Source organism: Asticcacaulis sp., assembly GCF_047605585.1.
In the GTDB taxonomy this organism is placed as follows: domain Bacteria; phylum Pseudomonadota; class Alphaproteobacteria; order Caulobacterales; family Caulobacteraceae; genus Asticcacaulis.
Map to the genome: position 1 here is coordinate 343,330 of NZ_JASGFK010000001.1, position 113,354 is coordinate 456,683.

Consider the following 113,354-nt stretch of genomic DNA (forward strand, 5'->3'; position numbering starts at 1 on the left):
ATGTCGGCACCACCGGCCGTTCGACCGGCCCGCACCTGCACTTCGAGGTCTGGCAGAACCATCATCCGGTCGACCCCAAGGGCGCCAAGGTACCGCAGTCCAATACGCTGGTGGGCAGTGATCTGGTGGCCTTCCGCGCCCGCAAGCACGAGATCGACACCATGATCGCCCAGGCCGAGGCCAGCCCGACCGGCGCCCTGGCCAATAATTCGGGCCCGGCGAATGACGGCTTCCGTTTCGAGATGGATAGCGACAACGCCCAGCCGCAGGCCCTGGCCCAGACCGAGCCGACGCCCTTGCGCACCGGCGCCCTGCGTTCGGCCATCACCACCACGCGCGGCACGCGGTAACCTCAGTCACCGGTCTGGCACCGGTCTGGAAAACGTTCAGTCTTGAGTCGAGTGCTAGCTGGCTAGCGACGCGGGTATACTGCATACCCGCGAGCGACGACTGCGACGCAATCGGCCAAGAATGGACGTTTTCCCTATTCGAGGCGGTCGGCTTTCCAGAGCACCGGGAACAGCTTGATCCAGATCAGGGTTACCAGCAGGGAACCGATGCCGCCGAAAAGCGCCGCACCCACAGGGCCTATAAAACGCGCCACAGTGCCGCTTTCAAATTCACCCAGTTGGTTGGACGCGCCGATAAACAGGAAGGACGCCGAGGACACGCGCCCGCGCATATGGTCCGGCGTCACGATCTGCACCAGGGTCTGGCGCACGAACACACTGACCATATCGGCCGCGCCCAGAACCACCAGGGCCAGGATCGACAGCCAGACATTGCGCGACAGGCCGAAGACGATGGTCGCTACGCCAAAAATCGCCACACAACTGTACATCCACGGCCCGGCATTACGGCGGATCGGAAACTGAGACAGCGACATGGACATCAGGATGGCGCCTGCCGGCGTTGCCGCCTGCAGAAGCCCGAAATAGAAGGGCGAGACATGCAGCACGTCGCGTGAAAAGACCGGGATCAATGCCGTGGCGCCGCCCAGCAGCACGGCCGCGAGATCCAGAGACATGGCGCCCAGCAGAAGCTTGGATTTCCAGATGAAATCCGCGCCTTCCTTCACCATTTCCGTTTTTGAACCGGTCGGTGCGGCCGGTCGGGTATCGGCCTTTATGGCGAAGATCAGGCCCGTGGCGAGCACCAGCATGACCGTGCAGACGACATAGGCCGCCTGTGTCGAAATCGCGATCAGGACGCCACCGAGCGCCGGTCCGACGATGGAGCCGACCTGCATCGACATCGAGTTCATGGCGATGGCCTTGGGCAAGGCCTGGCGCGGCACCAGCATCGGTCCGAGCGCCGAGGTGGCCGGTGCGATAAAGGCCCGCAAGGCGCCCTGGATAAACCCCAGCACGAACAATCCCCAGATCGGCGCGTCCGGCAGCAGGGAATAGGCGCAGAAAACCAGCGACAGGATTGATTGCAGCAGGAGGACCACGAACATGACGTTCTTGCGCGCCACGCGATCGACGATAATCCCCGCCGGAATGGTCAGGCAAAACAGGGCAATGAACTGCGACAAACCGAACATGCCGAGATAGAAGGCCGATTCATTGACGTCACTATGCCGGCGGGCCAGGGTATAGACTTCCCAGGCAATGGCCGCTCCCTGCGCTGTACCGCCCAGCACAGCCGCCATGCGCGCCAGCCAGAGCAGCCGGAAATTGGGGATCTGCAGCGGATGACGGTTATCGTCAGGATCAAATTCAGCCGCGCCGCCTTCGGGCGCGCCAGTGGCAGGCGTATTCACGTCAGGGTACCTTGGACAAAAACAAACGGTCGACCCAGATTTTGAGTCTTCCCCCGGAGTTGAAAGGGTCTTAGAGCATTGGCCATGGCCAGCACAACAAAAAACCCGGCCGGAAACCTCGATCCGGTTCACTTAACACAAGCGCTTATTACACGGCCTTCGGTGACCCCGGCCGATGCCGGCGCCATGGATACCGTGCAGCAAGTGCTGGAAAACCTGGGCTTTGCCTGCACGCGGCTGAAATTCGGTGAGATCGAGAATCTCTATGCCCGGCGTGGTAGCGCCTCGCCCAATCTCTGCTTTGCCGGCCATACCGATGTGGTGCCCGTGGGCACGCGTAATCTGTGGCGCTACGATCCTTTTGGCGCCGAGATCCATGACGGTGCGGTGATCGGTCGTGGTGCGGTCGATATGAAGGGCGGGATCGCCGCGTGGATTGCCGCTGTGTCACGCCATGCCGATCAGGCTGGTTCCCTGTCTTTCCTGATCACCGGCGATGAGGAAGGCGTGGCCACCGACGGCACGGTACGCGTGGTGCAGTGGCTGAAAGAGCGCGGCGAAGTGATCGACCACTGCATCGTCGGGGAGCCATCCTCCTCGGCGCAACTGGGCGATATGATCAAGGTGGGCCGGCGTGGGTCTGTCAATGCCACCTTCACGGTCAGCGGCAAGCAGGGCCATGTCGCCTATCCGCAGCGCGCGCTCAATCCGCTGCCTGTGCTGGTCGATCTGCTCAGCGCCCTGAAAGGCCGCGTGCTCGATAACGGCTATGCCGACTTTCAGCCCTCAAATCTCGAAATCACCACCATCGATACCGGCAACGCCACCTCCAACATCATCCCGCAGGAGGCCCGCGCCCGCGTCAATATCCGTTTCAATCCGACGCACAAAGGGCGTGAGCTGAAGGCCTGGTTCGAGGCGCTGGCGGCCGAGCACGCCGAACGGACAGGCGCAAGGATTGATGTGCAGACTACTATTTCCGGCGAGGCCTTCCTGACCGAGGCCGGGCCGTTTGTCGACCTGATCGCCGATGTGATCAAGGACAGGCTGGGGCTGGAAACCGATCGTTCGACGACCGGTGGCACCTCGGATGCCCGCTTTATCCGCGATCTTTGCCCAGTGGTTGAGTTCGGCCTTGTCGGCCAGACCATGCACCAGATCAACGAATGCGTTTCGGTGGCAGACCTCGAAGCCCTGACGGATGCCTATTCGGCCTTGATCGAGGCGTATTTCTCGAAGTTCGGCTCGGCTTCATAGGTTACGTGCGTCAGGTAGAGACCGTGCGCCGGCGCCACCTGCCCGCAGACCGTGCGGTCAGCAGCCGCCAAAGCCTCCGCCATATAGCTTACCGGGTAGCGGCCGACGCCGATATCGACCAGGGTGCCGACCATGGAGCGCACTTGGCGATGCAGGAAGGAGCGCGCCGCGAAGACGCAATGAATCTCTTCGCCGATCCGCTTCACCCGCGCGATATCGAGTGTGCGCATCGGTGATTTCGCCTGACAACCGATAAAGCGGAAGGTGGTGAAATCGTGGTGGCCAATCAGGGCCTCGGCGGCCTGCGCCATGGCTTCGACATCGATCGCTTTCTTAACGTGCCAGACGCGGCCCTGATCGATCGCCGGCGGCGCTTCGCGATTGAGAATGCGATAGAGATACATTCGGCCGGTGGCGGAAAAGCGGGCGGAAAAGTCATCGTCACATTTTTCCGATGCCAGTACCGAGACCGGCTGCGGCATCAGGTAGGCATTCATGGCGTCACGCACCACCTTGGCCGGGAAATCCTTTTCCAGATCGAAGGTGACCACCTGGCCGGTGGCGTGGACACCGGTATCGGTGCGACCGGCCACGGTCAGACGCAAGGATTGCCCGCTGAATTTGAAAATGGCCTCTTCCAGCGCCGACTGGACGCTGGGCTGATCGCCCTGCGCCTGAAAGCCATTGAAGGGCCGGCCATCATATTCGACGAGAAGCTTATACCGCGGCATCAGAGCAGGATATCACCCGGCTCAAGCGCCGCGCCATTGAGGAAATCCGCCGCATCCTGCGCGGCCTTGCCCTCACGCTGCACACGCAGCAATTCGATCACGCCTTCGCCGGTAGCGATTTTCAAGCCACCTAGCAGACGCGTGCCGGGTGTTTCGCCGGAGATTTCATCGGTCAGGCGCGACATCAATATCTTCAGACGCTGTTCGCCCTTCGGCGTCTGGAGAATGCACCAGGCACCGGGGAAGGGCGACAGGCCGCGGATATGGAAATCGAGATCGCGCGCCGGACGGTCCCAGTCGATGCGCGCTTCTTCGGAGGTGATTTTTTTGGCATAGGTGGGTTCGCCGACCTGTTCCTGGCCCGCCGCGCCGCCGCGCTCGATGGCGGCCAGGGCTACAGGCAACAGTGAAGCGCCGAGCGCCGCCAGTTTGTCGTGCAGGGTCTGGGCCGTGTCTTCGGCCGTGATTTCCTCACGACCCGTCAGGATAATCGCGCCCTCGTCCAGACCTTCGCTCATCCGCATAACCTCGACGCCCGTGTGGGTATCACCGGCCATGATGGCGCGCTGGATCGGCGCGGCCCCGCGCCAGCGCGGCAGCAAGGACGCATGCAGATTGAAGCAGCCCAGCGGCGGGTGATCGAGCACTTCCTTTTTCAGTATCTGGCCATAGGCGACCACGATGCAGGCCTCGATATCCAGCGCCTGGAAATCGGCGATGGCGTCCGGCGCCTTCATCGATTTCGGCGTGCGGACCTCGATACCGAGGCTTTGTGCGAAACTGTGGACCGGCGAAGGACTCAACACCTGCCCCCGACCTTTCGGCGCCGGCGGCTGGGAATAGACGCAGACGATCTCATGGCCGCTGGCCACCAGTTCGGCCAGCGCCTTAACCGCGAATTCGGGCGTGCCCATGAAAGCCAGACGCATAAAGAAAAACCTCGCCACAATCAGATGCGGCGAGGTCTAATCTCAATTGACTTTGGGGGCAAGCCTTATGCCGCCTTGCGCAGCTTCTTGACCTTGGTGACGGCGCGGTCACGCTTCAGCTTGGAGAGGTGGTCGATAAACAATACGCCTTCGAGATGGTCCATCTCGTGCTGGATGCAGACGGCATAAAGGCCCTTGGCCTCTTCCTCGACCTGTTCGCCCTGATAGTTCAGGTAGCGGATCTTGACGTGCGCCGGACGCTGTACCTCGTCATAGATTTCCGGAATGCTCAGGCACCCTTCTTCATAAGGCAGGGTATCTTCCGATTTCCAGATGATCTCCGGATTGACGAAATAGCGCGGGTTCTTGACGCCCTCGGCATCTTCGGCGGCGCCTTCCGGCTTTTCCTGCAAATCCATGACGATGACCCGAACGGGCTCGCCGATCTGGATAGCCGCCAGGCCGATGCCGGGCGCATCGTACATGGTTTCCAGCATGTCATCCATCAGGGCGCGCAGGGCGTCATCTACCTTGTCGACGGGCTTGGATATCTGCTTCAGCAGCGGGTTCGGAACAGTAATGATTTCACGTATGGCCATGAGCGTGATGTAATCTCAGACGGTTCAAAAATCAAGTTTTGCGGTGTCTGCCTCAGTCGATTCCAATAGTTTCAACTTGTTAGAGGCGCGCGGCTGACCTTCGACCGGCGGCAGCTCCGGCACCGGCTTGCCCTGGTGTTCCACCTGGAGGTCCTCGAACTTCTTCGCCTGGGTCAGGACCTGGCTATCGAGCGAGCCGACAAAGGCATTGTACTTATCGACCGCGCGGCCGAGCGCCGTGCCGACATCCGAGACATGGCCGCCCATGACGGACAGGCGCTTATAGAGTTCGCGGCCCAGATCGGCGATCTGGGTAGCGTTCTTCATCTGGTCCTCGACCCGCCAGCCATAGGCCACGGCCTTGCACAAAGCGAAAAGCGTGGTCGGGGTGACGATAATCACCTTGCGGTCCATCGCTTCCGTCATCAGGTCCGGTGCATATTCCAGCGCCGTCGACAGCAGGCCATCGCCCGGAATGAACATGGCGACAAAATCGGGCGAGACCTGATCACGGAACTGGTCCCAATAGGCCTTGGCCGACAGATCGCGCACATGATTGCGCATGGCCTGGGCATGGGCGCGCATATGAAGTTCACGTGCCCCTTCGTCCGCGGCTTCGGCGGCCTGGAGATAGTCCGTCAGGTTGACCTTGGAATCGATAACGAAAATGCCGTTCGACTTTTCCCCCGGCAGGCGCACCACCACATCCGGGCGCAGGCGTCCGCCCTCGCCATCGAGGCTATGCTGCTCGACAAAATCGAAACGCGCCGAAAGACCAGCCGCCTGCAACACATTGCGCAGGACTTCTTCGCCCCACTTGCCCTGCACCCCGGCGCCGCGGCGCAAAGCTCCCGCCAGTTTCTGCGTGACCTCACGCGTGGCATGGGAGGCCTGCAACAGGTCGGAAATCTGCTGTTTCAATCCACCGGTCTCACCGGCGCGCGCCTCCTCCATGGCCTTCACCTGGGCCTCGAAGCGCGTCAGATGCTCGGCAACCGGCTTGAGACTGGAATTCATCCGTTCCATCGCCAGCTTTTCGCGGGCCACGAAGGATTCCTCGGCGCGTTTAAGCAACTGGTCCGACGACGCCTGCATGGCCTGATGCGATACCAGCTGAAATTGCTCGCTCATGGCGGCTTTCGCATCTTCAAGATTGCGCGCCCGTTCCTTGGCGGCCGATAGCTCCGCCGTCACATCGGTCAGGCGGTCCGCCAGGTCTTCGTTGCGCGCGCGCAAACGCTTTGCTTCGGCCAGCGACAGAAACCACGCGCCGGCAAAAACCGCGGCGACAACCAAAACGATCAGCAGGCTCAGCATTGACATGTTCATGCTATGTTCCTAACATCCGGAAAGCAACTTGGCAAGTTCTATTTCGCTGCTAAGGTTGGCGCACTGAATGGAAGGGGCACAGATGCCAAAGGAATATAAATGATCTCCGCCAAAGCGGCCGCAAAGAAGGCGTTCACCGGCCGCGCGCCCTGGACCTATCTCTATCTGTTCCTGATCCCGTTCATCAACTGGGCCTATGCGGCCGTGCCGACCATTCCCCTGCCCGATCACGGCGAATGGACGCCTCTGGCCATCGTCACCGGCCTGGTGCTGGTGGTGCGCGACTTCGCCCAGCGCGAAATTGGCCACTGGATCTTCATTCCGCTGATCATTGGGCTGGCGATATCGTTCCAGATGGCGCCGGCGGAAATCGCCCTGGCCAGCGCTGTCGCCTTCGGCATCAGCGAGTCGGTGGACTGGGCGCTTTTCACCTTCCTGAAACTGCCGCTCTCAAAGCGCGTCTTTATTTCAGCGGCCATCGGCTCACCGATCGACACGACGGTCTTCTACATGATGGCGGCAACGGCCGTGCCCGGCATTTTCAATATCTGGGCGATCGGCGCGTCGATCCTCAGCAAGCTGGTCGGCTGCGTGATCGTGTATCTGCTGATGAAAAACCGCGAACGCAAAGCGGCTTTGGCGGCGACCTAGCGCCGGCTTTTAAAAGCGTGGGCGATGGTGTTGTCGTCCAGCCAGTCGAGTTCGCCACCGACCGGCACACCGCGCGCCAGAAAGGTGATTTCCACCTGATTATCGAATGATTTCAGACGGTCGGCAATATAGTACGCCGTGGTCTGGCCCTCCACCGTCGCCGGCAGGGCCATGATGATCTCGCGCACCCGCCCGGCCCGCACCCGCTCAACCAGGCTATCCAGCCGCAGATCTTCCGGGCGGATGCCATCGAGCGCCGACAGCAGGCCGCCCAGGACATGATAGGTGCCGGTAAAGGCGCCGACGCGCTCCATGGCCCAGAGGGCGCTGTCTTCCTCCACCACGCAGATCATGGTCTGGTCGCGCATCGGATCGGCGCAGGTCGGGCACGGGTTTTGCGTCGACAGCCGCCCGCAGATACGGCAGGCCTGCACCTTGTCGGCGGCGTCCTGCATGGCGGCGGTCAGAGGCAGCAGCAACTGGTCGCGGCGCTTCATCAGGGCTAGGGCCGCACGGCGGGCCGAACGCGGGCCGAGCCCCGGCAGCTTGGACAGCAGGGCCATCAGGCGTTCGATTTCGGGTCCGGCGCCGGCGGCCATCAGGCGAAGGCCAGTTGGAAAGAAGGAAAGCAAGACACCCCACCACCACGCCGCAAGAGCGGCGCGGTCCCCCTCTCCATCGAAGATGGGGAGGTATAAGGCAGGAGGAGCGCTTTATTCATCAAATCAGAAGAATTTCGGCAGGTTGGGCAGGCCGCCGCCCGGGCCCAGATCCTTGGCGGCTTCGGCCATGACCTGCGAATTCAGTTCATCGAGCTTGCGGCGCGCATCGGCGTGGGCGGCGCGGATCAGATCGGCCAGCACCTCGCCATCGCCCGGTGTCATCAGGCTTTCGTCGATGGTCAGGGCCGACATGTCGCCGGAACCCTTCAGTTCCATTTTCACGAGACCAGCGCCAGCCGTGCCGGCTACCGTGCTTTCGCTCATCTTCGCCTGCGCCTCATGCAGCTTTTGCTGCACCAGTTGCGCCTGCTTCATCATGGCGGCAAAATCCATCAGTCGTTTTCCTTATCTTCGTCGGGACGCTCATCGACCGGAACCGCCGGTTCCGTCTCGGTCACCACGGGTTTGGGTCGGGCGCGCAGGGCGGTGATCTCCGCGCCGGGGAAGGTATCGAGGACGCTGGTCACGAACGGATGCGCCTTGAGCTGCGCCTTGGCGGCGGCCACTTCGCGGCGGTCGCGCTCCATGATCGATTCCGCGCCGCCGGAGCCTTCGGTGGCGATCAGCCAGCGCTGACCGGTCCATTCGCGCAGCTTCAGGGAGAGGCGGCGCACCAGATCGCCCGGCGCCCGCGGCGCCAGTTCGAAGGTGATGGCGCCCGGTTTGAAATTGATCAGGCGGACAAACTGCTCGACATCGGTACGCAGGCCGATATCGCGCTTGTCGGAAATCAGCTTCAGCACCTCGGTAAAGGTCTGCGGATTGGGTACAGCCTGAACCTGCGGCCGCATCTGGATGGCGGTCGCACCGCCGCCACCGCCGCCAATTGGTAAGCCACCCCCCGGCCCGTTCGGCAACAAGGGCTCGCCGCTTTGCAGGCGCTTCATCAGCAATTCCGGCCCCGGCAGGTCGGCGGCATAGCACATCCGCACCAGCGCCATTTCGAAGGCGGCGCAGGCATCCGGTGCGCGGCGCAGTTCCTCGAAGGCCTTGAGCATCAGGGTCCACAGGCGGCTGAGCGTACCGGCGGAGAGCTGCGAGCCCAGTGCCGTCACGCGCATGGCCGGCCCCTTGGGCAGGCGCGTGGCCTCGGCGCCCAAAATCTTGGCGACCGATGTGGCGTGAGCATATTCCAGCAGGTCGCCCATGATCTGTGACGGATCGGCGCCAAAACCATAAAGCGTGCGGAAGGCCAGCAGGGCCTCGCTCATCTGACCGGAGATGATGTTTTCGAAAAGACCCAGAGTCGCCGAACGATCGGCCAGGCCCAGCATGTCGCGCACCACCTCGGCGCCGACGGTTTCGCCGGGTTCGCCCTGCACCAGGGCCTGATCGAGCAGCGAGAGCGAATCCCGCACCGAACCTTCGGCGGCGCGGGCGATCAGGGCGATGGCGTCCGGCTCGATCTTGACGTTTTCCAGCGTACAGATTTTTTCCAGATGCGGCGTCAGCGTCTCCGGCTCGACGCGGCGCAGGTCGAAACGCTGGCAGCGCGACAGGATGGTGACCGGCACCTTGCGGATTTCGGTCGTGGCGAAGATGAACTTGGCGTGGGGCGGTGGCTCTTCCAGCGTTTTCAGCAGGGCGTTGAAGGCGCCAGTGGAGAGCATGTGGACTTCGTCGATGACGTAGACCTTGTAACGCGCCTCGACCGGGGCATAGCGCACGGATTCGAGCAGATCGCGCATGGCATCGACACCCGTGCGCGAGGCGGCGTCGAGTTCGAGTACGTCAATATGGCGGCCCTCGATGATGGCCTGGCAGTGGACGCCCATAACCGACAGATCGACGCTGGGCTGGTGAACCGTGTCGCTTTCATAGTTGAGTGCGCGGGCCAGCAGGCGGGCGGTCGTGGTCTTACCGACGCCGCGGACACCGGTCAGCATGAAGGCGTGGGCGATGCGGTTAGCGTGGAAGGCATTGGTCAGGGTGCGGACCATGGCCTCCTGGCCGATCAGGTCCTCGAAAGTGCGCGGGCGGTATTTACGCGCCAGAACGGTATAGGCCTCGGATTTCTCGATCGGCTTGGCGGTTGCGATCGGCGCCGGCACGGGCGCGCCACCGAACATGTCGTCCGTATTATCGTCGCGCTCCGGAAGATCGATTTCCGTGGCGGCAAAGGGATCGTCGAGGTCGGGATGTTCGGACATGAATTCTATATAGTGGCTTTTTGCACAGGCGTCATCACAATGCGCGATTCTTCAACAGGCGCAATTGTTCGGTAATGTAAGGATATCTTCTAGCCATCCGGCGATTGAGGCAAGGGCGACTGCCCGTCGCGCACGTTTGCGCGTAAGCCATGCGGCGCCTGAGCTAAATCACCCGCGCAGAGCGCGGGTGAGACGACTGACCCGAAGGTGAATTCGTTGTGGCTGCTGCCTTCCGGCCCTGACCAGATTGGCGAGGCCTCCGCCCAGCCGTCTCGCGGCCTATATGCGTATTTTTATCCGTCATTGCAAGAGGCGATTTTTGCGGCCAGACTGACACAACAGGGAGCCTGCCATGACTGATGACGTGACACCAAACGGCTATGCGAAACGCTGGTGGAAGGCGGCCGTGGTCTATCAGGTCTATCCGCGCTCGTTTTATGACAGCAATGGCGACGGTATCGGCGATCTGCGCGGCATCATTGAAAAGCTCGACCATATCAAGGGCCTGGGCGTCGATGTCATCTGGCTGTCGCCGCATTTCGACAGCCCCAATGCCGACAATGGCTACGATATTCGTGATTACCGCAAGGTCGGGGCTGAGTTCGGCACCATGCAGGATTTCGACGACCTGCTGGCGGCGATCAAGGCGGCCGGCATGAAGCTCATCATCGATCTGGTGGTCAATCACACCTCGGACGAGCACCAGTGGTTTGTCGAAAGCCGGACCTCACGCGATAACCCGAAGCGCGACTACTATATCTGGAGCGACCATAAACCCAACGACTGGACTTCGATATTCGGCGGCCCGGCCTGGACGAAAGATGCCAGCGGCGACTGGTATCTGCACCTGTTCGACCCGAAACAGCCGGACCTGAACTGGGATAATCCGGCGGTGCGCGAAGGGGTTTACGATCTCATGCGCTTCTGGCTCGACAAGGGCGTCGATGGTTTCCGCATGGATGTTATTCCCTTTATTTCGAAGGATAAGGCCTTCCCCAATCTGCCGGATGATCTGCGCGCCAAACCGCAATATGTCTATGCCAACGGCCCGAAGGTGCATGACTATCTGCATGAAATGAACCGGGAGGTGCTCTCGCAATATGATGTGATGACGGTCGGTGAAGCTTTCGGCGTGACGCTGGAGGATACGCCGAAACTGATCGATGAGCGTCGTCAGGAACTGAACATGATCTTCCAGTTCGCCGCCGTTGAGGTCGATCGCGGGCCGGATGGACGCTGGAAGCCATGGACCTTGCCGGAATTCAAGGCCGTATTCACACGGCAGGACAAAGCACTGGATCGCCACTGCTGGCCAACCTTTTTCCTGAGCAACCATGATAATCCGCGCATCGTTTCGCGCTTTGGCGATGACAGTCCACAATGGCGCGAAAAATCCGCCATGCTGCTGGCTACGCTGACTCTGACCATGAAGGGCACGCCCTTTATCTATCAGGGCGACGAGATGGGCCTGACCAACCGGAAATTCACCGACATCGCACAATTCAACGATCTGTGGACGAAAAACGCCTGGGAAGAGGAGGTCGTGAGCGGCCAATGGAGCACTGAAGCCTTCTTCGCCAACCAGAACCGGGTCAGCCGCGACCATGCCCGGATGCCGCTACCCTGGACTCCTGAGGGCGGCTTCACCACCGGTACGCCCTGGTTCGCGCTTAATCCAAACCATGGCGCGATCAATGCGGAAAGCGGTCGCGCCATTTACGACCACTATGCCCGTCTGATCGCCCTGCGCCATGCCGAGCCGGCATTGGTCTATGGCGATTATGAAGACATCGCGCCCGATCATCCACAGATCTTCGCCTACAGACGCACATTGGGAGAAAGCGCCTTTCTGGTCGTGCTGAATTTTTCCAGCCAGCCAGCGGCATTCGCACTGCCGGAGACGCCCGTCCGGCTTGGAAACTATGACTCCACATCAACGGACCTTCGCGCCTGGGAGGCACGCATTTACCGGCCAGGCTGACAGGTTTTACCGGCAGTTAGTCATATCTTCTGAGACGCTGTTAAGATTCGGGCGATAGGTTGTATTACCGGCCGGGGGCTCAGGGAATGCCTAGAGATACTAAAATGCCACCACGCAATGTCCTCTTCCTGTGCAGCTACAATGCCGGCCGCGCCATGGTGGCCAAGGGCATACTCAATGCCTTCGCCAGCCCGGACTACCGCGCCTTTGCCGCCGGTGACGAACCGCAGCCGACACCCTGCCCAGAAGCCCTGTCGGTACTGGCCCGCCATCTGGAAACGGTCCAGGGCGTGCGCGTCAAGCACTGGAACGTCTTCAGCCGTCCGGGCGCACCGACTATCGATATCGTGATCAATCTCAGCGATACGGCCGAGGGCGAGATCTGCCCCGTCACCCTGCCCGGCCGGCCGCTAATGGCGCACTGGGACATCACCGATCCCTTGGCAGTCACGGACAGTTCGGCGCGGCGGGCAGCCTTCGAGCAGGTCTATCAGGAACTCTATGTCCGCGTCGCCGATCTGATCGACATTCCCCTCGTCAAGACCGGGAAGAAGCTCGAAAAGACAATCAATGCCATTGGCTGGCTGAACAGCCGGGCCGCATGACGGCTTGGCATATGGTGCCGGCTGTGCAATAGCCCATGCCCCATGACCGATCCCGTTTTAGACACCCTGTTCCTGCCGCTTGAAGACGGCCTCATTGACTGGCCGGCCACAGGCCCAGCCCTGTTCCTGCGCGCCCGCACCGGCGATGCGCTCGATGAGGTGTCGCGCGACAAACTCCTCTGTGAACAGAGCTTCAAACCGGCTTACGACGCCCTGATCCGCGCCGGTTTCCGGATGCGCGAGGACGCCGCGCCCGCCGGACTGACCCTCGTCCTGCCGCCGCGCCAGCGTGAAGAATACCGCGCCCTGCTCGCCCGCGCCGTGAGCGAGACGACACCAGGCGGCATCGTCATGGCGGCGGTTTCCAATAATGAAGGCGCCAAGACGGTCGAAAACGACCTGAAGGCCCTGACTGGCAATATCTCCAGCCAGTCGAAAAACAAGTGCCGCGTCTTCTGGGCCACCGTCGATGGGCGGATCGATCAGGCTTTGCTGGCCGAATGGACGCAGCTCGATGCCCCGCGCGAAATCGATAGCGGTTTCACCAGCCGCCCCGGCCTCTTCGCCTGGGACCATATCGACGCCGGCTCGAAACTGCTGGCCGATCATTTGCCCGCGCTCAAGGGCAAGGTGGCCGATCTCGGCGCCGGTTTCGGGTATCTCAGCGATGCCGTACTGACGAAAAATCCCGGTCTCACCCGTCTGGACGCCATCGAGGCCGAGGGCCGCGCCGTAGAGATGGCCCGGCTCAATCTGGCAAAACACGGGGATCGCGCCACCGTGCACTGGCTCGACGCCACAAAGGCCCTGCCCGATACCTATGACGCCATAATCAGCAACCCGCCCTTCCATGTCACCGATCGCGCCGATCGCCACGATGTCGGCAAGGCCTTCATCACCTCGGCGGCCAGGTCGCTTACCTCCGGCGGCCAGTTGTGGATCGTCGCCAACCGCCATCTGCCCTACGAAGAAACGCTGGAAGCCAGTTTCAAGCACGTCAATCTGGTAGCGCAGAACAATTTCTACAAGGTGTTTAAGGCGGTAGGTCCCAAAGGCAAGACCAAATGAAGCTGATCAAGCGTCTGGCCAATCTCGGCTACGGCTCGCGCAAGGAGATGCAAAAGCTGATCCGCATGGGCGCGATCACCGATGCGGCCGGCGAACGGCTTGATGAGGATGGCGCCCCGCCCCATGGCGATATCCGCTACAAAGGCCGCCCGCTCGATCCTGATTTCGGCATGGTGCTGATGCTCAACAAGCCGACCGGCTATGTCTGTTCGCTCAAGGACCGCGGCAATCTGGTCTACGAACTGCTGCCGTCACGCTTTGCCGAACGCAAGCCGGTGCTTTCGACCATCGGCCGGCTCGATTCCGATACGTCCGGCCTGCTGCTGTTCACCGATGACGGCGACTACCTGCACAAGATCATCTCGCCGAAGAACCATGTCGCCAAGATCTACGAAGTGACCTGCGCCCGGCCGCTGGAGCCGCACTATGGCGAGGTTTTCGCTGCCGGCACGCTTGTCCTGGAAAGTGAAAAGGACGCGCTGAAACCCGCCTTTCTCGAAGTCACCGGCGAAAAGACCGCGCGCCTGACGCTCTATGAAGGTCGCTATCATCAGGTGCGGCGCATGTTCGCCGCCGTCGGCAACCATGTCGAGACCCTTCACCGCGCCCAGATGGGTAATCTGACGCTCGGTAATCTGCCATCAGGCAAATGGCGCCTGCTCACCGCCGACGAAGCGCAAAGCCTGCTGAACGGCTGATCAGGCCGTCAGATCGGCAAAGGGCGCTTTCAGGACCTGCGCCGCCGCATCAGGCGAAATACTCAGCAAAAGCCCGCGCTGGCCGGCATTAATATAGACCGTGTCGAACAGCTGCGCTGTCTCGTCGATCGCCGTTGGCGTCGCCTTGCGCTGGCCGAAGGGCGAGATGCCGCCCACCTTGTAGCCGGTCAGGCGTTCGGCATCCGGCACCTTCATCATCTGACCGGACTTGCCACCGAAGCAGGCCGCCATCTTCTTCATGCTGACCTCGCAATCGGAGGGCACAACGACGCACACCGCCTTGCCATCCACCTCGGCCATCAGGGTCTTGAAGGTCTGGGCGGCATCGATGCCGAGCGCTTCCGCCGCCTGGAGCCCGACGCGCGGCGCATCCGGATCGTAGTCATACGGATGCAGGTCGAAGGCGATGCCGAGCTTGCCGAGCATCAGTGTGCCGGGTGTGGTTTTCGACATCAGCAGTCAGCCAGGAATGTATTTACGTCGTCGTCCGAGGTCGCGAAACTGGTCACCAGGCGATAGGCGTCCGATCCCTCGGCGGGCCAGTTGTAGAAACGATGGCCCTTGGCGAACAGCCGGTCGGCCATGACTTTCGGCAGGGTAACGAACAGCTCGTTGGCCTCCACCGGATGCAGCAGGCCAACGCCCGCGCGATCGATCAGGCCTGCACGCAGGGCCTGCGCCTGGCGGTTGGCATGACGGCCGAGATCGAGCCACAGGCCGTTTTCCAGCAGGGCCTGCAATTGCGCCGAGACATAGCGCGCCTTGGAGGGTAGCTGCCCGCCACGCTTGTGGACATAGGCGAAATCCTCGATCAGGGACGGGTTCAGGATGATGGCCGCCTCGGCCAGCATGGCGCCGTTCTTGGTGCCGCCGAAGGACAGGATATCGACGCCCGCCACCACCTCCGCCGGTGTGCAGCCGAGCGAGGCCACCGCATTGGCCAGACGCGCGCCGTCCATATGGACATAAAGCCCATGGGTGCGGGCAAAGCCAGTCAGGGCCTTCAGTTCTTCAAGCGAGTAAACGGTGCCGAGCTCGGTCGATTGCGTCAGGCTGATCACCTTCGGGCGCGAGGTATGGGGGGCATGGCCGAGCGTGGTCTCGATCAGGTCGCCAATGCTGGCGACCGTCAGCTTAGCGTGGTTACCTTCGAGCCCGACAATCTTGCCGCCGGTAAAGAATTCCGGCAGGCCGCACTCGTCGTTATTAATATGCGCCTGACGGTGGCACAGGATCGATTCATAGGGGCGGATCATACGCGCCAGGGCCAGCCCATTGCAGGCCGAGCCGTTGAATACCGGAAAGGCGCGCGCCTCAGACACGCCAAACACCATGCGCACCGTTTCCTGCAGTTTTTCGGTCAGCGGATCATTGCCATAGGCCGGCACATTGCCGCTATTGGCGTCGATCAGCGCCTGCAGCACCTTCGGATGGACGGGAGCGGTATTGTCACTGGCAAAATCAGCCATTTGGAGTCTCGTAAAAAGCCTGAAACCCCTCCTATATGACCGCATTTCCCGCGTGAGAAGCCGTCGATGTGCTTTTTAACGCCTGTGCCTCGTTTTTTCGCGCTTAACCGACTTTTATATTTGTCGTGATATTTCGGGCACATGAAGTCTGTTTTTTTTGCCTTGGGAGGGATTGCGGCAACGCTGATCGGGCCCGCCGCCCATGCGGCTGCCCTGACGGTTGATGTGCGCAACAGCGGCGGCGCCCCTGTGCCTTTCGCGGTCGTGACCTGGACTCCGGCCACCGGCACGACCATTCCGGCAACGGAAAAAAACAAGGCCTTTGTTATGGCGCAGAAAAACATACAGTTCGCGCCGTTTGTTCTGGCCGTCCCAGTCGGCGCCACCGTGGCCTTCCCGAACGAGGATCGCGTCAACCACCACGTCTACTCGTTCTCGCCGGCGCAGCCGTTCCAGTTTCCTTTATATGGCAAGGGCAAGAGCCGAACCATGAGCTTTCCGCATCCGGGCACGGTAGCCCTGGGCTGCAATATCCACGATTCGATGAGTGCCTACATCCGCGTCGTCAACACACCCTTTTATGCCACGACCGATGCGTCCGGCCGCGTCAGCCTGACTGTGCCCGATGGCGCGGGAACCCTGGCCGTCTGGCAACCGACACTCGATGCCCCGGAGCATCAGGTCTCTCGCCCCCTGACAATCACGGGGGCGTCGATGGCCCAGAGCTTCAGCCTGAAGGTGCGCGAGCTGGCGCCGGCGGCGGGCCAATACTGACATGACCGTTTTCAAACGTCTCAGCACCCGGTTGGCCGTCATGTTCGGCGGGCTGTTCGCCCTGGCCCTGCTGCTGATCGCCTTCGCCTCGTATATGGCGATCGTTTCCTATGCCCGCGCTTCCGTCCAGAAAGAGCTTCAGGCCTCGGCCAGCGTGTTCAACCGTATCTGGACACTGAAATCGGATTCGCTCCAGACCAATGCCGTTCTGCTGTCACGCGACTTCGGCTTCCGCTCGGCCCTGGCGACGCATGACAACGCCACGGTGGATTCCGCCTTTGAAAACTTGCAGACGCGCCTCAACATCCAGACCGGTCTGGTGATCGGCGCCGACGGACAACCCCTGGCCGGCGACCGCGGCAATCTGGGCCAGAACCTGGCCGCCGCCCTGGCTTCGCGTAATGAATTCAACGCGCTTAACGGCATCATCTCGGTCGACAGCCACCCCTACCAGGCCGTCGCCGCGCCGGTCATGGCGCCGGATCGCCTGGGCTGGGTCGTTTTCGCCCAGCAGCTCGACGCGGGGGAAATGCGCAGCCTGCAGGGCCTGGCCTCCATCCCTATCAAGGCCAGCATCCTGACCCAGACACGCGGCGGACTGTGGCTGGGACCGGACGAACTGACCGGCGATTACAAGCCCTCTTCCCTGAGCTTCTTCATCGACCAGAGCCTGCAGTCCAAATCCGCCAGCCTGATCAATTCCAGCCATGGCACCATGATCGCGGTGGCCACCTCCCTGCCCAATATCGACAGCCAGCAGAGAAGCGTGCTCCTGCTCAGCTATCCTCTGAGCGCCGCCCTGCACGCCTATCAATCCCTGCTGACCGTCCTGCTGGCCATCGGCCTCTTCGGGCTTGCCGCTGTCGTGGCGGCCAGCCTGTATCTGGCGCGCAATCTGACCCGCCCGATCCTGGCGCTCAAGGACGCCGCCTTCGCCCTGCGTGACGGCAAGCCAGGCCTGGTCCGCATCACCACCCATGACGAGATGGCCGACCTGGCCACGGCCTTCAACGACATGGCCGTCTCCATCGAGGAGCGCGAACGCGATATCACCCGGTTGGCCAAGACCGACATCGCCACCGACCTGCCAAACCGTTCCGCCTTCGAAGACCATATCGCCGAGGCGCGCGAAGCGGCCCATGAAAAGGGAAATGACAAGGGTATTGTGATCATCTGCATCGGCATAGATCGCTACGCCCATATCCGCGCGGTCTGGGGCGTGGCCTATGCCCATACCCTGACGGGCCGCCTGCAGGACATCCTGATCCGCCTGTTCTCAAAGGCCTTCATCGCCCGTCTATCGGCCGATACACTCGGCCTGTGCCTGAGCCCTTGTGATGTAGACCAGGCCCTGCCCCTGGCCCGCGCCATCATCGCCCGTCTCGACAAGCGTATCAAGGTGACCGACGATCAGGGCCTCGACGTCCTGGTTTCACTTGGCGTCTATCATGTGGCCAATGCCCGTCTCACCCCTGACGAAATGATCGAACGCGCCTTGATCGCACTGGACCAGGCCCGCGTCGGCAAGCTGAAGATGGCCCTGTTCGATCCGCGCATCTATTCCGAACTGGCCGACACCCTGCTGCTGACCGACCAGCTGCATGCCGCCCTGCAGAACCGGGCCATGCAGGTCTGGTACCAACCCAAGTTCAGCTATCGCGAAAACCGCATCACGGCGGTCGAAGCCCTGGTGCGCTGGAACCATCCCGAGCGCGGCTACGTGTCTCCGCAACGCTTTGTCCAGATCGCCGAAGAGACCGGCGCCATCCGCGACCTGACCACCCAGGTGCTGCAGACCTGCATCGCCGACCAGGGCCGCCTGAAATCCGCCGGTTTCGACATCGACATCAGCATCAACTATTCCGGCCGCCTGCTGTCCGACGAAGCCTACAATGCCCGCGCCCTGGCCATCTGCGACGAAGCCGTGGGGCAGATCTGCCTGGAAATCACCGAAACCGCCGTCATTGAAGACCCGACCATCGGGCTTGCCGCCATCAACACCTTCGTAGGTCGCGGCCTGGAAATCTCGATCGATGATTTCGGCACCGGCCTGTCATCCTTGGCCTATCTCAAGCAGATACCGGCGCACGAACTGAAGATCGACCGCTCCTTCATCATGGAGATCGAAAGCGGCCAGCGCGATGCCCTGCTGGTGCGCTCAACCATCGACCTGGCCCATGGCCTGGGGATGAAGGTCACGGCCGAAGGCGTGGAAACCGCCGCCGCCTTCACCTTGCTGCAGTCCATGGGCTGCGACATCGCGCAGGGCTACGGCATCGCCAAGCCCATGCCCTTCGGCGACCTGATCCTGTTCATGAACGATTTCAACGGCATGTCCGCACCCAAGGCGAAAATGCCGACCTACCGCAACAAGAAGGCCGTATGACCTGATGGGGATAATCCGGGGAGGTTTCATGTCTGCCCTGATGACCGCCGGTCTGGCGGCCCTAACTCATGCGTCAACCGCTCATGCGGAAACCCAGCTGTTCGACAGCGGCACCTACACGGCCTGGCTCGACCTGCGCCTCAGCCAGACCGATGGTGAGAAAAGCTGGCTCGATGGCGGCTTCGGCAAACTGCGGCATGGCGATGAGACCGCCGCCGATATCGCCCAGGCCGCCATTCTGTGGCAGCCCCACCTGACCGATACCTTGTCCGGCTATGTCCTGCTTCAGGGGCTTTCGGATGCCGAAGTCCCCGTGGGTGTCGAAGAAGCCTATATGCAATGGCGCCCCGTGCCGAAGTCCGGTTTCCGTTTCGCCTTGCGCGCCGGCCAGATGTTCCCGCCGGTCTCGATGGAACACGACGGCACGGGATGGACCACGACACGCACCCTGACTCCCTCGGCCATCAACAGCTGGATCGGTGAGGAGGTGCTGGTGCGCGGGCTGGAAGCCAGTGTGCAGCAGACCTTCGCCGGCCACAGGCTGGGCCTGACCCTGGCCGGCTTCTCGCGTGACGATACAGCCGGCACGCTCCTAAGTTGGCGCGGCTGGGCGCTGCACGACATGTCATCGACTGAGAATACCGAACTGCAACTGCCAGAAGGCGAAGACCAGGGCTGGTACCAGACCTTCCACGATCACCAGGCGCCGGTCTCGAAGCCCATGGTCGAGATCGACGGGCGGCTCGGCTATTATGCACGCCTTGACTGGCGACCGCCCGCCGCCATGGCCTTCAATATGGAATTTTACGACAATCAGGGCGACCCGATGACCGTGCGCAACGGTCAGTGGGGCTGGGCGACACGCTTCTACAATTTAGGCGCCGCCTGGCAGGTTAGCCATCGAAATGAGTTGCTCAGCCAGTACATGACCGGCCTGACTCGCACCGGCTGGCCGGTTGGCCAGGGCCACCGCGTGATCGATGTCGGCTTTGAATCGACCTACCTGCTGTTGTCGCACCGCTATGAAAACAACAGCCGCCTTACCGGCCGTTTCGACTGGTTCGCCACCAAAGACTTCTCGCGCCGCGCCGTCGATGACAATGACGAAACGGGCTACGCCCTCACTGCCGCCTGGATGAAACCGCTCAGCGATCATCTCGACATGAATCTCGAGGGCCTGCATGTCATCAGCGACCGGCCGGCCCGCGCCACGCAAAGCCTGTCACCGCATCAGGCCCAAACCCAGGTGCAGGTTTCGCTCAAATGGCACCTGTAGGTTCGACATCCGCGACAATCTGCTCGACCGTCCATTTGGAGACCGTGCCCGACAGACGACAGGCATTGGCATCGCCCATACGCCACGGCCGGCATTTTAACTGCATGCCATTGAGGTGAATATAAAGACCCTCCGGCTCGAAACGTTCGATCACCGCCCGCACGGTCCGGCCCTCCGGCATTTCGAGATCAAGCGTATCATTGCGATGCAGAGCGCCGCTGCGTATCGTCAGCGTCGTCCCACGCTCCACCTGGCTGTGGCTGGAGCAGGCTGAATGTTGTGACATGATGTCCTGATAACCCTTTCAAGGCTACCTCCCTGTTTCATTATGAGACAAGGTGCCTGATTTCCCGATCAGAAACCAATGCGGAATTGCCGCCGGAAAATAGGTTTAAAATCGACAGCCCGTCACAATCACAGGCTCAGCCTGCTTTTTGCGGGTCCTCGTCAGGCTCTTCCCTGACGCGCCCGCGGAAAGCCGACTGCCCGTCGAGTTCATTGGCCGGCCGCGGAATAGCCACGGTGTTGCGGTCGCGGTCCAATGCCGGCGTGCCGCCCGAAGGCGGGTGGGATGTCGGGGTACTGGCCATGTAAGCCTCCTGCGTGAAGCGTGGAGAATAACGCATCGGATATAAGGATTCCGAGTTGCCTGCCGAACACGGCCATAAGGCCTGCGTAAGTCGAAACGTCCGACGGATAGCCCTTCGCATCCAGGCCCTGGGAATGATTTCGATCACATTGCCGTGTGTAACTCGCTTTTCCGGCGCATGGACAAACGCCCTCTGCTTTGTGCCCTTAAATGGTGGAGGCGGTAGCTCGATGCCTCTCCACTCAAACGGATTTAACCTCCCTACACCATGAACCTGCGCGGGCCGGACGCTATTCTGGCCTGGTTGGCAGAGCGGAAAACACGCAGCACAATCCCGCGCCGGACCTCGCCCTTGCCTACCTGAATAAAGCCGTAAGACTCTCGCTGGCATCGGGATAGGGCGGCAATACAGATCACATACGAAAATCCGGCCACAGGTCTGACTGTATGCATTAATCAGCATAAGATCGAAAAATCTCTGCAAAATTACATGAAATTTTTGATTTTTATTTAAAAATAAGGAAAATAATTTTCATTTTTATGAGTATTTTATTTTAAATAGTGTCTCATAATTTTTAATTTTCATAAAAAATGCACTTAAGCCCTTCGCATTTGGCACGGCCTGCACAACCAGCATCAATTACATGCCTGCAATATAATCCCGTTGCGATGTTCGTTAAAATTCCCCATTTAGTTGAATTTCCGAAATAAAAGTGCTTTTAAAAAACTTGAAACCGCGTTATACACGATTAAATCTTTATTAACGCTCTGGGCCCACCTGCGGCTTTTTTATGTCACGGATGATACCCAACCTGTATTTGTAAATCCTGTGGTCGCGTAACTGTTAAAATTTATCAGTAAGATTTATCTCCTTACCTTAGTAAAGCCGTGACGATAATTAAGAAAAAAATCGTCCGGTCTCTGTAATAAATGCCAGCCAGACAAGCACTCTGTCCGACCGCCGGATGAGTGTGTTCATAACACTACAAGCGGAATTCGCGGGAAAGAAACACGATGAGAGTCGATGCAGACAGCTGGAGCCATATCGGCGATCAGAGTGCTGAGCTGACGCTGGAATCGAACATCCCGCAACCGGCGACACCAGGATCGCCGGTCAGCCCGCCCCATTCAATTCCAGATGGGAAATCACGGCCAGAACCGCTAACGGACACCTTCCGCGAAGCCGTCATTGCCCTGATTCCGGCACTGCGCGCCCATGCTGCCACGCGCGCGGGTTCGCGCAATGAAGCCGATGACCTGGTCCAGGAAACCCTGACGCGCGCCTGGCGCTATCGCCACAGTTTCCGCGAGGGCAGCAACCTTCAGGCGTGGCTGCGTAAGATCATGCAGAACTGCCTGTATCAATCCCTCGCCCGGCAGCGCGATACGGTTGAGGATGTCGAAGGCCGTTGGGCGGCCCAGCAGGCCGTGGCGCCGTCTCAGGAATGGCACATCCACTATGCCGACATGCTGAGCGCCCTCGATCGCTTGCCGCCGGACGCCCGCGCCGCCCTGGTGCTGATCGGTGCCTCGGGCTGGTCCTACGAGGAAGCCGCCCTGCTGGCCAATTGCCCGGTCGGCACGTTGAAAAGTCGCGTCAACCGGGCACGAGAAAAGCTGGCCAGCCTGATCGGCAATACTGACCTGCCGGCGGACCGGCGTACGCCCTCCCGTTCAGCCGCACCCCCTGCCCCGTTTCGTGAACAGGCCCGTCAGCCCAGCCTTCAGAAGACGTATCTGCTAAAGCCCAGCCTGCAAAGTACCGAGGAATAACCGTATGCGTGCCGTCCGGCGGACCCAGTCGTCTCTGACAGTTAAACAGATCTTGATCGCAGGCAGCAGCCTGATGGCCCTGATCAGCGCGCCGGCATTTGCCGCCGAGCCCGCCATTGCCACACGCAACATGGCCGCCCCCCCTAACGGCCTGGGGGCTGACTCCCGCCTGACAAGCATCGAGGAGACACTCAAGGCGCAGGACAACCGCCTGTCCCGGCAGGAACAGCGCCTTGCCGAGCAGCAAAAGGCCCTGGCGGCCCAGCAAACAGAAATCGAGAAACTGCGTGCGGAACGCGATGGCCTGCTGGCCGATATCCGGGCTGGTCGCAGCGACGCGACCGATACTGCCGTGCCTTATGCCTCCCTGTCGCCGTCCGCAGACACCACCGCTTCCTCTTCAACCGACGCCACAACCAATTCCGCTTCCCCTTCAAGCGATGGCAGTCTGTCGGGCACCTCCGCGGGCAGCGCGCCCGGCAGCTCGTCCGGCAGCTCGTCTGGCACCATGACCATCGCCCAGGTCGAGCCGATGAAGCCCGATCCCCTGCCGCAACAGCCGGTCGGGGCCGCCCCGCCCCCCAAAAAGGTCGAGGAGGTCGCTGCCCTGCCCGAGCATGTCGGCGTACTGACACCGAAAGGACGCTTCGTCTTCACACCCTCGCTCGACTATGTGCGTTCCAGCTCGAACCGGCTGGTCTTTCGTGGCGTCGAGATCGTACCAGGCATCCAGCTCGGTGTGATTGAGGCCAATGACGCCGACCGCGATTCGGCCGTGGGTACCGTGGCAATGCGTTATGGATTGACCAGCCGGCTGGAGGTCGAGGCGCGTATCCCCTACGTCTATCGCCACGACCGCGTCACCACCCTGGCTCAGCGCGACGAAACCACGACGCGCACCACCGATCTGGATGGGCAGCAGATCGGCGATGTCGAGTTTTCCGCACGCTACCAGATCAATGATGTGCGCCCCGGCCGCGCAATCTTCGTGGCCAATGCCCGCGTGAAACCACCGACAGGTCTGGGCCCCTACGATGTCGGTTATGACGAGTTCGGCGTCGCCACCAGCCTGTCCACCGGCTCCGGCTTCTGGGCGATCGAGGGCGGCATCACCATGCTTTACCCCACCGACCCGGCCGTCATCTTCGCCAGCCTGAGCTATCTGCACAATGTCCCGCGCGACATCAACAAGGAGATTGGCGGCGCCATGGTCGGGCGCGTCGATCCCGGCGATTCCATCGGCGCCAGCCTGGGCTTCGGCCTGGCGCTCAATCCGCGCTTCTCTGTCTCCTTCGGCTACAGCCATAGTTTCATTTTCCCGACGAAGACCGAAATCGGCGGCACCCATCAGCAGTCCAGCAGCCTGCAGGTCGGCTCCCTGCTCATGGGCTGGTCCTATCGCATCAACGACCGCATGACCCTGACCAACAATTTCGAATTCGGCGTCACCAGCGACGCGCCGGACATGCGCATGGTGGTCGCCACGCCGATGAGCTTCTGACCGGCATTTTAGTGTTCCGGACGCCTGTTTCAGCAGCGCCACGCCCGCGCACTGCGCATTCTGGATATTTAATCTTTCGTTAACTATCTTATTGCTTTGCAACGAAAAAATAAATTCGGACATACCGCTTTTCTGAGGGAACCTTTCCCCGGGATCTCGATTTATCTAACTGAAGGACGGTCCTTCAGAATTCATGAATTCGAGGTTCACTAAAATGACCAGCAAAAGCATCAAGTTGTTCGCGTCCGCATCCGCCGTTGCCCTTGGCCTGATGATGGCCGGCGTTGCGTCCGCACAAATCCACAACGAGGCCGACGACGGCTCGACCGGCACGCTCAACGCCTACAATGACAACTCGCTCAACAATGTCGGCAGCACCAACACCACCGATTCCGGTAACAGCGCCAACTCCAACCAGAACAACGACAACTCGACCAACAGCCTGGGCGTATCGGTCGCCGATTCCGGCAATAGCGCCACAAATACCACCACCAACACCGATAATTCGAATAATTCGAACAATTCGAACCACTCGACCAATACGGCGGACTCGAACAACAACAGCTCAATCAATACCAACACGACTCTCGGCGTGACGGATTCTGGAAACTCCTCCAACTCCAACCAGAACAACGATAACTCGACCAACAATGCCTCGCTGGCCGTTACGGACTCCGGCAACACCGCCACCAACAATACCAACAACACAACCAACAACACCGACAATTCCGATAACTCGACCAATACGACCGATTCCGGCAATGTCGCCACGCTCGGCTCTTACAACACCGATAATTCCAATTCCGGAAATACGCTGGGTTCTTACAACACGGACAACTCAGATTCCGGCAATACGGACAGCTCCAACTCCGGCAACACCACTACCGCCTACATCAGTCTGACGAACCAGGATCTGTCGGCCAATGTTACCGGCTCCAGCGTCAGCCTCAGCGCTGCCGATGATGACCAGGACGGCGATCTGAGCACGGGCGATATCGTTGCCCGCGGCGGCTCCTATGCCAATTTCGCCGGCGTGCAGACCGCCAGCTCGAACACCGGCATAGGCTCGGTCAACCAGGCCGCGACGGCTGTATCGGCCAATGCCGATATCAGCTTCACGGGCGGCCAATAACCCTCCGTTGCTGTGACGGCCGGGCGTGCCTGACACGCCCGGCCTCTCCTCCTTCGTTCTCAACATGGCCCTTCCGCCAAAACGGCCTTTCAGAAAGTGTATGCGTCATGTTTTCGATACATCCGAGCCTGCGCTGCCTGACGATAAGCTCATTCGCCCTGATTGCCTTTTCCGCACCGGCATTCGCTCAGGAAGTGCCTCTCCCTCCGGCGCCGGCTGCGCCTGATACACAGGAACCGGCGCCGCTGGCTCTTGAGGAACTGGATGGCATCAGCGCCGAAGGTTCCACCACCAATGTCGTCACCAACCAGAACGTGAATGCCACCAACAGCGGCAACACCATCAATGCCGACACGGTGCAGAATGGCGATATCAACTTCACCGGCAATGCCCTGACCGGTTTCAGCGGCATCGGCAATTTCGTCAACAACACCGGCAATAACAACAACCTGCAGGGCACGATCAGCGTCACCATTACCGGCGCCCCCCTTTCCCAGTAATATCTCCCCCAGTAATATCTCCCCTAGTAATATCCATGAAACACGCCACCGATCTCAGTCTTGCCCTTGCCCTCAGCCTGGCCGCCGCGCTTGTCAGCGCGCCGCAGCTCCATGCCCAGGCCATGCTGAGCGACGGCGGCATGATGTTCGCCGTGCCAGTCACCAGCATGAAGGACATCCCTTTCCGCACCGTCGTGCGCCAGCAATATGATTACAGCTGCGGCTCCGCGGCTCTGGCCACCCTGCTGCACTATCACTACAACATGCCTGTCACCGAGGCTGAGGTGTTCAAGGCCATGTACGCCAGGGGCGACCAGGCCAAGATTCAAAAAGTTGGCTTCTCCCTGCTCGACATCAAGACCTATCTCGCCTCGCGCGGCTTCGAAGCCGATGGCTACAAGCTGACCTTCGACCAGCTGGTCAAGATCAACCGGCCCGCCATAGCGGTCGTCACCGCCGGCGCCTATCGCCATTTCGTCGTCGTCAAGGGCGCGCGCAATGGCAAGGTGCTAATCGGCGATCCCGCCGGCGGCCTGCGCACCTACACCAATGCCGAATTCTCCAAAATATGGAATGGCGTCATCTTCGCCATCCACGCCTCGAAGGGCGTTAATGTCCCTTATAACCGCGATGAGGAATGGAGCCCCTTCGCCCTGGCGCCGCTTGGCCAGCCCATGAGCAACGATTCCCTCTCCAGCTTTACCCGCGAATTGCCGCCGATCTATCAGATAACCACCATGATCGACGTCAACTCACCGAGCACGCCCTGAGTACCGTCATGTTCAAAGCCGCTCTTATCAGCTTCACCGTCGCCCTGTTCGCCCTGCCGGCCCTGGCAGAGGATGAATTTGCGCCGTTGACGACCGATGAGCTGCGCGAACAGGTGGGCGGCCTGCGCACCCCCACCGGCATAGATTTCAACTTCGGCGCCGTCGTCACCACCTATGTCGATGGCCAGGTCGCCCTGCAATCACAGCTGACCTGGACCGACAAGGGCCCGGTGGAAACCACCACCGGCGGGGCGATCACCGGGACCGGCACTTCCGGCATCACGGTCGATCCCTCGGCCTCGGGCGCCTATATACCGGGTGACAATGGCGGCACGGTCGTCCTGCATAGTTTAAGCAATGGCAATATCGGCAGTATTGTACTGAATACCGCCGACAATCGCGACATTACCCAAAACACGGTCATCAGCCTCGACATCCCGCAATTGCAGCAGTTGCAGAAGGATTACAGCCAGCAGAAACTGGAAATGAACCTGCAGGACTCGGTATCACGCGCCCTGGCAAACGCCAGCCATTAGAGAGCCTCCACGATATCCGCCAGAGCCAGCAGGCAGGTTTCGCCCAGCTTGCGCGAACGATCGGGTGACCAGGCCCGCACGGGTTCCGGCGCATCGTCATGATCCTTGAACGGCATTTCCAGCGTCATGGCGATGGCGGTGAAACGCTCGGCCACCGCATTGGTCGAGATGGCCAGGTTGGCCGCGCCAGGCCCCGGAATATCGTAGCCGTACGTCGTCTGGAAATCGGCGGTGCGCGCCATCAGGCGATCGAGATAGGATTGATAAAGCGCTGCCCGCGCTTCGCTCCATGACGGCGTGCCCTCGAAACCGGCCATGAAGACGTGCGGGATCGCCTCATCGCCATGAACATCGATGGCGAAATCGACACCGCTTTTCTGCATGGCATCGAGCACATAAACAATCTCCGGACTGCGTTCCATGGTCGGGCCGCCCCATTCGCGGTTGAGATCGACACCGGCGGCATTGGTGCGCAGATGACCGCGCGCGCTGCCATCCGGGTTCATGTTCAGCACAATGTAAAAAGTCGCCGCCTGGCGCAGGTGCTGCGCCGCCGGATCGCTGCCGGGCAGGAAGGCGATGGCGCCCTCCATCCACCATTCGGCCATGGTCTCACCGGGATGCTGACGGGCATAGAGCCAGACCTTCGCCGGTCCGTCACCCAGGGTGAACAGGTCGAGATCGCGGCCATCGAGCGTCTGGCCAAGCACCCGGTGCGCCATGCCCGGCAGGGTCTTGACCTGCGCGACAAATGCCCGGTGGCGCTGGCTGTCGAAGGGCGCGAAATAGGCGAACCACAGGGTATCGGCGTCCGTCCTGTGCCGGATGGTCAGGACGCCGTTTTCGTATGACGTATCGGCGCACAGCCAGTCGGCATTGTCGGTGCTGACGCGAGCACGATAGTTTTCCCAGCCGCCGGTGTAGGCCGAACCACCAGCATTGGTCAGTCGCAGGGTCAGGTCCACCCCCGCCGCGCCATCGACGCGGAAATAGAACCACTGGTAATAGTGCGAATTATGATCCGGCCGGATCGCCAGATCCCAGGCGCCGCCTTGACCGCTCAGGACCTCGATATTGCCGCCGTCGAAATCGGCCGTGATGGTGATGGACATGGGGCGCTCCGGATCAGACTGTTGCCGGTGTGTCTAGCCGATTTCCCCCTCGCCTGCCCATCACTTTTCACTCTGCCGGGTTATAGACCTTCAGGAAATCGAGCACCGCCTGCGCCGTCGAGCGTTTGGCGGCTTCCGTCGTCAGGCCATGATCATTGCCCGGCAGTTCGACATAGGTCACCGCCTTGCCGGCCTTCTGCAGCGCATCACGCAAGGCCTTACTCTGGCGCAGCGGTACGGCGCTGTCTGCGGTCTGGTGGACCAGCAGAACAGGCGCGCGGATATCGCCGACACGGTTGATCGGTGACAGGGCCGGCCAGCCTGCCGAGTCGCCGAGATAGCCGGTAACAATCGAGACCGAGCCAGGATCGGGGGCGAAGGCGCGCGGCCATTCCGGATCGGCGGTCAGACTGGCGATCTGATCGGGGTCCGGCAGCGGCCGGCGCGCCTTCGCCCAGTCGACATAGTCCCTGACGTCCGATATGCCGTCGATAGACGCAGCACAGCGATAGATATTATCGGCCTCGGCGCCCTTCAGCGCCGCATAGCCGCCATAGCCGGCGCCCACGATACAGACGCGTGACGGATCGGCCAGACCTTCGGATACCAGATAGCTTACCCCATCGGCCAGATCGGATTGCATCAGGCGCCCCCACTGGTTGCGACCTGCCTCCATGAAGGCCCGGCCCGCGCCATCGGAACCGCGATAATTGGGCTGCAGCACCAGATAGCCACGCGAGGCCAGGGTCTGGGCCAGCCAGTCGAAGCCACGGCTGTCATGCGCCTGCGGGCCATCGTGCGGCAGGACGATCAGCGGCAGGCGCTTCGGTTCCGGCTTGGGCGGCAGGGTGATCAGCGCGCTGATCTCCAGTCCGTCTTCGGCCTTGTAGGTAACCACCTTCTGCGAGGCGACCCATTCAGAGGGAACTTCCGGGTGGATATCGCCGATCTCATGGCTCTCGCCGGTGGCGAAATCGACGAAATAATAGGCGCCCGGCTCTTCCCCCCCTTGCGCGAAAATGACCATGCGCCGCGGATCGCGCGCCGTGGAAACCACCTTGACCGCCTGGCCCGGAGCGGCATCCTGCGCCTGCCCGTAAAGCCGGCCAAGAACAGAATCGCCGAGTTTGTAATCCGGCGCCTCACCGGTCTGGACAAAGCCCGCCAGATAACCGGTTTCGGGATGAAAGATCGGCCGGTCCCGCGTGGCGTCGTCCGGTTCCAGCGGCGCGGAGAGACGGCCCTCCGGCGACAGTTCATAATAATGGAATCGGCGGTCGGCGCCCTGGGCCTTGCTGCCGGTTTCCGCATCGAAAATCACGATGGACTGACCATCCCGCCCGAGGCCGGCCATGAACGGCGCGAAGGTGCCATCCCGCGTTACGATCTTGCGCGTCAGGACCGGCTTCCATTTGCCGTCGACCTTGCGCTCGATGCTGAACATCTCGTTGCGGAAGCTGTAGACCGAACGGGCGACGATCTGGCCCTGTTTGTCGATCAGCCAGTCATCGACATAGCGGTTTTCGCGATCGAGATCACCGCCGCCGTCATTGATCAGTTTCCCCTGTCCGGTTTCCGGATCGCTGCGCCACAGATAGACGCGCTTGGTCGGCTGGCCGCTCATCGATTCGGCGCGCAATTCGAGATAGGGGCCGACCAGCTCCACCTTGCCATCCGCCACGACCGGATCAGGCGTACCCAGGGCCAGATTGTTGTACTCGCTCATCCGAACGCCGAGGCCGACTCCGGCGCGTTCGGAGACATTCACCGAAGTCACGGAGGTCTGCGCCCGCACGCCATAATAGACGCAGCCCGGCGTGCTGATCGAATTCAGCAGGCTGAGCATGGCGCTGTTGTCGGCTGAATTGCTCGCCGGGCTGTCCTGTCGGGGCGCCGGCATGCTATTGCTCTGCGAAGCGTTTGCCCCGCTCAGACTGGAGGAATCTGCCTGCTTCTGGGTCGGCCCGCCGCCGCAGGTGCCGCGCAAACCAGTGACTGTGGTCGATATCAGCACATGGTCCTGGTCCGCCCAGGAAATGGCCGAGATATTGCCCGGCTCAAGCTTGACAATGCGCTTGGTTTTGTCCGCCACCCGGTAGGTAACCAGCACATGATAGCCTTCCAGCCAGGTCACAAACGCGACCTGCGCGCCGTCCGGCGACAGGGCCACCTGCTCGATGCGTGGCGGCTTGACGAAGATATCCAGCGGCGGCGGCGCATCGACAGGACGCGGGCGCGCTGTGCCGCGCACCACGATCTGGGTTGGCTCGTCAGCCGCAAAAGCTCCCGATGCGCAACTCAGCGCCAAAAGACTGGCGCCTACTATAAATCGGCCGGATGTCCACAATCCCATGACAAGCCCCCTGAGTGTCTTCTCGTTCCGGCGGCTAAGCCGCTCTTGTACCCGCCAATAGACCGCGAATTGGGTTCGAACGCAAGCGCTTAGCCTACCCCTGGGCCCATCAGGCCCTGGCTGCGGGCAAAATTGGCCAGCAGCTGCGGCCAGATATGATAGGGCATGTTCAGGTCCGGCTTCATGCCGAAGCCATGGCCGCCGGCGGCGAACAGATGCATCTCGACCGGAATGCCCTTTGCCTTCAGGGCGTCGCGCATCACGATGGAATTGGCGACCGGCACCACCGTGTCGTCCTCGGCCTGGACCAGGAAGACCGGCGGGGTGTGGGCGTCGACATTATGGTCCGGCGCATAGCGGGCGGTCTGTTCCGCCGTGGCCGGCGCGCCGAAGAGCGAGGACGTGGTTTCACTATAGGCGATGGCGGGATCGAACGAGATCACCGGATAGATCGGCGCGGCGATGAAGGGCCGGGCATCGAGCGTGTCGGCGGCATCGACCGGGGCATAGAGCGCTTGAGCATGGCGCGTGGCCAGCGAAGCGGTCACGAAACCGCCAGCGCTGAAACCGGCAACGCCCACTCGCGCCGGATCGATGCCGTATTGCGCCGCGTTCTGCCGGATCAGGCGCATGGCGCGCTGGGCATCGACGGTGGCGACATCGGCGGCATTGTCCCAGCCATCATTGGCCAGCCGATAGAACAGCACAAAGCAGCTGACACCCTGCCTGTTGAAGAAATCGGCCAGCTGGTAGCCTTCATGGTCGAAATAGTTCCAGGAAAATCCACCGCCAGGAATGATCAGCATGGCCGCGCCGTTCGGATTGGCCGCCGGGAAGACCGCGATACGTGGCCTGGAAATACCCTGCACACGGCGCAGCTTGCTGGCCGGATCGGTCATGGTCTCTTCGACCAGCTCCTGCATGTCCTTGTGCTTCTGGCCGGGCGCACCCTTCGGCCATAGGTCAATCGTGCCCACCGGTTCGGGCCAGCCGGCAACGGTCTTGGCCGCACCCGGCACCGGGGCCGGAGTCTGCGCCATAACGGCGCCGGCACTCAGGGCCAGAGGTGACAGCAAAAGCGAACGGCGCAGCATATCCATGTGTTTTCTCCCGATTTTGTATTACTTTATCAAAGCACGCCCATTAGGCAAAGAAAAAGGGCAGGACTTTCGCCCTGCCCTTCCGTTTCCTACATCGGGCCGCCGCCGGGGCCACCCCAGCCGCCGGGACCGCGCTGACCATCCCACTTGCGCTCGCCATCCTTGTTGCCACTGGCGCCGCCCAGGGTATAGCTCAGGCCGATCATGAAGACCTGTCCCTGCATGGCGCGGGAAGATTCGCTATGCACCGTATCGGTATCGACTACCGTGCGGAATTTCGCCGTTCGGAAGGGATCCTGCACCGTGACGACCAGCGCCGCCTTCGGCGTATACTGGTGACGATAGGACATGTTGCCCATGCCGAACGGACCGGTATAGCCCTGGCCGGTCAGCTGCTTGCCGCGACCGAAATAGCTGATCTGGAAGCGGTCCTTGGGGCTGATGGTATAATCGAAACTCACACGGCCGCTAAGCGTGGTTGCCTCCTGCTCGCCGGTGCTCGGCGTGCTCAGGCGGTTATAGGCCAGGTTGCCATTGATATTGACCGAGAGCTTCTGGCCAATCTTGCCGCTGTAATTGCCTTCCAGGCCGCCGGCCTTGTTCTCGCCGGCGTTCTGCTTGGTCGTCAGAAGGACCAGGGTATCTGACGGATCGTCCTGCGGCAGATAATAGCTGTAGCTGGTGATGGCGTCTTCGGTCTGGCGGTAGTAGCCACGGATCTGGTAGCTGGTCTGGCCGGCACTGACCTCGTAGCCGACCTCGAACGAGTCGGTTTCGGCCGGCTTCAGGTTCGGGTTACCGGCCGTCACGTTCTGCGGGTCCTGATAGGTCTGGTAGGGGTTCAGATCCTGCGGATTCGGCCGCTGCAGGCGGTGCGAATAGGAGAAACGCAGCTTCTTGCCCGTGCCCAGATCATAGGCGGCAAAGGCGCTGGGGCTGAACTTGGTATAGTCGATATGGCCGGTCGTATCGGTGGTCAGCTCGTCGGTATCAAGGTCCAGGTTTTCGGCGCGCACGCCCCCCTGAATCGTCCACTTTTCTCCAAGCGGCATCTGCCAGGTCACATAACCGGCGCTGATCGTCTGTTTGTAGGCAAAGGCGCTGGTCAGGCCCGCCGCATTGTCGCCCGTGGCCGTGTTGTTGAAGCTGTTGTCGTCGCTGGTGATCTGAAGACCGGTCGTCATCTGCGCTTCGCCGAACGGACGCACATAGTCGACGCTGAAGACGCTGTTGTGGAAATCGCTCTGCGACTTGCGCGTTTCCGGAGAGACGCTGCCATCGGTATAGGTGTTGGTGGCGTCGGTCGTCGTATTGCCGGTCGAACGGCCCAGGCGCCAGTCGACCTTCAGGCTTTCACCGGTCAGGGCACCGATGTGGTTCCAGTTGACGTCAAAGCTGAAATCGTCGCGCGGGCCGGTGCTCTTGGACGTGCGCTGATAGCCGTTCAGCAGGGCGCCATCGGCATTATAGGTCGCGTAGTTTTCCTGGCTGTTGCTGTCCATTTCGCGGCGCGAATAGGCGACCTGGGTGCCCAGCGTATCCTTTTCACCGAGATTGTAATCCAGCCCGACATTGGCGGAGACATTGTCCATCTTGCCTTCGGCATTGCCCGACTGCTCGGTCGTGGTGTCGCTGACCAGGTTTTGCGAGACCGAACCGGTACGGTTGGGGCGATCGTCGTGGCGGATATTGATCCCGCCGGTCAGGGTATATTTGCCGGTGTTGCGCGCCCCGCTGAGCGAGGCATTGTAGCGGCCGTCACCGACATTGGCATTGAACGAGCCACTGGTGCCCGGCTTGCGGTTCTTCTTCATCACCAGGTTGATGATGCCGCCGGAGCCATCGGAGGAGAACTGCGCGCCGGGATTGGTCATCACCTCGATCGAGTCGATATCGCCGGACGACATGGATTGCAGCGCGCCGGCGCGATTATCGCCCTGCATCATCACCGACGGCTTGCCATCGACATAGACCTGCACATTGGAATTGCCGCGCAGGGTGATATTGCCGGTCGGATCGACATTGACCGACGGCACCTTGTTCAGCGCGTCCGACGCTGTGCCGGTCTGGCTGTCGATATCCTTGGTGTTATCATAGACCTGGCGGTCGATCTTGTTCTGCGCCTTCTTGCCCTCGACTACGATGGTCTGGGGCGTATCGTCTGTCTTTGCCGTTGTATCGGTTGCCGGCGCCGGCGTGGTTTGCGGTGCCGGGGCGGCCGTATCCTGCGCCATAGCTGGCAGCGCTACCTGCGCGCCGGCGACGCAGCCGAAAAGGATCAGGCCCTTGAGGCCCGTGGTGGTCAGTCTGTTGGAACGCATCATGCTGCCTGAAAAAAGGTTTCCCCATTCCATCCGTCACGGCCATGAAAACGGCCATGAGCAGGCGGAGGTGTGTCTGTAACGCAAAAGGTCTGACAATCCGTCGCGGGCCATTCACGGCATTATAACGGCGTTCAAACCTGTTGCATTGCGGCCTCTATATCGGCGTGTTTGTGAACCGAACCTGAACAGTTCCGGTATCATCCGGCATCATTTTGCCACGGCCGCCGTCACATCCAGCCGGGCTTTCCACGGGTCTGGCTGGGCCACTGGCACGCCTTCCGCCGAGAAGCTCATCAGCACATCGACCTTCGGATCATATTGCGGCCATGCCGGCAGGCCCGCGCCATTCGGATTGCCATTTTTGGCGAAATTGGCCCAGTAGCTGTTGGTCTGGTCGGCGATCTTCGCGTCCGCCGCCGTCAGCTTGTCGCCATATTTGGCCTTCACCGTATCCATGACATAGGGAATTTCAGTGGCATGCGGTGTGCCGGTCTTCCACTCCGCCTTCATCGAGTCCGCCACATAGCCATAGCGATATTCATAGGTCGGCACCCCTTGTGTCGCCAGGGCGGACGCCACGAAACGCGCCGGCTCGATCATCATCTGATCCATGCCCATGAAATAGCGCACCACCTCGACCGGGAAATTGCCCATCGGGTCATAGGCCGCCTTGGCCTCTTCGATATGACTGCCGAAGGGCGCGAAAGCCGCCTCCTTGGTGGGCGCGAAATTGAAACCGATATCGGCCGTATTGGCGCCGATCATCAGCGGCACCTTGTTGTAATGGCCGGAAAGATAGGCCGCCTGCGGGTCTTCGGCCACGATCCGGCCATCCACCATCGGCCCGCCATAGGTATCCGAGCTCATATTGGCCAGGTTGAGCTTATCGACGATCGCCACCGCCGGCAGGGCGCGCAAACGCGCAAGTGCGGCGGCGTCCGTGCCCTCGATACCGTTCTTCTTCGCCAAAGCCACGCCGAGACTTTCCGACGACGGCAGGTTCGGCAGGTCTTCATGCAACCGGCGCTCGCCCATCAGATTGCCGCGCCCGCCGCCGGATTGCACAATGGCTTTGGCGAACAGCCCCTTGGTGAGCGGTGAGGTCATCAGCATATGGACGCTGCCGCCACCGGCCGATTCACCGAAAATGGTGACATTGGCCGGATCGCCGCCGAAGGCCGCTATATTGGCCTGCACCCATTTCAGCGCCGCGATCTGGTCCATATAGCCGTAATTGCCGAGCAGACCATGATCGGCATCAGCAGCGGTCAGGGCCGGATGACCGAAGAAGCCGAAGCGCCCCAGCCGGTAATTGAAGCTGACCATGATGACGCCCTTCTTCGCGAAGGCCGAACCGTCATAGACCGCCGGCGACGAACCGCCATTGACGAAGCCGCCGCCATAGATCCACACGATCACCGGCAGCTTGCCATGGGCATTGGCGGGCCGCCAGACATTGAGCACCAGACAGTCTTCCGAAGGGGAAGTACCAAGAGGCGCGGCATCGCCACCGAACGGTTCCTGCATGCAGTCATGGCCATAGTGATCCGCCTTGAAGGTCGCCGTCCATTTCGCCGCGGCTTGCGGCGCGCGCCAGCGCAGTTCCCCCACCGGCGGCGCGGCAAACGGAATGCCCTTGAAGCTTTCAACGCCCTCAGCGGTGACGCCCGACACCGGCCCGCTGGCGGTCTTGACCGGCGCCTGCGCACAGGCCGGAAAGGCAGACATGACCGCCAGAGCCGCAACGCTTGCCCACAGATGACGCGCACCAGATACCATGCCAAATGCCATGCCAGATACCATGAAAGCCTCCCTTGATTTTGGCGGTAGCTTACGCCCGCAAAAGCGACACGGTCAATCTGTCATCGGGCAACAAAAAAGGCGGCGAAGGTCTCCCCCTCGCCGCCCGATTTTGATGGTCTCTATGCGCCTACCAAAAGAGGGTATAGAGCGCGATCAGAATGACGATCACGCCTGCCGCCAGCACATTGAAAACCGGCGTCGTCTTGAAGCTGACGCCTTCCAGCGAAAGTGTCGAGACTTCCTTCCTATTCGGCACGATCAGCGACACCAGCACGCAGACGATGGTGGTCGCCACGAACACCCAACCGACGCGGTTCATGAACGGATAGTCGGGCTGGAGATAGGACCATACGGCCGAAATCAGCACGCCGCCCAGAATGGCCGCGAAGGCGCCCGCCGTCGAGCAACGCTTCCAGAACATGCCCAGCGCGAAGATAACCACGATGCCCGGCGTGAAATAGCCGGTGAAGTTCTGGATGAACTGGAAGGCCTGATCTGTCTTGCCGAGCAGCGGCTGCGCCACGGCGATAGCGATAATGACGGCGATCACCGAAGCCACACGACCGACCGTGACCAGCGACTTATCCGTCAGTTCCGGCTTGAGTGGCTGGACGATATCGATGGTGAAGATGGTGGCGATCGAGTTGATCTTGGAAGCGGTCGAGGAAATGACCGCGAAAGTCAGGGCCACGAAGACGAGGCCGAGCAGGCCGGTCGGCAGCAGCTTCATCATTTCCGGATAGGCGTGGTCAGCCACCGACAATTGCGGCGACAGGATCAGGGCGGCCATGCCGGGCACGACGACGATCAGCGGCATCAGCAGCTTCAGATAGGCGGCGAAGGCGATGCCCTTCTGCGCTTCCGGCAGCGACTTGGCGGCCAGGGCCCGCTGGATGATGTACTGGTTGAAGCCCCAGTAGGAGATGTTCATGATCCACATGCCGCCAACGAGCACAGCGATGCCCGGCAGGTCCTTGTAGAAGGGCGAGGACTTATCGAGGATCATATGGAAGTGTTCGGGGAACTGATCTTTCAGAGTGGCAAAACCGCTCATGAAGCCATTCAGCGACTGTTCGCCGCCGATCTTCGACAGCGTCAGACCGGCGATGATCAGACCGCCGATGACCAGCAGGGTGACCTGCACGATATCGGTCAGAGCCACAGCCTTGAGGCCGCCGGAAATCTGGTACAGCAGGGCGAAGACGCCGAGTGCGATCAGCACGGTCACCGGATCGAGGCCGGTCACGGTGGTCACCGCCGTGCCGCCCAGCCACAGGATCGAGGTCAGGTTGACGAAGACGTAGAGGATCAGCCAGAAAATGGCCATCAGGTACTTCACCGACGGTCCGAAACGCTGCTGCAGGAAGCCCGGCATGGTCATGACGCCGTTCTTCAGGAAGACCGGCAGGAAGAACTTGCCGACGATGATCAGGGTAATGGCCGCCATCCATTCATAGGAGGCGATGGCCAGGCCGATGCGGTAGCCGGAACCCGACATGCCTATGATCTGTTCGGCGGAGATATTGGCGGCGATCAGCGAGGCACCGATGGCCCACCACGGCAGGGTGTTACCGGCCAGGAAGTAGCCTTTCGACGAAACTTCCTCGGTCGATTTGCGGCGCGAGACCACCTGGGCCAGGATGAAGATGGAGACGGCGTAGAAAAGCACGATCCAGATATCGAGACTTTTCAGAAAATTCGCCGCCGGCAAATACTGAGCTAAATCAGGCATGTTTCCCCTCTTGAGCGCGTCTTTGGTAACGCTCTTGGTTTATATTATCATACAATTGACACAGCTTGACGGCTGAATCAATGGCGAAATCCCAACAGGTGAAACGGCGGCGATTGGATTCGCCGCTCTGTTCTCATTCGCCCTCCCCGTAAACGGAGAGGGCGAATCGCAAATCACTTCGCCGGACAGGTGGCGTCGCCTTCATCCGATGCCAGGCTGATGCGCGAATAGCTGATCGACAGGGGCTTGTCCGAGGTCAGGGAGAACGGCACGCCCACCTTCGACGGATCGAGACCGGCGGCCACGAAGCAGTCGAGCGTGATCTTCAGCGTCTTCCACTGGCCAACCGGCGCGGTCAGGGCCTGCGAGATGTCGATCTTCTTTTCCGAAGCCAGATCGGCGCCCATGCCCATCAGGACCGGGCCGGCTACAGGGGCATCTAGGCGATAGGTAATCCCCACCGTCATCTTGCCTGTGGTCTGACGGCTGAGATCGACGGCATCGCCGGTGATCGCCGCCTCGCCCGTGCCCTGCCCGCTGAAGACCAGCGAACGCCCGCCTTCCTGCTTGTTATCGGCATCGACCACCGACTGCGTCACCACGCCGTTCGGACTGCCGAAGCTGGTCAGGTCGCCCGGATTGGCGCCAGAACCTTCGATCAGGCTGAGTGTCCACGGCTTCTTGATGCGGCCGCTGGCGAAATAGGTATCGACATTGACCACAGCCACATCGCGCAGGCCGGAATCTTCCGACAGCTGCGGCACATCGCCGATATCATTATAGGTCAGGCCGTAGCCATAGGCGAACAAAGGATCATAGCCGGCGGTGCCGACATTGAGCGGCCCCTGATTGGCGTATTTCGGCCACGAGAAGGTCAGCTTGCCTTTGAAATCATAACGCGGCTGGCGGTTGAGATCGCCGATGATGACATCGGCGATGCCGCCGCCTTCGGTGCCCGGCAGCCAGGCCTCGACAAAGGCGTCGGAGGCATTGATTTCCGGATTGGTCCACAGCGGCCGGCCCGACAGGAAGACGGTGACCACCTTGATCCCGGCCGATTTCAGCTTGTGGATCATCTCCAGATCGGTGCGGTCACCGGTCTGGTAATCGAGATTGGTGCGGTCGCCCTGGAATTCGGCGTACGGATCTTCGCCGATCACCACCACGGCCACATCCGGCTTTTCCTTGTAGAAGCCGTTGTCGCTGAGCGTGGCCGTGCCGCCGGCCTGCTTGACCGCCGCGGCAATGCCTTCATAGATCGACTCGCCATTGGGGAAGTCGGCGCGGGTATTGCCGGTGCCCTGCCAGGTGATGGTCCAGCCGCCGGCCTGCTTGCCGATATCGTTGGCGCCAGACCCGGTGACGAGAATACGCGCGCCCGGATCGAGTGGCAGGGTGTGGTTTTCGTTCTTGATCAGCACCAGGGATTCGCGCACCGCCTGACGGGCGATGGCGCGGTGATCGGGCGAGCCGAGCTGATCCCACTTGCCCGAAAGCGGCCGGTCGAGCGGCGCGCCCAGGGTGAACAGCCCGCCCTTGATCTTGGCGCGCAGGATGCGGCGCACGGCGTCATCGAGGCGCGACATCGGAATGGTGCCGGCCTTCACATCGGCCAGCGTGTTCTCATACATCGGCTTCCACGAATCCGGCGCCATGAACATATCGACACCGGCATTCATCGCCTCCGGGCAATCGTCCTTGGCGCAGCTGGCCAGCTGACGATGGGCGTTCCAGTCGGTGACGGTAAAGCCATCGAAGTGCATGCGCTGCTTGAGCGCACCGGTGATCAAACGCTTGTTGCCGGCCATCTTCTGACCGTTCCATGACGAGAAGGAGATCATGACCGACAGGGTGCCGGCCTGAATCGCCGGCGGATAACCGGCGCCATGGATGCGCGCCAGATCGGCCTCGCTCATCTCGGCATCGCCCTGGTCCTTGCCGTCCTGCGTACCGCCATCACCAAGGAAATGCTTGGCGGTGGACATGATATGGCCCGGCTTGATGCCGTCCATGCCGCCGCGCACCCCCTGCAGGCCATCGACCATGCGGCCGGAATAGGCGGCGACATCGGCCGGGTTTTCCGAATAGCTCTCATAGGCGCGGCCCCAGCGCTTGTCGCGCGCCACGGCCACGGTCGGGGCGAAGGTCCAGTCCACGCCCGCCGCGGCCATTTCGGCGGCGGTGGCGGCGCCGATCTTCTCGATCAGATCGGGATCGTGCATAGCGCCCAGGCCGACATTGTGCGGGAAGATGGTGGCGCCGACGAGATTGGAATGGCCGTGCACCGCATCGATGCCGAACAGCAGCGGGATCGGCGCCTTGGTCGGACGCTCGGCGGCGGCGCGCCAGTAGTCATCGGCCAGTTTCAGCCACTGGTCCGGCGTAGCGCGCTCATTGCCGCCCGGCGAGGAATTACCGCCGGCCAGGATGGAGCCCAGCGGATAGGTCTTGAGGTCTTCCGGCTTGATGAAGTTGATATCGGCCTGGATGGTCTGCCCGACCTTCTCTTCCAGCGTCATCTGGCTCATGATCTCGGTGATCTTCGCCTCGGTGGCCGGATCGACCAGACCCACCGGCGCCAGTTTCTGCCACGCCGGATCAACAGCAATAACGGCGGGGGCGACCGCTTTTTTGGCCACAGCCTTTTTTACCGTTGTTTTTTTCTTGACCGACTTATGCGCGGCCGCCTTGGCCTTGGCTTCCGCCGCTTCCGGCAGGCTGAAACCGAGAACGCACAGCACGCCGAGCGCAGCGCCCAGCATAAGAACCGGCTTGGATGATTTCTGTAACATGGTGCTCCTTAGTCGTTCTTCCTCAACATTTTTATTTTCTCGGATGTAGCACGCTATTCCGGCCTGACAAAGCCATGCATGCGGTTTCCGGAGGGGCCCATTTTATGGTTTATGGTAACCAGAGCCTGAATGTTTAATGACAGCGCTATCACGCAGCGTCAAGGCCGCAAGCCTTTTGCGCGAACCGAAGGCATCCTTTGTGCGGTGCGGGAAAAACTGCGTTTTTTGTCAAAAATGCTTTTTGCTTTCATTATTCATTTGACAGCGTTGTCAGATTTGTTATCACTGTCTCACCCTGTTTCCCCGATGCGCCGGGTCTTATGGATTTTGCGGATCGGGATCTGTGTTTAAAATCATTATGCGGCGCGGCTTCTTTCCCTTTTTCATAGCCGTTTCGCGGTCGTGGTTTTAAAGCGCCTTCTTAAATGTGGCATTATTTGGAAGGCACTGGCCTTATATCCCGATGGACCCCTGGTTCATCGGGTTTTTTTTGCGCGCGTGGCTGGGCTTATTTCAGTAGGATTTAATCCTATTCAGATCTATAGTCCCGGCAGGAGGCCTTTATGCGCACAACCCAGCAATTCAGCATCACCCTACCGAATGACATGGCAACGATGGTCAATGACAAGATCAGTTCGGGCGCCTATGCGTCCGTAAGTGAAGTCATGCGCGATGGCCTCCGCGCCCTTATGGAACGGGATGCCGCCCTTGAAAAATGGCTCAGGGAAGAGGTCGTCGCCGGCCATGCCGAATATCTGACAGATCCTTCCCAAGCCGTTCCCGCCGATCAGATACTCGCCCGCATCAAGGCCCGCCGCACGACGCCTCGCGAGGTGTAGGTGGACGTTATTTTCACACCGCGCGCTGAAAGACAGATCGATGCCCTTCACAGTTATATAACCGAACGCTCCGGTTTTGAGAGTCGCGCGAACGGCTATATCCAGCGTATTGTCGATTACTGCCTGAGCCTGCGGACATTTCCGCTGCGTGGCACCGCGCGTGACGATATCCTGCCGGGCCTGCGTCTCATCGGCTTCGAACGGCGCGTCATGATCGCGTTCAAGGTCGAACCCGATCTGATTCTGATCGAGGGCATTTTCTATGGCGGGCAGGATTTCGAAGCGGCGTTCTAAACCGCCTTGGCCGACTCACGCTCCACCAGCTCGAACGGCAGTTCCCGCCGCATATCGCTGAAGTTCGGCGCATTCTCCTCTGGCGCGGTGCGAGAGAGCAGCATGTCCGCCGCCGCATAGGCCAGATCGGTCACCGGCTGGCGGATAGTCGTCAGATGCGGCCAGACAATCACCGAGCCCGGCGTATCGTCGAAACCGACCACCGACACCTGGTCCGGCACACGCGCCCCCGTCTGCTGGGCATAGGCCATGACGCCGAAGGCCATTTCATCGTTGGAAGCGAAGATGGCGGCTGGCAGATCACCGGGATCGCGGAACAGCGCCCGCGCCGCCTCCAGCCCCGAGGCGAAGCTGTTATAGCCCTGCGCGATGCGGTGCGACGGCGGCTCTATGCCCGCCTCGTGCATCGCCTTGGCGAAGCCATCATAACGCCGGTGCGAGGAACCGTGTTCCGGGTGGCCACGCACAAAGCCGATGTCGGTATGACCATGCGCCAGCAGAAATTTCGTCATCTCATAGGCGGCTTGGACATCGTCCATTTCCACCAGCGCCGAACGGCCGGGGAACAGCGAGGGTGAGACCCGCACATAGGGCACACCGGCCGCTTCCACGGCATCAAGCACCACCGCCATGTCGCACAGGGGCGGCGTCAGCACCACGCCATCCAGCCGGATGGTGGCCAGCAGCGAGGCGATCGCCCGGCCGATGTCCGGCGCCAGGCTGTCCTGCGGTTCGCTGAGCACATGGTAGCCACTCTGGCGGCAACGCTCGATCACGCCCTGCTGCAGGTCGATGACATAGCTGGAGGACGGATTGTCGTACAGAAGCCCGATCAGGAAGCTGCGCGAGCCAGCCAGCGAGCGGGCCAGCAGGTTGGGCCGGTAATGCAGACGTGCGGCAGCCTCTTTCACCTTGGTGCGCGTTTCCTCACGCACGTTCGGCTCATCATTCATCACCCGGGAGACGGTCTTGATCGATACGCCGGCCAGCCGCGCCACGTCATTGATGGTGGAAACCGCGCTGGAAACAGCGGCATCTTTTGCGGTCGGCGCCTTGATCTGCGTCACTCGAATCCGAGCCCTTGATTATTATATTGGTCTTATCAGCTTGCGTCTGTCATGACAGCTTTGTCAATGAATAAGACCCAAGTGCTTAAAACACTTGGGTCTTATTCATTTTTATTTTGAGAGCGGCCATGCGGGCATACCTCTCACATGGAGGCACGACCGGAAGGCAGACTACTTTCCGAAGGTCGCAACGGCTTCGGCGGCGAGACGGCTGATCTCAGCCCAATTGCCTTCACTCATCGCCTTTTCGGGGGCGACCCACGAGCCGCCGACGCACAGGACATTCGGCAAGGCCAGAAAATCGGCTGCGTTCTTTTCACTGATACCGCCCGTCGGGCAGAACTTGACCTGCGGCAGCGGACCGCCGATGCCCTTCAGATAGGGCACGCCACCGGCGGGCACTGCGGGGAAGAACTTCAGGTGGGTAAAGCCCCACTCCAGCGCCTTCATCACTTCCGAGGAGGTAGCCACGCCCGGCAGCAGCGGCAGGGCGTCCTGATGCGCCAGAGTCTTGGTCAGGCCCGGCGAAACGAGGAACTTCGCCCCGGCCTTTTCCGCCTTCTCGGCATCCTTCGGCGTCAGCACCGTGCCGGCGCCGACCACGGCCTCCGGACGTTCCTTCGAAATGAGCTTGATGGCATCCAGCGCGCAGTCGGTGCGCAGGGTGATCTCCAGCACCTTGATACCGCCGGCCAGCAGGGCATCGGCCAGGGGCAGGGCCTGGTCGAGCGACGGGATGACCATCACCGGCAGCACCGGGCCCATGGTCATGAATTTTTCTACATCGGGATGCGTGGACATAGGGGTCGTTTCCTCTTAAATTTCGCCTGCCCCATTCATGGGGAAGGTGGCATTGAGCGCAGCGAAATGACGGAAGGGGCAATTCCACTAGCGGAGGCCCCGCCCACCATCGCAAGCGATGGTCCCCCCTCCCCATAAATGGGGAGGGCGAGTGTTTCGCAGCTGATTAAGCCGTAATCTGCACGTCGGTTAAGGCGTTCGCCGAGCCAAGCAGCGCCGCGTACGGATGGATGATGATGCGCGATGGAATGCCGGCCACCATGCCCGCCAGCGGCGCCTTGGCCTCCATGCGGGCGCGGAAGCGCAGTTCGTCGACATGCTTGATCAGGCGCGGCGCAATGCCACCGGCGATAAACATGCCCGAGGTCGCGCCATGCGCCAGGGCCAGGTCACCGCAGACCGAGGCCATGATATCGAGGAAGGCCTCAACCGTGTAACGCGATCCGGTGGCGTCCTCGCCTTCCAGATGGGTGATCTGCGCAGGCGTCAGGTCCTCGGCGATCTCGCCGCGGATCATCGAAATGGCCTGATAGAGATTAACCAGACCCGGCCCGGACAGCAGCATCTCGACCGTGACACGGCCATGCTTCTTACGCAGGAAACGCAGGATTTCGCTCTCATAGTCATTGACCGGCGCGAACGAGATATGGCCGCTCTCGGTCGAGAGACAATAAGGCCCGAACTCGCCGCCGACCAGCACCGAAGCGCCGAAACCGGTGCCCGCGCCCATCACGGCATGAACATCGCCGAAGCCCTGCTTCACCGGCCCGATGCACTTGGTATCGCCCTCTTCGAGATGCGGCAGGGCAAAGGCCAGGCCGGCATAATCGTTGATCAGCCTGGCGCGGCGCGCACCGGTCGCCTTGGCCAGCAAACCTTCCTCGATCTCCCAATCAAGATTGGTGAACTTGATATGGCCGTTCTTCACCGGACCGGCCACGGCCACGCAGGTGTAATCGAAATCGGCCTTGACGCCCACCATGTCGAAATAGGCGGCCAGCGCCTTGTAGACATCCGTGTGGTCCGCCGTTTCCAGCGACTTGAAATGGGTCAGGCTGGTCTTGCCTTCGCGACGCTCCGCAACCGCGAAGCGGGCATTGGTGCCGCCGATATCGCCCACCAGACCCCGCAAGGGGCGGTTGAAGGACGTAGTGACCGAACTGGTCTCGAAATGCGCTGTCATTTATCTACCAAAAAACTGCGCCACCCTGGTCAGCCGGTCCTACCGCCCGCCGCATGTGCGCAAAAAGTTCCCGTCCCATGCCGTCCGCCTCTGCGGGCCGATCAGCATTTGCTCTTTGTGAAAACTCGGTGGCATCTCCGAGGAAGTCTATGGTGCCGGCCACGCAATCGACGCGCAGCACATCACCGTTACGCAGTTTCGCAATCGGTCCGCCGTCGACCGCTTCCGGCGTCAGGTGGATAACGGCAGGCACCTTTCCCGATGCCCCCGACATGCGTCCGTCCGAAACCAGCGCCACCTTGCGGCCGGCATCAAGGATGCTCGACAGCGATGGCGTCAGGCTGTGCAGTTCCGGCATTCCGTTGGCTTTTGGTCCCTGGAAGCGGACCACGCAAATGAAATCGCCTTCCGGCAGTTGTTTGGCCTTGAAGGCTGCCAGGAAATCGTCCTGGTCGTCGAAAACCACGCACGGCGCTTCAACGATCTGATGCTCCAGCTTGACGGCCGAAACCTTGGCCACCGAGGTGCCGAGATTGCCCTTGACCTCACGAAGCCCGCCTTCCGGCGAGAACGGATTGGAGACCGGGCGCAGGATGTTTTCATCGAGGCTCTGCTCAGGCGCATCGCGCCAGACAACCTGGCCATCCTGCAGCACGGGCTCGCGGGCGTAGTCCGCCATGCCCTGCCCCCAGATAGTCTGGACATCGGCGTGCATCAGGCCGGCGTTCAGCAGTTCCTTGATGACAAAGCCCATGCCGCCAGCGGCGTGGAAATGGTTCACATCGGCCGATCCGTTCGGATAGACGCGCGCCAGCAGCGGCACCACGGACGAGATCTTGTCCATGTCTTCCCAGGTCAGGATCACGCCGGCGGCGCGGGCCATGGCCGGCAGGTGCAGGGCGTGGTTGGTCGAGCCGCCGGTGGCCATCAGGCCGATGACGCCGTTGACGATGGCGCGGGCATCAATGATATCTGCCAGACGCGAAGGGGTTTTGGAATTCTCAGCCGACTTCGCCGCGCGCTCGACGGCGCACTGCGTCAGGGCGTCACGCAAGGGCGTGTTCGGATGGACGAAGGCAGCGCCCGGCACATGCAGGCCCATCATTTCCATCAGCATCTGGTTGGAATTGGCGGTGCCGTAGAAGGTGCAGGTGCCGGCGGAATGGTAGGAGGCCATTTCGGCGGCCAGAAGCGCATCGCGGCCGACTTCGCCGAGCGCATAGCGCGTGCGGACCTTGGCCTTTTCCGGGTTCGGCAGGCCGGAACCCATCGGGCCGGACGGCACGAAGATGATCGGCAAATGCGCGAACGACAGGGCGCCAATGACCAGGCCCGGCACAATCTTGTCGCAGATGCCCAGCATCAGGCCGGCATCGAAGGCATCGTGGCTGAGCGAAATAGCCGTGCTCATGGCGATGACATCGCGCGAGAACAGCGACATTTCCATGCCCGGACGGCCCTGCGTCACGCCATCACACATGGCCGGCACGCCACCGGCGACCTGCGACGTGGCGCCGAACTTGCGCGCCATACCACGGATCTTTTCCGGATAGTCGTGATAGGGCTGGTGCGCCGACAACATGTCGTTATAGGCCGTCACGATGCCGATATTGGGCACGGAATCGAGCGCCGCCTGGAGCTTTTCATCGGCGCTGGAGGCGGCCACGACGTGGGCATAGTTGGCGCAGGAGAGCTTCTTGCGGCGTGGTTCGTCGGCCTTGAAACGGTCAGCGCGCGCCATGAACTGGCCGCGCAAATCCTTCGAACGCTCGATAATGGCGTTGGTGACTTCGGCGATTACGGGATGCAGTGTCGTCATAATAATAGTCCTTAGCCCGCCCGGATCTCAACTTGCCCAGACGAATTCGACGTCGGTCGGGCATTGCGCGATAAACGCGCCGATCGGCGAGGTATAGGGGTCGGTGTCCTCGGTCGCGCCCTTGAGCGCGTCGAGCTTGGCCTGCCCCGTGATGTAAAAGAGAATGCGGCGCGAATTATTGATCGCCGGCACGCTCAGGGTAATGCGCGGCAATTTCGGCTCGGAACCATCCGTATGCGGCGACACCGGCAGCACCAGGCGCTCGGTCGTATAGACCTCGGCATTGACCGGATTATGTGGGAAGATCGAGGCATAGTGCGTATCCGGCCCCATCCCCATCAGGGCGAAATCGAAACGCGGCGCCTCGCCGTGATTGAGATCGCGCAGGGTCTTTTCCGCCTTTTCAGCGCAGGCGGCCTGATCATCGATATCCTGGATCAGCGTCAGAAACGCCATGCCCGTGTGATCCTTGCCCGCCAGCACCGGCGCCAGCGCCTCGCGCATCATGCGGGTGTTCGAGGCCGCGTCATCGACCGGCACAAAGCGCTCATCGACCTGGGCGAGCGTCACCCTGGTCCAGTCCAGCTCGGCATGGATCAGATGCTGATAGATCGGCTTGGGCGTGGTGCCGCCACAACCGATCCACACGGCCTGGCCGCGTGTATCGATGGCGTGCGCCAGGGCCTCGGCGATGGCGTCGGCGATATAGGTGCCGGCGCGCGCTGTATTGGCGAAGCAATGCACGGTCACGGTCTTGCCATGGGCATTCCAGGTCAGTACGTCTTCCGAGACGTTAAGCTTGTGCGCGGCCTCAGTCATTCCACATGCGTCCGTTATCGCGTTCGATCAGGCTGAAGGCGCTGACCGGACCGAAGGTGCCGGCCGGATACTTCTGCGGCTTCATATCCTTGTCGTTCCATGCCTTGATGATGCCATCCACCCAGGTCCAGGCGGCCTCGACTTCATCGCGGCGCACGAATTGCGCGTTGTTACCGTTCAGCGCATCCAAAATCAGGCGTTCATAGGCGATGCGGCGGCGCGGCGGCTTGCCGTCCTTGCTGTCATCGAAGGCCTTGATCAGCGACAGGCTGAGATCGAGCGGCTGCAAATGCACGCCTTCCGAGGTCAGGCCAGGCGCCTTGTTCATCAGGGTGAGCGAAATATCTTCTTCCGGCTGGAGGCGGATCAACAGGCGGTTGGCCTGGGCCTCCGGACCGAAGATCGAGTGCGGCAGCGGCTTGAACTGGATGACGATCTCGGTGGCACGCGACGGCAGGCACTTGCCGGTGCGCATATAGATCGGCGTACCGGCCCAGCGCCAGTTCTGGATCTCGGCCTTGATGGCGACGAAGGTCTCGGTATTGGAAGGCGAGCCCTTTTCCGCTTCATAACCGGCCACCGGATGACCGTCGGCAAAGCCCGGGCCGTACTGACCGCGCGCCGTGTTCGCCTGCACGTTATCGGCGGTGATGGGCTTCAGCGAGCGCAGCACCTTTACCTTCTCGTCGCGCAGGGCGTCCGAGGTCAGGGCCGAGGGCGGCTCCATGGCCAGCAGGCAGAGCAGCTGCAGCAGGTGGTTCTGCAGCATGTCGCGGATGGCGCCGTATTCGTCGTAATAGCCGAGGCGCTCGCCGACACCGACCGTTTCGGCAATGGTGATCTGGATATGGTCGATCGACTGGGCGTTCCACAGCGGCTCGAAGACCATGTTGCCGAAGCGCAGGGCGATCAGGTTCTGGACCGTTTCCTTGCCGAGATAGTGGTCGATGCGGAAGGTACGGTCTTCGGCGAAGGCGTGGGCGACGGAATCGTTGATCACCTTCGAGGTGGCCAGGTCGCGGCCGATCGGCTTCTCGATGATGACGCGGTTCGGCGCCTTGTTCAGGCCGGCGCGCTCGATATGCTCGCAGATGGGTTTGAACAGCGACGGCGAGACCGACAGGAAGAAGACGATGTCGAGCTTTTCGACGTCGCCCAGCTCGGCCTTCAGCTTCGAGCCCCAGTCGTCATGGGCGGCATCGAGCGCTACGTGGACAATGCGCTTGCGGAAACGGGCGAGCGCCTCAGGCGTCGACCATTCGCCGAAACGGCTGGTAACGGCATTGCCGATGCGGTCGACACAGACCTCTGTGCCGCAGTCTTCGCGGGCGACGGAAATGATACGCAGATCGTCGGACAGGAAGCCTTCCTGGTCGAGCATGGCCAGAGACGGCCACAGCATGCGCATGGCGAGATCGCCCGTGCCCCCGACAAGGACAAAAACCCGTTGGCGTGCGCCATTACTTCCAGAAGATGCCGACATGAGACCTTTTCGTTCCGAACCCGTGACCGCACCTCTTCTACACCGGGCTTAAGTCATGACAGCGTTGTCATAGCCCCTGTTTTCCGGCAGGTCAACAATGAATGTCAACGGGCGTCACAAATGCCTCGCCCGCAGCGGTCATATAGGCCATGCGGCGCTGCAAACACAAGGGCTGTCAGGGGATTTAGGCCAGTCACCGGCCTTTAAGATTTTAACCACGAAAAGCACCAAAAACACCAAAAGGCACGAAAATATGAGCCTGTTGAGTGATCTTGCCCGAAGGGCATATATTTGCCCTGCATTTGAGTATTTTCGGACGATGCTTCGCGTCGAAGTGACCGCACAAAGAAGTGTGTGCTTTTGGTGTTTTTGGTGCTTTTCGTGGTTAAATCTTAAATCGGCGGCAAAACGAGCGCGGTGCGCAGACCGGGCCCCGCGCCGTCGAATTCGCCCGGCCCCTCGGCCACTTCCAGCCGCCCCTTGTGCGCCACAGCCACGGCATCGACCATCGAAAGCCCCAGGCCCACGCCCGGCAGGGTGCGGGAATTTTCCAGCCGCACAAAACGCTCGGCAATGCGCCGGCGATCCTTTTCCGGCACGCCCGGCCCGGTATCGGTGATCGAAAACTCGATCTCGCGCTGGGAAGTATGGCGCAGGCGGAAGGTCACTCCGCCCTTCGGTGTATATTTGATGGCATTGTCGAGCAGGTTGGCCAGGGCCTGGGCCAGGAAATCGCGATTGCCGAAGGCGCGCACATTGCGCTCGATCTCGGCGTCGAACTCCAGCCCCTTGTCGGCCGCCACCGCCTCGAACAGCTCGGCCATGTCATCGGCCAGTTCGGTGGCGGAGAAGAACACCTGATCCGGCGCCTGGCCCTGCGCCTGCAGGCGCGACATGGAAAAGACCGTCTGAAAGGTGCGCAGCAGTTGGCCGGTTTCCTCCAGAGCCCCCGCCAGGGCGTCATGGGCTTGGGAAGGGTCCTTGTCGACCTCCAGCAGCGAGACCTCCAGCCGGGTGCGCAGGCGCGACAGCGGCGAACGCAGGTCGTGGGCGATGGCATCCCCGGCGTATTTCAGGTTGCCCATGGTCTTTTCCATGCGGTCGAGCGTCTGGTTGATGCGCATGCTGAGCGCGTCGAATTCGTCGCCGGAATCGCGTACCGAGATCCGCGCCTTGAGATCGCCCTCCTGCACCCGCTCCAGCACGCTTGTCACCCGCGCTACCGAGCGCGTGACCTCCTGGTTGATCAGGGTGCCGGCGAACAGCCCCAGAATCACTACCAGCAGGCCACCGCCGATCACCGCCTTGATCTCCTGCTGGAAGCTGTGATCGGCCCACGACATATCCATGGCGACATAGATGTAGAAATTGTCGTCCAGCCGCACCACGCGGCCCTGGAAGCGGCAACAGTTCGGATCGCTGGCCGAGGGCGAGGTGATATTGATCGAGGCCATCGGATTTTCGGCGCCGACCGCCTTCAGCCCCTCGCGGATGACGATATCCGGCAGGGCCTTGCCTTCCATGCGGGCGCGGCCGTTCTGGGCCAGCACCTGGCCGGAATTATCGAAGGCGCCCTTGGCGAAGACCCATTCCACGGCGTCGTCACCGAGGATTCTGGCCACCACGGCCGCATGGCCATCATGGGCGTCGATGTCCTTTAGGCTCTTGATGCGCGCATCGACCGAGGCATTGCCCCAGGCGCGCGATTCCGTGGTGGTGGCGAGGTAGATATAGCCGAAAACCAGCGCCGCTACGAAGACATAGACGCACAGGAAAACAAGCGTCAGCCGGAAGGGCGTCTGCCTGAAAAAGTTCGGCCGCAAAATGGCAAGCGCATCCACCCGCCGCCAGATGGCGTCGATCATTTGCTTGCGGGTTTCGGAGGAGGCTTCAGGCATGTTTATCCTTATACCTCCCCACCTCTGGTGGGGAGGGGGACCGACGCGCCCTTGCGCGTTGGTGGTGGGGCTTCTGGCTGTCTTTGCAGGGCCAGCAACCGGACGCCAACGGCGCCAATTTCAGATGCACAAATGCTGTATGGGCGGGCGAGAGCAACCTTAGACCTTGATCTATCCATCGCGCCTTCTCAGGAAAGTAAGAAACCCCACCACCACACCCTTCGGGCGCGGTTCCCCTCCCCGATCAAGTCGGGGAGGTACAGGAAATTACGCCTTAAGCTGATACCCTTCGCCGCGGACCGTATGCAGCATCGGGCGGTCGAAATCCTTGTCCAGCTTGGAACGCAGGCGCGAGATATGCACGTCGATGACATTGGTCTGCGGGTCGAAATGATAGGCCCAGACCTTTTCCAGCAGCATGGTACGCGTCACGCTCTGGCCGACATGGCGCATCAGGAATTCGAGCAGCTGGAATTCGCGCGGCTGCAGGTCGATCACCTTGGTCTGGCGCTTCACCACGCGTGAAATCAGGTTCATCTCCAGGTCGCCGACGCGCAAGATAGTCTCGACCGTATCCTTGTCCTTGCGGCGCCCCAGAGCTTCGACCCGCGCCACCAGTTCGGTCAGGGCATAGGGCTTGACCAGATAATCATCGGCGCCGGCGCGCAGACCCGACACACGGTCTTCCAGCTCGCCCAGCGCCGAGAGGAACAGCACCGGCACATCGAGACCGTCGGCGCGCAGGGTCTGCAGCATGGTCACCCCGTCCATCACCGGCATCATGCGGTCGAGAATGATGACATCCGGCACTTCCGCCTTGATCGCGTCCAAGCCTTGTGCGCCATCCCCGGCCAGCCGCGCCTCGATACCGGCTTCCTTCAGGCCCTTCTGCATGTTTTGCGCAGCTTCTACATCATCTTCGACAATCAGGACGTTCATAACGACTCTCATTAATTTCCAAAGAAAAAAGGGTCATAACATGCGTTACGACCCTTTTCCTCTTAAAATTTGGCAATTAACCGCAAGCTGTTACTTCTTGGCGTCAACGTCCTTGAGCGACAGCGGCAAGGCCACATTGCGACCCTCACGACGCACCAGCAAGAGGATGCTCGGGCGGTTCTGCTTCTTGAGGTCCGCCACGATGCCGCTGAACTGCGACTGGGTGGTGACCGGCTGGTTGTTGGCCAGCATGATCACATCGCCTGGCTTGAGGCCCTTCTGCGCGCCGTCCGAATTATCGGCGACATCGGTAATGACCAAACCGTTGCTGGAATCATCCAGGCCGAAGGCCTTGCGGACGTCCGGCGTGATCGCCTTGACCGACAGGCCGATGACCGGCGGCGTGCCGCTGGCCGAACCGCTCGACGAGTCGTCATCGTCCGTTGTGCCGCCAGCGCCCTTGGCCAGGTCTTCTTCCGAAGGCCGCAGGGCGGCGGTCACGGTGACATTGACCATCTTGCCGCTACGCAGTACGCCCAGGGTCACCTTCTCGCCGACCTTGATATCGGCGATACGGCGGGTCAGCTCGGTCGGGCTCTTGACCGGATTGCCATTGACCGTCTTGACGATATCGCCCAGCTGGACGCCCGCCTTGTCGGCCGGGCCGCCACGGGTGGTTTCGGCGATATAGGCGCCGGTCGTATCGGTGATGCCGAGCGCTTCGGCATTTTCCTGCGACACGGGCTGTATGGTCACGCCGATATAGCCGCGCTCGATCTTGACGCCCTTCATCAGCTGGCTGGTGATCTTGGCAGCCACGTCCGAGGGAATGGCGAAGCCGACACCGGCATTGGCGCCCGAAGGCGTGACGATGGCGGTATTGACGCCGATCACCTTGCCGTAGAGATCGAAGGTCGGGCCGCCGGAGTTGCCTCTGTTGATGGCGGCGTCGATCTGCAGGTAGTCGGTATAGTCCGGGCCGGAAGAATTGTCGCGCAGGTCGCGGCCATAGGCCGAAACGATGCCGGCGGTGGCGGTGTTGGAGAAGTTGAACGGGTTACCGACGGCGATGACCCAGTCACCGACGCGCGGCTGCTTTTCCAGCTCCCAGCGCACGAACGGGAAGTCCGTGCCGTCGACCTTGAGCACGGCCAGGTCGGTGCCGACATCGCGGCCGACCACGGTCGCCTTCAGTTCCTTGTCATTGGTCAGCTTGACGGTGATTTCGTCGGCGCCGTCGATGACGTGGTTGTTAGTGACGACATAGCCATCGGCCGAGATAAAGAAGCCGGAGCCCGCGCCGCGGACTTCCTGTTCCTTCTGGCCGGAACCATCGTCCTGGCCGGGGAAGCTGAAGCCCGGCAGAGACGGGATGCCTGTGTCGATCTTCATCTTGCCCTTGGTCTCGATCGAGACCACGGCGGGGGAGACGCGCTCGATCAGGTCGGCGAAGGACATGGGCGCGCCGGCGGGCGGCTTTACCGGGGTAAGGTCGGCGGTCTTGATAAGCTGGGCGCCATCATAACCGGCGCCGATGCCATGCGTGCCGAAGCCGGTAATGGCGGCGCCGGCAACACCCGCGCCCAATACCAGACCTGCCACCGCGCCACCCACGGCCGAGCGGTTCTTCAATAGCGCTTTGAAATTCCAATTCCCCATAGTCTTACCTTTTAATTCCGTACGAATAAGCCGCGTCTGGCCATATATCCAGGGAGATATCTGAGCGTTAAGCGGGGCAATTACAACCATAAACCTGCGGAGATCCCTCCGGAATCCCCGTTTGCAACGATGTAATCAAAGCGGTGAGGCAAAATCGTGACCTCAATCGCGTTTCTTCATGATATCGCGAAGCTTTTCCGCCTCCGTATCAGTCAGGATATAATCACTTGATTCAACTGATTTTTGCCTCGAAAACCACAACCCTGCCGCGCCCAGAATGGCGATCAGAGGCGGTATCAGCCACAAAAGCAGGTTGGATGACGAAAATCTCGGCCGAAAAAGAACATAATCGCCATAGTGGGCAAACAGCTCTTGCCGGATCTGCGCATCCGTCTTGCCGGCGGCGATATCGGCACGGATTTCCCGGCGCATGTCTCCGGCGATCTGGGCGTCCGAGTCGGCGATGCTTTCGCTCTGGCACTGGACACAGCGCACCTCGGTAAACAGCTGCCGGGCGCGGGCGTCTTCCTGCGGTGTGGCGGCAAAGGCGTGTAACGGCAGGAGAAGAAGGAGGAACAGCCGGTATATTCGTTTCATTGCTTTCGCGTCACTGTCTGTAAAGGAAAAAATCGCAAAGCCGCAGGACAACAAATGCCCCGAAAAGCAAAACCCAACCACATGAAACTATCAGAGCATTTCTACGCCGGCCTTGATTTACCTTATCAACCGTCATCTCCGCGTTATTTAGAAGAGTACCTTCCTGAAGCCTTTTCTTCGTCGCTTTTTCGGCAAAGATGATTTGAAGAATTGCGATGAAAAGAGCGAAAACACCCGCCGCAAAAATCGAGAAAAGTACAGGTGTGCTGATCTGAGACATTTAGCCTTCCTCCGATCTCCCCCTACCTTTAACAGGCTTCTTCACAATCCCCAGCCGCAGCCGCCGGTCGCACAGACTCAAAACGCCGCCCAGCGCCATCAGCAGCGGCCCGAAGAAGATCAGCCGTACCCACGGATTATAGAAGAAGCGCACCTGCCATGAGGTATGGCCACCGGCATCGGTCTGGGGCTCGGCCATCACCACATAGAGATCGTCAAGCGGTGTAAAACACAGGGCCACCTTGCTCTGCACCTGGTCTGAGGCCGGATAGAAGCGCCGCTGCGGCCGCGGCTGGCAGATCACCCGGCCACGTCCGTCCTTCGCCTCGAACGCCCCGCCCTGAGCATCGTAATTGGCGCCAGGCGCCTGATAGAGCGACTTAAACGTCAGTTCGTACTGCCCCAGCGTCACACTGTCGCCGACGGCCATCGGCTGCATGACGCTGAGCTTCTGATGGCTTTCCACCACCGCCCCCAGCACGAAGACGCCCAGGCCGATATGGGCCAGGATCATGCCCCAGGTGGCCAGCGGCACGCCCGGCAGACGGCGCAAGGCGACACCAACCGCATTCAGGCGGAAATCGAGCGCCTGCATCAGGGTGCGGACCGTGCCGAACACCAGCCAGAAGCCAACGATCAGGCCGATGAGATAGCCCGCCTCGCTGAACAGGTTCGCCCCCTTGTAGAACAGCGAGCCGACCGCCGCCACCAGCACCGCCACGGCGAAGGCCGCCGCCAGCCGTTGCAGCACCCCTGTCAGGTCGGCGCGCTTCCATGCCATCAGGGTCGAGACCGGCACCAGCAGCAGGGCCACGATCATGATCGGCCCGAAGACCGCCAGGTAGTAGGGCGCCCCCACCGACATGGTCTTGTCGAACAGGGCCTGCATCAGGATGGGATAGAGCGTGCCGAGGAAAACCGAACAGAGGGCGGCGGAGATCAGCAGGTTATTGAGCACCAGGGTGGTTTCGCGGCTGATCGTGGCGAACAGGCCGCCGGGCGTAAGCGAAGGCGCGCGCAGGGCAAACAGAGCAAAGCCGCCACCGGCGGTCAGCAACAGGATCGTCGCCAGAAGGATGCCGCGCTGCGGATCGACGGCAAAGGAATGCACGCTCGTGAGAAGCCCCGAACGCACCAGGAAGGCGCCCATCATCGAGAAGGTAAAGGCCAGCAGGCCGAGGAACACCGTCCAGGCCTTGAGCGAGTCGCGCTTTTCCATGACGATGGCTGAATGCAGCAAGGCCGTTGCCGCCAGCCACGGCATGAAGGAGGCGTTCTCGACCGGGTCCCAGGCCCACCAGCCGCCCCAGCCCAGTTCATAATAGGCCCAGAAGGCGCCAAGCGTAATGCCGATGGTCAGGAAGCTCCACGCCAGCAGGGCCCACGGCCGCACCCAACGCGCCCAGGCGCGGTCCAGCCGCCCCTCGATCAGGGCCGCCACGGCGAACGAAAAGACCACCGACATGCCGACATAGCCGAGATAGAGCATGGGCGGATGGAAGGCCAGGGCCGGGTCTTGCAGCGCCGGATTGAGCGATTGTCCCTGCAACGGCGCATCCGCCAACCGCGCCAGCGGGTTGGATGAGAACAGGGTAAAGCCGACAAAAGCCGCCCCAAGCCCCCCCTGTACGCCGAGCGCTTTCAGGCGCAGGCTTTCCGGCAGGCCTTGTCCGCGCAAGGTGATCATGGCGCCATAAACCAGCAGAATCGTGCACCACAGCAGCATCGAGCCTTCGTGCGAACCCCAGGCGCCGGAAATCTTGTACAGCAGCGGCTTGTCGGTGTGCGAGTGTTCGTAGACATTCACCACCGAGAAGTCGGAGCGGATAAAGGCGAAGATCAGTATGGCGAAGCTAAGCGCGATCGCCACGGCACCGGCCAGAGACGCGCCCTCGGCATAGCGTGCGATCCCGCCCCTGCCCTTGCCGAGCACGACGAACACCGCCTGCGCCAGTGAGAAGCAGAAGGCGAGAACCAGACAGTAGGTGCCGATTTCACTGATATGGGTCATGCAATCTATTCTCCTCCCCTGCGCAGCGGGGGAGGTGTCGAGCAAGCGGAGCGCGTCGAGACGGAAGGGGCCCCTGCAACGTCAGCAGGCCCCCTCCGGCCAGACAAGCTGGCCACCTCCCCCGCTGCGCAAGGGAGGAGATTTTTGTTTGTCACCCTCATTGAAACGGCCTCTGCACCGGCTTGGGCTTATCCATACCGGCCTCCGGTCGCCATTCCCCCTGCTTTTCCAGCTCTTTTTGCACATTTTTGGGAATATACTTCTCGTCGTGCTTGGCCAGGACCTGCGTCGCCTTCAGGGCCGTCGCCCCCGTCACCTCGCCCTCGCACACAACCCCCTGCCCCTCGCGGAACAGATCCGGCAGTTCGCCCTTATAGATCACGGCGATCTCTTTCAGCTTGTCCTGCACGATAAATTGCGTCGTACCATCCGGTGTCTTTACCACACTGCCCGGCTTGACCAGCCCCCCCAGCCGCACCGTCTTGCCAACCGGCACCTTCGCCTCGATCCACTGCGCCGGCGTGTAGAAATAGACCACCGTCCCCTTCAGCGCATACAAGCTCAGGCCCACGGCGGCGAGAAATACCGGCGCGGCGATCAGGAAGATGGTCAGGCGCCGGCGTGCCTTCACTGACTTCGGCCAGAAGCCCATCAGTTGACCTCCGGTCGGCACGCCGCTTTTTTGCGTTGCGCTACCGCTTCGCTGCTTGAGCGCGACTGTGCCTTCACTGACTTCGGCCAAAAGCCCATTACTTCGACTCCCCTTCCGACCCGACGCGCGTTTGCGATTTGGCCAGGATATCGGCGATCACTTCGGGCCGGCCGGCATAGTGCTTTGTCATGGCGGCCTGCGCCTCGGCGCGGCGGCGCTTGTCGCCCAGCACATCATAGGAGCGCAGCAGACGCGCCCAGCCATCGGCATTTTCCGGATCGGCTTTCAGTTGCGCCTCCAGCGACGTCACCATGCCGGAAATCCGATCACTCATCGCCTTCGCCGCCGCTTCCGCCGGCCCGATGCTGGCCAGCGCTGCCTGTACCTGCGGCCGGTTGACATAATCCGGCGCCATGCTGTTCAGCGCCGCCGTATAATGGCTGCGCGCCGCCGCATACTGGCCATCCGCCAAGGCCTGCTGGCCGAGATAATAGTGCGCCCGCGCATCGTTCGGATTGAGTTGCAGGGCCTTTTCGAAGGCCTGCATCGCCTCCGCGCCGCTGGTGCCGCCACCGACAAAGGTCAGGGCCTCGCCCAGTTCCGACCAGGCGGTAAAGGTTTCCGGTGCAAGCGCCCGCGCCTTCTCGTAATCCTTGGCGCCATCGTAATTATTGCCGGCCAGCATGTCGATGCGGCCCAGGAACAGCCAGTAAGTCACGTCATTGGCGTGCCCCTTCTGTCCCTGACGCAGCACGGCCGCCATGGCCTGCGGCGGCAGGACATCCGGATTGGTCTGGGCCAGGCGCGTCCAGGTCTGCAGGCGCCGCTTGTAGGGCTGGTCAGGCTGGTCCGGATGGCCGACCGTCAGATAGACCGCCACGCTCAGCACCGCCACGGCGCCCAGCGCGATATAGCCGTGAAGCGGTTTCAGGGCTGCCGTTGCTTCCCCCGCCTCACTGGCCTTCAGCAGGGCCCGCGCCGCCTGGGTGCGTTCTTCCTCGCCCTGGCTTTCGTCGATCTCGCCCTTGGCGACCCGGCGTTCGACATCGGCGACAAATCCGGCATAGAGCGCCTTTTCCTGCACCAGTCCGGCCGTCTCCCGGCGCAGACGCTGCCAGGCGACGGCCAGCGCGATCAGCGCCGCGCAGATCAGCACGCAGGTCAGGAAGAAGAGGAGCATGTCGCCTCAATAGCCCATTTCAGGCCAAAAGAAAGCCTGTCGCGTTTCCGTTATCGTTATCAGGCGACGTTTTTGGACGGATTCATCAGGTCTGACGACGCGACACGTCGTCGCGCCACCTGGGCCTTTTCCTCGCCGCACAGGGCTTCCATCAGGTCGGTGACGCGCTCAAAGCCGCCCAGGAGCTGCTCGCGGTCGAAGGGGTCTTCGCCATTGGCGATGGACAGCAATTCGGTGAAATAGGCATCCAGGCTGGCTTCGCAGGCCTCGGTCGTCTTGGCGTGCAGCGAGGCAAACCCGCCGGCATTGGCGATGTGACGGACCTCACGCATGAAGGCCAGGGCGCCGTGCGCCTGCGCCATCTGGGTCTCGTTCGGCACATGGGCGAAGTCCGGCACGTCCTTTTTCATGCGGCCGTAAACACGTTCGGTGCGCGTCGGCAGCGCCTTGTCCAGCGCCTTTTCCGCGCCCTTGATCTGCTGTTCGACCAGCCCGGCCACCACCTGCTGCGCTTCGGTGACCCGCTTGCCCCACGGCCCGCCGCGCGACAGCTCGATATATTGCCCGAAGGCCTGCAACTGGCCGAGACAGCTGGCGATCCGTCCGCCGGCCGCGCCGGGATCCTCGCTGGCCTTGCCGCCTGTCGTGTTTTTGCCGCCCATAAAGGCTTTCAGCTCTGCCAGGTCGCTTTCGATGCGGTCGAGGATGCGGTCGCCGAAATCCGCCATTTCCGACTCGGCCAGGAAACGGTCACTGGGTCGGTCGGAAACCGTGGCGACGAACTTGACGATCTGCGCCCCGTCTTCGAGATTAGCGAAGATGATCTCCATAAAGCGTGTGCCGCTTTCGGTATCGAGATCGCTGGCATCCTTGAACATGACGCGCAGGGCGGCGGCCTTGTCGGCATCGATCCTGCCCATGAAGTCGCCCAGGCGTCCCAGCACCTGCCGGGCGAGGCGGTGCAGGTCGAGATAATGACCGAACTCGACCACCTCGTCGCGTTCCTCATCGGTCGCATCCTTGCGCAGCAGCAGGTCCGGCGCGGTGCGGCAGATATGGGCGCCGGCCGTCACCAGCCGGAAGAAGACCACCGGCGTCGGGTCTTCGGTGCGCAGGGACCGTAGTGCGTGACGCGCCTCTTCCTGCAGCTCCGGTTCGCGGCTTTCCAGCGCCGACCACAGGGTATTGATGATCCAGTTCGGGAAGCTGACACCGACCAACCCGTCCGTGCGTGGCTCGAACAAAGGCATGAAGGGCGCGAAAACAGCCCGGCAGGTATGGCGGAATTCCATTTCGCTGGAGATCAGGTCGCGAACGGCAACCATTTTCGGCTCACTGGTCAGGCCCAGCGCCATTTCGAGCGAGCGCAGGGAGGCCTGGGGCAGGCTGCGGACCAGTCCCCGGAGCAGAATTTTGCGCTTTTCGGCTATCTCGCTCAAAACGGTCACAATCCCTTACGCCGAAACGCTTACAGAAGCGGCCATGATAGGGAGACTTAGGTTAATTTTGTCTGACGGCAGCCGATTACCTCAGCCCCTATTCCTGCAGATTGGCCGGCAGTTTCGCCACCACCTTCAGACCGCCCCACACCGAGCGCTCGAACCTCAGCTGACCGCCATAGGCGCGCACCAGTTCATCGACGATCGACAGCCCCAAACCCGAGCCGGGCACGCTCTCATCCAGCCGCGCCCCGCGCTTCAAAACCTCGTCGAAACGGGACTCATCCAGCCCCGGTCCGTCGTCCTCTATGGCCAGGTTCATGGTCTGGTCGGCCTCAAGAAAATCCGCCGTGATCCGCACCTTGCGCTGGCACCAGATACAGGCATTTTCCAGCAGGTTGCCAGCGATCTCCTGCAGGTCCTGCTTTTCGCCACGAAAGGCCAGAGCCTCCGGCGCGCGCCAGTCGATGACCACACCCTTGTCCTGAAAGACCTGTTCCAGCATCACCGCCAGTTCGTCGAACACCGGCTCGACCGGGGTGCGTTCGCCCATGGCCTGTGAACGCGCCGCCGCCCGTGCCCGGCGCAGGTGGTGATCGACCTGGGCCCGCATGGTCTCGGCCTGCTTGCGCATGGTTTCCGGCAATACGCCCTCGGCCTCGCCCGCCGTCGCCATCAGCACCGACAGCGGCGTCTTCAGCGCATGGGCCAGATTGCCGACATGCATGCGCTGGCGCTCCACCACCTCCTGCGAATAGTCGAGAAAGGCATTGAGCTGAGCGGCCACCGGCGTGATCTCGGCCGGATAGGTCTTGGTCAGGCGCTGCTGCCGCCCGCCCTGCACGGCGGCGATTTCGCCCGTCAGGTCGAACAGGGGGCGCAAGCCCACCCGCACCTGTACGAAGATGGCCGCCAGCGAGCCCAGGGCCAGCACGATCAGTGCACCGGCCGTCAGGAAGGCAAAGGTGCGCACATCTCTTTCGACAGGCGTAGAATCCTCACCCGCCATGAAAACATAGGCCTTGCCGCCGACCATGGAATAAATGACCGCGACCCGCAAAGGCTCCCCCACTGGCCCGGCACCGTTGTAGAAGACACTGGTGCCATTATGCGCCTTGGCGTCGGCCAGTACCTTTGCGGGAAGGGCCAGCTGCTCATTCCACAAGGAACGTGAGGTAACAGGTGCCGCCAGCACCCCCTTGGCGTCCACCTCTCCCACCTGCCAGTACAGGCCCGAATGAATGATAACCGAGCGGGCATCGACGAAACGAGAGGTATCGATGCCATTGGCGTCGATATTGACGACCGAGAACAGATTGTCGGCCAATTGACCTACCCGCTCCTGGAAACGGTTCATTGTCACTTCATGGAAATAGGCGGTCAGGGCAATGCCGGTGATCACCAGCGAGCAGATGAACCACACCGAGGCCAGGCGGATCAGCCGCCCGACCAGCGAATCCCTGCGCGTCAGCCGGCGCCAGAGCTTGCCGGCGGCAATGACGACAGGCGCGGGGGCGTCATCGCTCACAGATCGCTGATCTCGTCATGCAGGGGCTTGAGGCGATAACCCAGGCCGCGCACTGTCTCGATCCGGTCGGTGCCGATCTTCTTGCGCAGCCGGCCCATGAAGACCTCAATGGTATTGGAATCGCGGTCAAAATCCTGATCGTAGAGATGCTCGACCAGTTCGGTGCGCGAAATCACACGGCTTTGATGCAGCATCAGATAATGCAGCAGGCGGTATTCCAGCGAGGTCAGGCGCAGGGGCTCACCATTGACCGAGGCGCGCGCCGCTCTTGGGTCGAGCCGCACGCCGCCGCACACCAGCATGGGCTGGGCATGGCCGGCGGCGCGTCGCACCAGGGCGCGCAGGCGGGCCAGCAGTTCCTCGGTATGAAAGGGCTTGGTCAGGTAATCGTCGGCCCCGGCATCGAAGCCCGACACCTTGTCGCTCCAGGCGCCGCGCGCGGTCAGGATCAGCACCGGCGTGGACTTGCCCTCGCGGCGCCAGCGTTCCAGCACCGACACCCCGTCGATCTTCGGCAGGCCGAGATCAAGAATAATGCAGTCATAGGGTTCGGTATCGCCCAGGAAATGCGCTTCCTCGCCATCCGGCGCGTGATCGACCACATAGCCGGCATCGCTGAGCGACGCCTTCAACTGGCGTGACAGGTCGGGATCGTCTTCGGCAAGCAGGATTCTCATAGGCGTATCTAATCCAGAAAATGTGACGCACTTTTGGCCTGAAAGACCCGATTGTCAAAGCGCGACGAGGCAAAAAATAAATCTGCGCGAACGCAGGTCGTCAGAAATTACCGTTCTCCAATAATACGGCCCGAATCGGCATCGACCAGCAGATCGACGCGCCCGTGGTCGGTCGCCACGCGCACCCAGAAAACGGAACCGCTCTGCGGGCCGGCGTCAAGCACACGCCCCCGCCGTGCGGCCACCTGCATGGCGCGATTGATGCGATCGTCACGGTTCTGCAGCTGCCCGCCGCCATCGAAACGTTGGCGATCCTGGCCGGAGGACTGAACCTGACGGGACTGAGGCTTCTGAACCTGACGATCCGAAGGTTGGCGATCGGGCAGCTGACGGTCAGGCACCTGGCGTGCCGGCGGCCGGCGATCGTCATCGTCCCGCTGGCGATTGCTGCCACTGCGAGACCGGTCATCATCGTCACGGCTCTTCTTGTTGCCGGCCAGCATCAGTACAGCCTCGTCAAAGCCGGCGCGCGCCATAGGTCCCGCCACGGCCGTTGCCGGGAGAGCCACCGGTGCGAAGACCAGGACAAGACTCAAGAGGGACCAAATCTGTTTCATGACGACGTTTATAGGGGCGCAGACCTGAACCTTATCTGAACAGACCCGTCAGGGAAGCAGATATTACGAAAAAATACAATTTCCGCGTTATTCGCCCTGCCCCGCTGACGGTAACCGCAGGCCTATTTGCGCCGGCTGGTCACAGTCGGGGTGTAGCCAGCCTTGGCACGCCAGCGTTCCAGCAGGCTGACAAACTCCGCATTCAGATCGTCCGGCATGCCGTCCAGTCCCTTGTCCGGCATGGCCAGAACCACATGGGCGAACAGATCGCCGCGCGTGCCGCTCTTCGAATCGAGCGCGCCGCGGCCCTTCAGGCGCAGGATGGCGCCCGAATTGGACCCCCTGGCCAGATTGACGCTGACCGGACCATCCGGCGTCGGGGCCTGCACCTTGCCGCCCAGAAGCGCGTCCGGCAGGGAGACGAACAGGTCCATATGCAGGTCATTGCCGTCCATGCGGAATACCGGATGCGGCTTCAGGTGCAGCTCGACCAGGGCATCGCCATGGGCGCCGCGTCCGGAAGGCGAAGGCGAGCCCTGCCCTTTCAGACGCAGGGTCTGGCCATCGCGGCTGCCCTTGGGGATGTTGACATCGACCGTGCGGCCATCCGAAAGCAGCACGCGCCGCGTATTGCCGACAATGGTATCGAGCAGGTCGATATCGAGCTTGATACGGATGTCCTGGCCCTTGGCCGGCGGCTGTTCGCGCTGACCGCCAAAACCACCGAACCCACCGCCGAACGGTCCGCCGCCACCCCGGCCGCCCCCGCCGAACATGCTCATGATATCGTCCATGTCCATGCCTTCGAAGTGGGTGCTGCCGCGTCCGCCGCCCGCGCCAAAGGGCGAACCGCCCGCACGGCCCCCGCCACCAAAGCCACGGAAGATCTCACGGCCATCGGCATCGATCTCGCCGGCGTCAAACTTCTTGCGCTTGTCGGAATCCTTCAGGAAATCATAGGCCGCCGTCACACGCTTGAAGCGTTCCTCGGCGGTCTTGTTGTCGCGATTGGTATCGGGATGCAGCTCCTTGGCCAGCTTGCGGAACGCCTTCTGAATCTCGGCATCGCTGGCCCCCTTTTTCAGGCCCAATTCAGAATAGGGATCATTTGCCACTGTAAAACATACCTCCGAAACAGAGGTGTGTCCTAGACCTTATCGTTTCAAGTGGCAAGCATGGCAACGCCAAGGGCGCGTTGCCTTTCTTCATAAGAGAAGCCTCGCAAAGGCTCGGGCGGGCGGTCGCCCTTGCCAAAATTCAACGAATGAATTTTGGAGATGCCTTCTTATACCTCCCCGACACCCTCTTGGGGTTTGGGGGAGGGGGACCGACGCGCCCCTAGCGCGTTGGTGGTGGGGTTTCTTGCTTTCTTAGCACAGTCTAATCCGTCGCCGACCCTGCAATAATCGTCAATCTTTGCAAGTCGGGGACATAAATACTGAATAGGAATATACCCCACCACTCTTTGCCAGCCTTGAAGTAGCTTGACACCTTATCAAGGGACGGGCTGGTCCAGTCTAGAATGGTAACAGCATGTGTTTCTGGCAGAATTAACTTCCGGATGCTGTCGAACGTTTTCTGAATTTCGGCGGGAGAGCCATGCAAACCATAAGGCGGATTGAGGTAGGCGTAGGCAAATTGCCCGCCAGAGCCCACCTCCACGCCAGGACCGCCGCTTGATACCACCTGCAGTTTCTCAAGTGACCGCACTTTTGGATTTGTGAGCGTCTGACCATCAGCGGTCATGACACTCCCAAGTTTAATCAGGCCCCCATCTGTTGGATCATACCAGTCACCAAAAAATTGAGCCGCTGATATGTGTCGATTATTGAGCCTTTTAAACGCGCTTTCATTGAGACTACCTATACTGGCCAGCCTGTCATGGATCGCTGCCAACGAGTCCTTTTCCGCATCTTGCGCACCATCGTAGACGACGAACTGCAAGATGCCGCCCATTTCATAATAAGGCTTGAGTGCCTGCACAGCCTCATCAGCAGCCACATGCAACGTGGGTGATCGAGGCATGTCTGCTGCGAAAGAATCTCCCGGAAGGATTTGAGCACCTATCACAGAGGCCACTGCTTTCAGTAATAGTCGTCTATCCAAATGCATTGTCCCCGATCTTACCTGATCAATACTAAGTCATCGTAACATTTCAGGCAAATAAACACCTGCACGGAGTTTACACGGAGTTTATATGCCCCTACCCCAGAGCCAAGCTCAACACCGGCCCATAGCCATAGACCTGCGACTTCTGCGCAATTTCCACCCGCGCATCCGCCCCAGGCCCGCCCGGAAAATCCGCCGACCGCTCGGCATAGGTCCACTCCGTCGCCGACACCTCAACCTCCCGCACCATCACCTCCCCATCGAACACCTGCACACGATACAGCTCGTAGTCCTCGCATAGCGGCGGCTCGGCCTCCCAGCTATCCCCGCCATAACGCGGCGACCTCAGCCAGCTGACCGTATCGCCCGACACCCGCCCGAAAACCGGCGCGCGCGGCCGCAAACCCAGTCCGCTCCACGCCGTCGTCACATCCAGCGCATCCGCCGCCGCCCCTCCGAAGCCGGTCCGCCCCGTGCGCCACAGGCGCGACAGGCCCAGTTCATCTAGCGCCATGTCGGCCCGCACAAACCCGGCCGGCAGGATCACCACCTCCGCCTCGACGCTCATTCCGGCCAGCAGGGCCTGCTCGGTGCCCCACTGCCCGCGGATCAGCCCGCTCAGGCGATACTGGTCGACGCCCAGAGCCGTCGCCGTCAGGTACTGGAGAATTTCCCACTCGCCATTATCCGCCTGAACGCACAGACAGTTCTCCCCCGCCAGCACCTCTTCCAGGCTGCGGCTGACCGGGCCTGCGCCCTCGAGATAGATATCGAACGACGCCCCCGCGTGCAGATAATGCCTCCGCTGCACCGGCAGGGCCGTCAACATGCGTCCGACCGAGGCCGCCTCGCTGATCCGCCCGCGCTGGCGCAAGGACGCAGCACTCGCCCCGGCATAGACGTCCGCCCCGGCCCACGGATCGGCGGAGGGCACCAGCACCGGCCGCGCATTCTGCTCATCCGTGCCGAAACAGGGCAGTTCGAGCAGACGGAAGCTGGTGATAATCGACCCCGCTACCACGCCATTGACCGAGCTGGCTTCCGAGGGATCGGCGCCGATAAAACTGCGCGCCTCCGGTACCGACGCCAGGGTCACGGTCGGCGTCTCGCCCTGATCGACCTGGCTCAGGCGGTAATCAACGCCCCCGAAGGCCACGCCGTCGCCGGTTTCCAGTTCGAGCAGGCGCAGCGGATCGACATCGAGCGTCAGGGTCTGGCTGATAGCCTGCGCCGCCCGCAGCGCGTAGCCGGCATAGTCCATGGCCTGGGAGGCGCTCAATGTCAGCGGCAAATCCACCGAGCTCTGCGACGCCCCGGCCGCATCGCCGCGCACCGTCACCGACAGCAACTGGTAATCGCGGTCGATATCGTAACAGCGCAGGGTAAGGCTGGCCGGCGGCTCGACCAGATCACGCCGGGTCAGGACCGGACTCTGGTCATTATAGGCCAGGTCGCCTGTGATCAGCGTCGTATCGACGCCATGCGCCGAACCGATCAGTTTGAGCCCTTCGCCGCGCTCGGCCACGCTTAAGCCCAGATAGGTCAGCACCGGCGACAGGGCATCGGCCGCCGACATCGGCTGTTCGATGACATAGCCGTCAATTGTCCCCGTCACCTCGTCGAGATCGAGCTTGTCCAGGCCTATGCCCGCCTGCACCGCGATATCGGCGATCAGGTTCTTCGCCTCACCCGCCCCCATCCGGCCGTTCAGCCAGTGGCCGGTGCGCCAGTTGGCCGTATCGCCCCACACATCGTCGCGTTGCGGAAAATACGGATAGGGCCGCGCATCGTAAGCCCACACCGACATATCCGCCAGCATCGGCCCGCCATAGATCGTCGACAGCGGATTATGCGCCGCATAATGCTGCATATAGGCCGTCAGGCAGGCGCGCTGCGCCCGGTCGTCGCGGTCGCCATTCGAAAACGGCGGCATAGCGCTTTCCGTGCTTTTCGGATCGAGAAAGAGATTGGGCGCATTCGGTCCCTTGTCGATGGCGCCACAGCCGATCTCGATAAAACGGATCGGTTTGGATTGCGGCACCCAGGCGGTCGCCGTCTCCGAGCGCACGCCACCGGGCCGGTCGTGATGGGCGTTCGACCACCAGGAAACGATATCCTTCGGTCGATAGATCCACGGCTCGCCATAGGCGCCATCGCTGATTAGCAAACGCACCTGCGCCTCGCGGTCGGCCTCGCTCGCATAATACCAGTCGAAACCCTCGCCCGCCGTGATCCGCCCTTGCAGATAGGCGTCGTCATAGATCGTAGCCGCCAGCGTGCGGTCGAGATGATCGTCACCGTCGCGCCAGTCGGTCAGGGGCGCGTACCAGTCGATGCCGACAAAATCGATGTTTTCATCGGCCCACAGCGGATCGAGATGGAAGCTGACATGGCCCGTGCCATCCCCCGGCTGATGACCGAAATATTCCGACCAGTCGGCGCCATAGCCGATCTGCGCGTCCGGCAGAATGGCGCGCACCTCCGCCGCCAGCCCGCGCAGGGCCGTTACCATCGGATAGGTATTGCTGGCGCTGCGCAGGGTCGTCAGCCCGCGCAATTCCGAGCCAAGCACAAGGCCATCCACCCCGCCCGCCTGCGCGCCCAGATCGGCGCAGTGCTTCACGAAGCGCCGGAAGCCCCATTCGCCATCCATGAAGGCGCTGACCGCCGTGGCCGCGCCCACCGTCATATCCACCGCCGAAGTGATCCGCCCGCGCCAGGGATAACCGTCGCAATCCATCAGGATAAACGGGATCAGCGTCACCGCGTAGCCGCGCGCCTTCAGCTCGGTTATCGCCGCGATCACCACCGCATCGGCGGGCGTACCGCCATAGGCCGGACGGCCGTCTTGCTGGCTGACGACATAGGCCTCGGCGCGCGTGATTCCATCCACTGCCCAGCTCAGCGGCGTGGTGCGCTTGTCGCTGACCTCGACGCCCGGCCGGATCGTGCAGGTGGCCGCATCGAGACTGGTGCCGAACCAGCTCACCACCAGATTGACGGTCTTCACATTGGGCAATTGCGCCTGCAGCTGATCGAGCGAGACCATGAAATCGGTGCGTCCGTCCCCGGTATGCTGGGTCTCGTAACTGGCCTTCGTCATGCCGCTCAAAACCGCATTCGGCTCGGTCGCGTAGATGAATTCGCCCGCTCCGGGGATCAGGCAAACGCCTTCGATCAGGCTTTCCAGATCGACAAAATCCCCTGTCGGGCGGCGAAACACCTCGACCGACAAACTGGGCGGACGATTGCCGAACTGGGTGATGTCCAGGTCTTCGAACACCAGATAGGCCATGCCGCGATAGGCCGGCGCTGTCCCCTCCACGGCCTCGATCAGCGAGTCAGGAACCTGCGTTTCCTCGCCGCGATAGAGCCGGTAACTGACCACCGACTGATCGAGTAACTGCCCGTCCGCCCAGATACGCCCGATACCGTCGATGGGCCCCTCACTCAGGGCCACGGCCAGGGACAGCGTATAGCTGTAGCTTTCCGTCTTGCCGGAGGTCTTGCTGGCGCGCGTGGTCGAACGGTTTTCCTTGAGCCGCGCCGCCCAGATCAGGGTGCCGGAGACGCGCGCCTTGCCATAGACCTGCTTCACCGGATCGCCCTGCGCACTCTGGGTCAATTGCAGACCGCTCAGGCGCGAGCCCACCTGCCGCGTCGGCGACAGGCTGTTCAACGCGGTCCGGTCGATGGCCGAACCGAGCTGCGCGCCGATCCATCCGCCGACCGGCCCGCCCAGGGCCGTCCCCACCGCACTCAATACCACCTGCGCCAAATCTCAAATCCTTTCCCAATGTCTCCTCCCCTGCGTAGCGGGGGAGGTGGCCGGCGTAGTCCGGCCGGAGGGGGCCACTTCCGGAAACCGGAACGCCCCTACCACCGCCCTCTTCCAAAATGGCCCGAGCCAGCTCTCGACCACGGCATGTCCCCAATAGGCGTGAATGATCTTCGCCCGCGGATCATCGACACCCTCCCCGGCGCTCAAAATCGCCACATGCTTGGCCACCGTTCCCGGCCGGATGCGAAACGCCAGAACATCCCCCGGCCGTGCCTCAGCCACCGCCTCGAAATGCGCGCCCAATCCCGCCACCAACCGATCTTCCCCGCCCACCTCGGCCCAATCCGGACTATAGGCCGGCAGGACACAAGGCTCATCGCCGCACACCGCCCGCCAGACCCCGCGCACCAGGCCGATACAGTCGCACCCCACGCCCTTCAGGCTGGCCTGATGTTGATAGGGCGTGCCGATCCATGACCGCGCTTCAGTGATAATCATCTGCCGGCGCTCTGCTGCCGCGATGTCCCATCCATCACCTCACCGCTACGCGGATAGATCGTTAGGAAGTCCTCACCCGGCAGATCGGGGAAACCGCGAAAATTAAGCACATTGTCGAATATATTCAGGCAGGTGCTGTAGCGCTTGTCGCAGGTTGCCGCCGGCAGGGTCCCGGTCAGCCCGCAGCGCGCATCGCCCAGGGCCGCATCGCACAGAAAGCCGAACCGCCTTCCGATCACCCGATCGAGCTGCGCCGCCGGTCCCTCGACATGGGCGATGAACGACCCGCCTTCCGCCACCCCGCCGCGGCACTCCAGCCGCGCCAGTGTACCTGCCCCGGTCAGCAGATATTCCGAAGGCGCCGACCAGTCGACTGTGTAGACCCGCAATGTCGCCGCATCATAAAGCCCGGCGACGATATCCTCCGCGCCGATCGCATCTGACGAAATCACGCCGGAGACCGCCACACTGCCCGCCTCGCCAATATCGACGTTGGCCGCCCCCGCGGTCAGGCCCGATTGCGCCTGACAATCCACACCCAAAAAACGCAATGCCCGGTCATGATCGGTAAAACCGAGCGTCACGCCATCGCTGCGCTCGATCAGCCAGACATGGCAAAACTTCGCCGCCCCCTGCGCCAGGGCAGAGGTCATAGAATCAGAAATTGTCCGCATAAATCACCTCTTGTACCTCCCCGCTTGTCGGGGGGCCGGTGCCGGGGACCGCGCGCCTCCTGGCGCGGGGTGGTGGGGTGTCTTACTTCCTCAAACCCGTATCTCGATAAGCGACACCGCCGTCAGCCGCCCGGCATCAACACCTTCCAGGGTCAGTTCGATCTGTTCGGAATCGAAGCGCACCGGCGTATCGAATTCGAACCCGGCCGTGACCGCCCTGCCCGCCGCAGGCGCCTCAGCCAGCGTCACCACGCCCGTGGTCTCATCGACGGTAAACCCGCTCACCTCGACGCCATCGACCGCCACGCGCACCGTGCCGCTGACCGGCTTGGCGATATCACGCACAACACCACCGTAAGCTTTCACCAGCTGAAACGCCGCCATCGCGCCATCCCCTGTGCCGATGGCCTGATCCGTCGCCGCCGGTGTCGCATTGATTGCGCAGCTCCTGAAATCGGCGAAATCCTTGAAGCGGAAACCGTAGAGCCGCCCCTCCCGCGCCTCGAAGAAACCGAGCAGTTCCGCCGTATCGACCAGCGACCTGACACCCGCCCCGATCAGATAGCGACGGCGCCCCACCGCCCACGGGCTGATCCGCCGCTCATAACCGGAGGCGAGCGACACGATCTCCGTCTTGCGCTCGATCCCCGAACCCGACCCAAAGGCCAGGCGCGCCGGAAACCGCACCTCATGAAATCCACTCATCCCCTCACCCCCATGCGCGCCGCCCGTTGCAAGGCCGTCGCTACCTGCGCCTCCGACCTGACCAGGCTTTGCGTCCCGCCCGACACCATCACGGTCACATTGACGCTGGAGGCCTGGTTGCCACTGCCTACGTTCCCGGAAACCGACGGCGTGAAGACTTCTGGTCCGCGTTCACCGACCAAATAACTGCCTCCCGCTCCAACAAAGCCACCGTCCGCCCGCGCGCCAGAAAACGACGAACTCACTGCCGAAAACACCTCAGACAACACACTCGCCAATCCGCCCGAAGAAGACGATGTCCCCGATGCCGAATTGACCGCCGAAAGCACGGCCGAGGCCAGTTCCTTCAGACTGATCTTGCCGTCCGAAGCCGCCCGCGCCAACGACCGCGACAGGCTTTCTCCCGCCTTCGAAAAGGCCTGATCTATGGCGTCGGCAGCCTCGGAGGCTGAAGCCTCCAGCGCCTTCAGACGCCCTTCCGCCTCACCGGCCTGACCACCAAACATATCACTCATCCGGAAACGCCCGCATCAAATCCTCCAAAGTCTGCCGCCTCAAAACCGCCACTTCCGGCGCCGCATTCAACATCTGCCACTCCCGCCAGCTCAACCGCCAGAAAGCTTCCGGCGCCAGCCGCAAACCCAAAACCCCATGGCGAAACAGCGCAGCCCAGTCAGTTCGCATTCATCGCCTCGAAGGCCCGCACCACGGCGCGAATGGCCTCGGCAAGACCGATCCCTTCCGGCAGATCATCCATGGCCAGAGCCCGCAAAACGACCGTCAGATCCGCCGCGCCCAGGCCTTTCAATCGCTCGGCCAAACCCTCAAATCCGGAAACCTGGAAATGACCTTCCAGCGCCGCCAGTGCCCCAAGCGTCACGCAAAGACGCACTTCCGCGCCCCCCAGCGCCACCAGCACTTCCCCCCTCGCCGAATTGGCCAAAAGCCTAGATTGCGGCAAAGCCGACCTCCCCTGCCGAGGCCAGGGTCAGGGCGAAACTGGCCTCGCCATCATGCTGACCGGCATATTCCAGCGCAGCGATCAGGAAAGGTCCCTCAAACACGCCGAAATCCGGCACGATCAGTTGCCAGTCGGATTGCGCTTGCGCAAAGAACACCTCACGCATCAGGGCATCGGACGCGGCATCGCGGAAGACACCGGCGCCCGAAACCGACAGCGAGCGCACCCCGGCCCCGGCCAGCAGCTCCCGCCAGCCCCCCGAGCCGGAATCGGTGACATCCACCGTCTTGGCATTGAGCGAAACGGTCCGCGCCCGCAGTCCCGCCACGGTCACAAACGCCTCGCCATCGGAAATCTTGAGCAGCATATCCCTGCCCTTTTGCACAGCCATAAATATCTCCTTTTCATTTCCTCCTCCCCTGCGCAGCGGGGGAGGTGTCACGGCTTGTCCGTGACGGAGGAGGCCTGCCTAACCCGCCTCAGTCACCGCTCTCAGCCGCACCAGCGCATAGGTCGTCCGCTGATCCGCCGAGCGAAACACATCGATATAGGTCACCCGCAGACTGACCAGCCCGGCCACATCCAGCTCTGCCCCATCGAGCAAAACCCGCAATTCCGCCGCAATCGCCTTGGCCTCTTCCGAACCCCCGAAACGCGACACGCAGATCAGGTTCAGCGCCTGCTCGGTCACATCGGCCTCGACACCGCCAATCGATTGCGCCGACACGCGCCCGAAGCTGACATAGGGGTAAACAACTTCCGCCGGGGCCTGATCATAGACCCGCACGGGAGTCCCCAGCCAGACGGCAAGGGAGGCCTGCCCACGCAGATACGCCAGCAGACCTGCCTGCAAATCCAGAAACGCGCTCATACGTGAATCCTCTCCAGCCGCGCGCGGACATAGCCATCCGCGCCCTCATCCAAGCTGATGATCGTCCAGTCGAAACCCTTGAGACTGAGCCGCCCGCCACGCGCCAGACCCGCCGCCGAGCGACAGATAAAATCCGCGCCCTGCACCACAAAGGCATCACCTTCCGCCATACTTTCCACCTCCGGCGTATCGGGCTGGAAATCACCCCAGACCGTCATCCCCGGTGCCAGCGAAAACGACCGGCCGCCGTAGAGACTTTCGCTTTCGGTCACGGCATAGAGCCGCGCCGGCGTCTGCAAGTCAGAAATCCTCACAGCCTCACCTCGCGATAGGGCGAAAGCCAGGCATCGAGGCTAGTCAGGTCGGTTACGCTTTCGCCGCGATCCTGGTAGGCCTGCGCCACCAGGTACAGCAGGCAAAGCCGCAGCGGCGCCGGCGAAGCCTCATCGAGGGCGACGCCGACTTCGCCTTCCAGCCGCACCTGTGCCGCCGCGATCAGGGTGGCGATCAGGATGTCCTCGGCGTCATGCGACACGCGCAGAAAGAGCTTGGCCTCGTCCAGCGAGACAGGATCAGCCATTTGATTTTCCTTGAAATTATTGATCTGGCGACCACTCTAAACCCACCGGCCAAAGCGGGGATTATTTGCCAGAAAGTCGTTCATCCCAGCGGCCCCGCGTTGAGAGCCGGGCCGCTGGGATGAGGCGAAAATCATTAGCTCGTGAGAAACGGAGCGGAGCGTACTTGAGTACGTGAGCACCGTATCGCAGCGAGATAAGGATTTGCAGCCCACCCCAGCGAGACCGGCTACGACGCGGCCACTTTGAGCAGCTTTATGGCATCAAAATTCTGCACCCCGCCACCGACACGCTTGGTGGTGTAGAACAGCACATAGGGCTTGGCCGAATAGGGATCGCGCAGCACCGAGATACCGGCACGATCGACGATCAGATACCCCTTGGCGAAGTCCCCAAACGCCACCGCATAGGCATTGGCGGCCACATCCGGCATGTCCTCGATCTCCTGCACCGGATAGCCGAGCAGCAGCGGCAGGCTGCCCGCGGTCATGGCCGGCTGCCAGATATAGTTGCCGTCGGCATCCTTGAACTTGCGGATCTTCGCGGCCGTGCGGCGGTTCATGACGAAGCTGGCGCCGGGGCGATATTGCGCCTTCGGGGCATAGATCAGGTCGATCAGCGCGTCGGTCGGGTTGCTGGTGGCGAAATCGCTGGCAGCCCCCGTGGCGACATAGCCGATCTGCCCCCAGGTGGCCGAGGCATTGGCCGCCGTGGTGTAGCTCAAAAAGCCCTTCGGCTTGCCCGAACCGTCACCGCTGACAAAGGCCGTGGTTTCCTGGGCGGCGAAGCTGTCCTCGATCTCGGAGGCCAGCCATTCGTCGAGATTGATATAGGCGTCGTCCAGCAGATCCTGGGTGGCCGATGGCGAGGCATAGAGGTCGCCGGCCGCGAAAGTGATCAGGTCGAGCGTCGCCGGATTGGTTTCCGGCCGCGACGCCGTTTCCGCCACCCAGCCGGAGGTGACTGAGGCCGTCGTGACCGGCTTCCTGAAGGTCGCCGCCCCGACCTGACGCACGGTCGCCAGCGAACGGAAGGGCGACACCTGAGCCAGGCGACGGTCGATAAAGGTCTCCGTCTCGGTCGGCGCCAGCACACCCGAACCGCTGGACGACGAAATGCCCGCCTTCAGCTCGATCGCCATGCGTCCAGAACGCATGTAGCCCTCCCAGGCGGCCTTGGCTTCATCGGGCTGGGCCAGACGGCCTTCCTCGATCGCAGGCCGCGACTTCTGGCTCATCAGGCGCTGAAGACGCCCCTCGGCCGATTGCAGCGCACTTTCGATACGCTCCAGCTTGTCTTCCAGCAGGCCGTCGCCACGCTTGGTCTCGATGGCGCTGAGGCGCTCGTCATTGGCGGCCTTGAAGGCCTCGAAATTGGCCAGCACCTCATGCAGGGCCGCACGCACCTCCGGCGAGGCCGCGGCCTGTTTCACTTCTTTCATCCATTTTCTCCAGTTGAAAACACAGTCTCTCGTACCTCCCCGCTTGCCGGGGAGGGGGGTACCTTTCGCTAAAGCTACGGGTGGCAAGCCGTATGTGAATGGCTTGTCCCACGAAGCCTTGGCGAAGGGGGATGGTGGGGTTTCTTGCTTACGGATTTCGATATGCTAGGCTGGCGATAATGACCGGCTTCACTTCACTCGAAATCGCTGTGCTGACCGCCATCAGCAGCGGCCATGCGGCACTCGGCGCCTTGCTCGACACCGCCCAAATCACCGAGCGCGAAAATACCGGGCATGGCTTCTACACCTCGTTTTCGGTCGACCGCCACATATCGGCCTTGCAGATGCCGGACCGGCAACTGAACGGCCCGAACGCCTATATGAACGACATGGGCGCCGGCATGCTCATGGGCTTTATCCTGTGGTTCGAAGACGGCTATCCCGATTGCCTGGAGGGCTTTCAATATAGCGACAGCCAGGGCAACACAGTCGATCTGAAAACACGCGATCTGACCACCCTGACGTTCATGCGGCTTGAGCCGCTTCCGCCATCGCCGTGATCCTGGCACTCGGCAGCATCGGGAAGGTGACGATGGAGATTTCCCACAGTTCCACCACCGTCAGCACCCGCAGACTGCCACTATCCTTGCGGCTCTTCACCGCGCGAAAACCGATACTCAACCCATCGACCACGCCGGCCTTCACCAGCGACCCGACCATCCGCGCCTCGGCATTCAGGTCCAGTATCCGCCCGCGCACATAGAGCCCGATAGCATCCTCGCGCAGTTCGTCCCATACCCCCACCGGTGACCTGACCTGATGCTGGTAAAGCATCCGCACACCTTTCACCCCGGTATTCAGCAGGGTATCGCGAAAGGCGCCAGCCACCACCACATCGTCATTCAGGTCGCGCAGGCCAAAGCGCGACGCATAGCCTTCGATATAGAGCGTCATGAATACTCGCCTTTTCTAGAATTTGGCCAGCTTGGTCTCGATCCGGTCGAGCGTGGCGCGCTGCGCAAAGGCCTGTTCCTCCAGCCGCGCCAAGCGTTCATTGACGCCCGCCTGCTGCTCCAGCCTCTGCTCCATCATGTCGAGCCGCGCCCCGGCCCGGCCAACCCACAGCAGTACAAACGCCGTCTGGATCACTACTGTCACCACGGCCGCGACGGGCACCGCCTGCCAAAAAATCATGGCGCCACCTCACTCAAACCCGCCAGATGCCGGCGCTCCGCATCGCTCAGGAAACTCGCCGCCTCCAGCCTGGCCCACAGTGCATCGCGCTCCGCGGAAAGCGCCGGCAGCGCCTCGATATCGTTGACGATCCGCGTCCCCGGAAACCTGACCGCCAGCCAGGCGCTCAAACTCCGTGTCGTCTTCTCGGCCAGCGGCAGCACCGCATTGCGCCAGAAGGCGGCATTGGCCTCCCTGTAATTGGCGTAGGAATTATCGCCCGGAATGCCGAGCAATTGCGCCGGTACGCCAAACGCCAAAGCGATCTCGCGCGCCGCCGCGTTTTTGCCCTGAATGAAGTCCATATCGGCCGGCGTCAGTGACATCGGCTTCCAGTCGAGCCCGCCTTCCAGCAACAGCGGCCGCCCGGCATTGTCCTGGCCGGAATAGGTATCAGCCAGTTGCTCTTTCAACCGCGCAAACTGATCCTCGGTCAGCCGCTCGGAGGCCTTCGAACCATAGACCAACGCCCCCGAAGGCCGCGCCGCATTATCGAGCAGCGCCTTGTTCCAGGCCCCGGAGGCATTATGCACATCGATCGAAAACGCCGCAGCTTCCAAAGGCGACAAACCATACCAGTCATCGAGCGGATGCCATAATTTCAGATGCAGCACCTTCAGCCAGCCCTCACCATCACGACCGATGCGCGCCTTGCCGCTGCCGGTACTGTATTCATAGGCCTCCGGCCAGCCACCCGCCCCCGCCACCACCTTCATACGGTCAGGCCGCAGGCTCCACAGTTCGCCTGGCACTTCCTGATCCAGAAACGCCGCCTCGACATAGGCATTGCCCGCCGTCTGCAAACCGCCATAGAGCGCCTCGCGCAGATCTGCCCCGCCCTGCTCCGGATTGGGCCGGTCGATCAGCCTTTGCAGCGGATGATCCGGCGCGCGTCGCCCCTCAAACTCCACCCGCAGCGGCACCGACGCACAGGCCTCTGCGATCATCCTGACGCAACGATAGGCAATGGCATTCTTCGCAAAGCCCTCACTGACCAGCGCCTGATAATTGCGCGGCGTCCACACCGGCCGCCCCACCAGGGTCATGGCCACCACCGCCCCCGCCGCACTCTGTTTCTGCTCGCGCCTGAAAAGGCCGCTCAATTTCTCAAACATCAAATTCCCGCTTTCTTGTACCTCCCCGCTTGTCGGGGAGGGGGACCGCGCCGCTCTTGCGGCGTGGTGGTGGGGTTTCTTGCTTCCCTAAACCCGCCGCAATCTCGGCTCCGCCCGCCCATTCACCAGCAGGGTCGACAAGGCCCAGACCAACGCGTCGGCCCTGTCCGGGCTTTTGGCCGGACTCTTCCCCAATTCCCCACTGCCCAGCGCCATCAGTTCCTCATCCAGCTCCGCAAACCGTCGCCGTCCCATAGGACAATGACTCACCCTTCCCTGCTCATAGAGCGCCGCCACCGGCTCCGCCCGCGTCCGCTTGCCGGACCGCGCATGCACCAGTTCGATCGGCACATCGCAGCCGGACATGGCCAGCAGAGACCGCACCATCTCCCCGCCTTGGTTGGCCTCGGCCACCACCCGATGCGCCCCATGTTCCGCCACCACGGCGGCCACGACCTGCGCCCAGCCGAGCGGTGACTGGCCATTGACGGTCGCGTCTTCGAGCACATATCCCCGCTCACCCAGGCGGCCGGCCACCACGATCCCGCAGGCATCGCCGTGACTTGAGGCCGACGGATCGACCGCCACCACCACCTCTTCAAACCGCTCCGGCCGCGCTCCATAACAGCGCCCCAGATCATCGGCCCGCCACAGGGCGCGGTTGTCGTCATCGACCACCAGCCCTTCCAGTTCCTGCGCCGCCAGCCGTGTGCCGCCATAAAGCCCGCGCAGACCTTCCAGAAAGGCCGGCGCCAGGTTTTCGGCATTGTCCTTCGTCGTCGCCCGCGTCACCGCCACGCTGCTCTCCTTCATCAGGGTCCGCAGCGCCGTGATCGGCTTGGGCGTCGTGGTCAAACACAGCCGCGGCGCATTCCCCAGCCGCAATCCCATGCGCAACATGGCCAGGGTCTCCGCCGGATGCCGCCAGGCGCAGAATTCATCCGCCCAGGCGTAATGAAACTGCGGCCCGCGCAAACTCTCCGGATCTTCGGCGGAAAAAGCATAGGCCACCCCGCCATTGGGCCAGCGCAACCGCCGGCGCGAGACCTCGTAACGCGGCCGATTGCCTCTTGATGCGATAGTCTTCAGTCCCGAAGGCCCCTCGATCATCACCTCGCGCACATCGTGCAGGCTCGGCCCGATCAGGGCGCAGCGAACCCCACGCCCGGCCAGAGCCGCCAGCCATTCCGCCCCGGCGCGCGTCTTCCCGGCGCCGCGTCCGCCGAGAAACAGCCAGCTATGCCAATCCCCCGGCGGGGCCTTCTGATGTTCGTTCGCCCAGAACCCCCACCGCGTCACTTCGTCCGGCGGCCTCGGTCCGTCCGGCAGGCTCGCCACCCAGGCCGTGATCTCTGCGTGCGTCAGCGAGGCGATGAAGTTTGCGTTCCAGTTCTGCGCGCCAATCCCGGCCAGTCCAATCGTCATTCATCTCTTCTTCCTCAGTATCTTCATCCGAATCCTCAGCGCCCTTGAAAATCTGCTCAATGGCGGCATCTGCCGCCTTCAGCGCCTTGGCCATGCGCTCGGCTTCCAGCGGCGTTTTCGGCTCGGTCAGCGCTTCGATATCGGTCACCAGCTTTTCGACCTGAACCGCCAGCCTCAGCTTCAGGGCCAGTTTCCTTTGCGCCAGATCGTCATGTTTGCGTTCCATGCGCTCAATCTACCGCGGCCACACCTTGCGGGGATTTTTTGCGCAAAAAAGCCGCCCCGCTTCCGCGAGACGGCTTAATTTTCTGAGTTTCACCCTGCCCGATGGCGAGCTTAGTGATGATCCTGATCGTTATTATTGTCATGGCCGTGGTCATGATCGTTGTCATGATCCCGACCCTGATCGTGGTGACGATCGCGGCCGTGGTGATCCCATCCATCGGTGGCGCAGGCGCTGAGGCTCAGGGCCGAAGCAGCGACAAGCAGCAAAACTATCTTTTTCATGATCAGCCTTTCTCTTTTGCGGACAGTACTATTTCAACGTCTAAATTGAAAAGCTCCGTCGATGAAAAGCAACTCAATCGATATCTTCCGCCGGCCAGTCCGAACGGTCTTCGCTCAGGTCCCAGGCAGCGAAATCGAGCGCGTCTTCCACAACACGCAATGACAGCTCCGAAACCGTCTGCCCGCGCACCGAAACCCCGGCGCGATGCACCGTCTCGCGGTCGCCGGTGATCAGGTGGTGCCAGGCCGGCAGGGTCTTGCCCTCATGCAGCCGGCGATAGGCGCAGGACATCGGCATCCATTCCAGCGCCTCAATATTGCGCGGCGTCAGCTTGATGCAGTCCGGCACATGCTTCTTGCGCTGCGCATAGTTCGAACAGGCGCATGTGTCGGAATCGAAGAGCTTGCAGTGAACACGCGTCGGTATGACCTCCAGCGTCTCCTCGTCCTCGAAGCGCACCAGGCAGCATAGCCCGCAGCCATCGCACAGGCTCTCCCATTCCTGCGCATTCATCTGTTCAAGGTTCTTGGTTTCCCAGAAGGGCTTTTGGGCGGCACTGTTCCTCATGCGGCGCTTATAATCCGCCGCTGCCATTTTTGCACTAGGCTTCAGGCCCAATCCGCACTTTCGCCTGCCACTTCGAGGAATCGCTTCAGGGCCAGGTTCGGATTATCCGTCTTCCAGGCAATGATGTGGTCGATCACCGGCGCGTCGTCGAGCGGCCGATAGACCACACCGGGCATGGGCAGCTTCTGCATCGATTCCGGCACAAGCCCCACACCCAGCCCTTCGGCGACCAGGCTGACAATAGTCTGCTGCAACTGCACCTCCATGGCCACGCGCGGCAGGAAACCGGCCTCGCCGCAATAGTGCGCCACCGCATTGCGCAGAGCCGGCGCTGTCTCCACAGGCGTCACGATCAGCGGCGCATCGCGCAGATCCTCGCGGCCGATCATGGGCCGCGCTGCCAGTTCATGATCGTGCGGAACAACGGCACACAACCGGTCGCGGAACAAACGCCGCGTCTCCAGCCCAGCCACCCGCGCCACGGGAAAGAGGATGCCCGCATCTATGCGCCCCGCATTCAGCGCCTCCACCAGCCGGTTAGGCACCGTCTCCCGCAAACCAAGCTGGATGTGCGGATACCGCGCGGTGAACCGGCGCACCAGATCGGGCACAACCGTATGGGTGGCATGCATCATGAAACCCAGCACCACCTCACCGCTTTCGCCCAGCGCCGCCAGACGGGCATTGCGCCTCGCCGTCTCGACCGTATCCAGCACCAGACGGCTATCGCGCAGCAATTGCTCACCCGCCGGCGTCAGGGCCAGATCACGCGGCCGCCGCTCGAACAACTGAACCCCCAGATCGGCCTCCAGTCCGGCAATGGCACGGCTCAGCGGCGGCTGGGTCAGGTGCAGCCTTTCGGCCGCGCGGCCGAAATGGCGCAGTTCGGCCACGGCCATGAAATAACGCAGATGACGCAGATCAATCATACCTTTAAAGTATCATAAAATGCTTGAATCAGTATTGGAAAGTATCGAAAATCCAACCTAAACAGCGCGCTCCCCTCCTCTGGAACCGCCCATGTTTACCCCGCTGCTCACCATACTGCCGGTCTTTGCCCTCGTCCTGGCGGGCTGGGGCGCGCGACGCACCGGCGTCCTGGGCCCGCACGCCACCCGCGAACTCAACCGTTTCGTCGTCTGGCTGGCCCTGCCGGCCCTGCTGTTCGATATTGTGGCTCACGCCCAGTTCCACACCCTGTGGCAACCCGGCTTTATCGCCGCCTTCTCATTGGGCTGCTTCGCTGTTTTCGTGATCACCATTGCCCTGCGTTGGCGAAAGCCACGCCATCTGGCCGATGCCGCCATCGATGGATTGAACGCCGCCTATGGCAATACCGGCTTCATCGGCTTTCCCCTGGCCGCGGCGGTCTTCGGCGTCTCGGCCCTGACGCCCACCCTGATCGCCGCTATCCTGACCGTCTGCGTGCTGTTCGGCGTCGCCATCATCCTGATCGAGGCCGGCTTGCAGGGCGAAGCCCATCCGCTTCATATTCTCGGCAAGGTCGCCCTGTCATTGGCGAAAAACCCGCTGCTGGTGGCGCCGGTCGTGGCCCTGATCGTGCCGCTCTCAGGCCATGCCCTGCCCGCTCCCGCCGATAGTTTCCTCAAACTGCTGGGCGGCGCCGCTTCCCCTTGCGCCCTCGTAGCACTCGGCCTGTTTCTTGCCGAAAAACAGCCGGAAGGCCAAACTGCACACGGCATAACCGCCCTGCTGGTCGGACTGAAACTGATCGCACAGCCGGCCCTCACCTGGCTGGCCTGCGTCTATTGGCTGCATCTGTCGGCGACGGACACGCGACTGTGCGTCGTCCTGGCCGCCCTGCCGACCGGCACCGGCCCCTTCATGCTGGCCGAGTTCTATCACCGTGAGGCCACCATCACCTCGCGCGTCATACTGGCTTCGACCATCGCCTCGCTGATCACCCTGTCGGTATTGCTGGCCCTGCCTTTTTAAGCCGGTTTCAGCGTCACCAGCACCACATCATTGCTCGACATCAGCAGCTTCACTTCAGCCTTGCCACTGGCGCCCACCGTCACCTTGCGCACCTCCGGCGTATCCGTCGTCAGGGCCTGCAACTGCGCCAGTTGCGCAGGCGTCAAGGACTCCGGCGCCTTCATATCGATATAGGCCGAATAGGCGTCGTTCCTGCGGAAGCCCGTGCGGCGGATTTCCAGCGTGTAGACACCCGGCTTCAATCCTGCCATGCGCATATCCACGGGTGCCGATGGGGCATTGGGCACGATCCGGCTATAGAAGGGCTTGTTGCTGACGGTCTGCACCGGCTGCTGGAAATCCCAGACCACCGCCGCCACGCTGTCGCCATCGGCCGCAGCCCAGACCTGTGCATCGGATGACGGCAGGGCCTTCCCCTGCAAGGCGTGGAGATACTTGTAAGCGAACCAGGCCGGCTTGCGGATACCCTCGCGCGTCTGCAGACCGAAGCCGCCGTGGAAGGGCGTCGGCGGCGGACCTGGCTCCTCGAACAGGTCGGTATAGACCCAGTAGCTCATGCCTTGCAAAAGCCCCTGGCTGGCCTTGAGCTTGCTGAGGATATAGGGCGCGGAAATATAGCTGTCGTGCACCAGGTCGCGCGGCGTATAGCTGGTGCTCCATTCGGTGAAATAGAGCGGCAGACCGGGATAGGCCGAGGCCTCGATCTCGGCGCGCACCCGGCGGATATCGCCGATAATCGCCTCCGGTGACGGATCGAGTTTGGTGTCCTGCTTGCCCTCTTCATCAAGGAAGCCGCCCTGCACGCCATAGGTATGGGTGGTGACGAAATCGACCGGCGCGTTGGTGGCGTGCGTAAAAGCCAGAAATTCCGGCACCCAGGCCGCGCCCGCCGTCGAAGGTCCGCCAACGCGCAAACCGGCATCGACCGCCTTCAGCGTCCGCGCCGTCAGGGCATAGAGCGCGAAATAGGCCTGCTGGTCGGCATACTGAAAGAAGCCGTCGAGATTGGGCTCGTTCCACACCTCGAAGAACCAGGTCCGCACCTCGTCAATGCCGTAGCGGTCGATGATATGGCGGGCAAAAGCGTCGATCAGGTGCGCCCACAGATCAAAGCGCGGATGCGAGGTATTGCCCTTCCAGTAAAAGATGGTCTGCTCGGAGGTCTTCAGCGCATCCGGCGAGAAACCCAGCTCGACAAACGGCTTGATCTTCTTGGCCAGCAGGGCGTCGTAAAGATAGTCGATCTTCGTCCAGTCATAGACGATTGCGTTTTCGAAATTTATCACCGTGCCGAGCACATCGTGGAAGATATCGTGGAAGCGAATATAGCGGAAGCCCAGTTCATCGACCGTGGTTTTCAGTTGCCCCTGGCTGTCGTCGCGGATCAGCGTCCCAGGAAAATCGGAGCCGACGCAGAGATCGAAAAAACGGTCGAGCGGCTGCGTGGCCTGCGCCAGATCGAGCGTCACCTGACGGGTTTTAGCCCCCTTGGCAAAGGCCGCCGGCGGCACTGCCGCACCCAGCAGCATCAGCGCCGAAAGCGCCCGTCGTGAAATCCCCTGAGCCATGGTCTCGTCCCTTGATTTGTTCTTGTATGGCAATTGATAGCGCTAACAAAGAAAAGCGCAAGCTCTAAAGACACATCACAAAATACCATTTTACTTGCCGCCGGGCACAAACAAAGGAAGTTATGCGCCTTATGACCCGTAACGAATCCGAACGCCTTTCCGCCCTGATCGCCGCCGAAGACAAGGCCCTGGCCCTGCTCGACGCCATCGAAGCCGCAGGCCTGATCCAGCCCGGCCGCACCGAGCGCGAAATCGACAAGGACATTCTCGCACTCGCCGCCCGCGACTTTGGCGTCGAAAAGCACTGGCACAAACGCATTGTCCGCGCCGGCATCAATACCCTGTCGGATTTCAGCGACAACCCGCCCATCCGCACCATCGAAGCGGACGACATGGTCTTTCTCGATGTCGGCCCCGTCTTCGCCGATTGGGAGGCCGATGTCGGCCGCAGCTATGCCGTCGGCGACGATCCCATCAAACATGCGCTCGTCCGCGCCCTGCCCGAACAGTTTGACCTGGTGAAAGCCCATTTCGACGCCCATGACGACATAACCGGCGCGGAACTATATGCCTTCGCCTGTCAATCGGCCGAAAAAGCCGGCTGGCGTTTCGGCGGCCAGATCGCCGGACATATCGTGGCGGAATTCCCCCACGCCCGCATCCCCGGCGCCAAACAGCACCACCATATCCGTCCGTCAAACCCCACGCGGATGCGCGACCGCGATGCCAATGGCCAGACCCGCCACTGGATACTCGAAATCCATCTGGTCTCGCCCGACGGCACGTTCGGCGGCTTCTATGAACGCCTGCTCGGCCGCGCTTCGACTCTCAGCCAGATGCCATCAGCCACAGCATCGGCATTTCGATAAACGTCCGCTGCCGGAACCCGATAGGTTTCAATGCCCAGCCTGCGGAAATAATCATCCCTGACGGCATCGCGTTCATAGTCATGCGTGTTGCCATCCACCTCGATTGCCAATTGTGCCTGATAGCAGAAGAAATCGAGCACATAAGGTCCAATGGCTTGTTGACGCTTGAAGACGACACCCCGCGCGCGTGATTTGAGCCTTGCCCACAGGAGCCGTTCCGGCTCCGTCATGGTTTTGCGCAATTTCCGCGCCAACGCGATCTTACGGTCAGATTTATCCGGCATAAGCGATTGATAACGCAGATTTCACAAGCAAGAAACCCCACCACCGCTCGCTGCGCTCACGGTCCCCCTCCCCGACAAGCGGGGAGGATCAAGAATGCCGCCGCTATCGTACCTCCCCGCTTGTCGGGGAGGGGGACCGCGCCAATTTATTGGCGTGGTGGTGGGGTATCTTCTTATTTACGCCACCACCCGCGTATAAACCCGATACGTCTCATCCTTGATCGCCATAAATGGCTTCAGCGTCGCCGCCTTTACCCGCCAGTTCTCCGCGCCCTCGCGCCTCACTGCCAGCAAGTCATCGCGCGTTAAAGCCGCCGTCGCGCCAATCGGCATCAGCACCAGAGGTCCGGTCAGCAGGGCCACCATCTCCGGATGCGCGGCATTCAGCGGCTCCAGACGCATCCCCATATCGAAGGCGATTTCAACCACATCGCCCTCTCGCCATGTCCGCCGCACCTCAAGGAAACGGCCGGCCGTCACGCCCTTTACCGCCTTACCATTGACCGTCACACGCGTGGCTTTACCAGCCCATACCGGAATGCGCAGTTGCAACCCGAACGCCGCCGGGCGCTTCACGCTCACCGTCAGGCGGCTGGTGTTTTCCAGCGGATAGGCCGTCGCCTGCGTAAGCTTCACCGCCTCGCCACCGAACAAGCCTGAAACGGTCGAAGGCACATAGAGATTGACGTACAGATCCTGCGCATCCACCACATAGGCCGAGGTGCCATAATCGGCGGTCAGCTGGATAAAGGTGCCCGAACAGCACGGCCACTTCTCATCGCGGAAGAACTTGTGCGCGCTCTGGTTATAGTCGGAATAGTAGAAGGTGCTGCCGTCCGGCAAGGTCGGTTTGGCGCCGAGAATGGTGTTGTAAAGCACCCGCTCCATGCTGTCGCCATAACGGCTGTCCTTCGTGATTTGCAGCAGATGGCGCGCCACCTTGAAATGACCGTAGGCGCCACACGGCGTTTCGAACGAGCGGTGCGTCTCGCTCAGCATGGTGTAGAGCGTCTCGCTGTCGTCGGCCGCCACCAGTTCCTCGTTCGGTCCCCAGCCGCCGGTGGCATAGGATTGCGCCAGCACGAAATCGAAACCGTTTTTCGCCGCCGCCAGATACTTCGCCTCGCCGGTCACGTAGTAGGCTTCAATCGCCGAATTGAGCGCATTGACGTGGCTGTAGGCGTGCTTGCCCTTCAGCGGACTAATCCCCTTGGCCAGCGGATCGAACAGCGCCTCATCCTGCATATATTGCAAGGCCATCGCGCGATATCGCTCGCCCATGCCAAGCTGCCAGGCGAGGAAGAGGTTCTCCGGCAGGGTATAGGGCTCGTCCCAGATATCGGCCTCACTGGTATAGGGCCGCTGGCGGCGCTCCTCACGCGTCAGGGCCTTTTCCGGCAGGAAGGGCAGCACCGAATCCGTCAGCTTGTCGAGCACGCCCTTGGCCTCGTCCACCCCGGTATAGCGGTAGGCGTCGATCAACCCGATGGCCAGCTTGTCATAGGTATAGGCCGGCAGGTAATAGCCCTCGAAGAACTTCGGCCCCACGGTCGGCGCATAGGCCATGACCAGCCCACGCACCTTCTGCGCCACCGCCGCATCACCGGTGACCGCATAACCGCGCGCCAGGCCGGAGATATACTGCCCGAAGCTGTGGCCCGGTATATACCCATGCCAGTTGGCCTTGCTCCAGTCGTTCGGATCGACAAAGAAATCGCGCGAGTCGTCGTACCAGCCGCCCATATCCTCGCCCGGCGCCGGCAGCCCTGCCCGCTGACGGAAAGGTTTCAGCAGCTTGTCGTCATCGAGATTGAGAAAGAGGTTGCGCTGATAGTCGAACTGTTCGCGCAACGGCCCGTCGCCCAGTTGCACCTGATCGCGTTCCAGCAGATCGAGCGGCGGCCTCACCCTGGCGCCCGTCATCTTGAGGCCCATGCCATGCGCCGACCCGCAGGCACAGATCGCCGCTGCGCTGCCCGCCATAAATGCTCGTCGTGATACCGAAACCATCCGCCCAACTCTTTTGCTATTTCATTTTTATTTAATCAGACAAAAGCAGATTTGGCTGTTCGCCTCAAGCGGTTTGATTTTTTTCTTCCTCCCACGCAGGATAGTATTCAGTAAACACCTCCTGACCACGAGACTGCCATGACCACCGCCTTTTACCCGATCGGAACGCCCGGAACGCCATGGGGCGATACGGAGCGAGACACCTGGCGCAGGCAGCGTACAGGCCTGCGCAGCTATACCGAAGACGTCCTGCCCCGCATCGAATCCCTGTCAGACCGCTTCGATGTCAGCGCCTATGGGGCCCTCGATTACAATGGCGAGACCTATACCCTGTACGCAGTCCGCTCTCTCAACTGGAACCCCGCTCTGCCAGTGGCTTTGGTAACCGGCGGCGTCCATGGCTATGAGACCAGCGGCGTCATGGGCGCGCTTCAGTTCCTCGAAACCGAGGCCGCCCGCTATGCCGGCCGCATCAACCTGCTGGTGGCCCCCTGCGTCAGTCCGTGGGGCTATGAGCGCATCAACCGCTGGAACTATGACGCGATAGATCCCAACCGCAATTTCCGCCCCGATGGCCCGGCGCGCGAATCCACCGCCCTGATCGAACTGGTCGCCCCCTTGCGCGGCCAGTTCCTTATGCACATCGACCTGCACGAAACGACTGACAGCGATGAAAGCGAATTCCGCCCGGCCCTGGCGGCGCGCGATGGCAAGGACTTCATACCCGATACCGTCCCCGATGGCTTCTATCTGGTCGATGACAGCGAACATCCGCAGCCGGAATTCCAGCAGGCCATCATCGCCGCCGTTGCCAGGGTCACCCATATCGCACCGCCCGATGCCAGCGGCCATATCATCGGCTGCCCGGTCGTGGCGCACGGCGTGATCGAATATCCGGTCGCAACCTACGCCATGTGCACCGGCATCACCGGCGCGCCCTATACCACCACCACGGAGGTCTATCCCGATAGCCCGACCGCCTCGCCCAAGGAATGCAATGACGCCCAGGTGGCAGCGGTGTGCGCGGCGATTGACTATGTTCTGGTGCAAGGCTGATCCAAAAAACCCTTTGTAAATTGCCCCCCGGCGTCCTACATCCCCGCTCATGTCCAAAGCTCCCGCAAAAGCCCCGCTGCTCGCCCTGAAAGACGTCCGCCTGATGGACGGCCCGCATCCCCTGTTCGATGGCGTCGATATCGCCCTCGAACGTGGCGTGCGCGCCTGCCTGGTCGGCCGCAACGGCGCCGGAAAATCGACCCTGATGCGCATGCTGGCCGGGCTGATCGAGCCCGATTCCGGCGAACGCAATGTTCAGCAGGGCGTGCGCTATGCCTTCGTGCTGCAGGAGCCGGAACCGACGGGCGACACCATCCTCGACTGGGCCACCTCCGGCGGCGCGGAAAGCTACACCGCCGAGGCCGAGCTTTACGCCTTCAGCATCGATCCGCACAAACCGACGCAAGGCATGTCCGGCGGCGAAAAGCGCCGCGCCGCGCTCGCCAAGGCCTTTGCCGAAGAACCCGACCTGATCTTCCTCGACGAGCCGACCAACCACCTCGACATCTTCGCCATCGAAACCCTGGAAGACCGCCTGCGCGCCTTCCGCGGCGCTGCCCTGATCGTCTCCCACGACCGCACCTTCCTGGAGCGCGTCACCGAGCGCTGCTACTGGCTCTATGAACGCCGGATCCTGCGCCGCGATTCCGGCTATACCGGCTTCGATGAATGGCAGGCCAAGATGGAGGCCGAAACCGCCGAGAGCTTGCGCCGTCTCGAAAAGGCCATCGAGCGCGAAACCTACACCTTCTACCGCTCGATCACCGCCCAGCGCACGCGTAACGAAGGCCGCGCCGCGCGCCTGGAGGAGATGCGCCGCGAACACGCCTTCCGCATGAGCCAGACCAACAAGCCGATGGAGATGTCGATCGATTCCGGCGGCACTTCCGGCAAGCTGGTGGCCGAGGTCAAGGCCATCTCGAAAGCCTTCGGCGACAAGGTGCTGCTGAAGAACTTCACCACACGCATCATGCGCGGTGACCGGCTGGCCATTGTCGGCCCCAATGGCGCCGGCAAGTCGACCCTGGTCAAACTGCTGCTTGGCGAAATGCCGGCCGATAGCGGCGATATCAGGCTCGGCACCGGGCTCGAAGTGGCCTATCTCGACCAGGGCCGCGATGCCCTGAAGGGCGACGAGACCCTGTGGGACGTGCTGGCCAATTCCGGCTCCGATTCGATCATGGTGCGCGGTCAGCCGCGCCATGTCGCCGCCTACGCCAAGGACTTCCTGTTCCGCGAAAAGCAACTGCGCCAGCCAGTGAAGTCGCTCTCCGGCGGTGAGCGCAACCGCCTGCAGCTGGCCCGGGCCCTGGCCCGCGCCACCAACCTGCTGGTGCTCGACGAACCGACCAACGATCTCGACATGGATACGCTGGACCTGCTGGAAGACATGCTGGCCGATTATGACGGCACCCTGATCCTGGTCTCCCACGACCGCGATTTCATCGACCGCCTCGCCACCTCGACCCTGGCGCTCAATGGCCGCGGCGGGGCCGCCGAAACCCCGGGCGGCTGGCAGGATTTCATCCGCCAGAACCCCGATTTTTTCGCCGATATTTCGCAGAAAGAGGCCGCCAAGATCGAGAGCAGGTCCCCCGCGCCGGCGCCGGTCAAGGCCGCGCCGAAAAAGCTCAGCTACAAGGACCAGAAGCGCCTCGACGATCTCGACGGGCTGATGCCGAAATGGTCCGCCGAGATCAAACGGCTGGAAACCGTGCTGGAAGATCCGTCGCTCTACAGCAAGGACCCGAAAAAGTTCGACGCCACCATGAAGGCGCTGGACTCTTTACGCGCCGATCTGGAAAACGGTGAAATGGAGTGGCTGGAGCTGGAGGAAAAGCGCAGCCAGCTGGCCGGCTGACTGCCTGTGCATCCGTTTCGCGCAGGATAGGGTCCGAATTCCCACACCCTTATTAGGCCTTAATTAAACTCGCTGGCTTAGGATTACCGGATTACAACCCGACGTAACGCGTAATTTTTCAAAAGCAAGCCATGACTAAGCCTGCCCTTGCCCGCTCCCTGCTGTCTGCCGCCGCCCTTAGCCTGGCCGCGGTCGCGGTGCCTTGCATGGCCCTTGCCGGCTCCGATGGTGCTTACCTGAGCTGGAACAACAAAAGCCAGGCGGATACGGCCACGCAGCCCGATCAGGTCCAGACCGCCAGCGGCGCCTATGCCGTGCCGCCCTCGCCTTACGGACAGGTCGGCGATCCTTACGCGCGCAACCTGCGCTGGCCAGCCAAGCAGGTCCAGGCCACGGTCGCTTCCAACGTGCCCTCGCCTCAGCAGACCTTCGCCCCTGTACCGGCCCCACCCGTGCGTGCGCCGTCACCGATATCCGTGTCGCAGCCCGTGCCCCTCGCCGCGCCCAGGCCCGTGGCCGTGGTGCCCGTCGCAGCGCCGCAAGCCGACGACGACAGCTACCCGCCCGATCCCGGCCTGGCCGATGATCCGGACCTGACGCCTGAAGCGCCGATAACCCAGCCTGCCCCGAAAGCCACGCCTCAGGCGTCTTCAAAGCCCGCGGCAAAGGCCAAGCCCGTCGTCGCCACCGCGCCGCCACCTGCGCCCATCGAGACCGCGCCGACACCGCCGGCCGTCGCCAATACCTTAAGCAGTGACGGCGCCTATGAGGTGCCGGCCACCAGCAAATATGCCGCCCGCATCGCCGCCGCCCGCGCCGCGCAGCTGCCGACCGCCGAGGCCCCGAAGGACACATCCGCGCCTTCCACCGCCACCGCGCCGGAGCCCGATGTCTCCCTGGCCTCGCAGACGGCCGACCACGTCTTCATTCCCGGCGAACAGTACAAAACTCCGGCCGACGAGCCGCGCCTCTACAGCCTGCACCGCCAGTACGGCCTGAAGCCAGACCCGATCGAGGTTACGCCGGACGCTACCGGCGCCCTGCTGACCGTTTCGTCCGATGACAAGACCAGCCAGTCCGGCGATGACTCGAACGATGACAGCGATACCGCCAAAGACAAGAAGACCGCCGCAAACTGATAACGACCTCGCCAGAATGGCTACCAAGGAACCAGAATGTCCCGCGTACCGACCTCCACGCTCACCGACCTGATCGACCTCGCCAAGGAGCCTTCCAGCGCCAAGCGTCGCGAGCTTTTGCGCCAGGTAACCGGCGTCTTCATGACCAATCCGGACGATATCAGCGGGCCGGAAATGGAACTCTACGACACGGTGATGAGCCAGCTGACGGCCGATATGGAAACCGTGGTCCGCGCCGAAATCTCCGCCTCATTGTCTCAAGCCCAGCGCGCGCCGCTAGGGCTGTTGCGCCGCCTGGCCGCCGATGATATCGCCGTCGCCGAACCGATCCTGACGCGCTCGAAAGCCCTGACCGAAACAGACCTGCTCCACATCGTCTCAACGCAAGGCCAGGATCACCTGCGCGCGGTTTCCAAGCGCGAGACCGTCTCCGAGCACATTTCCGGCGTCATCGTCAACCGCGGCGACGACGACACCCTGCACACCCTGCTGAGCAATGACGGCGCCCGCCTGTCGCGCGCCTCGAACGAGCAGGTCGTCCAGCGCGCCCAGTCCAATCCGGCCCTGCACGAGGTCGTCGTCAATCGCACCGACATGCCGGTCGACCTGATGAACGACATGTATTTTGTCGTCGAGGCCCGCCTGCGCGAACGTATCATGCGCGAGAACGAAAAACTCGATCCGGCGGCGCTGGAACTGGCACTTTCCAAGGGCCGCAACAAGGTGGCTGTCGCCTATGGCAGCTTCCCGGAAGATTACGAAAAGATCTCGGCCGAGGTCGATTCCCTGCGCCGCAATTCGCGCCTGACGCCGACCCTGCTCGCCAAGTACATGCGCGATCCGAACCCGACCTATTTCCTCTGCGCCCTCTCGCAGATGGCCGATCTCGATTTCCTGACCGCCCGCCATCTGGTGGAAAAAAAGGAAATCGACGCCCTGGCGATCGCCTGCAAGGCCGCCGATCTCGACAAGGCCCTCTTCCTGACCTACGCCATGATCATGCTGGCCGATCAGGAAAACGCCATGGGCAAGGCCGGCGAATATGCCCGCCTCTATAACGAGCTGCCAAAGGAAACCGCCCTGCGCACCATCCGCTTCTGGCGCATGCGCCGCGCCGAAGGCCACGCCGCTTAATCGGGACTTGGTCTCGATTAAGGTTTCTTAGTAAGAGGCATACACGCATTGTGCTCAAGCAGCGAAGCGTGCGCGGCCGGCGGTCGCCCTTGCCAAATGGATCGGCACGATGCCTTTCCATTTGGAGGTCATCCTTCCTGTACCTCTCCATCTCCGATGGGGAGGGGGACCGCACGAACGCGAAGCGTGAGATGTGGTGGTGGGGCTTCTGGCTTTCTTCGGAGTACGGAAATGCGCAAAACAGTCCTCATTCTGCTCGTCTCCCTGATCATAGCTGCACCCTGTACTGCCAATGCCTGTCGCCACGCCGTAACGCCCGATGAACGTGTTCGGGAATCCTACGACGCCGTAGTGATCGCCACCATTACCAGCACGGAGCCTAAACCCATTTTCCTGAACGCGCTGCCGACATGGACGGCCACCGCGCAACTGACACAGACAGTGGATGGCAAACCGGATACGACACAGTTCGTTATCAGCAAGCCGGAAAACCTGTGCGAAGTCGGGCAGGATATCCCTGATGTCGGTGCCTCATGGGTTCTGTATATGAGGAAGGACGCGACAAGATGGACGGTTGCCGCTTCCTACCCGCTCAACCTCGCCCGCGAGATCGACAAGCGCTTCGCCAATCAGCCCTGAAGGCAAAAAAAAAGCCGCGCTAAACAGCGCGGCCAGTTTACAGGGAGGAAACGCCCAGGAAGGGCAAAGGCCTCGAAAAAGGCCTAGAACACCTAAATAGCAGGGTGGTACCGCTAACGCAAGCAAAAAATGACAGCGCTGTCACCTTTTTTGTCATAACCTATTCAAAACCGGTCAATGACCACTTGTGAAGGCGTCACCCGGCCATAAATCCTCACCAGCCCCGCTCTGCCCTATAAAGAAGTCATAAGCGCATCCGATCGGCGCTTTCCCGCAGCATAAGGCCAAATTGCGAACAGACACTGTCGCTTACCTTTATCGACCGCCGATAAAAGCTCGCCTGCCATATCCGCTCCATTTGTCCGTGGACGGAGGCTTACCTCATATTTACCGGCGCTTCCGGCCATCGGCATGACAATCTTACGGCGCCGGACCTAGTATTCGCGCCGTGTCCGGGCCTTACCGGCACACCACCTTTTCGCCCTGTCGATCTGAGGCAACAGAGCGGAAATTCCTGAAAGCGAATACCAGAAGTCTGCCCGCAGCCTTGCGGGAAAGGAGACGACATGCCCAGAAATTATAACGACGACCGTGAATACCGTTCCAATGATCGTGGCAATGACCGCCATCGCGACGATGACGGCCGCTACATGAGCGGACCGCGCTCTCGCTACGAAAACGACGATGACGATTATCGCGCGTCCGACGATCGCGAGCGGAATTACGACCGTTCGCGTGACGAAGACGCCGAATTCAACGACTGGCACGCCTATGGCCACGCGCGTGGCTGGCATGCCCACCAACAGGGCCGTCATGGCCAGGCCAATCGCCAGCGCGATGAAGACGGGCGCTTCCGCAATGAGCGTCGCGACCGGGATAATGATCGCGCCTACGGGGCGTCATCCAGCCAGGGTCGCGGCTGGCACGGCGATCCCGAGGGCCACGCCCGCGCCGGCAGTATGAGCCACAGCGGTTCCGGCGCTCAAAACCGCAACCGCGACGATGATGAAGATACCAACGCCGGTGGCCGTGGCGCTTCAGGCCGCGAACGCGACGACAATGGCCGCTTCACCAGCAATCGCCACTAGAGCATGTTCCGAAAAGTGTGACGCGCTTTCCGGAACGTGCGTTAAGGCAAAAAATGGGGACAGGTGTCGAGCCTCTCCTCATTTTTTTGTGACCAGTCCCCGCCTTGCCGCCCCATGTTACCGTCTGTAGGGTGCCGGCGTTGCAACCGGCGGGGTGATCATGGCCAATCCTTTAAATCGAAGAACCCTTCTGCGCGGCGGTCTCGCCACGGCCCTTATGACGCCTGCCTTGGCGCGCGCGGCCGAGCCGGCCCTGATCCCCATCCGTACCGATCCCGCCCAGGTTTTCCGCACCACGGTCTGCCTGCGTCCCTTCCGCGCCAGCGGTCCGCGCATCGAAAACGAGATCGTCGGCCGCAAGCAGGTCATCCATAATTACGGCCATGGCGGCAGCGGCTGGTCGCTCTCCTGGGGGTCGGCGGAGGTCGCCGTCGGGCTGGCCATGCAGTCCTCGCCACGCAAGATCGCGGTCATTGGCGCCGGGGCGCTTGGCCTGACCGCCGCCCTCACCGCCCAGCGCGCCGGCGCCGAGGTCACCATCTACGCAAAAGAACGCTTTCCCTTCGTCCGTTCGGCCCGCGCCACCGGCATCTGGTCGCCGGATTCGCGCGTGGCGCAGACCGCCTCAATGACAGCCGATTTCCCCGCCCTGTGGGAACGCATGGCGCGCACCTCCGCGGCCATGCACGAAAGCTTCGTTGGCAGCGCCGGCAGTCCGGTCGAATGGATCGACTATTACAATCTCCGCGATCCGGAACCCGCCACGCCGGAAGCGCAGGCCACCGCGCAGACCAGCGCACCGGCCTCGTTCGATCCCGGCTTCGCCTATCTCAATGACCGGCTAAGCGGGCTGATGCCGCATTCCGGCCCGGTGGCGCCGGAAACCACACCCTTTGCCGCTGCCGAAGTGCGCCGCGCCGCCAATCTCTCCTTCAATATCGCCGATTACGGCCGCCAGCTGGAGGCCGATTTCCTGCTCGCCGGTGGCCGTTTCGAACACATTGAATTCCACGATCCATCCAACCTCTCCAGGCTGAAGGAAAAGGTGGTTATCAACTGCACCGGCTATGGCGCCCGCGCCCTGTGGAAGGATGAGACCGTCATTCCCGTTCGCGGTCAGATCGTCTGGCTGACACCACAGGAAGGCGTTCATTACGGAGTCTATCATGACGGTGTGGGCGTGCTGGCGCGCCGCGATGGCATTGTGGTTCAGGATTTCGGCCCGGACGAGGCCTTTGGCTGGAACGACGACAACGAAACCGCCGATCCGGTGGCCGCGCAAGGAGCGCTTGAAAAGCTGAAGGCGATCTATCGCGTCTAAAGCACTTTCCGAAAAGTGTGACGCACTTTTCGGATTAAAAAACGCTCTAGTGCTTTTGACCCAGCCCCGTGGCGGTCCAGTAAATGCCGCCCATCAGGTGCGAGAGATACTGCGGATCGCGGTACATCTCGACATTATGCCCCAGGGTGGTGACAAAGACCCGGCCCTTCTCAAAGCGATGATACCAGGCCACGGGATGGTTTTTGCCCATGCCTTTGGAGACCTGGCCGGGCCAGATCTTCGTCGGGTCATAGCTCGTCTCGTCCACGTTCAGCACCGGTGTGATATCGCTATTGTACGGATTGGTGAGCGGGTAGAACTCATCGCTCCATACCCAGCGCCCGGGCACGCCATAGGCGGCGGGGAAGCCCGGATCGACCACCTCGACCACGCCGGTTTGCAGCATCGGATGCGTGGCCACGGTGCGCCCGACCAGCTTTTCATACCACGGCCAGCTGTTGGCCGGCAGGGCGATGGCGGCGCGATGCACCACAATGACATTACCACCGCCACGCATATAGGCTTCGAAGCCGGCACGCTGGGCCGCATTGAGGTCTTCCACCGGCGTGTTGAGCAGCATGATGGCCGCGTAGCCGCTCAGGTCATGTTCCAGCGGATCGGCGGTCTGGCTCCAGGTCATGTCGAAACTATGCAGGCGCGCCAGGTGTTCAAGGCTTTCGCGCGCCACCGGAATATATTCGTAGTGGTACTTGCTCGGCATCGCCAGCACGAGCAGCCGGTACTGGCTATCCGCCCAGCTGTGAGATGGCGCCAGAACGGCAAAAATCGCCATCAGTATCAGGGTAACGCGCTTCATGTTCCTCTCCCGGACGACCTTCATCGCTCCGGCATAGGACAGCAAATACGGCGGTCACGCAACCGCTCGCCCGACAGACTGTCAGGCGGCCGCCCGCACCAGCCGCGCCGCCGCGCCCTCATCCTGCCAGCGCAGGGCGGGAATATTATCGACCATCGGGCGCAGTTGCGCCAGTGAGGCCGGCTTGACCATATAGCCGGCAGCCCCCAGCTCGCGGGCCTGTTCGACATCGCGGTCATAGGTCGAGCCGGTACACATGACCACGGCCGTATGATCGTTTTCACCGCGCAGGGCGCGCAGCATCTCGAAGCCATCCATGCCGGGCATGTTGATATCAAGCAGGATCAGATCATAAGGCGTACCGTCCGCACGGGCCTGGCGCATCAGGGTCAGGGCCTCCTTGGCGGAACGCGCCACCGACAGCTCGGATTCCATCTTGTCGCGGATACGCAGGAAGACGCGCGTCAGTTCCAGATCGGCCTCACGGTCATCGACCAGCAGGACGCGCGCCAGACTGGTGGTGGCGCTCTTTTCCGTTATCTCGGTGGCATCATCATTGGCCGCCATGGTTTCACTCCCGGTTTTTGGCCCGGTATCGCGTCCGGGCTTGGGCAAGGTAAACATAAAGCTGGCGCCCTCGCCTGGCGCCGATTCACACCACAGTCGCCCGCCGTGCAGGCTGATGATCTTGCTGCAGATGGCCAGGCCGAGGCCGGCGCCTTCCTCATTCAGGTTGAGCCGCTTGAACGGCTCGAAAATACGTTTCAGGTCAGCGGCCTCGATACCCGGGCCATTGTCGCGCACGCTGAACTGCCAGTGATCGCCACGGTCCTGCGCCGACACCTCCACCTTCACGCCATCCGGCGAATGCTTGACCGCATTGCCGATCAGGTTCTGCAGCACCTGCATCATATGGCTGGGCTGAGCGCTGACGACCGGCAGCGGACTGGCCATGACCAGGGCATCGTGCTCGGTGATCAACTGGCGCAGATTGTTCTCCGCGTCGGCCAGGGCGGTGTCCATCTCGCAGTCGGACTTTATGGTGCGCGAAGGGTCATGCAGCTGGGTATAGTTGAAAACCGTATCGACCAGCATGGCCATGCGGTCGGCGGCATGACGGATGAAATCGAAATAGCCGGCGTTCAGCTCCGGCGCGTCCGGATTGGCGACGATCATTTCGGAAAAGGCGCGCACCGTCCGCACCGGTTCCTTCAGGTCGTGGGCCAGGGCGTGGGTGAAGACCTCCAGCGATTCATGCTGCACCCGGATCTGCGCCTGCTGCCGCTGCAGGGTATCGACCTTGTCACGCAGTTCCTCGATCAGCCGCGCATTTTCCAGCGCCACCGCCGTGGTATTGGCCAGGGCCTGGAGCACGGCCATCTGTTCGTCGGTCGGCTGGTAATTATAGGCCCAGTAATTGCCTATGGCGCCAATCGGCGCGATCTTGCGGATCGGCACCATGGCCAGGCTTTTAACGAAGGTCGGGCGGTAGGCTTCGGCCGGAATACGCGCATCGGCGTAGATATCCTCGATCTTCACGGCCTGCGCATTCAGCATCACCCAGCCGGAAATGCACATCTCCATCGGGAAGCGTTTGCCCTTCCACAGAGGCTCGATGGCATTCTCATCGGCATAGAAGCACTTGTCGCCATCACGCAGCACGAAGGTGGCGCCATCCGCGCCGGTCAGTTCGCGCGCGGCATCGCGTGTAATGCGGGAAATGGTGTCGATATCGCGCGCCTGGGAAAGCGCCTGAACCACTTCGATCAACCGCTCCATGGCCTGCGTATACCAGGCCGAATGGCGGGTGGAGGTGTCAGCGTCAGGTAGTATAAAACTCATCGGCATATACTCAATTCAGTCTGGCAGAGCGGCCATAGCAAAGCTACTATAGATTGAGTTTACAAAAACCTAAAGACGCTCAACCGACGCCCTGTTCGCTCAACGCCTGTGCATCAGCTTTCACGGCAAAGACCGACTTGGGAATATGGGTGATGCGGCAGGCTAAATCCCCCTCCCCCGATGCCACGATATAATGATCGCCGCCATCGGCGATGCCGGTCGTAAACACCACATCGCGGATATAGACCTGATCCTCTATGCGACGCGTCAGATCGGGGTTGGCTTCCAGCAGCGGCGTATGTTCAGTACGGACCACGCGGCCGGGATCATCCTTGTCGAGGATCGACCAGTAGGTGCGATAGATGCCGACCAGTTCCTTGGGCTCGACGCCGTGCCACAGGGTCAGCCACCCCTCCGGCGTCAGGATCGGGGGGGTGCCGCCGCCCATGCGCGCCGTGGCCACCGTGCCGGAATGCGGGCGGATGCCCGGCTTGCGATAGGGTTTCCAGTAGAGCGTATCTTTCGAGGAGGCGAGATTGATCGAAGGCCCGGCGCGCCATTCGCTGCCCGGCGGATAGGCGAAATAGAGATCGCCGAGCGGCCGTGTCTGGGCCCAGTATTCGCCGCCGATCAGCCCTTCGAAGATCAGCATGTCCTTGTTCTGGTGGTCGAGCACGATATCCTCGAACACCCAATCCAGGCCGTTTTTCGAACTGTAGAGCGTTGTGGAATGGCGCTCCGGGCTGACCGAACAGGTGGTCATCAGGAAGCGCCCCTCCACCTTCGAGATACGCGGATCCTCGATGCCGTAGCATTGCAGGCTGCTGGCTGGCGCCACCGCCTTGCTGTAGTGCATGGCGATGACCTCCAGCCCGTCCGGCGACAGCTCGACCGGCAAAAGCCAGGACAGAGACGTCAGGGCGATGATCTTCCAGCCGCCGCCACGCAGCTTGAAAACGCGCGGATCGGCGGTATCGACCAGTTCCAGCGGCCAGGGATCGAGCACATAACGACCGGCATCCCAGCGGATGGAATGGACGTGGTCATCGAAGATCGGCTTGCGCAGGGCCTCGGCCACCCGCACCATCATCAGCAGGTTGCCATTGTCCAGCCGGGTCAGTCCGGGATTGAAGGCGCCCAGCACATAGGTTTCGGCATTGAGGTGGCCCGCCAGCGGCGAGCGTTTGAGGTCGATATCATCCGGTGTCAGAACCAGGCGATCAACGGCATGGGTACTCACCGGACCGGTTCCGGCTTATCGGAAATGGGGCTTTCGCGCTCGATCGCCAGCAGGTCTTCGTCGGTGTCATGCACCTCGACCACGCCATCATCGGGCATTTGCCGGGAATCGATATCGAGCGCGGCGCCGCTGTAGAGGCGCGGCGTGTCATCTATACCGGTGGGGGCATATTCGGAGGCGTGGCGGTCGCGGTTTTCCGGCGTGAAGGGCACGCCCGACGCATCGCTCAGAATGGTTTCGCCCGGCTTGAGCACACTGTCGCGCGCCAGGCCTTTGGAGGTGGTTACGGTCATGATCCTGTCCTCTCATCGCCCCGTCACAGAGTCTCCCGTGAAAGGCTGTTAAGAGGCAATGTGGATTAGGCCATTTCCCGTACCCGATCGAGCTGGACCTGAGCGCCCTTGGACAGGGTTTTCAGGTGCTGCTCATCGAAGATTTCCACGGCTGCTTCCAGGGCATAGGCGGCCTCGGTGCGTTCCATCATGAAGCCAGTGATATCGCCGCGGGCGATATAGACGCGGGCTAGGTTGGTTTGCAGGATCGCCCAGCCGACCGGATCGCTGTCCGGCTTGCAGGCGCGCAGTTCGGTCTTGAAATCGGCCTCGGCGCGATCGAGCGACTTCAGGTCGCCCTTCAGTTCGGCGTGCTTGGCCAGACATGCGGCGCGATTGTTGATCAGCTGGCCGCGCAGGGCCAGACCTTTTTGCAGGGGGCGCTTGATGGCCAGGTCATAGACCTGCATGGCCTTATCATAAATCTGCTCGTTGAGCGTCAGTTCGGCCAGGGCCTGAAGCCCCATCGCCAAAGCCTGCTTGTGCGCCACCCAGTCTATCGGCGAATGCTCGAAATCGACCGGTTCGTCCTCGCTGCTCAGCAGGGAAATGCCTTCCGAGATCACGCCCGGATTCCCTTCCAGCTCGCCCTTCCAGATCATGGCCATACCCAGACGCAGATTGACGCGCGACCAGGTGACCGGCTCATAGGCCGGATCGAAGCGCGCCTGGAGCGCCTCGAAATCCTTGATCACGGCGGCCATCAGCGACGGATCGCAGCGATCGAGCCCGACCATCATCAGCAGGTCGGCGCGCTCATAGCGGGCCTGCGCGGCTTCGATCTTGTCGGCGGCGGCATGGGTGTGCTGCACGCGCTTGTCGGCACGATCGACGGCGCGGTCAATATGGGACATGGCCAGCAGGGCCAGTTCGAGATCGCCTTCGATCCCCTGTTTCACGGCGAGACGGGCCGCCAGTTGCGCCTCGACGCGGTTGAAACGGGCGCGCAGGGCTTCGTCGTCCTGGATCGCGGCGCGGCCGCCGGCCAGCAGTTCCTCGGCGGAGGTCAGCAGTTCCCAGGTCTCGAACAGATCGGCCGAAACGAGGCAGGTCTGGGCCTGTTCCAGCGCGGCCGAGGCAGCCTCGACGCTGGTCTTGGCTTCCTTGCCGGCGTTTTCAGCGGCGGCGGCGGCGCGGCGCAGTGCCACGGGATCACCGGTGCGGCGGCCGTATTCGCGCCAGATGCGCGCGGCTTCGAGATAGGGGGCGAAGCGGTTCTTGGTCGAGACCCGGCCGCCCTCGATATCGAGCTGGCGCCCCTGCCCGATCAGCAGTTGCAGGTTCATCAGCTCATACAGGCTGGGATCGGCTTCGATCCGCCCGTGATTACGAAAGATGCGCCTCAGTTCACGGCCAAATTCAAACATGGTCTGTCCACCGCCTCCGCTAAGCGAAAAACGTATCAGGACGATACGCCTCGTTCGGAGGTGAACGGACAATTGCAAGGGGGATGCCGGAGGCTGTGGTTATCCCCGTCTATCGCCCTGCCCGATCCAGCGCGGCAAATTCCTCATCCGACAGAACGATCTGCGCGGCGGCGATATTTTCCTCCAGATGCCTGACCTTCGAGGTGCCCGGTATCGGCAGCATGACCGGTGAGCGTTTCAGCATCCAGGCCAGGGCGATCTGGGAGGGCGTCGCCTTGTGCAGGCGGGCGATCTGATCGAGCGGGCCGCCGCTTTGCGCCAGGTCACCGGCCGCCAGAGGATACCACGGGATGAAACCGATGCCGTGGGCCTCGCAATAGTCCAGCACATCCTCATGCTGGCGATTGACGAGATTGTAGTGGTTCTGCACGGTCGCTACCGGAAAGACCTTCCGCGCCGCCTCGATCTCGCCCACCGACACCTCGCTCAGACCCGCATGACGGATCAGGCCCTCATCGAGGAACTGCCGGATGGCGCCGAACTGCTCATCGGCGGGCACCCTGGTGTCGATGCGGTGAAGCTGCCACAGGTCGATCTGCTCAACGCAGAGATTGCGCAGGCTCTTGTGGACCTGCTGCATCAGATATTCGGGCCGGCCATCCTGATGCCAGATATTGGGGCCGGGACGGGTCAGGCCGCCCTTGGTGGCCACGAGTATATCGCCATAGGGACGCTCGGCCTCCTGAAACAGGGCGTCCCGGATCAGCTGTTCCGAAACCTCAGGCCCATAGGAATCGGCGGTATCGATAAAATTGACGCCCAGTTCCGGCAGACGTTTCAGGGTGCGCAAAGCCTCTTCGCGATCCGCCGGCTCGCCCCAGACGCCCTTGCCGGTGATGCGCATGGCGCCGAACCCCAGGCGGTTGATTTCGATTTCGCCGCCGATTTTGAAAGTGCTCATCTTAATCCTCATAATCCGTCGATAAGGTTATGCGCTCATTGGCGTCGATCTCAAGCTGCAAGGCGTTCAGCTTTTCGCGCACCAGCCGCAGACCGTCGCTGCCGAGCAAGAGATGGGCAGGCGGAGCGGGATTAGCAACCAGTTCCACCACGGCGCGGCCCAGTTTTACCGGATCGCCGACCTGATGGCCATGATAGGCCTGACGACGTTCGCGCACACCATCCATCACCGTATCATAGTCGGCGATCGACCGCGGGGTGCGGGTCATCGAACGGCCGGCCCAGTCGGTGCGGAAACCGCCCGGTTCGACATTGGTGACGTGAATGCCAAGACCCGCCAGCTCCTTGCCGAGCGATTCGCCGATGCCTTCCAGCGCGAATTTCGAGCCATGATAGACACTGATACCCGGCAGGGTAATGAATCCGCCCATTGAGGTGATATTGATGATGTGGCCTGCCTTGCGGGCGCGCATAAACGGCAGGACCGCCTGGATCATCGCCACCGGCCCAAAGACATTGACCTCGAACTGGCGGCGGACCTCTTCGAGCGGCGTTTCCTCCAATATGCCCTCGCTGCCATAGCCGGCATTATTGATCAGCACATCGATGGGACCGATGGATTGCTCGACCTCGGCCACCAGCGGCGCGATGGCGGCGGTATCGGTGACGTCAAGCCGGCGGGCATGGGCATTCGCGCTCAACGCTTCGAAGGCGGCCGCATCCTCAGGCTTGCGGACAGTGCCGATAACCGTGTGGCCGGCAGCGATGGCGGCCCCGGCGATGGCGCGGCCAAAGCCCGTGGAAACGCCGGTGATGAAAATGATCTTGCGCATTGTGAAATCCTCTCAACTTACCTGAACGCCAAGATAGGCATAGACAATTGATTGAATAAGACGCACTATTCAGCACAAGCTAATGCAGGATTTCGCACAATGGCTTTTCGCAATTCCGGACTGTTCGAGCTTCACGCCGTAGTGACGGTGGCCACGCATAATAATTTTCGTCGCGCCGCCCGTGAACTGGACATGTCGCCTTCGGCGCTCAGCCATGCCATCGCCACACTGGAACAACGGCTCGGCGTGCGTCTGTTCAACCGCACCACACGCAGCGTATCCCTCAGCCAGGCCGGTGAGCAGTTCCTGTCACGAGTGGGGCCGGCCCTGCACGAAATTTCCGGGGCTATGGAAGATGTCAACGCCCTGCGCGACACGCCGTCGGGCCTGTTGCGGCTCAATGCCTCCGAGAGGGCGGCCGCCCGCATCGCACCTGTCGTGCTGGCCTTTCTGGAGCGCTACCCGGACATGTCCGTCGATCTGGTGTCCGAAGGCCGCAATATCGATATCGTAGCGGAAGGCTTCGATCTCGGCCTGCGCCTGGCCGAAGTGGTGCCGCAGGACATGGTGGCGGTCCCGTTCGGGCCGGAAATAAGCTGGGCGGTGGTTGGCGCACCGGATTATTTCAAAGCGAATCCGCCACCACGCAGTCCGGCCGACCTGGCGGCGCACAACTGTATTCGCCGCCGGCTACCGAGCGGTCTGCTTTATCGCTGGGAGTTTGAGGTGCGCGGTGAGGAGATCGCCGTGGATGTGCCCGGCCGGCTGACGTTGAATAATGACGCCCTGATGCTGACGGCGGCGCTGGCCGGTGCGGGTCTTGCCTATATCAGCGACGCCGTGGTGGCCCAGCCGATCGCCGAAGGCCGGCTGGTGCGGGTGCTGGCGGACTTCACGCCGCCCTATCCGGGCCTGTGCCTCTATTACCCACCCCACCGCCAGATGCGTGCCGGTCTCAGGACCTTCATCGATTTCGTGAAACAGCAGCAAAGGAGCCTTTTGTCATGACCGAAGCCGCCAAATCCATGCTGGCCGCCATTCTGGCCATGGGAATTTTGCATTTCGTCATGATGATGTGGCTCTACCTCACGCGCATGAGGGCCTTTAAACAGGCGGGCGTGACGCCGGATACCGCCACCTTCGCCACCATGCGCAAGCTGCCGGACTGGGCGCTCAACCCGGCCGCCAACTACAACAACCTGACCGAGGCGCCACCGCTTTTCTACGCCGTGGTCATCGTGATCGTGCTGCTCGGCCAGGCGGACTCGATCAATGTCGCCCTGGCTTGGCTCTTTGTCGCTATTCGCGTGGCCCATTCCCTGTGGCAGTCGCTGGTCAATAAGATCAGCGTCCGGATGATGCTGTTCGCGGCCTCATGGTTTGTATTGGCTGCGATGATTGTGCGGAGCGGGTGGCAGTTATTGACTTAAAATCGCCCTCCCCATTTATGAGGAGGGCGAAGGTAGCACTAAAATACCTGAAGACTATCCCCGTTCTTTCGTCCTCTGGAACGACACATCCGGGAAGCGTTCGGCGACGTAGTTGATTTCCCAGCCTGATTTGCCGAGGAAAACCGGGGCCTCGTCGATATCCGTGCCCATTTGCGCGCGGTACTTGGAAGCGAAGTCTTCAATCTTGGCAGCATCGCCGCCCAGCCAGCGGGCTTCGGCGTAAGGTGACGGCTCGAACACGCATTCCAGGCCGTATTCATTGGCCAGGCGGTCGGCCATGACTTCGAACTGGAGCTGGCCGACGGCGCCGACGATAAAGTCAGAGCCGATGCTGGGACGGAACAGCTGCGTCACGCCTTCTTCGGCCAGGGATTCCAGCGCCTTTTTGAGGTGCTTGGCCTTGAGCGGATCTTTCACGCGCACGCGTTGCAGAATTTCCGGCGCGAAGTTCGGCAGGCCGGCGAAACGGATCGTACCGCTTTCCGACAGACTGTCACCGACGCGCAGCACGCCGTGGTTCGGAATGCCGATAACATCGCCGCCAAAGGCATCCTCCGCCAGTTCGCGGTCGGAGGCGAAGAACATGATCGGGGCGTTGACGCTCAGTTGCTTGCCGGTGTTCTGCACCTTCAGCTTCATGCCACGCTGGAACTTGCCGGAGGTCAGTTTCAGCATGGCGATGCGGTCGCGGTGGTTCGGGTCCATATTGGCCTGGACCTTGAAGACGAAGCCGGTGACTTCCTTTTCGGTCGGATTGACCACCGTATCGACGCCGGCCTTGCTGGCCTTGACGGTCTTCGGCGGCGGAGCGAAGCCACCGATGGCTTCGAGCAGCTGGTTGACGCCATAGTGGCGCAGCGCCGAGCCGAAAATGACCGGCGTCATATGGCCTTCGAGGAAACTTTCCTCATCGAACGGCTTGAAACCACCCTCGATCAGTTCGGCGGTGTCGGTCAGCTCAGTGCGTTCGTCGGCCGAGAGCCAGCCATTGGCCACGGCCTCATCGAGCGAGGCCGGGCCTTCGTGACCCTGGTCGTATTCGGCGCCGCTGTCGCGTTTGGTGAAGGGGTAGAACAGGCCGGTCTTCAGCTCCAGCATGCCGCGGAACCGGTTGCCCGAACCGGCCGGCCAGTACAGCGGCGACGGATCGAGTTGCAGCTTCGAAGCCACTTCATCGAGCAGGGCCAGGGCGTCCTCGGCCTCGCGGTCCATCTTGTTGATGAAGGTGATGATAGGGATATCGCGCAGGCGGCAGACTTCGAAGAGTTTAAGAGTCTGCGGCTCGATGCCCTTGGCGGCGTCCAGCACCATGACGGCGGCGTCGGCAGCGGTAAGCGTCCGGTAGGTGTCTTCCGAGAAGTCCTCGTGGCCCGGCGTATCGAGCAGGTTGAACATCTTGCCGTCGTGCTCGAAGGTCATCACCGAGGACGAAACCGAGATGCCGCGTTCCTTTTCGATCTTCATCCAGTCGGAGCGCGTGCGGCGGTTTTCACCACGGGCGCGCACCTGACCGGCGGCGCGGATCGATCCGCCGGCCAGCAGCAGGTGCTCGGTCAGGGTCGTCTTACCGGCGTCCGGGTGCGAGATGATAGCGAAGGTGCGCCGGCGCGGCGCTTCGGTTTCGGGGGTGTTTGACATGGCCGGAGGCGTTAGCCGTTTGGTGGTCAAAAGTCAAAACAAGATGACCGGCAATCTACCTGGACCATAAGAGTGCTTTGCCAGCTTCTGTCCAGGTACCTCCACGGCCGGAAGGTGCAACCAGACCATCTTCGACCAACAACTGTACGGCTTCTTCTCCTGCACTCATGCACATATGGTCGAGTTCACCATTATCTTCGATGTATTGTGCACATATGCACATCAGCGCATAGAGCAACCTATCTTCCGCCTGGGTCATATAATTTCCGCACAATCGGTAAGTGGTAAGTTTTAAGATCACAACACATCCGCTCAAATCAAGATATTAAGGCCAGGTCTTTTGCGCGGCCGTACTAAGTTAGAGGCTGCCGGGAAGCTCGTAAAAATCATTTTCGTTTCAATAAACAACCCCTTCGCGAAAATCGGACAAAATTCAGAGTTTGGTAAGGTTTTGGCAACGGCCCTTTAACCAAAGCTGTTCACTATGGCCCTGACAAGTCATGCCCGGAGTCTCACTTTCCGGCAGGGCGGCCAGTAAACACGGGGTATGTTGTGGACGACTTAATTGCTGAATTTCTGACCGAAACCGCTGAAAGCCTTGAGGTCGTCGATAGCGAACTGGTCAAGTTCGAAGCCAACCCCAACGAACGCAAGACGCTCGATAACATTTTCCGCCTGGTCCATACGGTCAAGGGGACCTGCGGCTTCCTGGGCCTGTCGCGCCTCGAAGCCGTGGCCCACGCCGGCGAAACCCTGCTCGGCCGCTTCCGTGACGGCAAGCTGGACGTTACGCCGCTGGCCGTGACCCTGGTCCTGCACTCCATCGACCGCATCAAGGTGATCCTCGCCGGCCTGGAACAGACCGGCAGCGAGCCCGATGGCGATGACCACGACCTGATCGCGCAGCTCGAAGCCATGGCCGAGGGCCAGGAAGTCGATCTCTCCGCACTGAAGACCGTCGATGTGCCGGATCGCTCCCTGGCCGCCGATGCCGAGCGCGCCGAACTGAATATCCCTGCCGTTTCCGTCGCCGCCGCCGCCGAAGCCAAGGGCTCGCTGCAAGCCGGTGATGTCGATCCCGCCACCGGCCGTGTGCTGCGCGTCGGTGAAGTTTCCGAAGCCGATCTCGAAGCCGCCTTCGCCGCCGCCGATGGTCCGGAAGGTCCGGTCAGTCTCAAGCCGGGCGACATCGATCCCGCCACCGGCCGCCAGCTGCGCCCCGGTGAAGTCTCCGAAGCCGATCTCGAAGCCGCCTTCGCCGCCGCCGAGGCGCCCGACTGGATGGACGATGAGCCGGAAAAGGTTGCCGAGATCAAAGCCGAGCCGGTCAAGGCGCCGGAGCCCGTAAAGGCCGCTGCCGCGCCCAAGCCCCCCGCGCCCACGGCCCCCGAACCTGCCGCCGGCGAAGACCCGCAGGGCATCGCCACCACCCAGTCGATCCGCGTGTCGGTCGATGTGCTCGAAGGCCTGATGACCCTGGTTTCGGAAATGGTGCTGACCCGCAACCAGCTCCTCCAGATCAGCCGTAACCGCGAAGATTCCGCCTTCGCCACCCCGCTGCAACGCCTCTCCACCCTGACCGGCGAACTGCAGGACAGCGTGATGAAGACCCGCATGCAGCCGATCGGCGCGGCGTGGAAGAAGCTGCCCCGTCTGGTGCGCGACCTTAGTTACGAACTGGGCAAGAAGATCGACCTCGTCATGGAAGGCGAAGGCACCGAGCTTGACAGACAAGTGCTCGAACTGATCCGCGATCCGCTGACCCACATGGTGCGCAACTCGGCCGACCACGGCCTGGAAGGCACGCAGGAACGCATCGATATCGGCAAGCCGGCCAACGGCACCATCAAGCTGGCGGCCTTCCATGAAGGCGGCTACATCGTCATCCGCATCGCCGACAACGGCCGGGGCCTGAATACCGCCCGCATCCGCGAAAAGATCATCGAAAAGAACCTGGCCCCGCGCGGCGAAGTCGATGGCATGAGCGATCAGCAGATCCATCGCTTCATCTTCGCGCCCGGCTTCTCGACGGCGGCGGCGGTCACCAACCTCTCCGGCCGCGGCGTCGGCATGGACGTGGTGCGCACCAATATCGAGCAGATCGGCGGTCAGATCGACCTGAACTCGGTCCCCGGTCAGGGCACCACCTTCACCATCAAGATCCCGCTGACTCTGGCCATCGTTTCGGCCCTGATCGTCGGCGCCGGCGCGCAAAAGTTCGCCGTGCCGCAGACCGCTGTCATGGAACTGGTCCGCACCGGCGCCAATGCCGAGCACAAGATCGAAAAGATCAACGACGCCCTCGTCCTGCGCCTGCGCAACAAGCTGCTGCCGCTGGTCCAGCTGGGCCCGACGCTCCAGCTCGAAGCCGCCAGGGACGAAGACGCCACCTTCGTCATGGTCATCCAGGTCGGTGAGCGCCGCTACGGCCTGGTCGTCAATGACGTGCTGGATACGGAAGAAATCGTCGTCAAGCCGCTGGCCACCATCCTGCGCGATGTCGCCGTCTTCTCCGGCGCCACCATCCTGGGCGACGGTTCGGTCGTGCTGATCCTCGATCCCAATGCGATGTCCGAACGCGCCGGCAACATGCTGGAAGAAAAGGCCGCCGAGGAAACGGAAGAAACGGTCGAGCACACAGGCAGCGAAAAGGTCGCCATGCTGCTCTTCAAGGCCGGCAACGGCGCGCCAAAGGCTGTCGAGCTCGAACACATCACCCGCCTCGAACACATTGAATCGTCGCAGATCGAGATCATGGAAGGCCGCGCCGCCCTGCAGTATCGCGGCAAGCTGATGCCGATCCTGACGGTCAACAGCGACTTCTCCGGTCTGCTCTCGTCGCGCAGCGATGAAGCCCACATCCAGCCCCTGCTGGTCTTCACCGGCGAAGGCTATGCCATGGGCCTGGCGGTCGATGAGATCGTCGATGTCGTCGAAGACCACATGACCATCGAGCTGTCGGCCGATCGTCCGGGCGTACGTGGCACCGCTGTCGTTGCCGGTCGCGCCTGCGAAATCCTCGATGTCGATTACTACCAGCTGCGCGGCCTGGCCGAACACCAGCGCCAGCCCGCTTATAACTCCAGTGAGAAGGCCGTCGCATGAGCCTGCGTGACTATGTAACCCTCCGCGTCGGCGGCCAGCTGTTCGGCGTCGATGCCGCCCGCGTCCACGATGTCTTCCACCCGCGCGGCCTGACTCCCGTGCCGCTGTCGCGCTCCGAAATCGCCGGTGTGCTGAACCTGCGCGGCCGCATCGTCACCGCCGTCTGCGCCCGCCGCCGTCTGGGCCTGCCGCCGCGTCCGGAAGGCTCGCCCGAGCCGCTGGCCATCGGTCTGGAAGTGCATGGCGACTCTTATGGCCTCGTCATCGACTCGGTAGATGAGGTCCTGAAGCTCGACGATGAGAAGTTCCACGCCCCGCCGGGCAATCTGCCGCCGCGCTGGGCAGAAATAATCGTCGGCGTTTATCAATTGGAAAAGGAACTTCTGATAGTATTGGATCCGCACACGCTTTTGGATGCCGCGCATCTGAAGGCCGCTTAAGGTCCTTTTAGAATATAAGGAAACAACAGGATGAAAACCTGTCTCGTCGTCGACGATAGCCGCGTTATCCGCAAGGTTGCCAGACGCATCCTGGAAAACCTCTCCTTCGAGGTCAGCGAGGCCAATGACGGCCTGGAAGCGCTGAAGTCCTGCAAGGAAAAAATGCCTTCCGCCATCCTGCTCGACTGGAACATGCCGGTCATGGACGGCATCACCTTCCTGCGCCAGCTGCGCAAGGAAGAGGGCGGCAAGGCCCCGATCGTCGTTTTCTGCACCACCGAAAACGACCTTGCCCACATTACCGAAGCCCTGACCGAAGGCGCTTCCGAATACATCATGAAGCCGTTCGACGGTGAAATCCTCGAAGCCAAGTTCTCCGAAGTCGGCCTGCTCTAGGGGCCGACACGACTGACGACTCCGAAAGCGTGCATGCGTTCGGGGAGGAAACGCCCAATAAAAAAGTACCTGCGTATTCATTTTTTCCGGCCATATTCATGTCTCTGAACCCTCACACCTCCGCTTCATTGCGGCCCCTGAAGATCATGATCGTCGATGACTCGGCGGTCGTGCGCGGGCTCATTTCGCGCTGGCTGGAGCAGGAGCCGGACATGGTGCTGGCCGGTCTGGCCATCGATGGCGCCAAGGGCGTGGAGAAGGTCAAGGAAATCCAGCCGGACGTGCTGATCCTCGACATCGAAATGCCCAATATGGGCGGTCTCGAAGCCCTGCCGAAGCTGCTCGCCGCCAAGCCGGGCCTGAAGGTTTTGATGGCCTCGACGCTGACGACGCGCGGCGCCAATGTCACCATCCGCGCGCTCGAACTGGGCGCGGCCGACTATATCCCGAAGCCGGATTCGACCCGCATCGGCGGCGCAGACGGCTTCCGCACCGAACTGCTGACCAAGATCCGCGCGCTATGCGGCCGCACGCGCTCATGGCCTGCGCCCGCGAGTACCGGGGCGGCCGCACCGGCACCGGCGGCCCCAGCGGCCCGTGCCCCGCTAGCCCCTTCAGCGCATGGCACCACCACACCCGCGCCAGCCTCGACCTTCCGCGCCGCGCCCAAGCCGGTCATTACGCCGGCCGCGCCCGTTTTGCGTCCACGCAGCACAGGCCCCAAGCGGATCGACTGCCTGGTCGTCGGCGCTTCGACCGGCGGCCCCCCTGCGCTGCGCAACTTCCTGCTGGGTCTTGGGCCTGACTGGAAACTGCCGGTTCTGATCGTGCAGCACATGCCGGCCACCTTCACCGCCATTCTCGCCGAGCACCTCGACAAGGCCCTGCCGCAGAAGGTGCAGGAAGCCAAGGACGGCATGCTGATCGAGAGCCGCAACATCTATATCGCCCCCGGCGATTGGCACATGACCATCAAAAACGACCCGATCTGCAAGCAGATCAAGCTGGATCAGGGTCCGCAGGTCAACTGGTGCCGCCCGGCGGTCGATCCCCTGTTCAAATCCGCCGCCGATGTCTATGGCAACCACGCCCTGGCCGTCGTGCTGACCGGCATGGGCCATGACGGCCGCGACGGCGCCAAGGCGCTGGTCGATGTCAATGCCTCAGTCATGGCGCAGGACGAAGCCACCAGCGTCGTCTGGGGCATGCCTGGCGCCGTGGCCGAAGCCGGCCTGGCTGAACTCATCAAACCGATCGAAGGGCTCTCTGCGGCCTGTAAAGCTTTTGCGCGCGGGGAGCGTCCGAACTAATGACACCTGAAGATATCGAGCATCTCGCCGCTCTGCTAAAATCCCGCTCGGGCCTGATCCTGGGCGCGGACAAGACCTATCTGATCGAAAGCCGCCTGGCCCCGGTGGCCCGCCGCGAAGGCTTCGCCAATGTCTCGGCCCTGCTCACCGCCCTGCGCACCAAGCGCGACGAAAAGCTGATGGCCGCCGTCACCGACGCGATGACGACCAACGAGACCTTCTTCTTCCGCGACAAGCTGCCCTTCGACCAGTTCAAGAGCGATATCCTGCCGGCCCTGGCCAAGACGCGCCTTTCGGGCGACATCAAGGTGTGGTGCGCCGCCTGCTCGACCGGTCAGGAACCCTATTCCCTGGCCATGCTGATGGACGAGTCGCGGATGCAGTATCCGCGCCTCAATCTCGATATTCTGGCCACCGATATTTCCGAGCGTTGCCTGGAAAAGGCGCAGGCCGGCCTCTACACCCAGTTCGAGGTTCAGCGCGGCCTGCCGATCACCATGATGGTCAAGCACTTCGAGAAGGTCGACGAGATGTGGCGCATTTCGCCGAAGCTGCGTTCCTCGATCCGCTTCAAGAAGATGAACCTGCTCGACGACCTGCGTACGGTCGGCCGCCAAGACGTAATCTACTGCCGCAATGTGCTGATCTATTTCGACCTGGAGACCAAGAAGCGCGTGCTGGAACAGATGGCGACCCTTCTGGCCGATGACGGCTGCCTGTTCCTGGGCGCCGCTGAAACCGTGCTGGGCATTACCGACGTCTTCAAGCCGATGCCGGGCATGCGCGGCCTCTATATCAAGAACGCGGCGGCACAGACCGCCCCGGTCCGTAAGATCGCCTGATAATCCCTTCCCCCGGATGTTTTAACCCCGTCGGTGAGACACCGGCGGGGGTTTTGTTTGTGAGACAGGTCTGTTTTTTTGTTTCAGAAACATCCAAAAGCGGTAACAGTGGACATCAAAGCTTAGACCGTGTTCCGATCTGGCCAAACCAGATCGGCGCTCTAAGCTTTTTGTCCTGACGCGCATGTTGATCCAAAAAGTGCGTTACACTTTTTGGGGTGCGCTTAAGGACTTCACTTTCCGAAAGGCATCTTCATGTCCCCCGCTCAACAGCAGGCCGCTTCACAGGCCTGGCAACATGCTCATCCGCTGCTGATGGTGCTGATTTCCACCGCGATTACCCTGGTTGTCATTACGCTCGTCGTGCTGATCCGCTGGCTATCGAGCCAGTCGGCCTGGCGCTATCATCCCGGCGGCGCGGGCGGCTTCCTGAAGGATGAATTCGTGCGCTGGGGCGCCATACTGATCCCCTACCTGGCCCTGTCCATCGGCTTCAAAGTGTTCGTCTACGACCTGCACCCGGAATATAACAAGCCGGAGGTCTGGATGGGCTTTGCAGTGGCGGCCATCGCCTTCCGGCTGTTCCTGCGCCGCCTGCCTTTCGTCAAGGCCATGGCCCGGCATATCGACGCCGCCAAGGCCCAGGCCAAGGCGGCCCGCACCGCCGACTGAATAAAAAATCCCCCGGGACGGTCCCGGGGGATTTTTCGCCCTGATCGGCATTCCCGGCCGATCTATACGGGCGTGGGGTCTGGAGCACTTTCCGAAAAGTACGTCAAAGCAAAGAATTAGAGCCCCGATCCGAGACAATCAGATCGGAGAACGCTCTAGTTGCCGCCCTGCGCGACGGAGTCCAGCTTATCGCCATTCGCGGCCAGGGCCGGCAGGGTATTCGAGGCGAAAGTCTTCACCGCTTCATCGGTGCCGGTGGAGGCATAGGCCTGGAAGACCGTTTCGGCCTTGTCGTTGACCTCGCCCTGATCCGCAACATACTTGCTGTCGAAATCGGCGCCCTTGGCCGCCTTCAGCTCACCGAGCTTGGCGTTATAGTCATCGGTGAAATTCTGGTCGAAGTGCATGTCCGAGGTCGAACCCTGGATGGCGGCGACCATGGCCGTGCGGGTCTTCAGACCGTTATCGAGCACGGTTTGCGCCGCTGCCTTGACATCGGGGCTTTCCCCTTGCGTGGCGGCCAGCTGGCTGGCGGCGATGGTAAACTCGTTAGCCATGAAGGCTTCCTTCATGAAGTCCTTCGCGGCATTGGTATCGGCCGCTACCGGCGTGGCGGCGTCAGCGGCGGCATTGCCAGGCACGGCCGGGTCGGCCACAGGCGGCACGGGGTTTGCCGCCGGATCGGGGGTCGTGGTCGTTTGGGCATGGGCCGACAGGCCAAGGGCCGAAGCGACAACCGTGGCCGCCAGAATTCCGGAAACCTTATAAGCAAGCTTGGTCTTCATGGTGTAATCCTCTTCTTGATTTAGCACCTGTTGAGCGGGTGCGGGCTGAGGACTATGACAATAAGGACACGCTTCGGTGGAAATGGGGCTCTTTAGGCAAGAGTTCGTAGGGGGTACCCGTCCGGAAAATAAGAAAATGGTAATCCCCGCCCGTATCGTGGCGGAACGCGGGCAACAAGCCGGCGGCAATATGTCAGAGAAGAGACAGCACCCGCTCCGGCGGCCGCGCCACAAGGGTGCCCTTGTCGCTGGTCACGATCGGCCGTTCGACAAGGAGAGGATGTTTGATCATGGCCGTCAGCAGGCGCGCAGCACTGACCGAAGGGTCGGTCAGGCCCAGTTCTTCCGCCGGCGTGCCCTTGATGCGAAGCAGGGCACGCGGTTCCAGCTTCATGGCGGCCAGAAGCGTCGTCAGCTGATCCTTCGTCCAGCCGGTTTTCACATAGTCGACGATGTGGGGTTCGATGCCCTGGGCACGGATAAGTTCGAGCACCTGGCGCGACGTCGCGCATTGCGGACGGTGATAGATGGTAACGGACATCAGTGACTGACTCAGGCCTTGGTGCGCGCTTTCAGCACATCCTGGAGCACGACGGCCGCTTCCGGACGGTTTTCCGTGACCTCTTCGACCAGAAAACGCATCAGGTCGGCATAGTGCGGGAAATTGGCGCGATAGATGATCGAGCGGCCGTCACGATAGGCGGTCAGGAGACCGGCGCCGGTCAGGATGCTGAGGTGGGTCGAGGCCGTATTGGCCGGGATGGCGTTCTCCGCGGCGATCTTGCCGGCTGCCATGCCCTGCGGGCCGGCCTTTGCGATGGTGCGAAAGACATTCAGCCGGCCAGGGTGCGCCAGGGCGAACAGGTTTACGACAGCGTCCTCGCTGATCATGGGCTGGCCTTTGCAAACGTTCGCGACCGACCAAATGGCCCAAACGCGACGTAAAACGGGGAAGGAAAGCCTCCTCTATTATAAAACTATGGAAACTTAAAGGCGAGCCTTGCGCCTTTTCATGCCCTTTCCCCACACTATTTCGTGCGTTTGGGGTGATATGGGCGCGCAAAAAAGCCCGCCGAGAGAGGTCAGCGGGCTTTTTCAGTACTCAGAAGGCGAAGCCGCTTAAGCGGCGACACCAAATTTTTTAGGCAGCAACAATGCTGCCTTGCTCGTGCGGATCGCGCAGCACATAGCCGCGGCCCCAGACGGTTTCGATATAGTGATTGCCATCGGCGGCGACGGCCAGCTTCTTGCGCAGCTTGCAGATGAAGACGTCGATGATCTTCAGTTCGGGCTCGTCCATGCCGCCATAGAGGTGGTTCAGGAACATTTCCTTGGTGAGCGTGGTGCCCTTGCGCAGGGACAGCAGCTCCAGCATTTCGTATTCCTTGCCGGTCAGGTGAACGCGGTTGCCAGAGACTTCAACGGTCTTGGCGTCCAGGTTCACAACAATATCACCCGTGCGGATGACCGACTGGGCATGGCCCTTGGAGCGACGGACAACGGCATGGATGCGGGCGATCAGTTCGTCCTTGTGGAACGGCTTGGTCATGTAATCGTCGGCGCCGGAACCCAGGGTCTTGACCTTGGTATCGATTTCCGAGGTGCCCGACAGGATCATGATCGGCGTGTTGATCTTGCCGACGCGCAGCTGGCGCAGCACTTCCAGACCGGACATATCGGGCAGCGACAGATCGAGCAGGATCAGGTCGTAATCGTAGATCTTG

The 113,354-nt window shown here is 61.8% G+C and carries 111 protein-coding genes and 1 other RNA gene (2 of these 112 only partly in view); 37 read left to right on the forward strand and 75 right to left on the reverse strand.

The features are described from left to right. On the forward strand, positions 1-350 hold the end of the coding sequence (locus QM647_RS01595) for a M23 family metallopeptidase (RefSeq protein WP_414993716.1). 1,117 nt of this gene lie to the left of the window's left edge; the window shows 350 of its 1,467 coding nt (coding positions 1,118-1,467); its start codon lies beyond the left edge, outside the window; it ends in the stop codon at positions 348-350. Between the two features lie 134 nt (positions 351-484). On the opposite strand, the gene QM647_RS01600 is transcribed toward QM647_RS01595, so the two are convergent. Beyond that, on the reverse strand, positions 485-1,765 hold the full coding sequence (locus QM647_RS01600) for an MFS transporter (protein WP_414993717.1): 1,281 nt from the start codon (positions 1,763-1,765) through the stop codon (positions 485-487). Positions 1,766-1,849: 84 nt separating this feature from the next. Here QM647_RS01600 and dapE point away from each other — a divergent pair, with 84 nt between their 5' ends. Beyond that, positions 1,850-3,022, forward strand: coding sequence for a succinyl-diaminopimelate desuccinylase (dapE, locus tag QM647_RS01605; protein ID WP_414993718.1), 1,173 nt, complete (start codon positions 1,850-1,852; stop codon positions 3,020-3,022). Here the strand turns inward: dapE and truA are convergent. The 4 genes from truA to rmuC form a co-directional block, all read right to left on the reverse strand. Next, entirely contained in the window at positions 2,971-3,753 is a 783-nt protein-coding gene (gene truA, locus QM647_RS01610; protein ID WP_414993719.1) for a tRNA pseudouridine(38-40) synthase TruA, read from the reverse strand. The two genes, dapE and truA, sit on opposite strands and share 52 nt — an antisense overlap. Beyond that, complete coding sequence (gene fmt, locus QM647_RS01615; RefSeq protein WP_414993720.1) at positions 3,753-4,682, reverse strand: methionyl-tRNA formyltransferase; 930 nt, start codon at positions 4,680-4,682, stop codon at positions 3,753-3,755. Before fmt ends, truA begins: the two co-directional genes overlap by 1 nt. Positions 4,683-4,747: 65 nt before the next feature. Then, positions 4,748-5,281, reverse strand: a complete 534-nt coding sequence (gene def, locus QM647_RS01620) for a peptide deformylase (RefSeq protein WP_414993721.1) — start codon at positions 5,279-5,281, stop codon at positions 4,748-4,750. Positions 5,282-5,305: 24 nt separating this feature from the next. Continuing rightward, a complete protein-coding gene (rmuC, locus tag QM647_RS01625; protein ID WP_414993722.1) occupies positions 5,306-6,610 on the reverse strand; it encodes a DNA recombination protein RmuC in 1,305 nt (434 codons plus the stop codon). Positions 6,611-6,709: 99 nt separating this feature from the next. On the opposite strand from rmuC, the gene QM647_RS01630 reads away from it, so the two are divergent. Continuing rightward, positions 6,710-7,261, forward strand: a complete 552-nt coding sequence (locus QM647_RS01630) for a VUT family protein (protein WP_414993723.1) — start codon at positions 6,710-6,712, stop codon at positions 7,259-7,261. On the opposite strand, the gene recR is transcribed toward QM647_RS01630, so the two are convergent. From recR to ffs, 4 genes are all read right to left on the reverse strand, one after another. Further along, positions 7,258-7,860 (reverse strand): recombination mediator RecR, encoded by a 603-nt coding sequence (gene recR, locus QM647_RS01635; protein WP_414994551.1) that lies wholly within the window; start codon positions 7,858-7,860, stop codon positions 7,258-7,260. The genes QM647_RS01630 and recR overlap by 4 nt on opposite strands. Before the next feature lie 126 nt (positions 7,861-7,986). Continuing rightward, entirely contained in the window at positions 7,987-8,319 is a 333-nt protein-coding gene (locus tag QM647_RS01640) for a YbaB/EbfC family nucleoid-associated protein (RefSeq protein WP_414994552.1), read from the reverse strand. Further along, positions 8,316-10,133, reverse strand: a complete 1,818-nt coding sequence (locus QM647_RS01645; RefSeq protein ID WP_414993724.1) for a DNA polymerase III subunit gamma/tau — start codon at positions 10,131-10,133, stop codon at positions 8,316-8,318. Before QM647_RS01645 ends, QM647_RS01640 begins: the two co-directional genes overlap by 4 nt. A gap of 183 nt (positions 10,134-10,316) precedes the next feature. After that, positions 10,317-10,410: signal recognition particle sRNA small type (gene ffs / locus QM647_RS01650), an RNA gene on the reverse strand. A 75-nt stretch (positions 10,411-10,485) separates the two neighbouring features. On the opposite strand from ffs, the gene QM647_RS01655 reads away from it, so the two are divergent. The 4 genes from QM647_RS01655 to QM647_RS01670 all read left to right on the forward strand — a co-directional run bounded on the left by QM647_RS01655 (position 10,486) and on the right by QM647_RS01670 (position 14,485). After that, on the forward strand, positions 10,486-12,114 hold the full coding sequence (locus QM647_RS01655) for a glycoside hydrolase family 13 protein (RefSeq protein ID WP_414993725.1): 1,629 nt from the start codon (positions 10,486-10,488) through the stop codon (positions 12,112-12,114). A 104-nt stretch (positions 12,115-12,218) separates the two neighbouring features. Next, a complete protein-coding gene (locus tag QM647_RS01660) occupies positions 12,219-12,719 on the forward strand; it encodes a hypothetical protein (protein WP_414993726.1) in 501 nt (166 codons plus the stop codon). 42 nt (positions 12,720-12,761) lie between these two features. Beyond that, positions 12,762-13,787, forward strand: coding sequence for a class I SAM-dependent methyltransferase (locus QM647_RS01665; protein ID WP_414993727.1), 1,026 nt, complete (start codon positions 12,762-12,764; stop codon positions 13,785-13,787). After that, on the forward strand, positions 13,784-14,485 hold the full coding sequence (locus QM647_RS01670) for a pseudouridine synthase (RefSeq protein ID WP_414993728.1): 702 nt from the start codon (positions 13,784-13,786) through the stop codon (positions 14,483-14,485). The genes QM647_RS01665 and QM647_RS01670 overlap by 4 nt, the downstream gene beginning before the upstream one ends. Here the strand turns inward: QM647_RS01670 and ybaK are convergent, their stop codons facing one another. Together ybaK and QM647_RS01680 are read right to left on the reverse strand one after the other, a co-directional pair. Next, positions 14,486-14,959, reverse strand: a complete 474-nt coding sequence (gene ybaK / locus QM647_RS01675; protein WP_414993729.1) for a Cys-tRNA(Pro) deacylase — start codon at positions 14,957-14,959, stop codon at positions 14,486-14,488. Next, a complete protein-coding gene (locus tag QM647_RS01680; RefSeq protein WP_414993730.1) occupies positions 14,959-15,975 on the reverse strand; it encodes a threonine aldolase family protein in 1,017 nt (338 codons plus the stop codon). The genes ybaK and QM647_RS01680 overlap by 1 nt, the downstream gene beginning before the upstream one ends. A gap of 141 nt (positions 15,976-16,116) precedes the next feature. Here QM647_RS01680 and QM647_RS01685 point away from each other — a divergent pair, with 141 nt between their 5' ends. Genes QM647_RS01685 through QM647_RS01695 form a run of 3 tightly spaced genes read left to right on the forward strand, consistent with a single transcriptional unit; the run spans position 16,117 to position 20,411 of the window. After that, positions 16,117-16,749, forward strand: coding sequence for a hypothetical protein (locus QM647_RS01685; protein WP_414993731.1), 633 nt, complete (start codon positions 16,117-16,119; stop codon positions 16,747-16,749). 1 nt (position 16,750) lies between these two features. Next, positions 16,751-19,135: a putative bifunctional diguanylate cyclase/phosphodiesterase gene (locus QM647_RS01690; RefSeq protein ID WP_414993732.1), complete on the forward strand. Its 2,385-nt coding sequence runs from the start codon at positions 16,751-16,753 to the stop codon at positions 19,133-19,135. 28 nt (positions 19,136-19,163) lie between these two features. Next, on the forward strand, positions 19,164-20,411 hold the full coding sequence (locus tag QM647_RS01695) for a hypothetical protein (RefSeq protein ID WP_414993733.1): 1,248 nt from the start codon (positions 19,164-19,166) through the stop codon (positions 20,409-20,411). On the opposite strand, the gene QM647_RS01700 is transcribed toward QM647_RS01695, so the two are convergent. After that, complete coding sequence (locus QM647_RS01700; protein ID WP_414993734.1) at positions 20,395-20,697, reverse strand: hypothetical protein; 303 nt, start codon at positions 20,695-20,697, stop codon at positions 20,395-20,397. The two genes, QM647_RS01695 and QM647_RS01700, sit on opposite strands and share 17 nt — an antisense overlap. A 136-nt stretch (positions 20,698-20,833) precedes the next feature. Beyond that, a complete protein-coding gene (locus tag QM647_RS01705; protein ID WP_414993735.1) occupies positions 20,834-21,001 on the reverse strand; it encodes a hypothetical protein in 168 nt (55 codons plus the stop codon). A gap of 1,013 nt (positions 21,002-22,014) precedes the next feature. Between QM647_RS01705 and QM647_RS01710 the strand changes: the two genes are divergently transcribed. The 6 genes from QM647_RS01710 (at position 22,015) to QM647_RS01735 (ending at position 27,212) form a co-directional block, all read left to right on the forward strand. Next, a complete protein-coding gene (locus QM647_RS01710; protein WP_414993736.1) occupies positions 22,015-22,773 on the forward strand; it encodes a sigma-70 family RNA polymerase sigma factor in 759 nt (252 codons plus the stop codon). Between the two features lie 73 nt (positions 22,774-22,846). Then, a complete protein-coding gene (locus QM647_RS01715) occupies positions 22,847-24,274 on the forward strand; it encodes a coiled-coil domain-containing protein (protein ID WP_414993737.1) in 1,428 nt (475 codons plus the stop codon). 214 nt (positions 24,275-24,488) lie between these two features. Beyond that, entirely contained in the window at positions 24,489-25,406 is a 918-nt protein-coding gene (locus QM647_RS01720) for a hypothetical protein (protein WP_414993738.1), read from the forward strand. A 107-nt stretch (positions 25,407-25,513) separates the two neighbouring features. After that, positions 25,514-25,906 carry a hypothetical protein gene (locus QM647_RS01725; protein ID WP_414993739.1) on the forward strand — a complete coding sequence of 131 codons (393 nt, stop codon included), beginning with the start codon at positions 25,514-25,516 and terminating at the stop codon, positions 25,904-25,906. A gap of 35 nt (positions 25,907-25,941) precedes the next feature. After that, positions 25,942-26,676, forward strand: a complete 735-nt coding sequence (locus QM647_RS01730; protein WP_414993740.1) for a C39 family peptidase — start codon at positions 25,942-25,944, stop codon at positions 26,674-26,676. An 8-nt stretch (positions 26,677-26,684) separates the two neighbouring features. Next, positions 26,685-27,212, forward strand: coding sequence for a hypothetical protein (locus tag QM647_RS01735; protein ID WP_414993741.1), 528 nt, complete (start codon positions 26,685-26,687; stop codon positions 27,210-27,212). Here QM647_RS01735 and QM647_RS01740 read toward each other — a convergent pair. The 7 genes from QM647_RS01740 to QM647_RS01770 all read right to left on the reverse strand — a co-directional run bounded on the left by QM647_RS01740 (position 27,209) and on the right by QM647_RS01770 (position 40,428). Next, a complete protein-coding gene (locus tag QM647_RS01740) occupies positions 27,209-28,324 on the reverse strand; it encodes a M14-type cytosolic carboxypeptidase (protein ID WP_414993742.1) in 1,116 nt (371 codons plus the stop codon). The two genes, QM647_RS01735 and QM647_RS01740, sit on opposite strands and share 4 nt — an antisense overlap. A 67-nt stretch (positions 28,325-28,391) precedes the next feature. Then, positions 28,392-30,632: an alpha/beta hydrolase family protein gene (locus QM647_RS01745; RefSeq protein WP_414993743.1), complete on the reverse strand. Its 2,241-nt coding sequence runs from the start codon at positions 30,630-30,632 to the stop codon at positions 28,392-28,394. A 134-nt stretch (positions 30,633-30,766) separates the two neighbouring features. Next, positions 30,767-31,777 carry an alpha/beta hydrolase gene (locus QM647_RS01750; RefSeq protein ID WP_414993744.1) on the reverse strand — a complete coding sequence of 337 codons (1,011 nt, stop codon included), beginning with the start codon at positions 31,775-31,777 and terminating at the stop codon, positions 30,767-30,769. Positions 31,778-31,866: 89 nt separating this feature from the next. Beyond that, positions 31,867-34,098 carry a TonB-dependent receptor domain-containing protein gene (locus QM647_RS01755; RefSeq protein WP_414993745.1) on the reverse strand — a complete coding sequence of 744 codons (2,232 nt, stop codon included), beginning with the start codon at positions 34,096-34,098 and terminating at the stop codon, positions 31,867-31,869. Between the two features lie 210 nt (positions 34,099-34,308). Next, positions 34,309-35,904, reverse strand: a complete 1,596-nt coding sequence (locus QM647_RS01760) for a carboxylesterase/lipase family protein (RefSeq protein ID WP_414993746.1) — start codon at positions 35,902-35,904, stop codon at positions 34,309-34,311. 127 nt (positions 35,905-36,031) lie between these two features. Continuing rightward, positions 36,032-37,636: a sodium:solute symporter family transporter gene (locus QM647_RS01765; RefSeq protein ID WP_414993747.1), complete on the reverse strand. Its 1,605-nt coding sequence runs from the start codon at positions 37,634-37,636 to the stop codon at positions 36,032-36,034. Between the two features lie 173 nt (positions 37,637-37,809). Next, positions 37,810-40,428 (reverse strand): glycoside hydrolase family 3 protein, encoded by a 2,619-nt coding sequence (locus QM647_RS01770; RefSeq protein WP_414993748.1) that lies wholly within the window; start codon positions 40,426-40,428, stop codon positions 37,810-37,812. 129 nt (positions 40,429-40,557) lie between these two features. Between QM647_RS01770 and QM647_RS01775 the strand changes: the two genes are divergently transcribed. The 3 genes from QM647_RS01775 (at position 40,558) to QM647_RS01785 (ending at position 41,561) form a co-directional block, all read left to right on the forward strand. Continuing rightward, positions 40,558-40,779 carry a hypothetical protein gene (locus QM647_RS01775; RefSeq protein ID WP_414993749.1) on the forward strand — a complete coding sequence of 74 codons (222 nt, stop codon included), beginning with the start codon at positions 40,558-40,560 and terminating at the stop codon, positions 40,777-40,779. A 212-nt stretch (positions 40,780-40,991) separates the two neighbouring features. Beyond that, the gene (locus tag QM647_RS01780) at positions 40,992-41,267 is read left to right on the forward strand and encodes a type II toxin-antitoxin system ParD family antitoxin (RefSeq protein WP_414993750.1); all 276 of its coding nucleotides are present in this window, start codon (positions 40,992-40,994) and stop codon (positions 41,265-41,267) included. Further along, positions 41,268-41,561, forward strand: coding sequence for a type II toxin-antitoxin system RelE/ParE family toxin (locus QM647_RS01785; RefSeq protein WP_414993751.1), 294 nt, complete (start codon positions 41,268-41,270; stop codon positions 41,559-41,561). On the opposite strand, the gene QM647_RS01790 is transcribed toward QM647_RS01785, so the two are convergent. The 32 genes from QM647_RS01790 to QM647_RS01945 form a co-directional block, all read right to left on the reverse strand. Beyond that, the gene (locus QM647_RS01790; RefSeq protein WP_414994553.1) at positions 41,558-42,619 is read right to left on the reverse strand and encodes a LacI family DNA-binding transcriptional regulator; all 1,062 of its coding nucleotides are present in this window, start codon (positions 42,617-42,619) and stop codon (positions 41,558-41,560) included. The genes QM647_RS01785 and QM647_RS01790 overlap by 4 nt on opposite strands. Positions 42,620-42,799: 180 nt before the next feature. Further along, positions 42,800-43,429 (reverse strand): bifunctional 4-hydroxy-2-oxoglutarate aldolase/2-dehydro-3-deoxy-phosphogluconate aldolase, encoded by a 630-nt coding sequence (gene eda / locus QM647_RS01795; RefSeq protein WP_414993752.1) that lies wholly within the window; start codon positions 43,427-43,429, stop codon positions 42,800-42,802. Positions 43,430-43,595: 166 nt separating this feature from the next. Continuing rightward, positions 43,596-44,612 carry a glucokinase gene (locus QM647_RS01800; RefSeq protein WP_414993753.1) on the reverse strand — a complete coding sequence of 339 codons (1,017 nt, stop codon included), beginning with the start codon at positions 44,610-44,612 and terminating at the stop codon, positions 43,596-43,598. 4 nt (positions 44,613-44,616) lie between these two features. Beyond that, a complete protein-coding gene (edd, locus tag QM647_RS01805) occupies positions 44,617-46,431 on the reverse strand; it encodes a phosphogluconate dehydratase (protein WP_414993754.1) in 1,815 nt (604 codons plus the stop codon). Between the two features lie 27 nt (positions 46,432-46,458). Continuing rightward, complete coding sequence (pgl, locus tag QM647_RS01810) at positions 46,459-47,250, reverse strand: 6-phosphogluconolactonase (protein WP_414993755.1); 792 nt, start codon at positions 47,248-47,250, stop codon at positions 46,459-46,461. Next, entirely contained in the window at positions 47,243-48,733 is a 1,491-nt protein-coding gene (gene zwf, locus QM647_RS01815) for a glucose-6-phosphate dehydrogenase (RefSeq protein ID WP_414993756.1), read from the reverse strand. Before zwf ends, pgl begins: the two co-directional genes overlap by 8 nt. Before the next feature lie 392 nt (positions 48,734-49,125). Continuing rightward, a complete protein-coding gene (locus QM647_RS01820) occupies positions 49,126-50,631 on the reverse strand; it encodes a sensor histidine kinase (protein ID WP_414993757.1) in 1,506 nt (501 codons plus the stop codon). Positions 50,632-50,898: 267 nt separating this feature from the next. Beyond that, positions 50,899-51,570: a response regulator transcription factor gene (locus QM647_RS01825; protein ID WP_414993758.1), complete on the reverse strand. Its 672-nt coding sequence runs from the start codon at positions 51,568-51,570 to the stop codon at positions 50,899-50,901. A gap of 90 nt (positions 51,571-51,660) precedes the next feature. Continuing rightward, positions 51,661-53,229 carry a Do family serine endopeptidase gene (locus QM647_RS01830; protein WP_414993759.1) on the reverse strand — a complete coding sequence of 523 codons (1,569 nt, stop codon included), beginning with the start codon at positions 53,227-53,229 and terminating at the stop codon, positions 51,661-51,663. A 162-nt stretch (positions 53,230-53,391) separates the two neighbouring features. Continuing rightward, complete coding sequence (locus tag QM647_RS01835) at positions 53,392-53,826, reverse strand: cytochrome c-type biogenesis protein CcmH (protein WP_414993760.1); 435 nt, start codon at positions 53,824-53,826, stop codon at positions 53,392-53,394. A gap of 10 nt (positions 53,827-53,836) precedes the next feature. Continuing rightward, positions 53,837-54,106, reverse strand: coding sequence for a hypothetical protein (locus QM647_RS01840; protein ID WP_414993761.1), 270 nt, complete (start codon positions 54,104-54,106; stop codon positions 53,837-53,839). Continuing rightward, positions 54,107-56,116, reverse strand: a complete 2,010-nt coding sequence (locus tag QM647_RS01845; RefSeq protein WP_414993762.1) for a heme lyase CcmF/NrfE family subunit — start codon at positions 56,114-56,116, stop codon at positions 54,107-54,109. It abuts the gene before it with no gap. Positions 56,117-56,273: 157 nt separating this feature from the next. Then, positions 56,274-56,768: a cytochrome c maturation protein CcmE gene (gene ccmE, locus QM647_RS01850; protein ID WP_414993763.1), complete on the reverse strand. Its 495-nt coding sequence runs from the start codon at positions 56,766-56,768 to the stop codon at positions 56,274-56,276. A gap of 97 nt (positions 56,769-56,865) precedes the next feature. Further along, a complete protein-coding gene (gene ccmI / locus QM647_RS01855; protein ID WP_414993764.1) occupies positions 56,866-57,948 on the reverse strand; it encodes a c-type cytochrome biogenesis protein CcmI in 1,083 nt (360 codons plus the stop codon). Positions 57,949-58,007: 59 nt separating this feature from the next. Next, positions 58,008-59,387, reverse strand: coding sequence for a hypothetical protein (locus QM647_RS01860; RefSeq protein ID WP_414993765.1), 1,380 nt, complete (start codon positions 59,385-59,387; stop codon positions 58,008-58,010). Positions 59,388-59,484: 97 nt separating this feature from the next. Continuing rightward, positions 59,485-60,915, reverse strand: a complete 1,431-nt coding sequence (locus QM647_RS01865) for an ATP-binding protein (RefSeq protein ID WP_414993766.1) — start codon at positions 60,913-60,915, stop codon at positions 59,485-59,487. Beyond that, positions 60,912-61,592 (reverse strand): response regulator transcription factor, encoded by a 681-nt coding sequence (locus QM647_RS01870; RefSeq protein WP_414993767.1) that lies wholly within the window; start codon positions 61,590-61,592, stop codon positions 60,912-60,914. The genes QM647_RS01865 and QM647_RS01870 overlap by 4 nt, the downstream gene beginning before the upstream one ends. 107 nt (positions 61,593-61,699) lie before the next feature. After that, on the reverse strand, positions 61,700-62,209 hold the full coding sequence (locus tag QM647_RS01875; RefSeq protein ID WP_414993768.1) for a hypothetical protein: 510 nt from the start codon (positions 62,207-62,209) through the stop codon (positions 61,700-61,702). 122 nt (positions 62,210-62,331) lie between these two features. Beyond that, positions 62,332-63,324 (reverse strand): J domain-containing protein, encoded by a 993-nt coding sequence (locus QM647_RS01880; protein WP_414993769.1) that lies wholly within the window; start codon positions 63,322-63,324, stop codon positions 62,332-62,334. 265 nt (positions 63,325-63,589) lie between these two features. Then, positions 63,590-64,321 carry a hypothetical protein gene (locus tag QM647_RS01885; protein ID WP_414993770.1) on the reverse strand — a complete coding sequence of 244 codons (732 nt, stop codon included), beginning with the start codon at positions 64,319-64,321 and terminating at the stop codon, positions 63,590-63,592. A gap of 91 nt (positions 64,322-64,412) precedes the next feature. Continuing rightward, positions 64,413-68,087, reverse strand: a complete 3,675-nt coding sequence (locus QM647_RS01890; RefSeq protein ID WP_414994554.1) for a baseplate multidomain protein megatron — start codon at positions 68,085-68,087, stop codon at positions 64,413-64,415. 12 nt (positions 68,088-68,099) lie between these two features. Next, positions 68,100-68,597: an NlpC/P60 family protein gene (locus QM647_RS01895; protein WP_414993771.1), complete on the reverse strand. Its 498-nt coding sequence runs from the start codon at positions 68,595-68,597 to the stop codon at positions 68,100-68,102. Then, on the reverse strand, positions 68,594-69,271 hold the full coding sequence (locus QM647_RS01900) for a DUF2163 domain-containing protein (protein WP_414993772.1): 678 nt from the start codon (positions 69,269-69,271) through the stop codon (positions 68,594-68,596). The genes QM647_RS01895 and QM647_RS01900 overlap by 4 nt, the downstream gene beginning before the upstream one ends. Positions 69,272-69,361: 90 nt before the next feature. Then, complete coding sequence (locus QM647_RS01905) at positions 69,362-69,976, reverse strand: TIGR02217 family protein (RefSeq protein WP_414993773.1); 615 nt, start codon at positions 69,974-69,976, stop codon at positions 69,362-69,364. Then, a complete protein-coding gene (locus QM647_RS01910; protein WP_414993774.1) occupies positions 69,973-70,491 on the reverse strand; it encodes a phage tail tape measure C-terminal domain-containing protein in 519 nt (172 codons plus the stop codon). The genes QM647_RS01905 and QM647_RS01910 overlap by 4 nt, the downstream gene beginning before the upstream one ends. Next, positions 70,484-70,660, reverse strand: a complete 177-nt coding sequence (locus QM647_RS01915) for a rcc01693 family protein (protein WP_414993775.1) — start codon at positions 70,658-70,660, stop codon at positions 70,484-70,486. Before QM647_RS01915 ends, QM647_RS01910 begins: the two co-directional genes overlap by 8 nt. Beyond that, positions 70,650-70,937 (reverse strand): gene transfer agent family protein, encoded by a 288-nt coding sequence (locus QM647_RS01920; RefSeq protein ID WP_414993776.1) that lies wholly within the window; start codon positions 70,935-70,937, stop codon positions 70,650-70,652. Before QM647_RS01920 ends, QM647_RS01915 begins: the two co-directional genes overlap by 11 nt. After that, a complete protein-coding gene (locus tag QM647_RS01925) occupies positions 70,924-71,328 on the reverse strand; it encodes a phage major tail protein, TP901-1 family (protein WP_414993777.1) in 405 nt (134 codons plus the stop codon). Before QM647_RS01925 ends, QM647_RS01920 begins: the two co-directional genes overlap by 14 nt. A 78-nt stretch (positions 71,329-71,406) precedes the next feature. Further along, on the reverse strand, positions 71,407-71,808 hold the full coding sequence (locus QM647_RS01930; protein ID WP_414993778.1) for a DUF3168 domain-containing protein: 402 nt from the start codon (positions 71,806-71,808) through the stop codon (positions 71,407-71,409). Continuing rightward, complete coding sequence (locus tag QM647_RS01935; protein ID WP_414993779.1) at positions 71,805-72,122, reverse strand: hypothetical protein; 318 nt, start codon at positions 72,120-72,122, stop codon at positions 71,805-71,807. The genes QM647_RS01930 and QM647_RS01935 overlap by 4 nt, the downstream gene beginning before the upstream one ends. After that, a complete protein-coding gene (locus QM647_RS01940) occupies positions 72,119-72,388 on the reverse strand; it encodes a head-tail connector protein (RefSeq protein WP_414993780.1) in 270 nt (89 codons plus the stop codon). Before QM647_RS01940 ends, QM647_RS01935 begins: the two co-directional genes overlap by 4 nt. Positions 72,389-72,615: 227 nt before the next feature. Continuing rightward, the gene (locus QM647_RS01945; protein ID WP_414993781.1) at positions 72,616-73,827 is read right to left on the reverse strand and encodes a phage major capsid protein; all 1,212 of its coding nucleotides are present in this window, start codon (positions 73,825-73,827) and stop codon (positions 72,616-72,618) included. A gap of 179 nt (positions 73,828-74,006) precedes the next feature. Here QM647_RS01945 and QM647_RS01950 point away from each other — a divergent pair, with 179 nt between their 5' ends. Beyond that, complete coding sequence (locus tag QM647_RS01950; RefSeq protein WP_414993782.1) at positions 74,007-74,387, forward strand: hypothetical protein; 381 nt, start codon at positions 74,007-74,009, stop codon at positions 74,385-74,387. Here QM647_RS01950 and QM647_RS01955 read toward each other — a convergent pair. From QM647_RS01955 to QM647_RS01990, 8 genes are all read right to left on the reverse strand, one after another. Further along, the gene (locus QM647_RS01955; RefSeq protein WP_414993783.1) at positions 74,353-74,781 is read right to left on the reverse strand and encodes an HK97 family phage prohead protease; all 429 of its coding nucleotides are present in this window, start codon (positions 74,779-74,781) and stop codon (positions 74,353-74,355) included. The two genes, QM647_RS01950 and QM647_RS01955, sit on opposite strands and share 35 nt — an antisense overlap. 15 nt (positions 74,782-74,796) lie before the next feature. Beyond that, entirely contained in the window at positions 74,797-75,021 is a 225-nt protein-coding gene (locus QM647_RS01960) for a hypothetical protein (protein ID WP_414993784.1), read from the reverse strand. Beyond that, on the reverse strand, positions 75,018-76,175 hold the full coding sequence (locus tag QM647_RS01965) for a phage portal protein (RefSeq protein ID WP_414993785.1): 1,158 nt from the start codon (positions 76,173-76,175) through the stop codon (positions 75,018-75,020). Before QM647_RS01965 ends, QM647_RS01960 begins: the two co-directional genes overlap by 4 nt. An 87-nt stretch (positions 76,176-76,262) precedes the next feature. After that, a complete protein-coding gene (locus QM647_RS01970; RefSeq protein ID WP_414994555.1) occupies positions 76,263-77,513 on the reverse strand; it encodes a DNA-packaging protein in 1,251 nt (416 codons plus the stop codon). Further along, the gene (locus QM647_RS01975) at positions 77,413-77,826 is read right to left on the reverse strand and encodes a hypothetical protein (protein ID WP_414993786.1); all 414 of its coding nucleotides are present in this window, start codon (positions 77,824-77,826) and stop codon (positions 77,413-77,415) included. Before QM647_RS01975 ends, QM647_RS01970 begins: the two co-directional genes overlap by 101 nt. Before the next feature lie 110 nt (positions 77,827-77,936). Then, the gene (locus QM647_RS01980) at positions 77,937-78,107 is read right to left on the reverse strand and encodes a hypothetical protein (protein ID WP_414993787.1); all 171 of its coding nucleotides are present in this window, start codon (positions 78,105-78,107) and stop codon (positions 77,937-77,939) included. Positions 78,108-78,180: 73 nt separating this feature from the next. Continuing rightward, complete coding sequence (locus QM647_RS01985; protein WP_414993788.1) at positions 78,181-78,675, reverse strand: YcgN family cysteine cluster protein; 495 nt, start codon at positions 78,673-78,675, stop codon at positions 78,181-78,183. 41 nt (positions 78,676-78,716) lie between these two features. Then, a complete protein-coding gene (locus QM647_RS01990; RefSeq protein ID WP_414993789.1) occupies positions 78,717-79,604 on the reverse strand; it encodes a LysR substrate-binding domain-containing protein in 888 nt (295 codons plus the stop codon). 91 nt (positions 79,605-79,695) lie between these two features. Here QM647_RS01990 and QM647_RS01995 point away from each other — a divergent pair, with 91 nt between their 5' ends. Then, on the forward strand, positions 79,696-80,631 hold the full coding sequence (locus QM647_RS01995; RefSeq protein WP_414993790.1) for an AEC family transporter: 936 nt from the start codon (positions 79,696-79,698) through the stop codon (positions 80,629-80,631). Here QM647_RS01995 and QM647_RS02000 read toward each other — a convergent pair. Beyond that, complete coding sequence (locus tag QM647_RS02000) at positions 80,628-82,199, reverse strand: GH39 family glycosyl hydrolase (protein ID WP_414993791.1); 1,572 nt, start codon at positions 82,197-82,199, stop codon at positions 80,628-80,630. The two genes, QM647_RS01995 and QM647_RS02000, sit on opposite strands and share 4 nt — an antisense overlap. Positions 82,200-82,330: 131 nt before the next feature. Here QM647_RS02000 and QM647_RS02005 point away from each other — a divergent pair, with 131 nt between their 5' ends. After that, entirely contained in the window at positions 82,331-83,068 is a 738-nt protein-coding gene (locus QM647_RS02005; RefSeq protein WP_414993792.1) for a M24 family metallopeptidase, read from the forward strand. Here the strand turns inward: QM647_RS02005 and QM647_RS02010 are convergent. Next, complete coding sequence (locus QM647_RS02010; protein WP_414993793.1) at positions 82,996-83,352, reverse strand: endonuclease domain-containing protein; 357 nt, start codon at positions 83,350-83,352, stop codon at positions 82,996-82,998. The two genes, QM647_RS02005 and QM647_RS02010, sit on opposite strands and share 73 nt — an antisense overlap. A gap of 177 nt (positions 83,353-83,529) precedes the next feature. Beyond that, positions 83,530-85,335 (reverse strand): beta-L-arabinofuranosidase domain-containing protein, encoded by a 1,806-nt coding sequence (locus QM647_RS02015; protein ID WP_414993794.1) that lies wholly within the window; start codon positions 85,333-85,335, stop codon positions 83,530-83,532. 165 nt (positions 85,336-85,500) lie between these two features. Here QM647_RS02015 and QM647_RS02020 point away from each other — a divergent pair, with 165 nt between their 5' ends. The 7 genes from QM647_RS02020 to QM647_RS02050 all read left to right on the forward strand — a co-directional run bounded on the left by QM647_RS02020 (position 85,501) and on the right by QM647_RS02050 (position 93,600). Further along, on the forward strand, positions 85,501-86,418 hold the full coding sequence (locus tag QM647_RS02020) for a M14 family metallocarboxypeptidase (protein WP_414993795.1): 918 nt from the start codon (positions 85,501-85,503) through the stop codon (positions 86,416-86,418). Between the two features lie 49 nt (positions 86,419-86,467). Then, positions 86,468-88,279 (forward strand): ABC-F family ATP-binding cassette domain-containing protein, encoded by a 1,812-nt coding sequence (locus tag QM647_RS02025; protein ID WP_414993796.1) that lies wholly within the window; start codon positions 86,468-86,470, stop codon positions 88,277-88,279. Between the two features lie 131 nt (positions 88,280-88,410). Next, positions 88,411-89,418 (forward strand): hypothetical protein, encoded by a 1,008-nt coding sequence (locus tag QM647_RS02030; RefSeq protein WP_414993797.1) that lies wholly within the window; start codon positions 88,411-88,413, stop codon positions 89,416-89,418. Between the two features lie 36 nt (positions 89,419-89,454). Continuing rightward, positions 89,455-90,552 (forward strand): DUF2336 domain-containing protein, encoded by a 1,098-nt coding sequence (locus tag QM647_RS02035; RefSeq protein WP_414993798.1) that lies wholly within the window; start codon positions 89,455-89,457, stop codon positions 90,550-90,552. Between the two features lie 231 nt (positions 90,553-90,783). Continuing rightward, positions 90,784-91,191: a hypothetical protein gene (locus tag QM647_RS02040; RefSeq protein ID WP_414993799.1), complete on the forward strand. Its 408-nt coding sequence runs from the start codon at positions 90,784-90,786 to the stop codon at positions 91,189-91,191. A gap of 566 nt (positions 91,192-91,757) precedes the next feature. Next, complete coding sequence (locus QM647_RS02045; protein WP_414993800.1) at positions 91,758-92,279, forward strand: hypothetical protein; 522 nt, start codon at positions 91,758-91,760, stop codon at positions 92,277-92,279. Positions 92,280-92,439: 160 nt separating this feature from the next. After that, positions 92,440-93,600: an FAD-dependent oxidoreductase gene (locus tag QM647_RS02050; protein ID WP_414993801.1), complete on the forward strand. Its 1,161-nt coding sequence runs from the start codon at positions 92,440-92,442 to the stop codon at positions 93,598-93,600. A 46-nt stretch (positions 93,601-93,646) separates the two neighbouring features. Here QM647_RS02050 and QM647_RS02055 read toward each other — a convergent pair whose 3' ends face one another. The 7 genes from QM647_RS02055 to QM647_RS02085 form a co-directional block, all read right to left on the reverse strand. Continuing rightward, the gene (locus QM647_RS02055; protein WP_414993802.1) at positions 93,647-94,417 is read right to left on the reverse strand and encodes a ThuA domain-containing protein; all 771 of its coding nucleotides are present in this window, start codon (positions 94,415-94,417) and stop codon (positions 93,647-93,649) included. 81 nt (positions 94,418-94,498) lie between these two features. Then, positions 94,499-96,259 carry an ATP-binding protein gene (locus tag QM647_RS02060; RefSeq protein ID WP_414993803.1) on the reverse strand — a complete coding sequence of 587 codons (1,761 nt, stop codon included), beginning with the start codon at positions 96,257-96,259 and terminating at the stop codon, positions 94,499-94,501. Positions 96,260-96,338: 79 nt separating this feature from the next. Next, positions 96,339-97,499, reverse strand: coding sequence for a glycosidase (locus QM647_RS02065; RefSeq protein WP_414993804.1), 1,161 nt, complete (start codon positions 97,497-97,499; stop codon positions 96,339-96,341). Next, the gene (locus QM647_RS02070; protein WP_414993805.1) at positions 97,496-97,792 is read right to left on the reverse strand and encodes a hypothetical protein; all 297 of its coding nucleotides are present in this window, start codon (positions 97,790-97,792) and stop codon (positions 97,496-97,498) included. Before QM647_RS02070 ends, QM647_RS02065 begins: the two co-directional genes overlap by 4 nt. A gap of 65 nt (positions 97,793-97,857) precedes the next feature. Continuing rightward, positions 97,858-99,198, reverse strand: coding sequence for a hypothetical protein (locus tag QM647_RS02075; RefSeq protein ID WP_414993806.1), 1,341 nt, complete (start codon positions 99,196-99,198; stop codon positions 97,858-97,860). Positions 99,199-99,307: 109 nt separating this feature from the next. Continuing rightward, a complete protein-coding gene (locus tag QM647_RS02080) occupies positions 99,308-100,159 on the reverse strand; it encodes an aldo/keto reductase (protein WP_414993807.1) in 852 nt (283 codons plus the stop codon). A gap of 1 nt (position 100,160) precedes the next feature. Beyond that, entirely contained in the window at positions 100,161-100,991 is an 831-nt protein-coding gene (locus QM647_RS02085) for an oxidoreductase (protein ID WP_414993808.1), read from the reverse strand. Positions 100,992-101,090: 99 nt separating this feature from the next. Here QM647_RS02085 and QM647_RS02090 point away from each other — a divergent pair, with 99 nt between their 5' ends. Together QM647_RS02090 and QM647_RS02095 are read left to right on the forward strand one after the other, a co-directional pair. Then, a complete protein-coding gene (locus tag QM647_RS02090; RefSeq protein WP_414993809.1) occupies positions 101,091-101,999 on the forward strand; it encodes a LysR family transcriptional regulator in 909 nt (302 codons plus the stop codon). After that, positions 101,996-102,421, forward strand: a complete 426-nt coding sequence (locus QM647_RS02095; RefSeq protein ID WP_414993810.1) for an MAPEG family protein — start codon at positions 101,996-101,998, stop codon at positions 102,419-102,421. The genes QM647_RS02090 and QM647_RS02095 overlap by 4 nt, the downstream gene beginning before the upstream one ends. Positions 102,422-102,475: 54 nt before the next feature. Here QM647_RS02095 and QM647_RS02100 read toward each other — a convergent pair whose 3' ends face one another. Then, positions 102,476-104,080, reverse strand: coding sequence for a peptide chain release factor 3 (locus QM647_RS02100; RefSeq protein WP_414993811.1), 1,605 nt, complete (start codon positions 104,078-104,080; stop codon positions 102,476-102,478). A 552-nt stretch (positions 104,081-104,632) separates the two neighbouring features. On the opposite strand from QM647_RS02100, the gene QM647_RS02105 reads away from it, so the two are divergent. The 6 genes from QM647_RS02105 (at position 104,633) to QM647_RS02130 (ending at position 110,845) form a co-directional block, all read left to right on the forward strand. Beyond that, positions 104,633-107,185, forward strand: a complete 2,553-nt coding sequence (locus QM647_RS02105; RefSeq protein ID WP_414993812.1) for a chemotaxis protein CheA — start codon at positions 104,633-104,635, stop codon at positions 107,183-107,185. Beyond that, positions 107,182-107,625, forward strand: a complete 444-nt coding sequence (locus tag QM647_RS02110; protein ID WP_414993813.1) for a chemotaxis protein CheW — start codon at positions 107,182-107,184, stop codon at positions 107,623-107,625. Before QM647_RS02105 ends, QM647_RS02110 begins: the two co-directional genes overlap by 4 nt. Positions 107,626-107,655: 30 nt before the next feature. Beyond that, positions 107,656-108,021: a response regulator gene (locus QM647_RS02115; protein ID WP_414993814.1), complete on the forward strand. Its 366-nt coding sequence runs from the start codon at positions 107,656-107,658 to the stop codon at positions 108,019-108,021. Positions 108,022-108,119: 98 nt separating this feature from the next. Continuing rightward, complete coding sequence (locus QM647_RS02120; RefSeq protein ID WP_414993815.1) at positions 108,120-109,331, forward strand: protein-glutamate methylesterase/protein-glutamine glutaminase; 1,212 nt, start codon at positions 108,120-108,122, stop codon at positions 109,329-109,331. Then, positions 109,331-110,173 carry a CheR family methyltransferase gene (locus QM647_RS02125; protein ID WP_414993816.1) on the forward strand — a complete coding sequence of 281 codons (843 nt, stop codon included), beginning with the start codon at positions 109,331-109,333 and terminating at the stop codon, positions 110,171-110,173. Before QM647_RS02120 ends, QM647_RS02125 begins: the two co-directional genes overlap by 1 nt. Before the next feature lie 255 nt (positions 110,174-110,428). Continuing rightward, positions 110,429-110,845: a hypothetical protein gene (locus QM647_RS02130; RefSeq protein WP_414993817.1), complete on the forward strand. Its 417-nt coding sequence runs from the start codon at positions 110,429-110,431 to the stop codon at positions 110,843-110,845. 155 nt (positions 110,846-111,000) lie between these two features. Here QM647_RS02130 and QM647_RS02135 read toward each other — a convergent pair whose 3' ends face one another. The 4 genes from QM647_RS02135 to ctrA all read right to left on the reverse strand — a co-directional run. Further along, positions 111,001-111,630, reverse strand: a complete 630-nt coding sequence (locus QM647_RS02135; RefSeq protein ID WP_414993818.1) for a DUF4142 domain-containing protein — start codon at positions 111,628-111,630, stop codon at positions 111,001-111,003. A 193-nt stretch (positions 111,631-111,823) separates the two neighbouring features. Then, positions 111,824-112,171 (reverse strand): arsenate reductase (glutaredoxin), encoded by a 348-nt coding sequence (arsC, locus tag QM647_RS02140; RefSeq protein WP_414993819.1) that lies wholly within the window; start codon positions 112,169-112,171, stop codon positions 111,824-111,826. 11 nt (positions 112,172-112,182) lie between these two features. Next, positions 112,183-112,521 carry an ArsR/SmtB family transcription factor gene (locus QM647_RS02145; protein ID WP_414993820.1) on the reverse strand — a complete coding sequence of 113 codons (339 nt, stop codon included), beginning with the start codon at positions 112,519-112,521 and terminating at the stop codon, positions 112,183-112,185. 250 nt (positions 112,522-112,771) lie between these two features. After that, positions 112,772-113,354: the 3' portion of a response regulator transcription factor CtrA gene (gene ctrA, locus QM647_RS02150; RefSeq protein ID WP_414993821.1), read on the reverse strand. Its footprint extends 119 nt past the window's final position; only the last 583 of its 702 coding nucleotides appear in the window; the start codon falls outside the window, past its right edge — the gene reads right to left on this strand; it ends in the stop codon at positions 112,772-112,774.

What these genes read in the sequence shown, in the direction of transcription:
- eda (WP_414993752.1), bottom strand. Translation starts at nt 43,429, where the DNA reads ATGTCCACGCATCCCGATGTAGAAAAATTCATGACCATGGGCCCGGTG.
- QM647_RS02125 (WP_414993816.1), top strand. Translation starts at nt 109,331, where the DNA reads ATGACACCTGAAGATATCGAGCATCTCGCCGCTCTGCTAAAATCCCGC.
- QM647_RS02060 (WP_414993803.1), bottom strand. Translation starts at nt 96,259, where the DNA reads ATGAGTTTTATACTACCTGACGCTGACACCTCCACCCGCCATTCGGCC.
- QM647_RS01655 (WP_414993725.1), top strand. Translation starts at nt 10,486, where the DNA reads ATGACTGATGACGTGACACCAAACGGCTATGCGAAACGCTGGTGGAAG.
- QM647_RS01740 (WP_414993742.1), bottom strand. Translation starts at nt 28,324, where the DNA reads ATGTCCATCACCATCACGGCCGATTTCGACGGCGGCAATATCGAGGTC.
- QM647_RS02030 (WP_414993797.1), top strand. Translation starts at nt 88,411, where the DNA reads ATGACTAAGCCTGCCCTTGCCCGCTCCCTGCTGTCTGCCGCCGCCCTT.
- QM647_RS01760 (WP_414993746.1), bottom strand. Translation starts at nt 35,904, where the DNA reads ATGGTATCTGGCATGGCATTTGGCATGGTATCTGGTGCGCGTCATCTG.
- QM647_RS02070 (WP_414993805.1), bottom strand. Translation starts at nt 97,792, where the DNA reads ATGACCGTAACCACCTCCAAAGGCCTGGCGCGCGACAGTGTGCTCAAG.
- QM647_RS01995 (WP_414993790.1), top strand. Translation starts at nt 79,696, where the DNA reads ATGTTTACCCCGCTGCTCACCATACTGCCGGTCTTTGCCCTCGTCCTG.
- QM647_RS01725 (WP_414993739.1), top strand. Translation starts at nt 25,514, where the DNA reads ATGTTTTCGATACATCCGAGCCTGCGCTGCCTGACGATAAGCTCATTC.
- edd (WP_414993754.1), bottom strand. Translation starts at nt 46,431, where the DNA reads ATGACGACACTGCATCCCGTAATCGCCGAAGTCACCAACGCCATTATC.
- QM647_RS01960 (WP_414993784.1), bottom strand. Translation starts at nt 75,021, where the DNA reads ATGATTTTTTGGCAGGCGGTGCCCGTCGCGGCCGTGGTGACAGTAGTG.
- recR (WP_414994551.1), bottom strand. Translation starts at nt 7,860, where the DNA reads ATGGCCGCCGGCGCCGGACCCGAAATCGAACGCCTGATGGCCCTGCTG.
- QM647_RS01630 (WP_414993723.1), top strand. Translation starts at nt 6,710, where the DNA reads ATGATCTCCGCCAAAGCGGCCGCAAAGAAGGCGTTCACCGGCCGCGCG.
- QM647_RS02115 (WP_414993814.1), top strand. Translation starts at nt 107,656, where the DNA reads ATGAAAACCTGTCTCGTCGTCGACGATAGCCGCGTTATCCGCAAGGTT.
- QM647_RS01750 (WP_414993744.1), bottom strand. Translation starts at nt 31,777, where the DNA reads ATGGATATGCTGCGCCGTTCGCTTTTGCTGTCACCTCTGGCCCTGAGT.
- QM647_RS02135 (WP_414993818.1), bottom strand. Translation starts at nt 111,630, where the DNA reads ATGAAGACCAAGCTTGCTTATAAGGTTTCCGGAATTCTGGCGGCCACG.
- QM647_RS01820 (WP_414993757.1), bottom strand. Translation starts at nt 50,631, where the DNA reads ATGCCTGAAGCCTCCTCCGAAACCCGCAAGCAAATGATCGACGCCATC.
- QM647_RS01990 (WP_414993789.1), bottom strand. Translation starts at nt 79,604, where the DNA reads ATGATTGATCTGCGTCATCTGCGTTATTTCATGGCCGTGGCCGAACTG.
- QM647_RS01715 (WP_414993737.1), top strand. Translation starts at nt 22,847, where the DNA reads ATGGCCCTGATCAGCGCGCCGGCATTTGCCGCCGAGCCCGCCATTGCC.
- QM647_RS01875 (WP_414993768.1), bottom strand. Translation starts at nt 62,209, where the DNA reads ATGAAACAGATTTGGTCCCTCTTGAGTCTTGTCCTGGTCTTCGCACCG.
- QM647_RS02045 (WP_414993800.1), top strand. Translation starts at nt 91,758, where the DNA reads ATGCCCAGAAATTATAACGACGACCGTGAATACCGTTCCAATGATCGT.
- QM647_RS01660 (WP_414993726.1), top strand. Translation starts at nt 12,219, where the DNA reads ATGCCACCACGCAATGTCCTCTTCCTGTGCAGCTACAATGCCGGCCGC.
- arsC (WP_414993819.1), bottom strand. Translation starts at nt 112,171, where the DNA reads ATGTCCGTTACCATCTATCACCGTCCGCAATGCGCGACGTCGCGCCAG.
- QM647_RS02000 (WP_414993791.1), bottom strand. Translation starts at nt 82,199, where the DNA reads ATGGCTCAGGGGATTTCACGACGGGCGCTTTCGGCGCTGATGCTGCTG.
- QM647_RS01755 (WP_414993745.1), bottom strand. Translation starts at nt 34,098, where the DNA reads ATGCGTTCCAACAGACTGACCACCACGGGCCTCAAGGGCCTGATCCTT.
- QM647_RS02085 (WP_414993808.1), bottom strand. Translation starts at nt 100,991, where the DNA reads ATGCGCAAGATCATTTTCATCACCGGCGTTTCCACGGGCTTTGGCCGC.
- QM647_RS01885 (WP_414993770.1), bottom strand. Translation starts at nt 64,321, where the DNA reads ATGCATTTGGATAGACGACTATTACTGAAAGCAGTGGCCTCTGTGATA.
- QM647_RS01800 (WP_414993753.1), bottom strand. Translation starts at nt 44,612, where the DNA reads ATGACAGCGCATTTCGAGACCAGTTCGGTCACTACGTCCTTCAACCGC.
- QM647_RS02005 (WP_414993792.1), top strand. Translation starts at nt 82,331, where the DNA reads ATGACCCGTAACGAATCCGAACGCCTTTCCGCCCTGATCGCCGCCGAA.
- QM647_RS01930 (WP_414993778.1), bottom strand. Translation starts at nt 71,808, where the DNA reads ATGAGCGCGTTTCTGGATTTGCAGGCAGGTCTGCTGGCGTATCTGCGT.
- QM647_RS01915 (WP_414993775.1), bottom strand. Translation starts at nt 70,660, where the DNA reads ATGCGAACTGACTGGGCTGCGCTGTTTCGCCATGGGGTTTTGGGTTTG.
- QM647_RS01945 (WP_414993781.1), bottom strand. Translation starts at nt 73,827, where the DNA reads ATGAAAGAAGTGAAACAGGCCGCGGCCTCGCCGGAGGTGCGTGCGGCC.
- def (WP_414993721.1), bottom strand. Translation starts at nt 5,281, where the DNA reads ATGGCCATACGTGAAATCATTACTGTTCCGAACCCGCTGCTGAAGCAG.
- QM647_RS01770 (WP_414993748.1), bottom strand. Translation starts at nt 40,428, where the DNA reads ATGTTACAGAAATCATCCAAGCCGGTTCTTATGCTGGGCGCTGCGCTC.
- QM647_RS01905 (WP_414993773.1), bottom strand. Translation starts at nt 69,976, where the DNA reads ATGAGTGGATTTCATGAGGTGCGGTTTCCGGCGCGCCTGGCCTTTGGG.
- QM647_RS02055 (WP_414993802.1), bottom strand. Translation starts at nt 94,417, where the DNA reads ATGAAGCGCGTTACCCTGATACTGATGGCGATTTTTGCCGTTCTGGCG.
- QM647_RS02120 (WP_414993815.1), top strand. Translation starts at nt 108,120, where the DNA reads ATGTCTCTGAACCCTCACACCTCCGCTTCATTGCGGCCCCTGAAGATC.
- QM647_RS01975 (WP_414993786.1), bottom strand. Translation starts at nt 77,826, where the DNA reads ATGGAACGCAAACATGACGATCTGGCGCAAAGGAAACTGGCCCTGAAG.
- ccmI (WP_414993764.1), bottom strand. Translation starts at nt 57,948, where the DNA reads ATGCTCCTCTTCTTCCTGACCTGCGTGCTGATCTGCGCGGCGCTGATC.
- QM647_RS02025 (WP_414993796.1), top strand. Translation starts at nt 86,468, where the DNA reads ATGTCCAAAGCTCCCGCAAAAGCCCCGCTGCTCGCCCTGAAAGACGTC.
- QM647_RS02040 (WP_414993799.1), top strand. Translation starts at nt 90,784, where the DNA reads ATGCGCAAAACAGTCCTCATTCTGCTCGTCTCCCTGATCATAGCTGCA.
- QM647_RS01680 (WP_414993730.1), bottom strand. Translation starts at nt 15,975, where the DNA reads ATGGCTGATTTTGCCAGTGACAATACCGCTCCCGTCCATCCGAAGGTG.
- QM647_RS01695 (WP_414993733.1), top strand. Translation starts at nt 19,164, where the DNA reads ATGTCTGCCCTGATGACCGCCGGTCTGGCGGCCCTAACTCATGCGTCA.
- QM647_RS01735 (WP_414993741.1), top strand. Translation starts at nt 26,685, where the DNA reads ATGTTCAAAGCCGCTCTTATCAGCTTCACCGTCGCCCTGTTCGCCCTG.
- ccmE (WP_414993763.1), bottom strand. Translation starts at nt 56,768, where the DNA reads ATGGGCTTCTGGCCGAAGTCAGTGAAGGCACGCCGGCGCCTGACCATC.
- QM647_RS01825 (WP_414993758.1), bottom strand. Translation starts at nt 51,570, where the DNA reads ATGAACGTCCTGATTGTCGAAGATGATGTAGAAGCTGCGCAAAACATG.
- QM647_RS01925 (WP_414993777.1), bottom strand. Translation starts at nt 71,328, where the DNA reads ATGGCTGTGCAAAAGGGCAGGGATATGCTGCTCAAGATTTCCGATGGC.
- zwf (WP_414993756.1), bottom strand. Translation starts at nt 48,733, where the DNA reads ATGTCGGCATCTTCTGGAAGTAATGGCGCACGCCAACGGGTTTTTGTC.
- QM647_RS01840 (WP_414993761.1), bottom strand. Translation starts at nt 54,106, where the DNA reads ATGTCTCAGATCAGCACACCTGTACTTTTCTCGATTTTTGCGGCGGGT.
- QM647_RS01780 (WP_414993750.1), top strand. Translation starts at nt 40,992, where the DNA reads ATGCGCACAACCCAGCAATTCAGCATCACCCTACCGAATGACATGGCA.
- QM647_RS02020 (WP_414993795.1), top strand. Translation starts at nt 85,501, where the DNA reads ATGACCACCGCCTTTTACCCGATCGGAACGCCCGGAACGCCATGGGGC.
- QM647_RS01845 (WP_414993762.1), bottom strand. Translation starts at nt 56,116, where the DNA reads ATGACCCATATCAGTGAAATCGGCACCTACTGTCTGGTTCTCGCCTTC.
- QM647_RS01700 (WP_414993734.1), bottom strand. Translation starts at nt 20,697, where the DNA reads ATGTCACAACATTCAGCCTGCTCCAGCCACAGCCAGGTGGAGCGTGGG.
- QM647_RS02130 (WP_414993817.1), top strand. Translation starts at nt 110,429, where the DNA reads ATGTCCCCCGCTCAACAGCAGGCCGCTTCACAGGCCTGGCAACATGCT.
- QM647_RS01980 (WP_414993787.1), bottom strand. Translation starts at nt 78,107, where the DNA reads ATGAAAAAGATAGTTTTGCTGCTTGTCGCTGCTTCGGCCCTGAGCCTC.
- QM647_RS01940 (WP_414993780.1), bottom strand. Translation starts at nt 72,388, where the DNA reads ATGGCTGATCCTGTCTCGCTGGACGAGGCCAAGCTCTTTCTGCGCGTG.
- QM647_RS02110 (WP_414993813.1), top strand. Translation starts at nt 107,182, where the DNA reads ATGAGCCTGCGTGACTATGTAACCCTCCGCGTCGGCGGCCAGCTGTTC.
- QM647_RS02090 (WP_414993809.1), top strand. Translation starts at nt 101,091, where the DNA reads ATGGCTTTTCGCAATTCCGGACTGTTCGAGCTTCACGCCGTAGTGACG.
- QM647_RS01705 (WP_414993735.1), bottom strand. Translation starts at nt 21,001, where the DNA reads ATGGCCAGTACCCCGACATCCCACCCGCCTTCGGGCGGCACGCCGGCA.
- ybaK (WP_414993729.1), bottom strand. Translation starts at nt 14,959, where the DNA reads ATGTCGAAAACCACACCCGGCACACTGATGCTCGGCAAGCTCGGCATC.
- QM647_RS01665 (WP_414993727.1), top strand. Translation starts at nt 12,762, where the DNA reads ATGACCGATCCCGTTTTAGACACCCTGTTCCTGCCGCTTGAAGACGGC.
- truA (WP_414993719.1), bottom strand. Translation starts at nt 3,753, where the DNA reads ATGCCGCGGTATAAGCTTCTCGTCGAATATGATGGCCGGCCCTTCAAT.
- QM647_RS01765 (WP_414993747.1), bottom strand. Translation starts at nt 37,636, where the DNA reads ATGCCTGATTTAGCTCAGTATTTGCCGGCGGCGAATTTTCTGAAAAGT.
- QM647_RS02080 (WP_414993807.1), bottom strand. Translation starts at nt 100,159, where the DNA reads ATGAGCACTTTCAAAATCGGCGGCGAAATCGAAATCAACCGCCTGGGG.
- QM647_RS01830 (WP_414993759.1), bottom strand. Translation starts at nt 53,229, where the DNA reads ATGGGGAATTGGAATTTCAAAGCGCTATTGAAGAACCGCTCGGCCGTG.
- QM647_RS01730 (WP_414993740.1), top strand. Translation starts at nt 25,942, where the DNA reads ATGAAACACGCCACCGATCTCAGTCTTGCCCTTGCCCTCAGCCTGGCC.
- QM647_RS02075 (WP_414993806.1), bottom strand. Translation starts at nt 99,198, where the DNA reads ATGTTTGAATTTGGCCGTGAACTGAGGCGCATCTTTCGTAATCACGGG.
- QM647_RS02050 (WP_414993801.1), top strand. Translation starts at nt 92,440, where the DNA reads ATGGCCAATCCTTTAAATCGAAGAACCCTTCTGCGCGGCGGTCTCGCC.
- QM647_RS02100 (WP_414993811.1), bottom strand. Translation starts at nt 104,080, where the DNA reads ATGTCAAACACCCCCGAAACCGAAGCGCCGCGCCGGCGCACCTTCGCT.
- QM647_RS01985 (WP_414993788.1), bottom strand. Translation starts at nt 78,675, where the DNA reads ATGAGGAACAGTGCCGCCCAAAAGCCCTTCTGGGAAACCAAGAACCTT.
- pgl (WP_414993755.1), bottom strand. Translation starts at nt 47,250, where the DNA reads ATGACTGAGGCCGCGCACAAGCTTAACGTCTCGGAAGACGTACTGACC.
- QM647_RS01910 (WP_414993774.1), bottom strand. Translation starts at nt 70,491, where the DNA reads ATGAGTGATATGTTTGGTGGTCAGGCCGGTGAGGCGGAAGGGCGTCTG.
- QM647_RS01835 (WP_414993760.1), bottom strand. Translation starts at nt 53,826, where the DNA reads ATGAAACGAATATACCGGCTGTTCCTCCTTCTTCTCCTGCCGTTACAC.
- QM647_RS01895 (WP_414993771.1), bottom strand. Translation starts at nt 68,597, where the DNA reads ATGATTATCACTGAAGCGCGGTCATGGATCGGCACGCCCTATCAACAT.
- QM647_RS02015 (WP_414993794.1), bottom strand. Translation starts at nt 85,335, where the DNA reads ATGGCGGGCAGCGCAGCGGCGATCTGTGCCTGCGGGTCGGCGCATGGC.
- QM647_RS01720 (WP_414993738.1), top strand. Translation starts at nt 24,489, where the DNA reads ATGACCAGCAAAAGCATCAAGTTGTTCGCGTCCGCATCCGCCGTTGCC.
- fmt (WP_414993720.1), bottom strand. Translation starts at nt 4,682, where the DNA reads ATGCGTCTGGCTTTCATGGGCACGCCCGAATTCGCGGTTAAGGCGCTG.
- QM647_RS01690 (WP_414993732.1), top strand. Translation starts at nt 16,751, where the DNA reads ATGACCGTTTTCAAACGTCTCAGCACCCGGTTGGCCGTCATGTTCGGC.
- QM647_RS01950 (WP_414993782.1), top strand. Translation starts at nt 74,007, where the DNA reads ATGACCGGCTTCACTTCACTCGAAATCGCTGTGCTGACCGCCATCAGC.
- QM647_RS01870 (WP_414993767.1), bottom strand. Translation starts at nt 61,592, where the DNA reads ATGAGAATCCTGCTTGCCGAAGACGATCCCGACCTGTCACGCCAGTTG.
- QM647_RS01965 (WP_414993785.1), bottom strand. Translation starts at nt 76,175, where the DNA reads ATGTTTGAGAAATTGAGCGGCCTTTTCAGGCGCGAGCAGAAACAGAGT.
- QM647_RS01955 (WP_414993783.1), bottom strand. Translation starts at nt 74,781, where the DNA reads ATGACGCTCTATATCGAAGGCTATGCGTCGCGCTTTGGCCTGCGCGAC.
- QM647_RS01685 (WP_414993731.1), top strand. Translation starts at nt 16,117, where the DNA reads ATGAAGTCTGTTTTTTTTGCCTTGGGAGGGATTGCGGCAACGCTGATC.
- QM647_RS02010 (WP_414993793.1), bottom strand. Translation starts at nt 83,352, where the DNA reads ATGCCGGATAAATCTGACCGTAAGATCGCGTTGGCGCGGAAATTGCGC.
- QM647_RS01900 (WP_414993772.1), bottom strand. Translation starts at nt 69,271, where the DNA reads ATGCGGACAATTTCTGATTCTATGACCTCTGCCCTGGCGCAGGGGGCG.
- rmuC (WP_414993722.1), bottom strand. Translation starts at nt 6,610, where the DNA reads ATGAACATGTCAATGCTGAGCCTGCTGATCGTTTTGGTTGTCGCCGCG.
- QM647_RS02145 (WP_414993820.1), bottom strand. Translation starts at nt 112,521, where the DNA reads ATGATCAGCGAGGACGCTGTCGTAAACCTGTTCGCCCTGGCGCACCCT.
- QM647_RS02035 (WP_414993798.1), top strand. Translation starts at nt 89,455, where the DNA reads ATGTCCCGCGTACCGACCTCCACGCTCACCGACCTGATCGACCTCGCC.
- QM647_RS01710 (WP_414993736.1), top strand. Translation starts at nt 22,015, where the DNA reads ATGAGAGTCGATGCAGACAGCTGGAGCCATATCGGCGATCAGAGTGCT.
- QM647_RS01645 (WP_414993724.1), bottom strand. Translation starts at nt 10,133, where the DNA reads ATGTCCGAACATCCCGACCTCGACGATCCCTTTGCCGCCACGGAAATC.
- QM647_RS02095 (WP_414993810.1), top strand. Translation starts at nt 101,996, where the DNA reads ATGACCGAAGCCGCCAAATCCATGCTGGCCGCCATTCTGGCCATGGGA.
- QM647_RS01670 (WP_414993728.1), top strand. Translation starts at nt 13,784, where the DNA reads ATGAAGCTGATCAAGCGTCTGGCCAATCTCGGCTACGGCTCGCGCAAG.
- QM647_RS01775 (WP_414993749.1), top strand. Translation starts at nt 40,558, where the DNA reads ATGTTTAATGACAGCGCTATCACGCAGCGTCAAGGCCGCAAGCCTTTT.
- dapE (WP_414993718.1), top strand. Translation starts at nt 1,850, where the DNA reads ATGGCCAGCACAACAAAAAACCCGGCCGGAAACCTCGATCCGGTTCAC.